This is a genomic window from Cupriavidus sp. FW306-01-F10A (genome assembly GCF_058782785.1).
In genome coordinates, this window is sequence record NZ_JBYSYA010000001.1 from 1 (window position 1) to 113,127 (window position 113,127).

100 protein-coding genes and 3 pseudogenes (1 of these 103 only partly in view) are annotated in these 113,127 nt (G+C 66.7%); 60 read left to right on the forward strand and 43 right to left on the reverse strand.

Features of this window, described 5'->3' with window-relative positions; genetic code table 11:
• From AC3WLF_RS00005 to AC3WLF_RS00040, 8 genes and pseudogenes are all read left to right on the forward strand, one after another.
• Positions 1–1,001: Y-family DNA polymerase (locus AC3WLF_RS00005; protein ID WP_492357615.1), on the forward strand; the 1,001-nt coding region annotated here is incomplete at its 5' end.
• On the forward strand, positions 998–4,408 hold the full coding sequence (locus tag AC3WLF_RS00010; RefSeq protein ID WP_492357616.1) for an error-prone DNA polymerase: 3,411 nt from the start codon (positions 998–1,000) through the stop codon (positions 4,406–4,408). The genes AC3WLF_RS00005 and AC3WLF_RS00010, both read left to right, overlap by 4 nt.
• A gap of 286 nt (positions 4,409–4,694) precedes the next feature.
• Positions 4,695–5,648 (forward strand): 5'/3'-nucleotidase SurE, encoded by a 954-nt coding sequence (locus tag AC3WLF_RS00015; protein ID WP_492318598.1) that lies wholly within the window; start codon positions 4,695–4,697, stop codon positions 5,646–5,648.
• Positions 5,649–5,659: 11 nt separating this feature from the next.
• On the forward strand, positions 5,660–6,313 hold the full coding sequence (locus AC3WLF_RS00020; RefSeq protein WP_492357617.1) for a hypothetical protein: 654 nt from the start codon (positions 5,660–5,662) through the stop codon (positions 6,311–6,313).
• A gap of 352 nt (positions 6,314–6,665) precedes the next feature.
• A complete protein-coding gene (locus AC3WLF_RS00025) occupies positions 6,666–7,685 on the forward strand; it encodes a tripartite tricarboxylate transporter substrate binding protein (protein WP_492318596.1) in 1,020 nt (339 codons plus the stop codon).
• A 22-nt stretch (positions 7,686–7,707) separates the two neighbouring features.
• Positions 7,708–8,088: pseudogene (locus tag AC3WLF_RS00030) on the forward strand (3-oxoacid CoA-transferase subunit A); the annotation flags it as partial.
• A 16-nt stretch (positions 8,089–8,104) separates the two neighbouring features.
• Entirely contained in the window at positions 8,105–8,479 is a 375-nt protein-coding gene (locus AC3WLF_RS00035) for a CoA-transferase (RefSeq protein WP_492357806.1), read from the forward strand.
• Positions 8,479–8,631: a hypothetical protein gene (locus tag AC3WLF_RS00040; protein WP_492353341.1), complete on the forward strand. Its 153-nt coding sequence runs from the start codon at positions 8,479–8,481 to the stop codon at positions 8,629–8,631. Before AC3WLF_RS00035 ends, AC3WLF_RS00040 begins: the two co-directional genes overlap by 1 nt.
• A 341-nt stretch (positions 8,632–8,972) precedes the next feature.
• Here AC3WLF_RS00040 and AC3WLF_RS00045 read toward each other — a convergent pair whose 3' ends face one another.
• Complete coding sequence (locus AC3WLF_RS00045; RefSeq protein ID WP_492353340.1) at positions 8,973–9,203, reverse strand: hypothetical protein; 231 nt, start codon at positions 9,201–9,203, stop codon at positions 8,973–8,975.
• Positions 9,204–9,210: 7 nt separating this feature from the next.
• Here AC3WLF_RS00045 and AC3WLF_RS00050 point away from each other — a divergent pair, with 7 nt between their 5' ends.
• The 3 genes from AC3WLF_RS00050 to AC3WLF_RS00060 all read left to right on the forward strand — a co-directional run bounded on the left by AC3WLF_RS00050 (position 9,211) and on the right by AC3WLF_RS00060 (position 12,663).
• Positions 9,211–10,023 (forward strand): MurR/RpiR family transcriptional regulator, encoded by an 813-nt coding sequence (locus AC3WLF_RS00050; RefSeq protein ID WP_492357618.1) that lies wholly within the window; start codon positions 9,211–9,213, stop codon positions 10,021–10,023.
• A gap of 224 nt (positions 10,024–10,247) precedes the next feature.
• The gene (locus AC3WLF_RS00055) at positions 10,248–10,433 is read left to right on the forward strand and encodes a hypothetical protein (protein ID WP_492318591.1); all 186 of its coding nucleotides are present in this window, start codon (positions 10,248–10,250) and stop codon (positions 10,431–10,433) included.
• A gap of 49 nt (positions 10,434–10,482) precedes the next feature.
• The gene (locus AC3WLF_RS00060) at positions 10,483–12,663 is read left to right on the forward strand and encodes a phosphocholine-specific phospholipase C (RefSeq protein ID WP_492357619.1); all 2,181 of its coding nucleotides are present in this window, start codon (positions 10,483–10,485) and stop codon (positions 12,661–12,663) included.
• A 209-nt stretch (positions 12,664–12,872) separates the two neighbouring features.
• Here the strand turns inward: AC3WLF_RS00060 and AC3WLF_RS00065 are convergent, their stop codons facing one another.
• On the reverse strand, positions 12,873–13,058 hold the full coding sequence (locus tag AC3WLF_RS00065; RefSeq protein ID WP_412459387.1) for a DUF1484 family protein: 186 nt from the start codon (positions 13,056–13,058) through the stop codon (positions 12,873–12,875).
• Positions 13,059–13,916: 858 nt separating this feature from the next.
• Here AC3WLF_RS00065 and AC3WLF_RS00070 point away from each other — a divergent pair.
• Together AC3WLF_RS00070 and AC3WLF_RS00075 are read left to right on the forward strand one after the other, a co-directional pair.
• A complete protein-coding gene (locus AC3WLF_RS00070; protein WP_492318589.1) occupies positions 13,917–15,800 on the forward strand; it encodes a feruloyl-CoA synthase in 1,884 nt (627 codons plus the stop codon).
• Between the two features lie 152 nt (positions 15,801–15,952).
• Complete coding sequence (locus AC3WLF_RS00075) at positions 15,953–16,906, forward strand: enoyl-CoA hydratase/isomerase family protein (RefSeq protein WP_492318588.1); 954 nt, start codon at positions 15,953–15,955, stop codon at positions 16,904–16,906.
• Between the two features lie 33 nt (positions 16,907–16,939).
• Here the strand turns inward: AC3WLF_RS00075 and AC3WLF_RS00080 are convergent, their stop codons facing one another.
• On the reverse strand, positions 16,940–17,563 hold the full coding sequence (locus AC3WLF_RS00080) for an NADPH-dependent F420 reductase (RefSeq protein ID WP_492318587.1): 624 nt from the start codon (positions 17,561–17,563) through the stop codon (positions 16,940–16,942).
• Positions 17,564–17,577: 14 nt separating this feature from the next.
• Positions 17,578–18,330 (reverse strand): SDR family oxidoreductase, encoded by a 753-nt coding sequence (locus AC3WLF_RS00085; RefSeq protein ID WP_492318586.1) that lies wholly within the window; start codon positions 18,328–18,330, stop codon positions 17,578–17,580.
• A 117-nt stretch (positions 18,331–18,447) separates the two neighbouring features.
• On the opposite strand from AC3WLF_RS00085, the gene AC3WLF_RS00090 reads away from it, so the two are divergent.
• Together AC3WLF_RS00090 and AC3WLF_RS00095 are read left to right on the forward strand one after the other, a co-directional pair.
• Positions 18,448–19,380 (forward strand): LysR family transcriptional regulator, encoded by a 933-nt coding sequence (locus AC3WLF_RS00090; protein WP_492318585.1) that lies wholly within the window; start codon positions 18,448–18,450, stop codon positions 19,378–19,380.
• Positions 19,381–19,529: 149 nt separating this feature from the next.
• Entirely contained in the window at positions 19,530–20,156 is a 627-nt protein-coding gene (locus AC3WLF_RS00095; RefSeq protein WP_492353064.1) for a tyrosine-type recombinase/integrase, read from the forward strand.
• Between the two features lie 302 nt (positions 20,157–20,458).
• On the opposite strand, the gene AC3WLF_RS00100 is transcribed toward AC3WLF_RS00095, so the two are convergent.
• A complete protein-coding gene (locus AC3WLF_RS00100) occupies positions 20,459–20,800 on the reverse strand; it encodes a winged helix-turn-helix transcriptional regulator (RefSeq protein ID WP_018312229.1) in 342 nt (113 codons plus the stop codon).
• Between the two features lie 94 nt (positions 20,801–20,894).
• Here AC3WLF_RS00100 and AC3WLF_RS00105 point away from each other — a divergent pair, with 94 nt between their 5' ends.
• The 5 genes and pseudogenes from AC3WLF_RS00105 to AC3WLF_RS00125 all read left to right on the forward strand — a co-directional run bounded on the left by AC3WLF_RS00105 (position 20,895) and on the right by AC3WLF_RS00125 (position 25,022).
• A complete protein-coding gene (locus AC3WLF_RS00105) occupies positions 20,895–21,221 on the forward strand; it encodes a nuclear transport factor 2 family protein (protein ID WP_492318584.1) in 327 nt (108 codons plus the stop codon).
• A complete protein-coding gene (locus AC3WLF_RS00110; protein WP_018312231.1) occupies positions 21,221–22,000 on the forward strand; it encodes an SDR family oxidoreductase in 780 nt (259 codons plus the stop codon). The genes AC3WLF_RS00105 and AC3WLF_RS00110 overlap by 1 nt, the downstream gene beginning before the upstream one ends.
• Before the next feature lie 637 nt (positions 22,001–22,637).
• Positions 22,638–22,876, forward strand: a pseudogene (locus tag AC3WLF_RS00115) (hypothetical protein); the annotation flags it as partial.
• A gap of 368 nt (positions 22,877–23,244) precedes the next feature.
• Positions 23,245–23,379, forward strand: coding sequence for an SDR family oxidoreductase (locus tag AC3WLF_RS00120; RefSeq protein ID WP_492357620.1), 135 nt, complete (start codon positions 23,245–23,247; stop codon positions 23,377–23,379).
• 500 nt (positions 23,380–23,879) lie between these two features.
• Positions 23,880–25,022: a 3-deoxy-7-phosphoheptulonate synthase gene (locus AC3WLF_RS00125; protein WP_492318583.1), complete on the forward strand. Its 1,143-nt coding sequence runs from the start codon at positions 23,880–23,882 to the stop codon at positions 25,020–25,022.
• Between the two features lie 349 nt (positions 25,023–25,371).
• Here the strand turns inward: AC3WLF_RS00125 and AC3WLF_RS00130 are convergent, their stop codons facing one another.
• From AC3WLF_RS00130 to hppD, 8 genes are all read right to left on the reverse strand, one after another.
• The gene (locus AC3WLF_RS00130) at positions 25,372–26,373 is read right to left on the reverse strand and encodes a Bug family tripartite tricarboxylate transporter substrate binding protein (RefSeq protein ID WP_492357621.1); all 1,002 of its coding nucleotides are present in this window, start codon (positions 26,371–26,373) and stop codon (positions 25,372–25,374) included.
• Positions 26,374–26,547: 174 nt separating this feature from the next.
• Positions 26,548–27,408: a MipA/OmpV family protein gene (locus AC3WLF_RS00135; protein ID WP_492318581.1), complete on the reverse strand. Its 861-nt coding sequence runs from the start codon at positions 27,406–27,408 to the stop codon at positions 26,548–26,550.
• A 111-nt stretch (positions 27,409–27,519) separates the two neighbouring features.
• The gene (locus AC3WLF_RS00140; protein WP_492357622.1) at positions 27,520–29,727 is read right to left on the reverse strand and encodes a xanthine dehydrogenase family protein molybdopterin-binding subunit; all 2,208 of its coding nucleotides are present in this window, start codon (positions 29,725–29,727) and stop codon (positions 27,520–27,522) included.
• Positions 29,724–30,722, reverse strand: coding sequence for an FAD binding domain-containing protein (locus tag AC3WLF_RS00145; RefSeq protein WP_492357623.1), 999 nt, complete (start codon positions 30,720–30,722; stop codon positions 29,724–29,726). Before AC3WLF_RS00145 ends, AC3WLF_RS00140 begins: the two co-directional genes overlap by 4 nt.
• 9 nt (positions 30,723–30,731) lie before the next feature.
• Positions 30,732–31,304 (reverse strand): 2Fe-2S iron-sulfur cluster-binding protein, encoded by a 573-nt coding sequence (locus AC3WLF_RS00150; protein ID WP_492357624.1) that lies wholly within the window; start codon positions 31,302–31,304, stop codon positions 30,732–30,734.
• A 239-nt stretch (positions 31,305–31,543) separates the two neighbouring features.
• Complete coding sequence (locus tag AC3WLF_RS00155) at positions 31,544–32,740, reverse strand: amino acid aminotransferase (RefSeq protein ID WP_492318577.1); 1,197 nt, start codon at positions 32,738–32,740, stop codon at positions 31,544–31,546.
• Between the two features lie 109 nt (positions 32,741–32,849).
• Positions 32,850–34,244 (reverse strand): amino acid permease, encoded by a 1,395-nt coding sequence (locus AC3WLF_RS00160; protein ID WP_010812426.1) that lies wholly within the window; start codon positions 34,242–34,244, stop codon positions 32,850–32,852.
• Between the two features lie 187 nt (positions 34,245–34,431).
• A complete protein-coding gene (hppD, locus tag AC3WLF_RS00165) occupies positions 34,432–35,511 on the reverse strand; it encodes a 4-hydroxyphenylpyruvate dioxygenase (RefSeq protein ID WP_010812427.1) in 1,080 nt (359 codons plus the stop codon).
• Between the two features lie 230 nt (positions 35,512–35,741).
• Here hppD and AC3WLF_RS00170 point away from each other — a divergent pair, with 230 nt between their 5' ends.
• A complete protein-coding gene (locus AC3WLF_RS00170) occupies positions 35,742–36,215 on the forward strand; it encodes an Lrp/AsnC family transcriptional regulator (RefSeq protein ID WP_010812428.1) in 474 nt (157 codons plus the stop codon).
• A gap of 6 nt (positions 36,216–36,221) precedes the next feature.
• Here the strand turns inward: AC3WLF_RS00170 and AC3WLF_RS00175 are convergent, their stop codons facing one another.
• Positions 36,222–38,048: a PAS domain-containing sensor histidine kinase gene (locus AC3WLF_RS00175; protein ID WP_492357625.1), complete on the reverse strand. Its 1,827-nt coding sequence runs from the start codon at positions 38,046–38,048 to the stop codon at positions 36,222–36,224.
• A gap of 76 nt (positions 38,049–38,124) precedes the next feature.
• Here AC3WLF_RS00175 and AC3WLF_RS00180 point away from each other — a divergent pair, with 76 nt between their 5' ends.
• Complete coding sequence (locus AC3WLF_RS00180) at positions 38,125–38,331, forward strand: hypothetical protein (RefSeq protein WP_492357583.1); 207 nt, start codon at positions 38,125–38,127, stop codon at positions 38,329–38,331.
• Between the two features lie 142 nt (positions 38,332–38,473).
• Here the strand turns inward: AC3WLF_RS00180 and AC3WLF_RS00185 are convergent, their stop codons facing one another.
• Positions 38,474–38,629 (reverse strand): hypothetical protein, encoded by a 156-nt coding sequence (locus AC3WLF_RS00185; RefSeq protein WP_492357626.1) that lies wholly within the window; start codon positions 38,627–38,629, stop codon positions 38,474–38,476.
• A 199-nt stretch (positions 38,630–38,828) separates the two neighbouring features.
• Here AC3WLF_RS00185 and AC3WLF_RS00190 point away from each other — a divergent pair, with 199 nt between their 5' ends.
• From AC3WLF_RS00190 to AC3WLF_RS00200, 3 genes are all read left to right on the forward strand, one after another.
• Positions 38,829–39,455 carry a response regulator gene (locus tag AC3WLF_RS00190; protein WP_492318573.1) on the forward strand — a complete coding sequence of 209 codons (627 nt, stop codon included), beginning with the start codon at positions 38,829–38,831 and terminating at the stop codon, positions 39,453–39,455.
• A 39-nt stretch (positions 39,456–39,494) separates the two neighbouring features.
• Positions 39,495–40,175 carry an Hpt domain-containing protein gene (locus tag AC3WLF_RS00195; RefSeq protein ID WP_492318572.1) on the forward strand — a complete coding sequence of 227 codons (681 nt, stop codon included), beginning with the start codon at positions 39,495–39,497 and terminating at the stop codon, positions 40,173–40,175.
• Positions 40,176–40,389: 214 nt separating this feature from the next.
• On the forward strand, positions 40,390–40,896 hold the full coding sequence (locus AC3WLF_RS00200) for a hypothetical protein (RefSeq protein ID WP_010812432.1): 507 nt from the start codon (positions 40,390–40,392) through the stop codon (positions 40,894–40,896).
• Positions 40,897–40,911: 15 nt separating this feature from the next.
• Here AC3WLF_RS00200 and AC3WLF_RS00205 read toward each other — a convergent pair whose 3' ends face one another.
• The 3 genes from AC3WLF_RS00205 to AC3WLF_RS00215 form a co-directional block, all read right to left on the reverse strand.
• Positions 40,912–41,505, reverse strand: coding sequence for a TetR/AcrR family transcriptional regulator (locus AC3WLF_RS00205; RefSeq protein WP_492318571.1), 594 nt, complete (start codon positions 41,503–41,505; stop codon positions 40,912–40,914).
• 149 nt (positions 41,506–41,654) lie between these two features.
• Positions 41,655–42,557: a patatin-like phospholipase family protein gene (locus tag AC3WLF_RS00210; protein WP_492318570.1), complete on the reverse strand. Its 903-nt coding sequence runs from the start codon at positions 42,555–42,557 to the stop codon at positions 41,655–41,657.
• A gap of 225 nt (positions 42,558–42,782) precedes the next feature.
• Positions 42,783–43,514 carry a YceH family protein gene (locus AC3WLF_RS00215; RefSeq protein ID WP_492318569.1) on the reverse strand — a complete coding sequence of 244 codons (732 nt, stop codon included), beginning with the start codon at positions 43,512–43,514 and terminating at the stop codon, positions 42,783–42,785.
• Between the two features lie 195 nt (positions 43,515–43,709).
• Between AC3WLF_RS00215 and AC3WLF_RS00220 the strand changes: the two genes are divergently transcribed.
• Positions 43,710–45,446 (forward strand): FAD-dependent oxidoreductase, encoded by a 1,737-nt coding sequence (locus AC3WLF_RS00220; protein WP_492357627.1) that lies wholly within the window; start codon positions 43,710–43,712, stop codon positions 45,444–45,446.
• A gap of 11 nt (positions 45,447–45,457) precedes the next feature.
• Here AC3WLF_RS00220 and ada read toward each other — a convergent pair whose 3' ends face one another.
• Together ada and AC3WLF_RS00230 are read right to left on the reverse strand one after the other, a co-directional pair.
• Complete coding sequence (gene ada / locus AC3WLF_RS00225; RefSeq protein WP_492318567.1) at positions 45,458–46,528, reverse strand: bifunctional DNA-binding transcriptional regulator/O6-methylguanine-DNA methyltransferase Ada; 1,071 nt, start codon at positions 46,526–46,528, stop codon at positions 45,458–45,460.
• A gap of 8 nt (positions 46,529–46,536) precedes the next feature.
• Positions 46,537–47,313 carry a 2OG-Fe(II) oxygenase gene (locus AC3WLF_RS00230; protein ID WP_492318688.1) on the reverse strand — a complete coding sequence of 259 codons (777 nt, stop codon included), beginning with the start codon at positions 47,311–47,313 and terminating at the stop codon, positions 46,537–46,539.
• 234 nt (positions 47,314–47,547) lie between these two features.
• Between AC3WLF_RS00230 and AC3WLF_RS00235 the strand changes: the two genes are divergently transcribed.
• Positions 47,548–48,027 (forward strand): nuclear transport factor 2 family protein, encoded by a 480-nt coding sequence (locus AC3WLF_RS00235; RefSeq protein WP_492318566.1) that lies wholly within the window; start codon positions 47,548–47,550, stop codon positions 48,025–48,027.
• Positions 48,028–48,131: 104 nt separating this feature from the next.
• Here AC3WLF_RS00235 and AC3WLF_RS00240 read toward each other — a convergent pair whose 3' ends face one another.
• Positions 48,132–49,850: a dipeptidase gene (locus AC3WLF_RS00240; protein WP_492357628.1), complete on the reverse strand. Its 1,719-nt coding sequence runs from the start codon at positions 49,848–49,850 to the stop codon at positions 48,132–48,134.
• A 305-nt stretch (positions 49,851–50,155) separates the two neighbouring features.
• On the opposite strand from AC3WLF_RS00240, the gene AC3WLF_RS00245 reads away from it, so the two are divergent.
• The 3 genes from AC3WLF_RS00245 (at position 50,156) to AC3WLF_RS00255 (ending at position 53,076) form a co-directional block, all read left to right on the forward strand.
• Positions 50,156–50,887 carry a glutathione peroxidase gene (locus AC3WLF_RS00245; RefSeq protein WP_492318564.1) on the forward strand — a complete coding sequence of 244 codons (732 nt, stop codon included), beginning with the start codon at positions 50,156–50,158 and terminating at the stop codon, positions 50,885–50,887.
• A gap of 141 nt (positions 50,888–51,028) precedes the next feature.
• Positions 51,029–52,420, forward strand: coding sequence for a dihydrolipoyl dehydrogenase (locus AC3WLF_RS00250; RefSeq protein ID WP_492357629.1), 1,392 nt, complete (start codon positions 51,029–51,031; stop codon positions 52,418–52,420).
• 107 nt (positions 52,421–52,527) lie between these two features.
• Entirely contained in the window at positions 52,528–53,076 is a 549-nt protein-coding gene (locus AC3WLF_RS00255) for a TetR/AcrR family transcriptional regulator (protein ID WP_492357630.1), read from the forward strand.
• Between the two features lie 57 nt (positions 53,077–53,133).
• Here AC3WLF_RS00255 and AC3WLF_RS00260 read toward each other — a convergent pair whose 3' ends face one another.
• Positions 53,134–53,460, reverse strand: coding sequence for a BrnA antitoxin family protein (locus AC3WLF_RS00260; RefSeq protein ID WP_035822186.1), 327 nt, complete (start codon positions 53,458–53,460; stop codon positions 53,134–53,136).
• Positions 53,461–53,731: 271 nt separating this feature from the next.
• Between AC3WLF_RS00260 and AC3WLF_RS00265 the strand changes: the two genes are divergently transcribed.
• The gene (locus tag AC3WLF_RS00265; protein ID WP_492357807.1) at positions 53,732–55,939 is read left to right on the forward strand and encodes a TonB-dependent siderophore receptor; all 2,208 of its coding nucleotides are present in this window, start codon (positions 53,732–53,734) and stop codon (positions 55,937–55,939) included.
• 51 nt (positions 55,940–55,990) lie between these two features.
• On the opposite strand, the gene AC3WLF_RS00270 is transcribed toward AC3WLF_RS00265, so the two are convergent.
• Positions 55,991–56,665 (reverse strand): SOS response-associated peptidase, encoded by a 675-nt coding sequence (locus AC3WLF_RS00270; protein ID WP_492357631.1) that lies wholly within the window; start codon positions 56,663–56,665, stop codon positions 55,991–55,993.
• Between the two features lie 240 nt (positions 56,666–56,905).
• On the opposite strand from AC3WLF_RS00270, the gene AC3WLF_RS00275 reads away from it, so the two are divergent.
• On the forward strand, positions 56,906–58,558 hold the full coding sequence (locus AC3WLF_RS00275) for an AMP-binding protein (RefSeq protein ID WP_492356235.1): 1,653 nt from the start codon (positions 56,906–56,908) through the stop codon (positions 58,556–58,558).
• Positions 58,559–58,707: 149 nt separating this feature from the next.
• Positions 58,708–59,439 carry a BON domain-containing protein gene (locus tag AC3WLF_RS00280; RefSeq protein WP_035822196.1) on the forward strand — a complete coding sequence of 244 codons (732 nt, stop codon included), beginning with the start codon at positions 58,708–58,710 and terminating at the stop codon, positions 59,437–59,439.
• Between the two features lie 18 nt (positions 59,440–59,457).
• Here AC3WLF_RS00280 and AC3WLF_RS00285 read toward each other — a convergent pair whose 3' ends face one another.
• Positions 59,458–60,540: a GlxA family transcriptional regulator gene (locus tag AC3WLF_RS00285; RefSeq protein ID WP_492352115.1), complete on the reverse strand. Its 1,083-nt coding sequence runs from the start codon at positions 60,538–60,540 to the stop codon at positions 59,458–59,460.
• Positions 60,541–60,727: 187 nt separating this feature from the next.
• Here AC3WLF_RS00285 and AC3WLF_RS00290 point away from each other — a divergent pair, with 187 nt between their 5' ends.
• A complete protein-coding gene (locus AC3WLF_RS00290) occupies positions 60,728–61,987 on the forward strand; it encodes a M20/M25/M40 family metallo-hydrolase (RefSeq protein ID WP_492356236.1) in 1,260 nt (419 codons plus the stop codon).
• Positions 61,988–62,107: 120 nt separating this feature from the next.
• Positions 62,108–62,371, forward strand: a complete 264-nt coding sequence (locus AC3WLF_RS00295) for a hypothetical protein (RefSeq protein WP_010812450.1) — start codon at positions 62,108–62,110, stop codon at positions 62,369–62,371.
• 25 nt (positions 62,372–62,396) lie between these two features.
• On the opposite strand, the gene AC3WLF_RS00300 is transcribed toward AC3WLF_RS00295, so the two are convergent.
• Both AC3WLF_RS00300 and AC3WLF_RS00305 read right to left on the reverse strand, forming a co-directional pair.
• The gene (locus AC3WLF_RS00300; protein ID WP_492318555.1) at positions 62,397–63,974 is read right to left on the reverse strand and encodes a phospholipase D family protein; all 1,578 of its coding nucleotides are present in this window, start codon (positions 63,972–63,974) and stop codon (positions 62,397–62,399) included.
• Positions 63,975–64,148: 174 nt separating this feature from the next.
• Positions 64,149–65,189 (reverse strand): ABC transporter substrate-binding protein, encoded by a 1,041-nt coding sequence (locus tag AC3WLF_RS00305; protein ID WP_439669935.1) that lies wholly within the window; start codon positions 65,187–65,189, stop codon positions 64,149–64,151.
• Between the two features lie 543 nt (positions 65,190–65,732).
• On the opposite strand from AC3WLF_RS00305, the gene AC3WLF_RS00310 reads away from it, so the two are divergent.
• Positions 65,733–66,731: an isopenicillin N synthase family dioxygenase gene (locus AC3WLF_RS00310; protein ID WP_492357632.1), complete on the forward strand. Its 999-nt coding sequence runs from the start codon at positions 65,733–65,735 to the stop codon at positions 66,729–66,731.
• A 104-nt stretch (positions 66,732–66,835) separates the two neighbouring features.
• On the opposite strand, the gene AC3WLF_RS00315 is transcribed toward AC3WLF_RS00310, so the two are convergent.
• Together AC3WLF_RS00315 and AC3WLF_RS00320 are read right to left on the reverse strand one after the other, a co-directional pair.
• Positions 66,836–67,414, reverse strand: coding sequence for a superoxide dismutase family protein (locus AC3WLF_RS00315; protein WP_492318553.1), 579 nt, complete (start codon positions 67,412–67,414; stop codon positions 66,836–66,838).
• A gap of 117 nt (positions 67,415–67,531) precedes the next feature.
• Complete coding sequence (locus AC3WLF_RS00320) at positions 67,532–68,467, reverse strand: LysR family transcriptional regulator (RefSeq protein WP_492357633.1); 936 nt, start codon at positions 68,465–68,467, stop codon at positions 67,532–67,534.
• Positions 68,468–68,855: 388 nt separating this feature from the next.
• Here AC3WLF_RS00320 and AC3WLF_RS00325 point away from each other — a divergent pair, with 388 nt between their 5' ends.
• From AC3WLF_RS00325 to AC3WLF_RS00360, 8 genes are all read left to right on the forward strand, one after another.
• Positions 68,856–69,821, forward strand: coding sequence for an alpha/beta hydrolase (locus tag AC3WLF_RS00325; RefSeq protein ID WP_492357634.1), 966 nt, complete (start codon positions 68,856–68,858; stop codon positions 69,819–69,821).
• Between the two features lie 183 nt (positions 69,822–70,004).
• Positions 70,005–71,246 carry an efflux RND transporter periplasmic adaptor subunit gene (locus AC3WLF_RS00330; protein ID WP_492318550.1) on the forward strand — a complete coding sequence of 414 codons (1,242 nt, stop codon included), beginning with the start codon at positions 70,005–70,007 and terminating at the stop codon, positions 71,244–71,246.
• A gap of 194 nt (positions 71,247–71,440) precedes the next feature.
• Entirely contained in the window at positions 71,441–74,626 is a 3,186-nt protein-coding gene (locus AC3WLF_RS00335) for an efflux RND transporter permease subunit (protein ID WP_492352110.1), read from the forward strand.
• 11 nt (positions 74,627–74,637) lie between these two features.
• A complete protein-coding gene (locus AC3WLF_RS00340; protein WP_037025558.1) occupies positions 74,638–76,170 on the forward strand; it encodes an efflux transporter outer membrane subunit in 1,533 nt (510 codons plus the stop codon).
• A 104-nt stretch (positions 76,171–76,274) separates the two neighbouring features.
• Positions 76,275–76,841 carry an SRPBCC family protein gene (locus AC3WLF_RS00345; protein WP_492357635.1) on the forward strand — a complete coding sequence of 189 codons (567 nt, stop codon included), beginning with the start codon at positions 76,275–76,277 and terminating at the stop codon, positions 76,839–76,841.
• Positions 76,842–76,918: 77 nt separating this feature from the next.
• Complete coding sequence (locus tag AC3WLF_RS00350; protein ID WP_492318546.1) at positions 76,919–77,398, forward strand: YbhB/YbcL family Raf kinase inhibitor-like protein; 480 nt, start codon at positions 76,919–76,921, stop codon at positions 77,396–77,398.
• A 25-nt stretch (positions 77,399–77,423) separates the two neighbouring features.
• Entirely contained in the window at positions 77,424–77,855 is a 432-nt protein-coding gene (locus tag AC3WLF_RS00355) for a hypothetical protein (RefSeq protein ID WP_492340449.1), read from the forward strand.
• 87 nt (positions 77,856–77,942) lie between these two features.
• Entirely contained in the window at positions 77,943–78,410 is a 468-nt protein-coding gene (locus AC3WLF_RS00360; RefSeq protein WP_492318544.1) for a DUF2127 domain-containing protein, read from the forward strand.
• On the opposite strand, the gene AC3WLF_RS00365 is transcribed toward AC3WLF_RS00360, so the two are convergent.
• A complete protein-coding gene (locus tag AC3WLF_RS00365; RefSeq protein WP_492357636.1) occupies positions 78,362–80,170 on the reverse strand; it encodes an ExeM/NucH family extracellular endonuclease in 1,809 nt (602 codons plus the stop codon). The two genes, AC3WLF_RS00360 and AC3WLF_RS00365, sit on opposite strands and share 49 nt — an antisense overlap.
• A 146-nt stretch (positions 80,171–80,316) precedes the next feature.
• Here AC3WLF_RS00365 and AC3WLF_RS00370 point away from each other — a divergent pair, with 146 nt between their 5' ends.
• Together AC3WLF_RS00370 and AC3WLF_RS00375 are read left to right on the forward strand one after the other, a co-directional pair.
• A complete protein-coding gene (locus tag AC3WLF_RS00370; protein WP_492356240.1) occupies positions 80,317–80,607 on the forward strand; it encodes an antibiotic biosynthesis monooxygenase family protein in 291 nt (96 codons plus the stop codon).
• Between the two features lie 9 nt (positions 80,608–80,616).
• Positions 80,617–81,255 carry a CDP-alcohol phosphatidyltransferase family protein gene (locus AC3WLF_RS00375; RefSeq protein WP_011617023.1) on the forward strand — a complete coding sequence of 213 codons (639 nt, stop codon included), beginning with the start codon at positions 80,617–80,619 and terminating at the stop codon, positions 81,253–81,255.
• A gap of 42 nt (positions 81,256–81,297) precedes the next feature.
• Here AC3WLF_RS00375 and AC3WLF_RS00380 read toward each other — a convergent pair whose 3' ends face one another.
• The 8 genes from AC3WLF_RS00380 to AC3WLF_RS00415 are packed head-to-tail and all read right to left on the reverse strand — an operon-like array spanning position 81,298 to position 91,089.
• Complete coding sequence (locus AC3WLF_RS00380) at positions 81,298–82,791, reverse strand: N-acyl-D-amino-acid deacylase family protein (protein ID WP_492356241.1); 1,494 nt, start codon at positions 82,789–82,791, stop codon at positions 81,298–81,300.
• 31 nt (positions 82,792–82,822) lie between these two features.
• A complete protein-coding gene (locus tag AC3WLF_RS00385) occupies positions 82,823–83,815 on the reverse strand; it encodes an ABC transporter ATP-binding protein (RefSeq protein ID WP_492356242.1) in 993 nt (330 codons plus the stop codon).
• Positions 83,812–84,867, reverse strand: coding sequence for an ABC transporter ATP-binding protein (locus AC3WLF_RS00390; RefSeq protein ID WP_492318539.1), 1,056 nt, complete (start codon positions 84,865–84,867; stop codon positions 83,812–83,814). The genes AC3WLF_RS00385 and AC3WLF_RS00390 overlap by 4 nt, the downstream gene beginning before the upstream one ends.
• Positions 84,868–84,883: 16 nt before the next feature.
• On the reverse strand, positions 84,884–85,777 hold the full coding sequence (locus AC3WLF_RS00395; RefSeq protein ID WP_492357637.1) for an ABC transporter permease: 894 nt from the start codon (positions 85,775–85,777) through the stop codon (positions 84,884–84,886).
• A 24-nt stretch (positions 85,778–85,801) separates the two neighbouring features.
• The gene (locus AC3WLF_RS00400; RefSeq protein ID WP_492357638.1) at positions 85,802–86,737 is read right to left on the reverse strand and encodes an ABC transporter permease; all 936 of its coding nucleotides are present in this window, start codon (positions 86,735–86,737) and stop codon (positions 85,802–85,804) included.
• A gap of 34 nt (positions 86,738–86,771) precedes the next feature.
• Positions 86,772–88,355, reverse strand: a complete 1,584-nt coding sequence (locus AC3WLF_RS00405) for an ABC transporter substrate-binding protein (RefSeq protein ID WP_492357639.1) — start codon at positions 88,353–88,355, stop codon at positions 86,772–86,774.
• Between the two features lie 60 nt (positions 88,356–88,415).
• Positions 88,416–89,870: a M81 family metallopeptidase gene (locus tag AC3WLF_RS00410; protein WP_492356247.1), complete on the reverse strand. Its 1,455-nt coding sequence runs from the start codon at positions 89,868–89,870 to the stop codon at positions 88,416–88,418.
• 52 nt (positions 89,871–89,922) lie between these two features.
• Positions 89,923–91,089: an NAD(P)/FAD-dependent oxidoreductase gene (locus tag AC3WLF_RS00415; RefSeq protein ID WP_492357640.1), complete on the reverse strand. Its 1,167-nt coding sequence runs from the start codon at positions 91,087–91,089 to the stop codon at positions 89,923–89,925.
• A gap of 186 nt (positions 91,090–91,275) precedes the next feature.
• Between AC3WLF_RS00415 and AC3WLF_RS00420 the strand changes: the two genes are divergently transcribed.
• From AC3WLF_RS00420 to tssL, 9 genes are all read left to right on the forward strand, one after another.
• Positions 91,276–92,013 carry a helix-turn-helix domain-containing protein gene (locus tag AC3WLF_RS00420; protein WP_492357641.1) on the forward strand — a complete coding sequence of 246 codons (738 nt, stop codon included), beginning with the start codon at positions 91,276–91,278 and terminating at the stop codon, positions 92,011–92,013.
• Positions 92,014–92,071: 58 nt separating this feature from the next.
• The gene (locus tag AC3WLF_RS00425) at positions 92,072–92,206 is read left to right on the forward strand and encodes a hypothetical protein (RefSeq protein ID WP_492352100.1); all 135 of its coding nucleotides are present in this window, start codon (positions 92,072–92,074) and stop codon (positions 92,204–92,206) included.
• Between the two features lie 211 nt (positions 92,207–92,417).
• Positions 92,418–94,868 (forward strand): type VI secretion system Vgr family protein, encoded by a 2,451-nt coding sequence (locus AC3WLF_RS00430; RefSeq protein WP_492357642.1) that lies wholly within the window; start codon positions 92,418–92,420, stop codon positions 94,866–94,868.
• A 13-nt stretch (positions 94,869–94,881) separates the two neighbouring features.
• A complete protein-coding gene (locus tag AC3WLF_RS00435) occupies positions 94,882–95,757 on the forward strand; it encodes a DUF4123 domain-containing protein (protein ID WP_492357643.1) in 876 nt (291 codons plus the stop codon).
• The gene (locus tag AC3WLF_RS00440) at positions 95,741–96,361 is read left to right on the forward strand and encodes a DUF3304 domain-containing protein (RefSeq protein WP_492340447.1); all 621 of its coding nucleotides are present in this window, start codon (positions 95,741–95,743) and stop codon (positions 96,359–96,361) included. The genes AC3WLF_RS00435 and AC3WLF_RS00440 overlap by 17 nt, the downstream gene beginning before the upstream one ends.
• Before the next feature lie 101 nt (positions 96,362–96,462).
• The gene (locus AC3WLF_RS00445; RefSeq protein WP_492340446.1) at positions 96,463–97,080 is read left to right on the forward strand and encodes a DUF3304 domain-containing protein; all 618 of its coding nucleotides are present in this window, start codon (positions 96,463–96,465) and stop codon (positions 97,078–97,080) included.
• On the forward strand, positions 97,077–97,895 hold the full coding sequence (locus tag AC3WLF_RS00450) for a DUF3304 domain-containing protein (protein ID WP_492340445.1): 819 nt from the start codon (positions 97,077–97,079) through the stop codon (positions 97,893–97,895). The genes AC3WLF_RS00445 and AC3WLF_RS00450 overlap by 4 nt, the downstream gene beginning before the upstream one ends.
• Positions 97,892–100,282: a T6SS phospholipase effector Tle1-like catalytic domain-containing protein gene (locus AC3WLF_RS00455; protein WP_492357644.1), complete on the forward strand. Its 2,391-nt coding sequence runs from the start codon at positions 97,892–97,894 to the stop codon at positions 100,280–100,282. The genes AC3WLF_RS00450 and AC3WLF_RS00455 overlap by 4 nt, the downstream gene beginning before the upstream one ends.
• 63 nt (positions 100,283–100,345) lie before the next feature.
• Positions 100,346–101,653 (forward strand): type VI secretion system protein TssL, long form, encoded by a 1,308-nt coding sequence (gene tssL, locus AC3WLF_RS00460; RefSeq protein ID WP_492318527.1) that lies wholly within the window; start codon positions 100,346–100,348, stop codon positions 101,651–101,653.
• Positions 101,654–101,681: 28 nt separating this feature from the next.
• Here tssL and AC3WLF_RS00465 read toward each other — a convergent pair.
• From AC3WLF_RS00465 to AC3WLF_RS00475, 3 genes and pseudogenes are all read right to left on the reverse strand, one after another.
• Positions 101,682–101,762, reverse strand: a pseudogene (locus tag AC3WLF_RS00465) (IclR family transcriptional regulator); the annotation flags it as partial.
• Positions 101,763–101,971: 209 nt separating this feature from the next.
• Complete coding sequence (locus tag AC3WLF_RS00470) at positions 101,972–103,276, reverse strand: MFS transporter (protein ID WP_492357645.1); 1,305 nt, start codon at positions 103,274–103,276, stop codon at positions 101,972–101,974.
• A 108-nt stretch (positions 103,277–103,384) separates the two neighbouring features.
• Positions 103,385–103,978: a TetR/AcrR family transcriptional regulator gene (locus AC3WLF_RS00475; protein ID WP_492352092.1), complete on the reverse strand. Its 594-nt coding sequence runs from the start codon at positions 103,976–103,978 to the stop codon at positions 103,385–103,387.
• 163 nt (positions 103,979–104,141) lie between these two features.
• On the opposite strand from AC3WLF_RS00475, the gene AC3WLF_RS00480 reads away from it, so the two are divergent.
• From AC3WLF_RS00480 to AC3WLF_RS00500, 5 genes are all read left to right on the forward strand, one after another.
• A complete protein-coding gene (locus tag AC3WLF_RS00480) occupies positions 104,142–104,909 on the forward strand; it encodes an SDR family NAD(P)-dependent oxidoreductase (protein ID WP_492352091.1) in 768 nt (255 codons plus the stop codon).
• Positions 104,910–105,147: 238 nt separating this feature from the next.
• On the forward strand, positions 105,148–106,491 hold the full coding sequence (locus AC3WLF_RS00485) for an MFS transporter (protein ID WP_492357646.1): 1,344 nt from the start codon (positions 105,148–105,150) through the stop codon (positions 106,489–106,491).
• Positions 106,492–106,572: 81 nt separating this feature from the next.
• A complete protein-coding gene (locus AC3WLF_RS00490; RefSeq protein ID WP_492356256.1) occupies positions 106,573–107,688 on the forward strand; it encodes an NADH:flavin oxidoreductase/NADH oxidase in 1,116 nt (371 codons plus the stop codon).
• Positions 107,689–107,717: 29 nt separating this feature from the next.
• Positions 107,718–108,140, forward strand: a complete 423-nt coding sequence (locus AC3WLF_RS00495; RefSeq protein WP_492352089.1) for a VOC family protein — start codon at positions 107,718–107,720, stop codon at positions 108,138–108,140.
• A 264-nt stretch (positions 108,141–108,404) separates the two neighbouring features.
• Positions 108,405–108,572, forward strand: a complete 168-nt coding sequence (locus tag AC3WLF_RS00500) for a hypothetical protein (RefSeq protein ID WP_010812488.1) — start codon at positions 108,405–108,407, stop codon at positions 108,570–108,572.
• 240 nt (positions 108,573–108,812) lie between these two features.
• Here AC3WLF_RS00500 and AC3WLF_RS00505 read toward each other — a convergent pair whose 3' ends face one another.
• From AC3WLF_RS00505 to AC3WLF_RS00515, 3 genes are all read right to left on the reverse strand, one after another.
• Complete coding sequence (locus AC3WLF_RS00505) at positions 108,813–110,447, reverse strand: hypothetical protein (protein WP_492357647.1); 1,635 nt, start codon at positions 110,445–110,447, stop codon at positions 108,813–108,815.
• 333 nt (positions 110,448–110,780) lie between these two features.
• Positions 110,781–112,382, reverse strand: a complete 1,602-nt coding sequence (locus AC3WLF_RS00510) for a hypothetical protein (protein WP_492352087.1) — start codon at positions 112,380–112,382, stop codon at positions 110,781–110,783.
• 192 nt (positions 112,383–112,574) lie between these two features.
• Positions 112,575–113,127, reverse strand: the 3' portion of a protein-coding gene (locus tag AC3WLF_RS00515; protein WP_492318518.1) for an AraC family transcriptional regulator. 89 nt of this gene lie beyond the right edge of the window; the window shows 553 of its 642 coding nt (coding positions 90–642); its start codon lies beyond the right edge, outside the window — the gene reads right to left on this strand; the stop codon is at positions 112,575–112,577.

Consider the following 113,127-nt stretch of genomic DNA (forward strand, 5'->3'; position numbering starts at 1 on the left):
GGCTGCTGGACCGCCTGCCGGTGGAGGCGCTGCACACGCTGGCCGATCCGGCCTGGCTGGACGGCATCGGCTGCCGCACCCTGGGCGAGGTGCGGCGCCTGCCGCGCGCGGGCCTGACGCGCCGGCTGGGCCCGGCGCTGCTGGCGCGGCTGGACCAGGCCTATGGCGAGGCGCCGGCGCGCTTCGTCTGGTTTGTGGCGCCGCCCGCGTTTGCGCAGCGCATGGACCTGCCGGGCCGCATCGAATCCGCCGAGGGCGTGCTGGCCGGCGCGCAGCGCCTGCTGCTGGCGCTGGCCGGCTGGCTGGCAGTGCAGCAGGCCGGCGTCACGCGCTGCGTGCTGGTGCTGGAGCATGAGCGCTACCGGCGCGGCGTGGACACCGACGGCACCGAGGTGCCGGTGGGCCTGGCCCAGCCCAGCCGCGATCCCGCGCACCTGTCGCGGCTGCTGCGCGAGAAGCTCGACAAGCTCAACTTCCACGCCCCCGTGACCGGCCTGGCGCTGCGCGTTGAGGCGATGGCCGCATGCGTGCCGCAAAGCGATGCGCTGTTCCCCGAGCCCGGCGGCACGCCGGAAGACCTGGGCCGCCTGCTCGATACGCTGATGGCGCGGCTGGGCCGCGACAACGTGCTGCAGCCGCGGCCGCTGGCCGACCACCGGCCCGAGCGCGCCAACCGCTGGTGCCCGGTCGACGAACCCGGCGGCAACAAGGCCGCCAGCCTGCCGGGCCCGCAGCCGGAGCGCCCGCTGTGGCTGCTGCCGCAACCGCTGCCGCTGCCGGTGCAGCGCCACCGGCCCTGCCACGGCGGCCCGCTGGCGCTGCTGAGCCGCCCTGAGCGCATCGAGGCCGGCTGGTGGGACGGCGCGCTAGCCACGCGCGACTACTTTATCGCCGAGCGCGCCGACGGCCTGCGCTGCTGGATCTTTCGCGAACGTCCGGGCCATGCGGCGCAGGACGAGGGCGGCGAGTACCGCTGGTTCCTGCATGGGTTGTTCGCATGAGCGCGCTGTCCTTGCCTGCCTCGCTGCCGGGTTTGCTGCCGGCGCTGCCGGATTACGTGGAGCTGCACTGCATCTCCAACTTCACCTTCCTGACCGGCGCCTCGCACCCGGGCGAGCTGATCGAGCGCGCCTTCGGCCTGGGCTACAGCGGGCTGGCGCTGACCGATGAATGCTCGGTGGCCGGCACCGCGCGCGCGCACGATGCCATCGAGACCCTGCGCAAGCGCCTGCACGACGCGGTGGCGCGCAGCGCCGCACGCGGCGAAGAGAGCGTGGATGAGCCGCTGCTGGACCATGACGAAGAGCCTGACGCCGGCGCTGACGATCCCCATGCCCACGCCAGCCGCCACCAGCGGCTGCAGGCGCTGGCCCGCGCCGCCGATGCCTTCTCGCTGCTGATCGGCAGCCGCTTCAGCCTGACCCCGGCCGATGGCTCGGAGCGCGCGCCGCTGCGGCTGGTGCTGATCGCCCAGCACCGCGAGGGCTTTGGCAACCTGAGCGAGCTGATCACGCTGGGCCGGCGGCGCGCGCAGAAGGGCACCTACCGGCTGCATCCCGAGGACCTGGCCGCGCCCGCCGCCGACGAAGCGCACCTGCGCGGCATGCCCGGCTGCGTGGCGCTGCTGCTGCCCGACTATTGCGCCGATCCTGAACTGCTGCGCGAGCAGGCCGAGTGGTGCCGCGCGGTCTTCGGCGAACGTGCCTGGATTGCGCTGGAGCAGCTGCAGGGCCATGCCGACGCGCTGCACCGCGCGCGCCTGGAAGCGGTATCGGCCCAGACCGGCGTGCCGCTGGCGGCGGCCGGCGCGGTCACCATGCACGTGCGTTCGCGCAAGCCGCTGTCCGATGTGCTGGCCGCGATCCGGCTGGGCCAGCCGCTGGCCGAATGCGGCATGGCGCTGGCGCCCAATGCCGAGCAGCACCTGCGCATGCGCCAGGTGCTGTCGCGCCTGTACCCGCGCGAGGCGCTGGCGCAGACGCTGAAGATCGCAGAGTTGTGCGATTTCTCGCTGGGGATGCTGCGCTATGAATATCCCGAGGAACTGGTGCCGGCCGGCGAGACGCCGATCTCCTACCTGCGCAAGGAGGTCACGCGCGGCAAGCATGAGCGCTTTCCCAACGGCCTGAAGCCGGAGTGGGAGAAACAGCTCGAAGAAGAACTGCAGCTGATCGAAGAAAAACATTACGAACCCTTCTTCCTGACCGTGCACGACATCGTGCGCTTTGCGCGCGGGGAGGGCATCCTGTGCCAGGGCCGCGGCTCGGCCGCCAATTCACTGGTGTGCTTCTGCCTGTATGTGACCGAGGTCAGCCCCGAGCAGGCCAACCTGCTGTTCGGCCGCTTCCTGTCGCGCGAGCGCGATGAGCCGCCCGATATCGACGTGGACTTCGAGCACCAGCGGCGCGAAGAGGTGATCCAGTACATCTACAGGAAATACGGCCGCCACCGCGCCGCGCTGGCGGCGTCGCTGATCACCTACCGCTCGCGCAGCGCATTGCGCGACGTGGGCCGCGCGCTGGGCATCGACGCCAGCGTGGTGGAGCAGGTGGTCAAGGGCCAGGCCTGGTGGGACGGCGGCCGCGGCTTTGTCGAGAAGATCGCCCGCTACGGGCTCGATCCCGAATCGCCGGCGGTGCAGCAGTGGGCCAGCCTGACCGCGCAGCTGCGCGGCTTTCCGCGCCACCTGTCGCAGCATGTGGGCGGTTTCGTGATCGCGCAGCACAAGCTGTCGCGGCTGGTGCCGATCGAGAACGCGGCCATGGCCGACCGCAGCGTGATCCAGTGGGACAAGGACGACCTGGAGTCGCTGGGCCTGCTCAAGGTCGATGTGCTGGCGCTGGGCATGCTGTCGGCGATCCGGCGCGCGCTGGAGATGATCCCCAACCCGGACCTGGCGCGCGCTGCATTGCCGACGCGGATGGAAGACATCCCCAAAGAAGACCCGGACACCTATGACATGATCTGCAAGGCCGAGACCATCGGCGTATTCCAGATCGAATCGCGCGCGCAGCAATCGATGCTGCCGCGGCTGCAGCCGCGCCAGTACTACGACCTGGTGGTGGAGGTCGCCATCGTGCGGCCCGGCCCGATCCAGGGCGGCATGGTGCATCCCTACCTGAAACGGCGCGAGGCCTTCCGCCGCACGCAGCAGCCGCCGGCCTATTTCAACAAGGTGATCGAGAATGTGCTGGGCCGCACGCTGGGTGTGCCCATCTTCCAGGAGCAGGTGATGCAGCTGGCCATCGACGCGGCTGGCTTTTCACCGGGGCAGGCCGACCAGCTGCGCCGGTCGATGGCGGCGTGGCGGCGGCGCGGCGACCTGCGCCAGCACCAGGATGCGCTGGTGCGCGCGCTGACCGGCAACGGCTACCCGGAATCCTTCGCGCTGGCGATCTGCAAGCAGATCGAGGGGTTTGGCGAGTATGGCTTCCCCGAGAGCCACGCCGCCAGCTTCGCCAAGCTGGTCTATATCAGCGCCTGGCTCAAGTGCCATCATCCGGCCGCCTTCCTGTGCGCGCTGCTGAACAGCCAGCCGATGGGGTTCTATTCACCGTCGCAACTGGTGCAGGACGCCAGCCGCAATGGCGTGCAGGTGCTGCCGGTGGATGTCACCATCAGCCGCTGGGACAGCACGCTGGAGCCGGTGGAGGCCGATGTCGCCGACGCGCAGGCCCGCACCAGGCCGCAGCATCCGCGCGTGCGCCTGGGCCTGGGCCGCGTCAAGGGCATGCGCGAAGCGGCCGCGCTGCGCATCGAGGCCGCGCGCGCCCAGCGTCCGTTCGACAGCGTCGAAGACCTGGCACTGCGCGCCAGCCTGGACCGGCACGACATCGACGTGCTGGCCGCCGCCGACGCACTGGCGCCGCTGGCCGGCAACCGCCGCCAGGCCCGCTGGCAGGCCCGCGCCGCCGCCGCGCATGCCGCGCACCGCGACCTGCTGTACGAAGCGCCGCCCGCCGAAGCCGCGCTGGCGCTGCCCGCGCCCCGGCTCGGCGAAGACGTGACGGCGGACTATGCCAGCCTGGGCCTGTCGCTCAAGTCGCACCCGCTGGCGCTGCTGCGGCACAAGCTGGCGGCGATGCGCTTTGCCACCGCCAGCCAGCTCGCGCGCTGCGCCAACGGCCGCCGCGTGCGCGCCTGCGGCATCGTCACCGTGCGCCAGCGCCCATCCACCGCCAGCGGCACCATCTTCGCCACCATCGAGGACGAGACCGGCTCCGTCAACCTGATCCTGTGGCCCGACCTGGTCGAGCGCCAGCGCAAGGAGGTGCTGGGCGCCACGCTGCTGGGCGTGGTCGGCACCTGGCAGCGCCAGGGCGACGTGCGCCACCTGGTGGCCAAGGAGCTGGTGGATTTAAGTCCGATGCTGGGGCGGTTGATGGTGGGGAGCCGGGATTTTCATTGAGACGCACGGCCAGAAGCCAGGTCATGCCTGTGCGTAGAGCGGTTTACTTGCACGCCTGATTCATCGCCAGGCACCGCTTTGTTGTTCACGCAACTGTAACGAAGCGCAGGTAACGTAGCGTCCGTCCACTACCGGACACCACAGGGCGCTGCGCCCGGCCCGCGCCCCCCACACCTGGCGCTGCCGGCGCGTGCGCCAGCCAGCCTGATCGGGCTGCCCGGAATTGCCTTGTCTGCACCGTGGGCGCGCTTTGCCCGCACTCCTGAACCGCCTCGACACCACCGCCATGAAAACCCGACTGATCGCCGCGGCCTTGCTGGCCGCCACGGCGAGCCCTGCCTTCGCCCTGAACATCCTGCTGACCAACGACGATGGCCTGACCAGCAACCTGAAGGCGCTGTACGACGCCCTCAAGGGCGCCGGCCACAACGTCATCGTCAGCGTGCCCTGCACCGGCCAGAGTGGCCGCGGCGCCGGCATCGTGATGTACAGCACCACGGTCATCGTGCCCGACAACGACAAGACCCAGGTCGAGGCCGAAGGCGGCTGCCACAACGGCGCGGCGGCCACCGGCGAGCCGGCGGTGGGGCCTTTCACCAAGCCGGGCTATGCCAACGGCGATTACCACTACGCTCACGGCACGCCGGTGATGGCGACCATGTACGGGCTCGACGTGCTGGCCCCCGCGCGCTGGGGCAAGGCGCCGGACCTGGTGCTGTCCGGGCCCAACGAAGGGCAGAACGTGGGCCGCATCGTCAACAGCTCGGGCACCGTCAGCAACGCGCAGTTCGGCGCGGCGCGCGGCATTCCGTCGATCGCGCTGAGCGCCGGCACCGACTCGGTCGACAACGCCGGCCTGGCGAGCCCGGTGTCGGGCGTGGTGGCGCAACTGACCATCAAGCTCATCAACACGCTGCGTGCCAAGACCAACGGTGGTCCGCTGCTGCCGGCGGGGCTGGCGCTGAATGTCAACTTCCCGAACGCGCCGACGGCCGCCACGCCGTTCGCGTTCTCGCGGCATGGCACCTTCGACGCCTATGCGCTGAAGTTCAACGGCACCGCGCCGTACGGGCTCGGCATCGGCGCCGGCAGCGGCACGCCGACCACCGCGCAGGCCGAGGACGAGTCTGTCGTCTACAAGACCAGGACGGCCGTCACCGCCATGCAGATCGGCTTCGACCAGCGCCCCGCCGGCCAGCAATGGCTGCGCCTGCGCCTGGGTGAACTGTTCGGCCAGTGAGGCAGGTCCCGATGAAACGCCTCATTTCCCTGTTCCCCCTGGCAGCCGTGCTGGGGCTCGCCGGTTGCGGCGGCAACGACGCGTCCGACAACACCACGCCGCCCGCCACCGCGAGCGTGTCCGTCACGGACCTCGATCCGGGCGCCTACGTTGTCAGCGTGGGCGACGCCGACAACCCGACCGTCGGCAAGTACTACGCCGGCACGGACGGCAGCCGCTACCTGGCCCTGGCCGATGCCGAAGACAAGGCCACCACCATCTACCGCCGCGACAAGAACGGCAGCTGGGTCGCCGCACCGGGCGCGGACGCCGCGGCCAGCGTCAAGCTGCTGAGCCAGGCTGCCGTGCCCTCGGCGAAGGTAGAGCCCGGCAACGTGGCTGGCGCTTACACCGCGGTGCTGCCCTCGGGTGCCAGCGCAAGCTTCACCGTCACGGCAGAAGGCAAGATCGCGCCCGGCGCGTCTGCATGCCAGCTATCGGGAACGCTCGCCACGCATGTCATGCCGAATTCGCTGAGCCTCAAGCTGTCCACGTCGGCCTGCGGCACGCTGCCGGCCAGCGCCACCGGCGTGCTGGCCATCGACACCGACTATCAGCCCGCCGCGTTCCGCCTGATGGCGGACGACGGTGGCCGCGTGGTCGACTTGTGGGCGTATCGCGACTGAGCGGCGCAGCCTGGCGCGTGAAACAGGGACGACACGATGCTTGTGAAGCGCATTGCCGCCTGCAATCGGGTGCGCATGCGCTCGCCTGGAAAAATCCGTGAGCTGCTGCGGAAACCGCGGTATTGATGCCGGAAACCGGCGTCAAAACTCGGAGAAAAGTTAATGCACAGCCCGGATTTTTCTCGAAAAGGTCGATAGCCGCCGATAGCGGTGCCACAGCGTACGCATGGGTTCTGTCAGGCAGAAGCCTTCTTTTGCGAATTGTGAATTCACGTGCCCTGACGGGCGATTTATCGTCATTGACGCAGCGCTGGAACCACATCCCAGGAACATGGCGCGACCGTAAAAGGAGATGACGATGAAGCAGGCTTTCGATGGGCGGTGGCTGGCGCGCGCCAGGCTGGCACTAGCGGCGACCGGGATGGCGGGGGTGGTTGGCGTTGCCGTCGTGGTGGCCCCAGGCACAGCGCTGGCGGCATATCCCGACAAGCCGATCCGGCTGATCGTGCCGGCGGCCGCGGGTGGTACAACGGATATCGCGTCGCGCCTGGTCGGCAAGCGCATGGGCGAGTTGCTTGGCCAGCCGGTGGTGGTGGAAAACCGCGCCGGCGGAGGCGGCATCATTGGCGCCCAGGCGCTCAGGCAGTCTGCCGCCGATGGCTACACCCTGATGATGGGCAATATCGGGCCCAATGCCATCAACTACAGCCTGTACCGGCAACTGCCCTACCGCGCCGAGGACTTTGCGCCAATTACCATGGTGGTGTCGGTACCCAATGTCCTGGTCGTCAATGCCAGCGTGCCGGCCCGAACCGTGGCCGAACTGGTCGCGCTGGCCAAGGCGCAGCCCGGCAAGTATTCCTTTGCCTCCTCGGGCACCGGCCAGTCGGTCCACCTTTCCGGCGAGCTGTTCCGCAAGCGCACTGGCACTGACCTCATCCACGTTCCTTACAAGGGTGCGGCACCGGCCGTGGCCGACCTGGTCGCGGGACAGGTCACCATGATGGTGGACAATCTCCCCAGCTCGCTGCCGCATATCCGGTCGGGCAAGCTGCGCGCGCTGGCGGTGACCAGCGCCAGCCGGGTGCCCGAGCTGCCTGATGTGCCTACCATGAAGGAAGCTGGCGTGAACGACTTCCAGGTGACGGCATGGTTCGGCCTGGTGGCGCCGGCCGGCACGCCACGGGAGGTGATTGACCGGCTGCAGAAGACCGTCGCCGGCATCCTGGACGAGCCCGACATCAAGGCAAGGCTGGCGGAGCTAGGGGGTATCCCAGGCGGCGATACGCCCGCTCACTTCGGCACCTTCATCAACAGCGAGCGCGAGCGCTGGGCGCGCGTGGTCAAGGACACCGGCATTCCGCAGCAATGAACCAAGACCGGCCGGCCGGGGCATGCGCGCCGCCGGCGCCGGACTGGGGCCGTTCTTTACGCCGACCGCGTATGGCACGGCCCTGGCTGAGGGCAAGGAAACGCGCGAGATCGATGGCAGGGGTTATGTGCTGGAGCAACCCTTGCGCGGCGATTTCGCGCTGGTCAAGGCGCATCGGGCGGATCGCTGGGGCAACCTCGACTACCGCTATGCGGGCCGCAACTTCGGGCCGGTGATGTGCACTGCAGCCCGACACACCATCGTCCAGGTCGATGAGATCGTGCCGCTGGGCACGCTGGCGCCAGAGCAGGTGATGACGCCAGGCATCTTCGATAATGCCAGCAAGGAGCCGGTCGCGTTGCTGGCGGGCGCTTCCATCTCCGACCATGCAATGTCCTTCGCGATGATGCGCGGCGGGCATCTCGACATCACCGTGCTGGGCGGCTTCCAGGTCTCCGCCACGGGCGACCTGGGCCAACTGGTCGACCGGCGGGCCCGACGCGATTCCCGCCGTGGGTGGCGCCATGGACCTGGTGGCGGGAGCGGCCAGGCTGTTCGTGATGATGGAGCATGTCACCCGCGACGGCCAACCCAAGCTCGTGGAGCGCTGCAGCTATCCCGTTACCGGCCTTGGCGTGGTGGACCGCATCTACACGGACCTGGCGGTGATCGAGGTGCAGCCTGGCGGCGGGCTGCTGGTCACCGGCCTGGCCGAAGGCGTGTCATTCGAAACGGCGGCGGCACTGAGCGCGGCGCCGCTCATGCTGAAGCCGCAATGCCGGGTGTTGCGCTAGTGTCATACGCATGGATCCGGACGACCTGCGGCACGCTGCTTGCCTGCGTCACAGGGTTGCTGGCCATCGATGCCGACTACCAGCCTGCCGCGTTCCGCCTGATTGCGGACGATGGTGGCCGCATGGTCGACTTGCGGGCGTATCGCGACTGAGCGGCGCAGCCTGGCGCGCTAGTTCATCGCCAGGCTGCCCGCCCGCATTGACTGCCCGGAAGAGAGCTCGCGGATGGCCTGGTTCCGCGTCGCGGTAGTGGTGGTGATGGCAGCGCCCAGGCTGGCGATTTCCTGTTGCAGCACCGCAATGCGGACGTGCTTCCGGTTGGGGCGGCCTTCGAATGACCCATGAAGGGCTCAGGATTCAATCGGTCGATGCAATCCTCTGGAGGCCGGGCGCTCGCGACCAGTTCCGTGGCAGGGGCAACGGAAAACGGTATTGTCAACGCAAACAGTTATCATCGTGCCGTGCCTTGCCGGTTTCATCCGGAACACTGAATTCACCATACACTTTGCAGGTCGATTGATGCCGATTCCGTCTTGCCACCCGGGCTTCGCGCCGTATCGTCAGTCCCTGAGCGGGCGGGGCCCATGGTAAAGGGCCGCCGCGGCGCGGGCGCGGCGCCGGCCCGGAAATCGTCGTCGCAGGCGTCATCGGCCAGAACGGAGACCGCGCAGACCGCCGAGCCAGCGCCGCCGTCGCCCACCACGTCGGCGATGCTCGCGCGCATTCACAGCATGCGGGACTCGCTGGGGCCGGCCGGGCAGCGCATTGCCGATTTCGTGACCCGGTATCCGCAGACCGTGATCCATATGTCGGTCAGCGAAGTGGCCGAGCGCACCAATGCGAGCGAGGGCAGCGTGGTCGGCTTCTGCAAGAGCCTGGGCGCGACGGGCTTCCAGCAACTGAAGATCCTGCTGGCGCAGGAACTGGTGCAGGGGGTCCAGATCATCCACGAAGACCTCGAGCCCGGCGACACCTGCCCGGCGGTCATGCGCAAGATCTTCCAGAGCAACGTCCAGACGCTGTATGACACCAGCGCCGTGCTCGACGTGGCCGCGATCGAGCGCGCGGTCGCCATGCTCAGGGCGGCCGAACGCATCGAGATCTATGGCATCGGCAGCGCGGCGCCGATCGCCGAGGATGCGCAGTACCGCATGCTGCGCATCGGGCTCAACGTGAAGGCGGTGGTGGATTCGCATATCCAGGCCATCAGCGCATCGCTCGCGGGCCCCAGGGTTGCCACGCTGACCATCTCGCATTCGGGCAGCACGCACGAAACCGTGACGGCCACGCGGCTGGCGCGGGAGAGCGGTGCCAGCACCATCTGCATCACCAATTTCGGCAAGTCGCCGATCCAGGCCTTCGCCGACGTCGTGCTGTTCACGATGGCGCGCGAGACCCGCTTCCGGACCGAGGCGATGACCAGCCGCCTGGCGCAACTGGCGATCATCGATGTGCTGATCGCCTGCCTCGCGCTGACGGACTACGACCACTCCGTCGAAACGCTGCGGCGTACGTTCGACGTCCTGTCGCTCAAGCGATATTGAGCCCCAGCCGGCCCGCGCCGGCATCCTGACATTTTCCTGCTGCAGTTGTCGTCCAGCCTTGCTCCCGTCAGTGACGGGGGTGCCGTTCCACGGCCAGAAAATGAGGATAATTCAAATGTAAAAACAATTGTATTGAGCAATATTCATTTGGATGTCACATCGGCCCCCTACGCTTCGAGTCGCGTCAGTCCCTTCCCCCTGGCCCTCGAACATAAGGAGTCCTCATGAACAACCCATTGTGGTCTGGCCGCGCCGCGCTGCTCGCGGCGCTTTTGTCCCTGGCCCTCACCGCATGCGGTGGCGGCGAAGATAGCAGCAGCATCACTCCCCAGGCCGTCAAGACAACCATGCAGGCGGCAGCAGCCGAAGACGCGGCAGCGTCGAAGCAGGGCATGCACTGCGCACCCTGACACATCCGCGACCCTTCCCCCATCGTCCGCTCCTACCATTCCCCCGATCATGACCAAAATCGATCGACGCACCTTCCTCTCCGGCGCCGTCAAAAGCGCTGCCGCTGCTTCGGTTCTGTCGATGCTGCCGCCCAGCATCGCCCGCGCACTCGCCGTTCCGGCTGCGGTCAATACCGGCACGATCCAGGACGTGCAGCACGTAGTGATCCTGATGCAGGAAAACCGCGCGCTGGACCATTACTTCGGCGCCATGCGCGGCGTGCGCGGCTTTGGCGACCGCTTCCCGGTGCCGGTGCCGTCAGGCAAGCCGGTGTGGTTCGAGTCGAACGGCACGCGCGAGATCACGCCGTTCCATCTCGACAGCGCGACCGTCAACGCGCTGCGCGTCTCCGGCACGCCGCACAGCTTCATGGATGCGCAGAATGCGTGGAACCAGGGCCGTTTCGGCTTCTGGGCCAAGTACAAGAACGACCATTCGATGGGCTACTACCGTCGTGAAGACATTCCGTTCCAGTACGCGCTGGCCGAGGCCTTCACGCTTTGCGACGCCTACCACTGCAGCCACGCCGGCGGCACCGACCCGAACCGCATCACCTTCATGTCGGGCTCCAACTACAACCCCGCGATGCGCGAGGCGGGGCGCAACTGCACGCTTGACGATGCGGAGGTCAACAACCTGCGCTGCAGCGTGAGCGGCAAGCTGCCCACGCCGGGCTACACCTACAAGGGTTCCGCCTTCCAGTGGTCCACGCTGCCGGAACTGCTGCAGGCAAAGGGCGTCAGCTGGCGCATCTACCAGAACCCCAATGCCAACTGGGGCGGCCTGCTGCATGGCGGGCTCGCCTTCAAGAGCTTCCGTGAAGCGCAGCCAGGCAATCCGCTCTACGACAACGGCATGAGCAGCTGGACCATCGAGCAGCTGGCCGCGCATGTGCGGGACGACACGCTGCCGGCCGTAAGCTGGATCCTGCCGACGCCGGCGCAGTCCGAACATCCGGGCGGCCCGTCGAGCGCAACCGAAGGCGCGGACTTCATCAACACGGTGCTGACGGCGCTGACCGCCAACCCGGAGGTCTGGAGCAAGACCGTGTTCTTCATCACCTTCGATGAGAATGACGGCTTCTTCGACCATATTCCGCCGGCCGCGGTGCCGTCCTACGACGCCAATGGCGTCCTGCACGGCAAGTCGACCGTCGACGTCACCGGCGAATACTTCGACACCGCCGGCAATACGGCGCTCGACGGCACCACCACCAGCGGCGAGACCATCCGCCTGCGCCCGTACGGGTTCGGCCCGCGCGTGCCGATGTATGTGATCTCGCCGTGGACGCGCGGCGGGTGGATCAACTCGCAGGTGTTCGACCACACCTCGATGGGGCGTTTCCTGGAACAGCGCTTCGGCATCACGGTGCCCGCGATCAGCCCGTGGCACCGCGCAGTGGCCGGCGACCTGACTTCCGTCTTCGATTTCAGGACGCCGAATGACCAGGTGTTCCCGACGCTGCCGGATACCAGCAACTACAAGCAGGTGATCGCCGAGCAGCTGGCGAAACCCAAGGCGGCGGCACCGGTCGTGCCGGCGTCGCTGTTCCAGGAGACTGGCACCAAGTATTCGCGCGCGCTGCCCTATGTCCTCCATGCGAGTGCGCTGGCCGAGCCCACCATCGGCAAGCTGAAGCTGATCTTCAGCAATACGGGGGAGCAGGGCGCGGTCTTCCATGTCTACGACCGGCTCCATCTGGACCAGATTCCGCGCCGCTACACGGTCGAGCCCGGCAAGATGCTGGACGATGAATGGGATGCGCGCACCACGGACAACGGGCGCTATGACCTGGCGGTCTACGGGCCTAACGGCTTCGTGCGCATGTTCAAGGGCCAGCTGCCCGCGGACGCCATGGCCGATGCCCCTGAGGTCCGCGTCTGCTACGACCTGGACAAGGGCAGTGTCTACCTGTCTGCGCGCAACGACGGCAAGGGCGCGGTCAACGGTGGCGGCAAGCCGCTGACGCTGGTGGTGACGCCCAACGCTTATCGTAGCGACGGTCCGTGGCAACTCCATATCACGGCCGGCGCCGAGGTGGAGCACCACTGGCCGCTGCAGGAGAGCGGCAACTGGTACGACTTCACGGTCACGGAAGCCGAAAGCGGATTCGAACGGCGCTTCGCAGGTCGCCTGGAGACTGGCCAGCATGGCGTGACGGACCCGGCGATGGCAACCGGGCTGGGCTAGCGTCCGGTCGCCGCGGTCTGGCCGGAATGCGTGCCGGACCGCAGCTTTGCGAGGTGATGGCATATCGCCTCGAAGCTCCGGATCTCGATGCGGATCAGCGGCTTGCACCGCTCGACCATCGGGAAGATGCAAACGGCGCGAGACCAACTGGCTCACGCCGTTTGCTTTTCAGCGCTGCTCATCCGTTGCGCGGTCAGCAGCGCTCTTCGTCAGACCAGCGCCTGCAGGCGGTTGGCGCTCTCGTCCAGTTGCTGCTTGAGCGGCAAGAGCAGGGCGTGGAGGCCGATGCCCTGGGGGATGGTGTCGCTCTGCAGGTCCAGCAAGGTCAGGAAGGACTGAAGACCGACGCTGACACGCAGGATGTCGTCGGTGACTTCAAGGATGTGGTCCTCCAGGGGGACGGCCTTGCTGGGCGGGGGTGGGGCGGCTTTGCGTGGCGACGAGCCTGGGCGCGGTCGATTTTGGCCAGGTTCTCGGCTAGTTGGGCTTGCTTTTGGGCGAGGGTGGGCTCTTGGGGAGCCGGGGTGTTGCTTTGCATGATTACCTCCAAGTGAGTGATGGAGGCTCGCAGTCCGCTGCTAACCGGGGGGGCGAGCACAGGGCCGGGTTAGTCAGTATGACTCCCCTGGAGCAAGGAGGGCTGGCCCGCCGCGAGGAATCAAACGCTCGCACATGACCGGTCAACGAAGCTGGCCGATTGGAAACGAATTTTGACATACTGGCCAGGTATGCAGGTCAGAGGGCGACTGCAAGTTTGTCCGGAACGTTACCGAACCCGTGTTCCGGCGGAGGTCGCTTGTCGGCAATTTCCGGACCCTCGCCCAACGCTTCATGAGGACATTCAGAGGTCCGCTCTGCCCTGAAAGCCGACGGATGCAACCATCTCAGATCGGACCAGGCGACCGCGACGGCCGACAGACGCTGCAACGTCCTTTCACTGAAACACCGGTGCGGTGCAAAACTCAGTGCTCACGCTCGGCGGTCAGAAAATCGCTCACAGGACCTCCCACGCAGGACTGTGAAGCGGCAAATACGCGCCGCTTACACGCGGCGATACCGTCACACGCATGAGAGCCCGTTCGGAGCCTCGCTGGAAGCTTTCCCACTCCCACCTGACACGGGTGGTAGAGGCCGCCCCCGCTTCTGGCGTAGCGTAGCGTCATTCGATCGCCCAACCGATTTTCCCAATCGGCAAGCGACATCCGCCACGTGCGGCGCGGTTTAAGCTGCCGCAGATTGAGGAGACGCATTTCATGACTGGGCTTTCCGCAGTACGCCCCGACACATCCCCCAAGTACCGGCAGACGGTGTTTCCACAGCGCCGCACGCTTGTCGATTATCGCGACGACGGTACCATCGTATTGCGCTGCGCCAATCCGCCAGCCAACTCCGCCCAACAAGGACTTGGCGAGTACGCTGCACGTTGGGCCGCGCATCGCCCGGACGTCCGTGCGTTTGCAGAACGCGACAGTCAAGGCGACTGGCGGGCCATCACTTGGGCCGAACTCTGGCATCAAATCCTGGCCGTCGGCGCGGCGCTGTTGGACCTCGGACTCGATCGCGATCGACCTCTGCTTGTCCTATCGGGCAACTCGATCGAATTGGCGGTGTTGCTGCTGGCCGCCGAACATGTTGGCGTGCCGGTTGCACCGGTTTCGCCTGCCTACTCTCTGATGAGTCAGGATTTCACGCGCCTGCGTGACGTGGCGGAACTAGTACCACCAGCAGCGATCTTCGTGCAGGACGCAGCCCCATTTGCACGCGCGCTAACCACCATTGCAAAGCCCGGCGTCCCAGTGATCACGGTACACGGCGCAACGGATGGTCAATTTCAGTGGTCCGATTTCATCGCCGCTGAAGTCACCCCCGCGCGCCGGGCTGCCGTGGAGAATGCACACGCGGCAATCCAGGACCGTGACACGTGTCGCGTGCTCCTTACCTCGGGGTCCACCGGCGCGCCAAAGGGCGTGGCTCTGTCGCATGCCAATCTGCGCGCCGTCTCCGCGTACTACCTCGGCAACTTTCGAGCGTTGCTCGACCGCCCGTCCGCGTATCTCGACTGGCTGCCGTGGCACCACGGGTTGGGTGGTGTGCTCAACCTAACGCGCGCCGTCACAGTTGGCGGCAGCCACTACATCGACGATGGACGTCCCCTACCGGGCCAGTTCGATCGTACCGTGCGCAATATGCGTGATGTGGCGCCCACAGTTTTCACTGCTGTACCCACGGCCTGGGCCCTGTTGGTCGCGGAAGCCGAAAACGATCCCATGCTCGCGCGCAACCTGCTTTCAGAGGCGGTGAACTTCTCTTATGGCGGTGCCAGCCTGTCGAAGGATGTCTGGGACCGTATCCACGCGCTATCCGAGAAGACCATTGGCGAGCGCGTGGCCTTCTGCTCCGGACTAGCCTGCACCGAGTCAAGCGGCATCGGTCTCTTTTGCGGTTGGCCTACCGAGACTGCTGGCAACATAGGCGTTCCCGTACCGGGCGTCGAAGCCAAGCTGGTGCCGCTGCCTGGCGGCGACAGTCGCTATGAGATCCGCATCAAAGGGCCGTCATTGTTCACTGGCTATATCAATCGCCCCGACCTGACCGCCGCGGCATTCGACGAGGAAGGTTTCTTTCGAATGGGCGATGCGGTACGCCTGGTCGATCCTGGCGATCCCACTCGAGGCCTGAGCTTTGCTGGGCGCGCGGCAGAGGATTTCAAGCTGGCCAACGGCACATGGGTACGCACTGGTGCGATGCGGCTGGCCCTGGTCGAGCAATGTGCACCGCTACTCAACGATGCAGTGATCTGCGGCCACGACCGCGACTACCTCGCCGCCTTGGCCTGGCCCAATGTGGCCGCCTGCCGCCAACTCGCTCCGGAGTTGGCGGACCTCGATACCGATGCTCTGGCACACCATCCAATTGTCGTTGACGCCATCCGCGCGCGACTACGTGCGCAGTCTACCAGCGCCGCAAGCCTTTCAATTCGTCGCGTAATGCTGATGGCTGAGCCGCCCTCGCTGGACGCGAATGAGATCGCCGACAAAGGCTACGTCAACCAGGCAGCCACCCGTGCGCGCCGTGCGCATCTTGTTGAAGCGCTATTCGACCCGGAGCCAGCCGCGCATATTGCCCGCACGGAGTAATCGTAATGACCCCACAGATTCTGTGATATCGATTTCGGTGCCACTGCTCGAAGAGGCGCGATTTTTTGCGCACCCCACTTCACGCGGCCCGCTCTGCCACCATGCGGAGCATGCGCGCGGTATCTCTTACAGATCTGCAAGAAGGAGAGTTGATGGCGACAGAGACCATCCAATTTCGGGAGTCCGACCTATCGATTGTTGGTGGAGTCGCGGAATTCACGCACCGGCGACCAGAACATCGCAATGCACTGACCACGGAACTGGTGCTGGACTATGCCGACATGCTCGCCCGCGTCGAGTCCGATGAGGATGTCTTCGCACTTGTCATCACCGGCGCAGGAGGTTCATTCTGCGCGGGCGGCAATTTGAAAGCAGTGAAGGAGCGCCTCGGAACAGGCGACAACGTCGCCGCGTCCATGCGCCGAAACCTGACACGCGCTCATCAGACGCTTGCCCGTCTGCGCAGTCTCGACGTGCCAGTGATAGCGGCCGTGGGCGGCGCGGCATTCGGCACGGGTATGTCGCTGGCACTCTCCGCCGATTTCCTGATGGCGTCCACGCGCGCGCGCTTCTGCATGTCGTTCGGGAAACTCGGCTTAATACCGGACATGGGAGCGTTCCACACCTTGCCACGTCTGGTCGGCATGGTGAACGCGCGCGACCTTATGCTAACCGCTCGCGTGGTGGATGCCGAAGAAGGGAAGCAACTCGGCCTTCTACATTCGGTTCACGAACCGGATTCATTGACGAGCGATGCGCTGCACTTCGCGTCCCGCTTCAGGGGGGCGTCACGACGCGCACTGGGCACAACGAAACGTCTAACAGCGATACGTCGGGGGTCCGTGAAGGCGAGCCTTGATTGTTGTTGCCAAGGTGCTTCGAGTCTTAGCGATGGCCGCTTGAAACCCGGTAGCGGCCGTAGAGGTTCCACTAGTCTGAAGGGCCGTTCAGGGTCGGGAGCGGAAGTTCGACGCCGCGGCGGAGGTCGGCGACCGACGGACTTCCGAGTTCGGCCAGAAAGCGACGGCCGGGCTCTCAGACTGAATGGCCGAAGCTCTGCCACAGCGGACGCGTGCACTATATGGAGCTTGCCGGGCCGCCGTTAGAGTTCCTCTTTCGGTTGCTTCCAGTCCCGCCTTTCAAGTCGAGCGCATTGTCACCAAGTTAAGCGCCGCCAGTGGTCCTCCAGGAAATTGGTGCTGCCTTCCGCCCACATCGAGCGAACCGAGATCGATGCTGAAAAACCCAAGACGATCGATCAACGTGGCCACCTCGGCTTTGGCGTTCGCATCGTCACCCGATAAAAACAACACGCGGCGGCCACCTTCTGCTTGCGGATCGCCAGACACCAGCGCGGGTTGCAGGTGATTGAACGCCTTGACAACACGCGCGCCGGGCACGAGGTCTGCAAACACTGCGCTCGAAGAGCGGCCATGCAGGTCCGCGGGGCGAAACAGCGGGGCCTCAATTGGGTTGTTTGCGTCGACGACAATCCGCCCGCCAAATTCGGGCAGCCCGCTCAGTGCCAGTGGCAGCTGCGACCAGTTCACAGCCACCAGCACGATGTCCTGCGCTGCGGCTTCCTCGCGCGTGCCCGGGCGAATCGAAGGCCCGATTGCTTTCACGGCATCCCGAAGCGTTTCAGGCCCACGGCTGTTGGCCACCACCGCCTGGATGCCGTGGCGTGCCAGCGCCGTGGCGAACGCCATGCCTATCGCGCCCGCGCCGATGATGCCAATGGTCTTTCCGTAGCTTGCTTGCATGACGAACTCCTTGTTCAAGCGGTGAAGCCGCCATCGGCAACGATCTCGGCACCGGTCACGAAGGCTGCGTCCGGGCCGGCGAGGAATGCCACCACGCCGGCAATCTCATGTGGCTGCCCGTATCGGCCCAAGGCAATGCCGGGCCCTACGATCTCGCTAACCGGGCCGCCGGCGGGGTTCATATCGGTGTCGGTCGGGCCAGGGTGGACGGTGTTGACCGTGATGCCTTTCGGCCCCAGATCACGCACCAGACTGCGATTGAAGCCTGCAATTGCACCCTTGGTCAGCGTGTAGAGCGATGCCGTGGGAAACGCTGCGTAGCGCACCATCGACGAACCGATGTGGATCACGCGCCCGCCCGCCTTCATATGCCGCACCGCTTCCTGTGTGGCCACAAATACGCCGGTCACGTTCACCGCAATCATGCGCTCGTAGGTGTCGAACGGGATGTCCTCGATAGCGCCGCCCAGGCCCAGGCCAGCGTTGTTGACGAGGATATCGAGACCACCGAATGCGTCGACCGTCGCGGCCACGGCTCGGCGCACCGCGGCAGGATCGCCGGCGTCTGCGGCGAGCGCGATGGCCCGGCCGCCGGCCGCTTCGATCTCGCGTACCACCGTGGCGGCCTTATCCGGTGATGCACCGTAGGTCAGCGCCACGGACGCGCCGTCGGCGGCCAGGCGGCGGGCAATGGCGGCGCCGATGGAGCGCGAACCGCCAGTAACTAGGGCGATCTTGCCGACCAGGGAAAGCGTCTGTTGAGTCATTTTTAGCTCCGGTTTGGGTGAATCACAAGGTGTGAACGAAGTATGGGCGTGCGATTCCCCGGTGATTAGTCGCGAATGACTGGAATCAACTTCAAGCGATCGTGTAAGCTGAGTCGGATGGAAACCCTCGCCAACCTCGAATCCTTTGTGCGCAGTGCCGAAACCGGTAGCTTTTCGGCGGCGGGTCGCCGACTGGCCCTGACGCCCGCGGCCGTCAGCCGCAACGTGGCCATGCTCGAGCGCAATCTGGGCGTGCGACTCTTTCAGCGCTCGACACGCAAGCTGACGCTTACCGAGGCTGGCGAACGCTTCCTTGCATCCATCGGCGGCAACCTAGACGCTCTGCAAACCGCCATCGCCGCCATGTCGAACGACCACGGCGAACCGGCTGGCGTGCTGAAAGTCAGCCTGGCCCCGTCGTTCGGCATGGCTTACGTGCTGCCGTTGCTTCCCGATTTCCTGAAGCGTTATCCGGCGATCCGCCCGGAATGGCATTTCGAGAATCGCGCGATCGATTTGATTGCCGAAGGGTTCGACGCGGCTATAGGCGGGGGCTTCGAGCTGGCGCCGGGTCTCGTGTCGCGCGCACTGGCACCGGCGCATGTCGTCGCCGTGGCGTCGCCTGCGTATCTGCGGGAACGCACGCTGCCAGCCGATCCATCCATGCTGAACGTCATGGATGGCATCGTCATGCGCTCCGGACGCACAGGGCGCACGCGCCAATGGACCATGCGCGATGCCGCCGGCAACGAGGTTGCCGCGACCATGCCCGAACGCATTGTGGTGAGCGACCCGGCCGCCATGCGTGAAGCCGCGCTACTGGGGCTCGGTGTAACATTGCTGGCTGTACCTGATGTGTTGCCATGGATTGAACGTGGCGAACTGGTGCGCTTACTGCCACGCTGGTATGCCGATGCAGGCGCCATTTCGCTGTACTACCCTACGCGCACACTGATACCAACCAAGACGCGCGTATTCATCGAATACGTTGTGGAAGCATTTCGCCAAATGCAGATGGCCGAACGCCTGGCAGGCAGCCTCGGCATTTAGCGTTGCCTGCCGAGACATGCCGCTTCGGCGGCCGCTCTGGCCTCAACTTGAGTCACTCGCCAAGCTTTAATGAAGGGTAGGAGTGGGTCGGACAGCGACCGTTACAGCAGGCGCAAACTGAATCTCCTTTCACCTGAAAGGAGATCGTCATGGATACGCGAAACTCCCCCGCCGCGCCTCACGTTCCTTGGAACAAAGGGAAGCTTACGGGTCAGAAGCCGCCCTTGAAGCTCAAGGAAATCTGGGCGATCCGCACCAGACTCCAAATGTCCTCGAAGGCGCGCGAGCTTGCGCTGTTCAACTTGGCCATCGACAGCAAGCTCCGAGCTTGCGATCTGACTCGATTGCTGGTCCAAGACATATGCTACGGCGGGCACGTGGCCGCCCGAGCCACAGTCACTCAGCAAAAGACCCATCGACCGGTGCAGTTTGAGATCACCGAGCAGACCCGTGACAGCGTTGCTGCCTGGATTCGGATACGAGGACTCCGTTCATCTGACCACCTTTTCCCAAGCCGACTTCACGCCTCTGCCCATCTTTCGACGCGGCAGTACGCCCGCCTAGTGCATCGATGGATCGCTTCGATCGGCCTCGATGATTCGGCGTACGGCACACACACGTTGCGCCGAACGAAGGCTTCGTTGATCTACCGGCGCACCAAGAACCTGCGCGCAGTACAGTTGCTGCTTGGACACACTAAGATCGAGAGCACTGTCAGATATCTTGGCATCGAGGTCGACGACGCGCTTGAGATGGCGGAGCAGACTGAAGTTTGATGACATCACGGCCGGCGAGCGGTCGCTTGCGGCCAATTGCGGTCATTGATCGTGTCGTGTTCCAGGACTCTTTTGACTCCATCAACAGACGCTCAAAGCGGTCGAAGGGCCGTTGGCCCGCGCAATAGCTATAGTGCGATAGCTCACGCGGCGCTCTTCCTTAGGCACACGGCTGTAGTTGGGCAGACTCGCATGGTCGCCGTGTTCGAGAGATGAAGCCATTGTTGCGACCGCGGAGAGTCTGATCCGGCTTGGCTTGCTCGGCCAATCAACGGAGATTACCTAGGGCAATCTACTCGGCATCAGACAGCTTTTAGCAACTCGTTGCGCTGCTCCGCCCATTTGAGAAGAGCGTCCAGAGCGGGACAGAGTGCTTGTCCCCAATCAGTCAACCGGTATTCCACCTTGGGCGGCACCTGGGCATAGAGCTTTCTTGCCACGATCCCGTCCGCCTCCAACTGGCGTAGCTGCTGCGCGAGCATCTTTTGCGAAATACCAGGGATGAGCTTCTCCAGATCAGAGAAACGCTGCACCTTGCCATCGAAAAGGTGGAACAGGATGACCAGCTTCCAGCGCCCTTCCAGCAATTTAAGCACTGCTTCGACACCAACTGCGGCCGTGTCGGGGGTGTATTCCTTTCCCATAGGTAGGTAACTTACTTTTCCGTGCGTTCTTGTTCAATAGTAAGTTTATAGCGAAAATTCCTGTATCGACACTTTGCCATCAGAGGCTCCTTGCATGGACATTTCACTACCCGATGCGGTCTCCACTTTTTTTCAGGTGAGCAATGGTGCCGCGCCTTCATCGCTGCGGCGTGCTTTTTCCGAAAAGGCCGTTGTTCACGATGAAGGCCAGACGTATCAGGGACACGAAGCAATCGAAACCTGGCTGGCGGAAGCGCAGCGCAAGTATGCCTATAGCGTAGAGCCGTTGACGTTCGTGCAAGACGACGCCCGCGTCACTGTCGTGGCTCAATATGCTGGCAACTTCCCCGGAGGTCTCGCCGACCTGAAACATGTATTCCGGCTCACGGACAACAAGATTGAATTTCTAGAGATCCACTGATGACCACGAACCGCGAACTCACGGGCAAGCGTGTGCTGGTCACGGCTGGCACGAAGGGCGTTGGCCGCGCCGTCGTCGAACTGCTCGGCGAACTCGGCGCGCGCATCCTGACGACGGCTCGTGCCAAGCCGGACTTCATTCCCGACGCCATGTTCGTCGAAGCCGACCTCACTACGCCGGAGGGTTGCGCCACCGTAGCACAGGCCATCGAAAACCGGCTGGGTGGCGTGGACGCCATCATCCATGTCCTGGGCGGATCGTCAGCCCCGGCAGGCGGTTTTGCCGCGCTGGATGAAACCGAATGGCAGAAAGAGCTGAACCTCAATCTGTTTCCGGCCGTACGACTGGATCGGGCGTTGTTGCCGAAGATGATTGAGCAACGTGCAGGCGTCATCATCCACGTCACGTCCATCCAGAATCGTTTGCCCTTGCCGGAATCGACCACGGCTTATGCTGCCGCCAAGGCTGCACTGTCCACGTACAGCAAGAGTCTGTCGAAGGAAATCACGCCTAAGGGCGTGCGCGTCGTGCGCGTGTCGCCGGGCTGGGTGGAAACCGAAGCGGCAGTTGCGCTGGCAGAACGGCTTGCCAGCCAGGCCGGTACGGATTACGAAGGCGGCAAGCAGATCATCATGGATGCGCTGGGTGGCATCCCGCTCGGGCGGCCGTGCAAGCCGGCGGAAGTCGCCGACCTGATCGCCTTTTTGATCTCGCCGCGTGCGGCGGCGATCAGCGGGGCAGAGTACGTGATCGACGGTGGAACCATTCCCACCGCGTAAGACTGATCCATCTGGACACCGACACGATTCTGCAGTACTCATCGCCCGGGCACCCTATGCGTCCTGGTGTACCGCCGCTGGGTTGGGGCGTGCGCCCCGCGCCGCGGGAGCCGCTGCCATCCGGCGTTGACCCCTGACGGGCGAGTCGTAAGGCTGTCGGTTTCCATCGCCTTTTAAGGCGGTGATGGCGTCGAGCCCGTTGCAATATAAGAAGCGAATCCGATTGTTGCACGCGATCGCTGCTGGTTCGTAGTCACGACGGTGCGACGTCGATTGTCTTTGTTCAGCATAGATTAGGCTCGCCTGTTCGGTCTGCCATCCTCAAGTGACCTTGCGAAGGCCATTCAAAAACTTCGGGGCGCATACTCACCGCACAAACCAATGCCGCGGGACGGTCTGTGCCATAGCATCGAGGGTTCACAACGCGCTTTCGGGAGAAGGAAGGCTGTCGACAGGCGCCGAAAAATCTCCCTCACGTATCGCTTTCCGTTTTGTAGGCGTTCCAGTTACAGAGTGTCGAGTCAACCGGGATGTTCCAGTGCCTGATATGTGGTCGTCAAGGGACACTGGCAAGCTGGGTGCAACAGGCTGTTTAGGGTCGACAAGAGACCTTCGTTCACCTTAGATAGCGGGACGCGTCACGCTGGGTCAGTTCCTTGTCACCGGAATCGAGGTGGTCGCGGTCTGGGCGCTGTTCTACGGGCTGGTGAACTGCATGTTCGCCATCGCCGATGCCATCGGGCGCGGTTTCGACGTGCTGGGCAGACCTTTTTGCGTACCGGCGAATTCGACTGGTTTCGTTTTTCTCCTGGCGGCCATCGGCGCATGGCGTACCGGGCTGCGCCACTACACGTCGACTGGCAGCTAGCTGGTCACGGTCTGGGCCGTTATTGAGCTTCAGCCTTCGCGGTGGCGCAGATTGACGACCGCGAGAGGGACTCCGCTGACATCTGACGGCCGGCGAACACCATGTCTGTGTGGCCGCCTTCGACCATGCACGTATTTGTCTGGAAGCGAACAGAGCATGCCCGACGAGGGCTAGTACCGTAGGGATCGGCGGGTGGGCTGCATGGCAAGCCCTGTCGCCGATGACGCGACGAGGCAAGGCTCAGGGCAGTTGCCTGCGTCATAAAGCGGGGCGGCGTCTGCCGTGGGCGCTACCGCTTCTGCGCAGCCATGGCGCGCTGGGGATGCCGTGTCAAATTTCTATGATCTTTCGGGGAAGGCAGCGCTGGTGACCGGCGGTGCAAAGGGGCCCGGCCGGGCGCCTGGGCGATCCGGCCGAGGCTGCGCACCTGGTAGCGTGGCTATGTTCGGACGCCAGCCGCTTTAATGCAGGCGCTGTCTTTGACATGTCCGGTGGGCGAGCGCGATTTTAAGGAAGTGCGGATCTTCGGTTGGCATGCCGTGAGATCGATTCGATAATCCGCTCCGACCCGGGCATCTACGGCTTGATCTTCCGCGAATCGCAGCACGCGACACAGACGGCATTCGAGCCAAGCTTCGGGGCGTGAACGGCTGCCGTCTTGCCCGGCTATGGGCATTCGGCGGGCGGCCTGACATAGTAGTTCCCCCGCAAAAACTGGGACCGCTGATTGGCGGTTCGCCAATCTCCATGGTTGGCATTGCGCTGCGCCGGGCTGATAATCACGACAGTGGTCTTGGGAGGATGCATAACGACGAGGGCTGAGGAGGGGGGCAGCCAGGTCCTGGCTGGATGCGGCGTTTGCTGGCGCGTACCAGCGCGCCTGGGCCGCCCTTCAGGATCCGTCGCCATTGCTACCTGCCGCATCGCAACGACATATTGCCCGGATTCCGCTGCTGCGCCTGACTGGCACCCGCCGGCGGTCTTCCTGTCCCAGTTCTCCAGGAGCTAGCCATGAATGATCCACAGAAATCCCCGTTGACCATTGCCGAAGCTTGGCAGGCGCCGCCGGACCGCACCAGCGTGACTGACGACGCCCGCGTCGAAGACATCATTCCGCTGCCTCCGCCTGAACACCTGATCCGTTTCTTCCCCATCCGGGGCACGCCGGTCGAATCCCTGGTCACCCAGACGCGCCAGCGCATCTCGCGCATTCTGCACGGCAAGGATGACCGGCTGCTTGTGATCATGGGACCTTGCTCGATCCACGACCCGCAGGCGGCACTCGAGTACGCACGGCGGCTGATGGAGCAGCGCCAGCGCCACGCCGGGTCGCTGGAGATCGTGATGCGTGTGTACTTCGAGAAGCCGCGTACCACGGTGGGCTGGAAAGGGCTGATCAACGACCCCTACCTGGACGAAAGCTATCGCATCGACGAAGGCCTGCGCATCGCGCGCAGCCTGCTGGTCGATATCAATCGACTCGGGTTGCCGGCGGCCGGTGAGTTCCTGGACGTGATCTCGCCCCAGTACATAGGCGACCTGATCTGCTGGGGCGCGATTGGTGCCCGCACCACCGAGAGCCAGGTGCACCGCGAGCTGGCTTCGGGCGTTTCAGCGCCGATTGGCTTCAAGAATGGCACTGACGGCAACATCAGGATTGCCATCGATGCTATCCAGGCCGCATCGCGTCCGCATCACTTCCTGGGCGTGCACAAGAACGGGCAGGTGGCGACGGTGCATACCAAGGGCAACCCGGACTGCCACGTCATTCTCCGTGGCGGCAAGGCCCCGAACTACGATGCGGATTCCGTGGCCGCCGCCTGCAGGGAACTGGAAGCGGCCGGGCTCGGCAACTCGCTGATGGTGGATTGCAGCCACGCCAACAGCAGCAAGCAACACCTGCGGCAGGTCGATGTCGCGCGGGACGTGGCGCAACAGATCAGCGGCGGCAGTGAATCCATTTTCGGGGTAATGGTCGAAAGCCATCTGCTCCCCGGCGCACAGAAGTTCACCCCGGGCGTGCACAGTCCGTCCTCGTTGTCATACGGGCAGAGCATCACCGACGCCTGCATCGGGTGGGACGACTCGGTGGCAGTGCTGGACATGCTTGGCGAGGCGGTCAGTGTGCGCCGTGGGCGGGATTCGCAGCCGTAGGCGTTCCGCATCTACGTCCCCAAGGAGCCGGTGAGGCAATGCGACTGGACCTCACCTCTCCCTGACATTGGTGAAATAGACAAAAGCTCTTTGCATACCGGAATGATCTCTTTTGACGTCGCACAATATCGTCTTGATTTTCAGGCTGTCGCCGTTGTGGTACGCGGAGATTATGTACTGCTCCATCGCGGCGAGAACAGTGGCTCCGGGAGCCTTCCGGACCTGTTGCAACGCCTCTAGCTGGCCCATCCTGCGTCGCATGTGCCTTCGACCAGATTAAGGTCCAATCGATGGCAGGCGTGGGCCAAGCTGCGCCGGCAGCCAAGACATAAGCCGCCGGGCAACAACCTCAATCCAGCGTAATCTTCCCCGCCTTCACAATCTCCGCATAGCGCGTGGTATCACGCTCGATCAGCTTGCGGAACTCTTCAGGCGTACCGCCCACCGGCACAAAACCGAGGTCGGTCAGCTTCTTCGCGACCTCCGGGCTGCGCGTGGCCGCGGCGATTTCCCTGGCCATGCGGGCCACGACCGGTTGCGGCGTGCCGGCAGGCGCCATCAGCCCGGTCCAGGAGCTCATCACGAAGCCGGGGAAACCTGCTTCCTCCATGGTCGGGATGTTGGGCTCGCCCGGCCAGCGCTTGGCGGAGGCCACGGCCAGCACATTGATCTTGCCCGATTTCACATGCGGCATCGGCACCAGCAGCGGGTCGAAGGCGACCGAGACTTCGCCGGACACCAGCGCGGGCAGGATCGGCGCACTGCCGTTGTACGGCACATGGGTCAGCTTGAGCTTCGACTCCATCGCCAGGCGCTCGCCCGTCAGGTGCGCGGAGCTGCCGACGCCGCTGGAACCGAAGGTCAGCGTGTCGGGGTGCTTCTTGCCGTAGTCGACCAGTTCGGCGACGGTCTTGACCGGCAGCTTCTTGCTGGAGAACAGGAACAGCGGCAGCTCGGCCATTTCCGCCACCGGCACCAGATCCGTGGGCTTGTAGCTGAGCTTGGAATACAGCGACATGTTCGCGCTGTAGGCGGCCAGCACCGACACGAAGGTGTAGCCATCCGGCGCCGAGCGCGCGGCCACGCCGACGCCCAGGGTGCTGTTGGCGCCAGGCTTGTTCTCGATGATGATCGGCTGGCCCAGCCGTTGCGAGACTCTTTCGAACACGACGCGCGAGACGGTGTCGGTGGAACCGCCCGGCGTGTAAGGCACGATCACCTTGATCGGCTTGGCCGGCCACGCTTCGGCGGCGAGGGCAGTGGGGGCGGTGTGGGCGGCGGCCAGGCCGGCAATGGCCATGGCGGCGAAACGCGCGCTGCGCGCCACGCGATGCTTGATGCTGGACTTCAACTACATCTCCTTCTTTGGCTTCTTCGACTATCCCCTGGCGGGATGCTGCGGCCGGATATTCCGGCCGGCCAATTATGCGGGACGCAGTTTCGAAGAACCGTGGCGGTACCGTCCAAATCGCGGGCGCGGGCCATCCACTGTGCGATAGCCGCACTGGGCGGACGGCTATCGGCGTCAGAATTCGTAGTTGATCGACAGGTCGAAGACCCCGTTGGTCGACTTGCGCGTGATCGGGCTGTCCGCCGCATCGCCAGCCAGCTGCGAGATCGCGATGTCGCTGGTGGCGAACCAGTGCTTGTTGAAATACCACACCGCGCTGACGCCGAAGCCGTAGGACTTGATGCCGCCGCGCGCATGGTAGGCGGGCCGTCCGGCGCGGGCCTGCGAGTCGCTGACGCCGTACCAGGCGTTCATGTAGCGCGAGTCGGCCAGGGTCACGGTGGGGCCGGCAAACCAGAAGAATTTCTCGGAGCTGCCCGGCAGCGGCATATAGGCGCCGATATCGCCGACCCAGCCGTCGCTGCCGCCCAGGCTGCGGCGCGCGTCGATGCGCAGCACCAGCGGGAATTCCTTCGAGACCGCGTATTCAGCGAACAGCTTGCCTTCCGGCGCCGGGTTGATATTGCCCATGCCGTCCAGGTGCGGCGAGTCCTCCTTTGCGCGCCGCCCAAGGTTGTAGGACAGCGCGATCCCCGCGCGCCAGTTCTTGCCCCGCAGCAGGTTCACGCCCAGCCCTTCGCCGATCGAGGCAAAGGCCAGGTCGCGGTAGCGGATATCGATGCTGGGCCCGCCGATGAGGATGTATTCCGACGAGCCGTCGTAGCGCGGCCGCACCATGGCCGCGGCGCCGAGCCGGACTTGCCAGTCGGGGATGGTGTCTTCAAACAGCTTCTGTAGCGGGATGCCGGCGGAGAACTGCCATTCCGCCAGCGGTGCCGGGGTCTGGGCGCTGGCCAGGGCCGGGGCCAGGACGGCGCCGGCGGCCAGCAGCAGGGCAATGCACGAGAACGGACGCTTGGGGTAGAGCTCGGTCACGGCAGCCTCCACGCCCGCCAGGCGGGCAGTCAGGTTGCGGGCACGAAGCCCGTGGGCGACATCTTTCCATTGGATGGCGGCCAGCGCAACCACCCTGGGCCTGGGCGGGCCTCAGTCCAGCAGCTTGTCCAGCGTAATCGGCAGGTCCCGTACGCGCCGGCCGGTGGCATGGTATACGGCATTGGCGATGGCCGCGGCCACGCCGACGATGCCGATCTCGCCGATGCCCTTGGTGCCCAGCGCGTTGATATGCGGATCGTCCTCGTCCACCACCGTCACGTCGATGGTGCCGACGTCGGCATTGACCGGCACGTGGTACTCGGCCAGGTTGGCATTGGCAACGCGCCCGGTGACGGGATCCAGCTCGGTTTTCTCATGCAGCGCCATGCCGATGCCCCAGATAATGCCGCCCTTGAGCTGGCTGTGCGCGGTCTTGCGGTTCAGCAGCCGGCCCACGCCATAGCTGGCGACGATGCGGTGGACGCGGATCTCGCCCAGGTCGGGATCGACGTGGACCTCTGCAAAGACCGCGCCAAACGCGTGCATTGCGTATTGCTTCCGCTCCTTGCCGGGCCTGGCGCTGGCCCGCGCTTCAATCGCGTGGCCACCTGCGCGGGTGATCGGCGCGGACACGGGTTCGCGCTGCGTCGGATCGGAGCGGCGTTGCAGCCAGCCGTCGCTGATCTCCACGTCTTTCGCCGGCACGCCTGACAACGGCGAAGCCGGGTCCGCCACGGCTTGCCGGATCAGTTGCTGGCGCGCGGCCGCGGCGGCTTGCTGCACGGCAGGCGCGACGCTGGCGACCGACTGCGAGCCCCCCGACACCGGGGCCTCGGGGAAGGCCGTGTCGCCCAGTTCAAAGCGCACGCGCCCGGGCGGCAGCCCCAGTGCGTCGGCGGCGACCTGCGTCATGACCGTATAGGTGCCCGTGCCGAGGTCTTGCGAGCCGGAGCGTACCAGCGCGGTGCCGTCCGGCAGCAGGCGTACCATGGCGCTGGCGCCCGAACGGTAGGTGGGATAGGTCGCGGTGGCCATGCCCTGGCCCACCAGCTTGCCGTCGGCGTGCATCGAACGCGGCTCGGGGTTGCGGCGCGCCCAGTCGAAGCGCTCGGCGGCCTCTCGATAACATTCACGCAGCGATTTGCTGGAGAACGGCAGGTGCGTCTCAGGGTCGGTATCGGCGTGGTTGCGCAGGCGCAGCGCGACCGGGTCGATGCCGAGCTGTTCCGCCAGCTCGTCCAGCGCGCATTCCAGCGCAAAGCTGCCAGTGGCTTCGCCCGGCGCCCGCATGAAAGTGGGGGTGCCGATGTTCAGCCTGACCAGCCGCTGGCTGGTCTGCTGGTTGGGGCAGGCATAGAGCCTGCGCGTGATCAGCGCCGCGGATTCAAGCCAGTCTTCGATCATCGAGGTGCAGGTGGCCACATCGTGGCGGATCGCGCTCAGCGCGCCGTCCTGTGCCGCGGCAGCGACCAGGTGCTGCTCGGTCAGGGGCCGCGTGCCCACGGTGCCGAACATCTGCGTCCGGTCCACGACCAGCTTCACCGGGCAGCCCGCCTGCCGCGCCGCCATCGCGGCCAGCATCACGTGCGACCAAACCGAGCCCTTGCAGCCGAAACCGCCGCCCACGTATGGGCAGATCACGCGAACTTTCTCCATGGGAATGCCGAACGTGGCCGATGCGACCTTGCGCACGCCGGTGACGTATTGCGTCGCGTCGTACAGCGTCAACTCGCCGCCGTCCCAGGCGGCGATGGTGGCGTGCGGCTCCATCGGGTTATGGTTTTCCATCGGCGTGGTGTAGACCGCGTCGACCACCGCGGCGGCGCTGCGCAGGCCGGCGTCAATATCGCCGCGGCGGCTGTCGGCCGATCCGTCCTCGTCGGGTTTGCATCCCTGCGCGCGGGCCTGCGCAAAGTCAAGCACGGCATCGGCGCGCCGGTATTGCACCGGCAGGCAGCGGGCGGCGTCGCGCGCTTGCTCCAGGGTGTCGGCCACGACCACGGCGACGGGCTGGTTGTTGTAGTGGATGGCGGTGTCCTGCAGCAGGTTCATGACGTGCCCGGCCGTGGCAATGTCCGCGGCGGCCTTGCCGCCCTTGGGCAGGTGCGGTGTATTGAAGGGTGTCATCACCAGCCGCACGCCCGGCATGCGCTCACAGGCGGCGGTGTCCATCGCCGTGATCTCGCCGCAGGGGATGGTGCTGGTCACCATCACCGCATGGGCCAGGCCCGGCAGCGGATGGTCGGCGGTATAGCGGGCGCGGCCGGTGACCTTCGGGATGCCATCGACGCGGTCGAGGGGGGCGCCGGTCACGCTCATGCCGAGGCTCCTTGCGGCCGGCTGGCGACCTGCAGCGCGCGCAGCACGGCACGTTGCGCCAGTCCCACCTTGAAAGCGTTGTGGGCATAGGGATGCGCGCCATCGAGCAGCAGCCGCGCGGCTTCGGCGGCGCTGTGCGCGCTCAGCGGGCGGCCCGCCAGGGCCTGCTCCGCCGCCGGGACGCGCCAGGGCTTGTGCGCCACGCCGCCCAGCGCCAGCCGGGCGCTGCGCACGGTGTTGCTGTCGATTTCCAGCGCCGCGGCCACCGAGACCAGCGCAAAGGCAAAGCTGGCGCGGTCGCGCACCTTCAGGTAGTGGGCATGGGCGGCATAGGGCGAAGGCGGCAGGTCGATGGCGACGATCAGCTCGCCCGGCGCCAGCATGGTGTCGCACTGCGGCGTGTCGCCAGGCAGCCGGTGGAAGTCGCCGATGGGGATGCGGCGCTCGCCGGTGGTGGCGCGTACCACGACCACGGCTTCCAGCGCGGCCAGTGCCACGCACATATCGGACGGATGCACGGCGATGCATTGGTCGCTCGCGCCCAGGATGGCGTGGATGCGGTTGATGCCATCGCGCGCGCCGCAGCCGGAGCCGGGCTTGCGCTTGTTGCAGGCGGGGAAGCCGGGATCGTAGAAGTAGTGGCAACGCGTGCGCTGCAGCAGGTTGCCGCCCACCGTGGCCATATTGCGCAGTTGCCCGCTGGCGCCCGCCAGCAGCGCCTGCGCCAGCAGCGGATAGCGTTCGCGCACCAGCGGGTGGTTGGCCGCATCGGTGTTGCTGGCCATCGCGCCGATGCGCAGGCCGCAGTCGGGCAGCGCTGCCACCTGGGCCAGCGGCAGCCGGCTGACGTCTACCAGTAGCCGTGGCGCTTCCACGCCGGCCTTGACCAGGTCGAGCAGGTTGGTGCCACCGGCGACGTAGCGCGCGCCCGGCTGGCTGCCCAGGCGCATGGCGTCGTCGACGGACTCGGGCCGTTCATAGGAAAAAGGATTCATGCCCGGCCCTCAGCGGCTGCCGTGCTGGCTGCAGACCTCGCGGACCGCGGCAACGATATTGGGGTAGGCGCCGCAGCGGCACAGGTTGCCGCTCATGCGCTCGCGGATCTCATCGTCGCTGAGCGGCAGGGCTGCCGGGCGCAGCGGGTGGACCGAACTTGCCTCACCGGCCTGCGCCTCGGCCAGCATGCCCACCGCCGAGCAGATCTGGCCCGGCGTGCAGAAGCCGCACTGCAGCGCGTCGTGCGCGATGAAGGCGGCCTGCATCGGATGCAGCGTGTCGCCGCTGGCAAGGCCTTCGATGGTGGTGATCTGGCGGCCTTCCTGCATCACCGCCAGCGTCAGGCAGGCGTTGACGCGCCGCCCGTCGACCAGCACCGTGCAGGCGCCGCACTGGCCGCGGTCGCAGCCCTTCTTGGTGCCGGTCAGGTGGATCACTTCGCGCAGCGCGTCAAGCAGCGTGCAGCGGGGCTCCAGCTGCAGCGTGCAGGGCTTGCCGTTGATGTGCAGCGTGACAGGGCGGGCGGCGGCGCCGGGGGGCAGGGCGGTGCTGCACTGGGCGGGGGCCTTGTCTTCGGACATTTGCGGGCCTTCTGTGGGAACTCTGGCACGGTTGGGGACGGTGCCTGGGATGCAGGAAGGCTGCAAGTTCAGTGCCGGGGATGGCCGTGGCGATGGGCCTGAGGAAAGCCAGGGGAAGCCATGGCTGGAAAGTCAAAACTCCACGGCGTTTGTAGAAATTACGCTGGCGCGTCCCATGCGCCGCAAAATAAAAAACGGCGCCTGAAGGCGCCGCCTGGTGATGCCGTCTGCCGTCAGGTTCAGCCCTTCAGCACACTCCCGATAGCCTTGGCCACGATCCCCACATTGCGCTCGTTCAGCCCGGCCACGCACATGCGGCCCGAGCGCAGCAGGTACACGCCATGCTGCTCGCGCAGGCGCTCGGCCTGGTCGGCGGTGAGGCCGGTGTAGGTGAACATGCCGCGCTGGGTCAGGTAGCGCGACAGGGCCTCGCCGCTGACATGGTCGCGCAGGTTGTGGTGGATCGCCTCGCGCATGCGCGCGATGCGGCCGCACATCTGGGCCAGTTCTTCTTCCCACAGCTGGCGCAGCTCGGGCGTGGTCAGCACCTTGGACACCACGCGCGCGCCGTGCGTGGGCGGGTTGCTGTAGTTGGCGCGCACCGCGCCGGTCAGCTGGCCCAGCACGTTGGCGGCTTCGCCGGCGGTGTTGCAGAACACGCTCAGGCCGCCGCAGCGCTCGCCGTACAGCGAGAAGTTCTTCGAGAACGAGTTGGCCACCAGGCAGGGCACGTCCTGCGCCACCAGCTCGCGGATGGCGAAGGCGTCGTCGTCCAGGCCGGCGCCGAAGCCCTGGTAGGCCATGTCGACGAACGGCAGCAGCTGGTTGGCCTTGAGCAGCGCGATCAGCTGGCGCCACTGGTCCTGGTTCAGGTCCACGCCGGTCGGGTTGTGGCAGCAGGCGTGCAGCAGCACGATGCTGCCCGCGGGGATGGTACGCAGCGCGTCCATCATTGCGTCGAACTTCAGGCCGCCGGTGGCGTCCTCATAGTATGGGTAGGTATTGACGGTGAAGCCGGCGCGCTCGAACACCACGCGGTGGTTTTCCCAGCTGGGATCGCTGATCCACACCTGCGCCTGCGGGTAGTAGCGCTTGAGGAAATCGGCGCCCACGCGCAGCGCGCCCGAGCCGCCCAGCGTCTGCAGCGTGGCGATGCGGCCGGCGGCGCGCGCCGGCGAGTCTTCGCCGAAGACCAGCGCCTGCACCGCGCTGCGGTAGGCCACCAGGCCCGACATCGGCAGGTAGGGGCGCGGGCCCATGTCGGCCAGCAGCGCGGCTTCGGCCTTGGCCACGGCCTGCATCACCGGCAGGCGGCCCTCGTCGTCAAAGTAGATGCCGATGCTCAGGTTGACCTTGTCGGTACGCGGGTCGCGCTGGAAGTCCTCGTTGAGCGAGAGGATCGGATCGCCGGGAAATGCCTCGATGTGTGCAAACATGGGATGCGATGGAATTGGGTCGGGGGGCAGCTGCCGCGGCGCAGGGGGCGTCGCGCAGACTGGATTCTAACCGGCGGCGCCCGCAGCCTGCAGGCGCCGCCTTGCCGCTTCAGCGCAGTTGCTGGGCGGCGATGCCGCTTTGCAGCGCGGCGGCCGCGTTCTTCTGGCGCACCAGGTAGCTCACGCCGAGCACCACCAGCCACACCGGGATCAGGTAGACCGAGAGGCGCAGGCCAGGCGTCAGGTACATCACCACCAGGATGCCGGCCAGGAACACCAGGCACAGGTAGTTGGTGAGCGGATAGCCCCAGCTCTGGAACTTCGTGGCCTGGCCGGCGCGGCGCTTGTCGGCGCGGAACTTCAGGTGGATCAGGCTGATCATCGCCCAGTTGATGATGAGCGCGGACACCACCAGGCCCATCAGCATCTCAAAGGCCTTGCCGGGCATGAAGTAGTTGATCACCACGCAGGCCGCGGTGGCCACGGCCGAGAACGCCAGTGCCGTCAGCGGAATGCCGCGCTGGTTGACCTTGAGCAGCGCCTTGGGAGCGTTGCCTTGCTGGGCCAGGCCGTACAGCATGCGGCTGTTGCAGTACACGCCGCTGTTGTAGACCGACAGCGCCGCGGTCAGCACCACCACGTTCAGCACGTTCGCCACCCAGTTGCTGTTCAGCGCGTGGAAGATCAGCACGAACGGGCTGCCGCCGGTGACCACGTTCTCCCACGGGTACAGCGACAGCAGCACCGCCAGCGCGCCCACGTAGAAGATCAGGATGCGGTAGATCACCTGGTTGGTGGCCTTGGGGATGGTCTTCTCGGGAGAATCCGCCTCGGCCGCGGTGATGCCCACCAGCTCCAGCCCGCCGAACGAGAACATGATCACGGCCATGGCCATCACCAGGCCGCCCATGCCGTTGGGGAAGAATCCGCCGTGCTGCCACAGGTTGGCCACGCTCGCTTGCGGGCCGGCGTTGCCGGACAGCAGCAGGTAGCCGCCGAAGCCGATCATGCCGATGATGGCCGCGACCTTGATGATCGAGAACCAGAACTCCATCTCGCCGAAGGACTTCACGCTCGACAGGTTGATCAGGTTGATGATCACGAAGAAGGCCAGCGCCGAGACCCAGGTCGGGATCTCGGGCCACCAGTACTGCACGTAGATGCCAACGGCCGAAAGCTCGGCCATGCTCACCAGGATGTACAGCACCCAGTAGTTCCAGCCCGACAGGAAGCCGGCGAAGTGGCCGCAGTATTTGTCGGCGAAGTAGCTGAACGAGCCGGCGACGGGCTCGTCCACCACCATCTCGCCCAGCTGGCGCATGATGAAGAACGCCACGATGCCGGCGATCGCGTAGCCCAGCAGGACCGAGGGCCCCGCCATCTTGATGGTCTGGGCGATGCCCAGGAAAAGGCCGGTGCCGATGGCGCCACCCAGCGCGATCAGCTGGATATGCCGGTTCTTCAGGCCGCGCTTGAGCGTGCCGTCATTGCTGCTTGCATGCATTCAGTTGTTTCCTCTACCCATTCTCATGGAATGCGGGCCCGCGTTTCTGGCTTGTATCGAGTCGAACGCTTGGGCCTGGGGGACGTCACCACCCGCGCGGCAGGGTGACTGCCGCGAAGGTGGTGTGCGCGTTTCCGGACCCGGCTGTGCCCGTCAAGGGCTGCCGGTCAGGGAAAGCCGATGCCGGTCAGGCCTCGACCTTGAGCGTGCCGCGTTCGATCTGGTCGCGTTCCAGCGACTCGAACAGGGCCTTGAAGTTGCCTTCGCCAAAGCCTTCGTCGCCGCGGCGCTGGATGAACTCGAAGAACACCGGGCCGAGCGCGGTCTTGGAGAAGATCTGCAGCAGCAGGCGGGGCTTGCCGCCTTCGGTGGTGCCGTCCAGCAGGATGCCGCGCGACTTCAGTTGCTCCACAGGCTGGCCGTGGCCGGGCAGGCGCGTGTCCAGTGCTTCGTAGTAGTAGTCGTTCGGCGCGGTCATCAGCGGCACGCCTGCCAGTTGCAGGCGGTCGATGACCTCGATCAGGTTGTCGGTCAGGAAGGCGATGTGCTGGATGCCCTCGCCGTTGAAGGCCATCAGGAACTCTTCGATCTGGCCGGCGCCCTTGGACGATTCCTCGTTCAGCGGGATGCGGATTTTACCATCCGGCGCGGTCATGGCCTTGGAGGTCAGGCCGGTGTATTCGCCCTGGATGTCGAAGTAGCGGATTTCGCGGAAGTTGAACAGCTTTTCATAGAAATTGGCCCAATAAGCCATGCGGCCACGGTAGACGTTGTGGGTCAGGTGGTCGATCAGCTTGAGGCCGTGGCCGACCGGGTGGCGGTCGACGCCTTCGATGAACTCGAAGTCGATGTCATAGATCGACTTGCCTTCCTCGAAGCGGTCGATCAGGTACAGCGGCGCGCCGCCGATGCCCTTGATCGCGGGCAGGCGCAGCTCCATCGGGCCGGTCGGGATCTCGACCGGCTGCGCGCCCAGTTCCAGCGCGCGGGCGTAGGCCTTGTGCGAATCCTTGACGCGGAAAGCCATGCCGCAGGCGCTCGGGCCGTGCTCGGCGGCAAAGTAGGCGGCGTGGCTGTGCGGCTCGCGGTTGACGATGAAGTTCACTTCGCCCTGACGGTACAGCACCACGTCCTTGGAGCGGTGCTTTGCCACCAGCGTGAAGCCCATCTGCTCGAACAGCGGCTCAAGCACGTTGGGGGTGGGCGAGGCGAATTCCACGAATTCGAAGCCCATCAGCTGCATCGGGTTGTCAAACAGGTCGGCCATGGCTTTCTCACTAAAGGGGCGGGAAATAATATTGTGGCGGCGGCACTTGGCAACGAGGTCGCGCCGGTGTCAGTCGGCTCGGCGGAAACCTGTTGCAGGATAGGCCTGTAGTGCGCTTGCTTGGGATGCAGTGTATATTCCGGACGGCAAAATTGGATTTCGTAAAACAGGCAGGGAAACCCTAGATTATGAAATCTGATTGCGTGAATCTCTGATGTGAGGAAATCAAAGTGCAATCGATCGAGCTGGACCGTACCGATCGCCGCTTGCTGGGGGTGTTGCAGGAGCAGGGGCGGGCCTCCAACCTGGAACTGGCAGAGGCCATCGCGCTGTCGCCGGCGCAGACTTTGCGGCGCCACCGCCGCCTGGAAGAGGCCGGGCTGGTCAAACGCTATGAGGCGCGGCTGGACGCGGCGGCGCTGGGCTTTGGCGTGGTGGCCTTTATCCATGTGACGATGGAGCGCGGGCATATCCGCGACCTGTCCAACTTCAAGCGCCTGGTGGCTGAGCTGGCACAGATCCAGGAATGCTTCTCGGTGACCGGGGATATCGACTACGTGCTCAAGGTGGTCGCCAAGGACCTGAAGTCGCTGTCTGACTTCCTGCTCGATACGCTGATGCGTATCCCGGGTGTCAGCGGCGTGAAGTCCAGCGTGTGCCTGGACGAGATCAAGTGCACCAGCGCGGTGCCGCTGGAGGCCTGAGCGGGCTTAGTCTTCCGGCTGGTCGAGGCGGTCGCACTGCACGTTCATTGCCCGGCACACCGCACACCATGACGGCCGCGAGCCGGGCTTGACGCCGCAGTGGGCGGCCTCGTCATGCGTGCCGGCCTGGCTGTCGGGCGCGCTGACCCGCACTGGCACGGCTATCTCGCGCACCCGGTGGCCACTGGCGCAGGCTTTTGCCACCGCCGCATCCAGCGCCTGCAGGCCAACCGGCTTGACGATCACGGCATTCATGCCCGCCGCCAGCGCCGCGGCATGGTCCACCGCGACGGCGCTTGCCGTGCAGCCGATCACCGGCACGCTGCCGTGCGCATCCTGGCGTGCGCGTACCGCCCGTGCGAATGCCATGCCGTCCATGACCGGCATGGCGCAGTCGCACAAGATCACGTCGAAGCTGGCCCGGTCCAGCATGGCCAGCCCTTCGCGGCCGTCACAGGCGGTGCTCACGCGGTGGCCCAGGTGTTCCAGCTGGCGCTGCAGCAGCAGCCGGTTGGGCGCGTGGTCGTCGATCACCAGGACGCTGACCCGGCGCCGTGCGCAGCCCGCCACGGGCGGCGGCACCGGCTCGGGCAGTTCCGTGGCGACGGCAAGCGTCAGCGGCAGCGTCACCATGACGCGCGTGCCCTGGCCCGGCTGGCTGGACAGCGAGATCTGGCCTCCCATCGCGCTGGCCAGGCGCTGGCAGATTGCCAGCCCCAGCCCGGTGCCGCCGGCATGGGGGCGGGTGCGGTCATGCAGCTGTTCGAAGGGTTCAAACATCCGCGCCTGGGCGCCGGCGGGAATGCCGATGCCGGTGTCGGAGACGGTCAGCATGACCTGCTGCACGCCGTCGAGAGGCGCCAGCGCGTCAAGCCTGACATGGATCGTGCCGCTGTCGGTGAAGCGCACCGCGTTGGACACCAGGTTGGCCAGGATCTGACGGAAACGCAGCGCATCGACCTGGTGCAGCGGCGCGACGGCGGCGCCGATGCCGCTGGTCAGCGGCAGGCCCTTCTGCGCGGCCACCGGCCCGAAGATCAGCAGCGTGTCCCTGACCAGGCCGGGCAGCGAAGCGGGTGCCGGGTGGATGCTGAACTTGCCGGCCTCCATCTTGGACAGGTCCAGGATGTCGTCGATCAGCGCCAGCAGGCCCAGTGCCGACTTGTGCGCGGTGACCAGCTGCAGGCGTTCCTGTTCGGCCAGCTGGCAGCGCGCCAGGGTCAGCTCCAGCATGCCGGTGATGGCGTTCATCGGGGTGCGGATCTCATGGCTGACCGAGGCCAGGAAGGTGGACTTGGCGCGGTTGGCGGCCTCGGCTTCTGTCTTGGCCTGCGCCAGCTCGGCCAGCATGTCGTGGCGTTCGGTCAGGTCGACGCAGCCGCCGGCCAGGCCCTTGACGGTGCCATCGGCGCCGCGCAGTGGTGTCAGCCAGTTCAGCACGTGGTGGGTGCGCCCGCCCAGGCGCAGGCAGCGGTCCTTGTGCAGTGGGGTGCCGTCTTCGATCACCTTGCGGTAGTCGCGAGCCAGCTCGGCCATGTCGATGGCGATGGGACGCACCTGGATCGACGTGTCCAGCGGCTGCCCGCGCAAGGTGTCGCGCGTGGCGCCGACCAGTTCTTCATAGCTGCGGTTGCAGGTGATGAGCCGCAACGAGGCATCGCGCAGGTAGACAGGCTGGGGAATGCCATCGAGCAGCGCCGACTGGATCGCGATATTGTCCTTCAGCGCAATCTCGGCGGCCCGGCGCCGGCGCACCTCGCGGTACAGCATGAAGATCCATGCCAGCAGGCATGGCGTCAGCAGGCAGAGCAGCCCGGTCGTCCACCCCAGCACCCGCCAGTGCGCCTGTGGCCTTGCTTGCGGTGGCGGTGCTGGCCGCAGGGCAGGTGCCTCGGGCAAGGCGACTGGCATGCCGGCCAGGGAAGGCGCCGCGGCGGGCGCTGGCTCGGGTTCTGCCGTCCGCTGGGTACCGGCGCAGACCAATACGCTGACGAGCAGCAAGGCGGCACTTGCCAGCCGCCAGACGCGCGTGAAGCGGTGCGGGCAAGCGGTGGCCGATGGCGATTCGCTATGGATGGGCGGACGAATGGACAAGCGGGGCGGCAAATTTCAGTGAAACGTGGCAGCGACCGCTGCGCGGTTGGCGCAGCGGTCGCTGGATAGTTTTCACTCTATGGGCTCAGCCTCGATATCTCATTAGGACGAATCTGAGATTGGGGGTGAAATTTCCGGATCACGCGCTGTTGACGCCTGTCACGTCACATATCGAAGACAATGCCGAGCAGCTTCTCGCGGGCCGGCACGCCGGCATCAGCCAGGCACGCACGCGGCAGCATCGTGAAACCTGATCGCTGCGGGCGGGTCGAAAACCTTCGGATACCCCCCTGCCATTGTCCGGCGACGTCGTTCTTCACGCCGTGGCGGCAACGTTATGATTGGGCATGCGCAACTGCCATGGTCCGCATTGCGCCAGGCTTGCAAAACCCCTCGGCCGGGTTTTCGGAAGATGCAGGCCCCCGCTCGGAAATTTCCGGTGCCCTCCAGCACAAATGCTGAGCAAAATGATGTGCCCGGGCGCCCGGACATCAAGGTGCCTGCTATGGAGTTCAAGTTTTGACCACAATCCTGATCGTCGATGACCACCCGCCCATGCGGGTGGTGCTAAAGACGCACTTTTCCCAGGTGCTGGGCATCACCCATGTGCTTGAGGCCGACAATGGCCAGGCCGCCATCGAGATCGTGCGGCAGTACACCCCCGACGTGGTGATCCTGGACCTGGACATCCCGAAGATCAACGGGCTGGACGTGATCCCCCGCCTCAGGGCCTGCCATCCCGCCGTGCGCATCCTGGTCATTTCCGGCCAGGACCAGAACACGTTTGCCCCACGCGCGCGCCAGGCCGGCGCGCATGGTTTTGTCAGCAAGACCCAGGAACTTGCCGAGATCGTGCGCTGCACCGAGTCCGTGCTGGCCGGCTATACGGTGATGCCGGAAACCGACCGCGGCAACAACGCCGGCCACGCCGACGAAGCCGCGCGCCTGGCCAGTCTTTCCGACAAGGAACTGGTGGTCATGCAGATGCTTGCCAAGGGCATGTCGAACAAGGAAATCGGCGAAACCCTGTTTATCTCCAACAAGACAGTCAGCACGCACAAGACCCGGGCCATGGAAAAACTCGGCGCAAAATCGATTGTCGATGTCATCGACTTTGCGCGGCGCCACCATATTGCGATCGGCTAGCATGCTGCCCGTGATTCGACTCGCATTGAGAAGCCGCGCATGACCGGCGCGTTGCTGCTTGCCACGCCCGGCGACACGCGCTGGGTCGCCGGGGTTGCCCCGATCCTGCGCGATCTCGGCTTTGATGTGCACACCGACACGCCCGCGCCGGACGCCGCCGCAGACATCGGCCTGGTGCTTGCCGGTGCCGCCACCGAGATCCCCGACAGCCTGTTGCGCGCCTGGCGTGCCACCGGCCCGGTCTGCGCCGTGGTGCTGCCGGCCGACGCGGTGCAGGTGCCCGGCGCAGACGAAGGTGTGATCGCCAGCCTGCGCGAACCGGTGACCGAAGCGGCCATCGTCGCCATGCTGGCCCGCCAGCGCTACCTGGCGCTGTCCCCTCGCGAGGCCGCGGGCATCGGGCCAGCCATCGCGGCGCAGACCTTCGGCAACCGCGCCTTTGCCGCTGAGCTGGTGCACGCCCTGGTCACCTCGGCGCAGGCCGACCTGGCGCAGTTGCGCGCCGCGGACGGTGCGCTGGACACGGTGCGCAGCGTCGCCCACCGGCTCAAGGCATCTGCCCACTACGTCGGCTGCCATGCCTTGCGTGCTTTTGCCCAGCGCCTGGAGCATGCCGCCAGCGACGGCGATGCGGCCCACGCCGCTGCGCTGGCCGCGATCGTGGCGCCGACGGTGGCGCGGCTGCTCGCCCTGCTGGCGGCGCTGCCATCGGAAAAATAAGACCGCGGCGGTCGCCGGCAGCCCCGGTGCGGGAATACACCGGATTGGCCCGGTGCGGTCGGTTGATTATGCTCGAATATATCAGGGCGTCGATTTTCAATATTCTGGAATTAATGGCGCCGATTAATGCGGTGCGTTTTTATATGACGGCGCGGACGCGGGATTCTGATTTTCGGCTGGACGGTTAGTTTGACGATATTTTCCGGGAGCGGGCATGGGTCAGATCATGGCGTCAATGCCGGAGTCGGCGTTTTATTTCCACCTGGCGGCGGTGACCATGCTGCTGCTGGGGCTGGCGCTGTATCGCGCGGTGTCGCACGTGATGGCGACCCCGGACGGGCGCAAGGCCCGCGCGCAGCGCCTGGCACTGGTCACCGCGGGGCGGCTGCTGGCGCTCGGCGGTATCTGGACCGCCATCGCCTATGGCCACGGCGCCTGGGAGCGCGCCGGCGCGCATAACTGCCGGCACCTGCCGTCGTTGGATGCCGCCGCGCGGTACGCAGCGGAATACTGCTATCTGGGCCGGGAGCGGGTGTTGCTGCGCATCTACGGCGTGGAGCGCGACCGCGTGCTGGCCCAGCGCACCTTCAACAGCAGCGGGCCGGTGCGGCTCAGCTGGGACGGCCAGGCCGTGGTCTTCGATGCCGCGGCGCCTGGCAAGGCAGGGCGCCTGGCGCTGCCGCCCACGCTGGGCGACCGGTTGCTGGCGCGGCTGCCCTGATCCGGCGCTCTACAACTAGTCTGCGTGCATGCGCGCCAGCAAGGCGTCCAGGCCCGCCGGGGCCGGCAGGCGCGCGATCAGCCAGCGCACCGCTTCGGACAAGCCCTGGCCGTCGTAGTCCGGCGCGAAGCTGTGCAGCGTGGCGCCGTGCAGGAAACAGCGCAGCGCCAGCCATTCCGGCTCTGGCGGCGCGTCCGGCGGCTGGCCGAACAGCATCCGCGGCACGGCCTCCAGCGGCGCGCGCACGGCGGTGGCCAGGCGCGCGTCGCCACGCGTTGCCATCCACACCTCCAGTATGGCGAGCGAGGTATGCCGCTGTGGGCGGGTCGCCAGGATATGCAGCATCAGGTGCAGGCACAGCGAAGGGCTGAGCGGCCCCAGCGCGGCCAGGCGCGCCGCCTCGCGCTCCAGCAGCCAGGTGAGCATGGCTGGCAGCAGGTCATAGCGGCCTTCGGGGAAATGGTGCCGCAGCGAGCCGCGGCTGCTGCCGGCCAGTTCGCACACGCGCGCTTCTGAAAAGGCTGCATAGCCTTGCTCGACGAGCAAGGTCACGGCGGCGTCGATCAGGGACTGGCGGGTGCTGGCGCTGCGTTCGGCTTGGGTGGACATCTGTCGGATTGTAGCAATGGCCAGAGGGCAGCCTGGCGCGCGGGCAGCGTGGGCTTGCCTTGATCCGCGTCGACGAGGGCGGTACCAGGGCGGCCAGTATGCGGCGCGGCACAATCCGTTCGTGTACTCCCAGCCGGCGCTGAGCGGCTTCAGTGGGGCGCCGCCGCCGGGATGTCGGCGCTGCAGCTGGGCGTCGCTTCGTCGTGCGAATGCGGCGCCAGCGCGCCTGGTATGCGCTGGCTGTCCAGCCCCTTGCCTTGCAGCCACTGCGCGGTGGTGGCCGCGGCGCGGTCGATCAGCTCGCCGCATTTGGAGTAGTCGTAGGGCGAGATGTCGAGCGGGCACAGCGGCGGCACCACGCTGATCTGCGCGCGGTCGGCGAAGTGCTGCAGGTCGTGCACGAGCTGGCGCGCCACCAGCAGCGAGAGCGCGTTGAACGCATGCTCCAGCGCGCCGCGCGGCGGGCGGCGCTCGGCACAGGTGAAGCCCGCGGGCAGCACGATCACGCGCGTGGCACCGAGTGCGATCGCGGTGGATACCGGGGTGTTGTTGGCCACGCCGCCGTCGATCAGCGTGCGGCCCTCGAACTGCACCGGCGGGAACACGCCGGGGATGGCGGCGCTGGCCAGCACCGCGTCGACAATGCTGCCGCTGGACAGCAAGACCTCGTCGCCGCTGTGCATGTCGGTGGCCACCACGTGCAGCTGCAGTTCCGCTGCCTCCAGCCGCCGCGTGCCGAAGTGCTGCGCCAGCAGTCCGCGCAGCCCGGCCGCCTCCACCAGGTGGCCTCGGTTGCCGCCGAACATGCTCCACACGCTGCGCCAGCTCCACGGCAGGATGTCCGAGCGCCGGATGCCGCGCCACAGCGCGTCAAGCCGGCCGGCGCCGGCCACGCCCGGATTGCAGGCAAAGTAGGCGCCGTTGATGGCCCCGGCCGAGGCGCCGATCACGATATCGGGCATCACGCCCCATGCCGCCAGTTCGCGCAGCATGCCGACCTGGATCGCACCCAGGCTGCCGCCGCCCGCAAATACGAAGGCTGTCTTGTCCATGGCTGCGCCGGTCTCCCTGTCCAGTCTGCGGTCCTGAGCAAAGCATAGGCGACATCCGGGCCATCGGGCAGGTCGGACGGTAAGTCGTTTGTCGCGCTAGGGACTGAGCCTGTGGATCGTCTTCGCGAATTAATAGCGCAATTAACCGCCAGGAATATCCACCAACCACTAATGCTGGCTGGCAGCGGGGTGGTTGGTACCGTCAGCTATGACGCAAGCGGGGCGTCAGTCGAGAAACTCGTCGACGGGGATGCCGAGTTGGCCGGCCATGTGTTCGACCAGGCTTTGCAGCTTCGCTACCTTCTCGGTCAGGGCCTGCTGCTCGGCACGCAGCTGTTCGAGCTCGCCCGGCGAGGCGGTGGCGCCGCCGGTGGTGCGCTCGGCGTCGTCGGCGTCCGCCGCGGCGCTTACTTCGCCGCTCAACAGGTGCATCCAGCGGTTTTCGCGCGCACCCGGCGCGCGCGGCAGCCGGACGACGAAGGGCGGCGCATGGCTGGACAGTTCGTCAAGGAAGGCCTCGACCGACGAGATATCGGCAAAGCCGTGCAGGCGCGCGGTGTTCAGGCGCAGCTCCGCCGCGGTCTGCGGGCCGCGCAGCAGCAGCATGGCCAGCAGTGCGACGGACTGGCTGGGCACGGCCAGCACGCGCTGCATATTGTGCTCGAAGCGCGGCACGCGGCTGCTGCTGCCTTCAAAGACCAGGCTCAGGCCCTTGAGGCCATCGATGGCTTCAAGGATCTCGGCCTCGCTGACGTTCATCACCGGGGCGCGGGCGGTCTTCTGGTTGCAGCCCGAGGCCAGCGCATTGAGCGACAGCGGGTAGGTATCGGGCACGGTGTGCTGTTTTTCGACCAGCACGCCGAGCACGCGGCCTTCGACGGGCGTCAGGGGGCGCAATGCCGGACGGGCGGGACGGTCGCCAGCCTGGCTGGCGTCGGAATCATGGTTGGATTGCATCAAGACTGGTTTTTTGCTGAAGGTGACGGCGAATGCCGACACGCCGAGGCGCTCATTCAATCCCAAGCCGGCGCAATCCGCAACTGCGCCGTGCGATTCTCGCATTCTGCGCGCCGCCGTCTACTATCGATAGGCCGCGCGGCGGCAACCGGGAAGATGCGCCGGGGCAGGCGCGGGTCCAGACGGGGAGGGAGCATGGCGATTTCGCAATCGGAGGCAATGGCCCCGGATGAGGACACCGGCGCGGAGGCCGGCGGCGCCCTGGAGGCGCCGTATTCCACGCTGGAGTCACGCTGGCACCAGATGTTCCCCCAGCTCGGCGCCGACGACATGGCGCGCGTGCGCCGCTTTGGCACGCCGCAGAGCTGGCGCGCGGGCGAGAAGCTCTTTGCCATCGGCGATACGGGCCGGGGCATGTACCTGATCGGCAGCGGCCGCGTGCGCCTGATGCGGCGCGACGGCCTGGGCCGCGAGCACCAGATCACCGAGCAGGGCGCAGGCCACTTCCTGGCCGAGGTCGGCACGCTCAGCGGCCGCCCGGCGCTGGTCGACGGCGTGGCCGTGACCGATACCCAGGGCTATGTGATCACGCCAGAGCGGTTGCGCGCCCTGCTGGTGGCCGAGGCCGAACTGGGCGAGCGCATCATGCGCGCGCTGATCCTGCGCCGCGTGGGGCTGATCGAATTCGGCAGCGGGCCGGTGCTGGTCGGCCATGGCACCGAACCGCAGCTGGTGGCACTGCAGGCCTTCCTGCGGCGCAACGGCTACCCGCATACGGTCATCGACATCGACGCGGAACGCGACTGCTCATTGCTGCTCGACTACGCCAACGCGCCCGCCAGCGACTTCCCGCTGGTGATCTGCGCCGACGGCCGCGTGCTGCGCGCGCCGGACGAAGGGCAGCTGGCTTCGTGCCTGGGGCTGTTGCCGGAGTTCGATCCGGCCCATGTCTATGACGTGGTGGTGGTCGGTGCCGGGCCGGCAGGGCTGGCCACGGCCGTGTATGCCGCTTCCGAAGGCTTGTCGGTGGCGGTGATCGATTGCCGCTCGCCGGGCGGGCAGGCGGGCGCGAGTGCGCGCATCGAGAACTATCTTGGCTTTCCCACCGGCATCTCCGGGCAGGCGCTGGCCGGGCGCGCGTTCGTGCAGGCGCTGAAGTTCGGCGCGCATATCGCCATCCCGCTGGAGGTCAAGGCATTGCATTGCGGCGCGGACCCGATCCGGCTGGAGCTGGCCGATGGCCGCATGATCCCGACCCACACCGTGGTGATTGCCACCGGCGCGCAGTACCGGCGCCCGGACATCGCCGCGCTGGAGCACTTTGAAGGGCGTGGCGTGTACTACTGGGCTTCGCCGGTGGAGGCCAAGCTGTGCAAGAACGAGCCGGCAATGCTGGTGGGCGGCGGCAATTCGGCCGGGCAGGCAGCGGTCTACCTGGCCTCGCACGCGGCGCACGTGCATATGCTGGTGCGCGGGCCGGGGCTGGCCGCCACCATGTCGCGCTACCTGATCGACCGCATCGGTTCGCTGCCCAATATCACGCTGCACACGCACGCGCAGATCAGCGCGCTGGCGGGGGAAGGATGGCTCAGCTCGGTGCGCTACGAATGCCGCGCGGAAAGCCCGGCCCCGGTCACGATGGACGTGCGGCACCTGTTCCTGTTCATCGGCGCCGATCCCAATGCGTCGTGGCTGCGCACCTGCAACGTCGAGGTCGATGACAAGGGCTTCGTGCGCACCGGCGGCGGCGAGCTGGGCTGCGCGTCGGCGGTGCCGTATCCGCTGCAGACCAGCGTGCCGGGCGTGTTTGCCATCGGCGACGTGCGGGCGGGCTCGACCAAGCGGGTTGCCGCGGCGGTGGGTGAGGGCGCGGCCGTGGTGGCGCAGATCCACGACTACCTGGCTCGGGTGCAGGCAGCCGTGGCGCGCTGAGCGCGCGACACTCAGGCCTGCGCCTCGCGCTCCAGCAGTTCGCGCTTGCGCGCCACGCCCCAGCGGTAGCCCGACAGGTTGCCGTCGCTGCGCACCACGCGATGGCAGGGAATGGCCACCGCCAGGTGGTTGGCGGCGCACGCCTGCGCCACCGCGCGCACCGCACGCGGCGCGCCGATGCGCGCGGCAATCTCGGCATAGCTGGCGGTGCTGCCCGCGGGGATCTCCTGCAGGGCCTGCCATACACGCTGCTGGAACGCGGTGCCGCGCACGTCCAGCGGCAGCGCCAGGCCGATCGAAGGTGCCTCGATAAAGCCCACCACTTGGGCCACCAGTTGCTCGAACTGCGCATCGCCGCCGATCAGGTTGGCGCGCGGGAACTGGTCCTGCAGGTCCTGCAGCAGCGTCTGCGGATCCTCGCCCAGCAGGATCGCGCAGACACCGCGCTCGCTCTGGGCCACCAGGATCGCGCCCAGCGAGCACTGGCCGATGGCAAAGCGGATATCGGTGTCGGCCCCGCCCGCGCGGTAGCGCGACGGGGTCATGCCCAGCACCGCGTCCGAGGTCTCGTAGAAGCGGCTGTTGGAGCCGAAGCCGGCGTCGTAGATCGCCTCCGTCACTGAGTCGCTGGTGCCGAGTTGCCCGCGCAGCTTCCTGGCGCGGTGCGCGGCGGCGTAGGCGCGCGGTGTCAGGCCGGTGGCGGCCTTGAACAGGCGGTGGAAATGATAGGGGCTGACGCCCGCCGCACTGGCCAGTTCGGGCAGCGTGGGCAGGGTGTCGGCGGCCTCGATGCGGCGGCAGGCGTCGGCCACGATGGCCGCGTGCCGGGCCGCCAGCGCAGGCGCGGCGGCACGGCGGCTGGGCCGGTAGCCGGCGGCTTCGGCCGCGGCGGCGTTATCGAAGAACTCGACATTGGCCGGATGCGGCAGGCGCGACGGGCTGCTCGGCAGGCAGTACACGCCGGTGGTCTTGACCGCATAGACAAAGGCACCATCGGCGCCCGGATCGCGCGCCAGCACGCGGGCCCAGCGCGGGTCGCGTTCGATGGTGCTGGCTTCCGGTTGCTGTGTGGGACGGGTCATGGGATACCTCACGTGGCGTCGTGGAAGATGATGCCCAGCGTGTAGCGCTGGCCCGCGTGCAGCCGGCTGACGCCATGCCGCAGGTTCACGCGGTAGCTGCCGCGGCTGCCCTGCACCGGGCGCTGGCTGACGGCAAAGACCACGGCATCGCCCTGGTGCAGCGTCACCACCTCGGCTCGCGACTGCATGCGCGGCCGCTGCTCGGTCATCACGAACTCGCCGCCGGTAAAGTCGCGGCCCGGCTCGGACAGCAGGATGGCGACCTGCAGCGGGAATACGTGCTCGCCATACAGGTCCTGGTGCAGGCAGTTATAGTCGCCGGGGCCGTAGCGCAGCAGCAGGGGCGTCGGGCGCAACTGGCCGGCGTCGTGGCAGCGGGCAAGATAGTCGGCGTGCGCGGCGGGATAACGCACATCGATGCCCATGGCGGCGTTCCAGCGGTTGGCCACCGGCACCAGGTGCGGATACAGCGCCGTGCGCAATGCGGCCACGGTGTCGGGCAGCGGGTAGCGGAAGTACTTGTACTCGCCCTGGCCAAAGCCGTGCCGGCGCATCTCGATGCGAGAGCGGTACAACGCGTCCTGCGCATAGCCGGCGGCAAGCGCGTCGCATTCGGCTGCCGACAGCAGCCCGCGGATCGCGGCGCAGCCATAGTCGTCGAGCTCGCGTGCAATGGCCGCCCAGTCGGTGCCATCGACGCGGGTGGCGATATCGGCTTCGTGCCCATGCCCCCGCGCCGTGCCGCGCGCTGGCGGTATTGGCCGGCGCGGCCCTGCCACGGCCATTTCATGGCGTTGTATCTGGCTGATGCTCACCGCGGGTCTCCTGTCTCTTGCTTGCATGGTGCCAACTTTAGGCCGCCCGCGTGCGCCTCGCACTCCGGGTCTTGCTTTTGAATTCTGCCCGGTATCTGCCTTGACAAGACAGATCTGTCTACCAATAATGAGACAGGTCTGTATCATATCGAGCAGGCTGTTCTTCCTACCTGATTCACCCTGTTTCCGCCAAGGAGCCTCCGCATGTCCGCACAAGCCGAAATCCGTCCGCCATTGCCCCCATTCACCCTTGAATCCGCCATCGCCAAGGTCCGTGCCGCCGAGGATGGCTGGAACAGCCGCGACCCCGAGCGCGTGGCGCTGGCCTATACCGTCGACAGCGCCTGGCGCAACCGAGCGGAATTCGTCAATGGCCGCGCCGACATCGTCGCCTTCCTGCAGCGCAAGTGGCAGAAGGAGTTGGATTACCGGCTGATCAAGGAGCTATGGGCGCACGACGGCAACCGCATCGCCGTGCGCTTTGCCTATGAATGGCACGACGATTCCGGCAACTGGTACCGGTCATACGGCAATGAGAACTGGGAGTTCGATGAGGCGGGGCTGATGCGCAGGCGCTTTGCCTGCATCAACGATGCGCCGATCAAGGCGGCGGACCGCAAGTTCCACTGGACGCTGGGCCGGCGGCCGGATGAGCATGCGGGGTTGAGTGAACTGGGGTTGTGACGTTTGTTCGGGTATCAGTTTGAACGCTGACGCTCGAACTGCTTGAGGCTGCTCCCCTCTCCCGCGCGCGGGAGAGGGGAGCACACAAGCGATGAGGGAACGCCTTACTGCATCTTGTCCAGGTTCCCGATCCGCACCAGCATCTCGGTGAACATCTGCATATCCAGGTTCAGGTCGGCCACTTCCTTGTACTCGCGCGCGTTGTGCGCGGTGTATTTCTTGCCCGGCATGGCCGGCCCGAAGTTGATGGCATTGGGCATCAGCTTGGCGGTGGTGCTGCCGGCGGTGGAAACCGGCTTGGCTTCCAGCCCGGTGGTATCGCCAAAGATATTCAGCAGCGTGGACAGCCACGCGCCCTTGGGATCGCGCGCCATCCAGTTGCCCTGGTCGTACTTGATCTCGACCGGGCCATGGGTGGCGGCCCAGCCGAAGATGCGCTTGGTGATCTTGCCGCCCAGCTCGTCCGGCGTGCGGCCGCGTGGCATGCGCACGTTGGTGACCACGTCGACATATTCGCCGCGCTCGCGCACCAGCGTGGGCGACATGGTCAGCGGGCCCATGAACGGGTCGCGGTAGGCCACCTCCATCCTGGTGCCAAGGTAATCCAGCCCGTACAGGTCGTTCAGGTAGCGGACCGCGTTCAGGTAGTGGTTCTCGGCAAATTGCACGCCGCTGGCCTGCAGGAACAGCGCCAGCCGCGGCAGCGGGTTGACCCCTTCCTCAGGGCGCGATCCGTGCGCCGAGGCGCCGGTGACCTTCACTTCCACGTCGTTGCCGGCGCGCTTCACGTCGATGGAGAACTTGCCGCGCGGGGTGTGGCGGCGCAGGAATTCAGCGCGTGCCTGTTCCAGCGTGGCAGCCACGGCGGCAGCATCGCCACCGGCAATGCGCGCGGTGGCGGTCTCGGGGATGGCATTGGCCGAGGCCGCGCCGCGCATGGCAACGATGGCTGGTCCCTTCTGGTCGGCCTTGCCTTGCGCGCTCTTGTCGTCCGCCGATTTGATGCCAAAGGAAACGGTCAGCGTGCCCGCGCCTTTTTCCGCCACCACCGCGGGGTACTTGCTGTCGAGCACGACGTTGTACTCGGGCAGGGTGGTGTGCTGGCGGTAGTATTTCATGCCGTCGCCGCCGGTTTCCTCGGTGGTCTCGATCATCAGGCGGATGGTGCGCTCGAGCGGCACGCCGCTTTCCTTGACGGTCTTCATGGCATACATGACCGCGGCGATGGAGCCCTTGTCGTCGATGGTGCCGCGCCCGTACAGCGTGTCGCCCACGCGCGTCATGCGAAACGGATCCAGCTTGGTGCCGTCCTCCAGCACCCATTCCTCGGCCACCGCGGGCACCACGTCGGCGTGGGTCAGGATGCCGAAGGTATCCTTGCCGCCGCCGGGCAGCGTGACCTCGAAGACCCGGTTGTCGACATTGCGGTAGGCCAGCCCGAAGTCGCGCGCCATGGCCTCGATCATCTTGCCGAACTCGATGATGGCGGGGCTCTCGTGCTGCGGGATTTTCTCGTCGCGCACGGTACGCAGCGCCACCATCCTGCCGATGGCGTCGATCACCGCGGCCTCGTTGCGGACGCGGTTGTAGACGCCCAGCAGGCGGCCGATATTGACCAGGCTGTCGCCGGCCAGCGGCGACCGGGCCTGCCAGGCCGCCACGGCCGGCGCGACGGAAGGCTCGGCCCTGGCGGCGGCGGCCATGAATGCCTGCAGGTCGGCCTGGGCCGCCGTTCGGGTGCCGGAGACCAGCGCATCCAGCGCCGGCTTCTTCAGGGTTTGCGCCTGCGCGGGGTGCGCCAGCATCAGCGACAGCGCGAGCATCGGGGCCCATCGGCAGAGAGACGGCAGGCGGCAATATCGGGTCATTGCGGACAAAACTGGAGTCTGAGTGGATGCCGCATGATAGGGCACGCGCCGGTATTTGCCGGAAAAAATATGCTTTTGCGTGCGCGCGGATGAGGTGCAATGGCCGGCGCAATAGGGAATGGCTATGCAGTATCAATAGCGTGAGACAATCGTCGTGGTTAAAACGATGAATTGTACAAATCGCATCCCGGTCGACAGAATGGGGCCTTCGCTGCAACCCGCAGCCGAAACCAACCCGATCCAGACCAAGGAGTGAACTGATGCTGCAATCCCGTGAAGGCCAACGCGTTCCCAATGTCGCTTTCCGCATGCGTGAAGACAACGAGTGGAAGACCGTCACCACCGGCGAGCTGTTCAACGGCAGGACCGTGGTCGTGTTCTCGCTGCCGGGCGCCTTCACGCCGACCTGCTCGTCGACCCACCTGCCGCGCTACAACGAGCTGGCGCCGGTGTTCGCGAAGCACGGCGTGGACGACATCCTGTGCGTGTCCGTCAACGACACCTTCGTGATGAACGAATGGGCCAAGGACCAGGAGTCCGAGAACATCACCATGATCCCCGACGGCAACGGTGAATTCACCGAAGGCATGGGCATGCTGGTGGACAAGGCCGACCTGGGCTTCGGCAAGCGCAGCTGGCGCTATGCGATGCTGGTCAAGGACGGCGTGGTGCAGAAGATGTTCATCGAGCCGCAAGAGCCGGGCGACCCGTTCAAGGTGTCCGACGCCGACACCATGCTGGCCCACATCGCGCCGGACGCGCGCAAGCCGGACCAGGTGGTGGTGTTCTCCAAGGTCGGCTGCTCGTTCTGCGCCAAGGCCAAGCAACTGCTGGACGACAACGGCTTCGACTATATCGACGTGCCGCTGGAGAACAAGGTGCGCGGCAAGGTGCTGGGCGCCGTGTCGGGCGAGATGACCGCACCGCAGGTCTTTATCAACGGCAAGCTCATCGGCGGCGCCGAGGCGCTGCAGCAGTACCTGGGCAAGTAAGCGGATTCCCCCTTCATCCCCCACCCGGGGACCGGCAGTCGCCGGACCCGATGGGGTCGCCTTGCCCGGCGGCATGGCGGCCCCATCCATCCCGCTGATTGACACCAGTTTGACACCATCAAGACAAAGGAATTGACCGCCATGACCACCATCCAGACCGACGTCGCCGTGATCGGCGCAGGCACCGCCGGCCTTGCCGCCTATCGTGCCGCGATTGCCGCGGGCAAGCGCGCCGTGATCATCGAAGGCGGGCCGTACGGCACCACCTGCGCCCGGGTGGGCTGCATGCCCTCCAAGCTGCTGATCGCTGCCGCCGAAGCCGCGCACGAACTGCGCCACACCGCGCCGTTCGGCGTGCACGTGGATGGCCAGGTCCGCATCGACGGCCGCGAGGTGATGGCCCGCGTGCGCAGCGAGCGCGACCGCTTTGTCGGCTTCGTGGTGCGTGGCGTGGAGAACATCCCCGAAGCCGACCGCATTCGCGGCTATGCCCGCTTTATCGACAACACCACGCTGGAAGTGGATGGGCACACCACCGTGCGTGCCAGCCGCGTGGTCATCGCCACCGGCTCCACGCCGATGCTGCCGACGCCGTTCCAGGTGTTCGGCGACCGCCTGATCGTCAATGACGATGTGTTTGCGTGGGAAGACCTGCCCGCCAGCGTGGTGGTGTTCGGCCCCGGCGTGATCGGGCTGGAACTGGGCCAGGCCTTGTCGCGCCTGGGCGTGCGGGTGCGCGTGTTCGGCGTCAGCGGCTCGCTCGGGCCGCTGACTGATCCCGTGATCCGCGCCTACGCGGCGAAGACTTTCAACGGCGAGTTCTATCTCGATCCGGACGCCAGGGTGACCGACATGGCCCGCGACGGCGACCAGGTGGTGGTGACCTACCTGGACCGCGAAGGCCGCAGCGTGACCGAGCGCTTCGACTATGCGCTGGTTGCCACCGGCCGCGTGCCCAATGTGCGCGACCTGGGCCTGGAGCATGCCGGCCTGGCGCTGGATGCGCGCGGCGTGCCGCTGTTCGATACGCGCACGCTTCAGTGCGGCAATGCGCCGGTGTTCATTGCCGGCGACGCCAACAACATCCTGCCGCTGCTGCATGAGGCCGCGGACGAGGGCAAGGCCGCGGGCGAGAACGCCGCGAGCTATCCGCAAGTGAAGCCGCTGGCCCGGCGCGCGCCGATCGCGGTGGTGTTCACGGACCCGCAGATCGCGATGGTCGGCCAGCGTTACGCCGACCTGGCCGAAGGGACGTTCGTGACCGGCGAGGTCAGCTTCGAGGACCAGGGCCGCAGCCGCGTGATGCTGAAGAACCGGGGCCTGATGCATGTCTATGCCGACAAGGCCACGGGCCGCTTCCTGGGCGCGGAATGGACCGGCCCGCGTGCCGAGAACATCGCCCACCTGCTGGCGTGGTCGTACCAGCAGGGCCTGACCATCGGGCAGATGCTGGGCATGCCGTTCTACCACCCGGTGGTGGAAGAGGGCCTGCGTACGGCGCTGCGTGATGCGGAGGCAAAGCTCGAGGCCTGAGCGGGCCAGGTTTGCTAGACAGGTCTGTCTGTCATAGTATCAACCTATAGAGGCCGGGCGGCGCAGGGCGCTGTCCGGCCGCTCCCATTACCGATTACGCCGCCACCATGGCCACGCCTTCCGCCCGCGACCGCATCCTCGACACCGCTGCCCGCCTGTTCTACCAGGAGGGCTACCGCGCCACCGGCATCGACAAGATCATTGCCGAATCCGGCGTCGCCAAGATGTCGCTCTACCGCCATTTCGCCTCCAAGAACGAGTTGATTTCGGCGTTCCTGGCGCGCCGCCATGACGAGTGGATGACGTGGTTCCGGCAGGACGTGGAAGCCCGGCTGGCCGCGCGCCCGCACCTGGACGTGATTGCCGACGCGCTGGCGGACTGGTTCGGCCGAGACTTCCGTGGCTGCGCCTTTATCAACGTGGTGGCCGAGGCGGGCGGCGACGCGCGCGCGGCCGAACAGGCCGCGGCGCACAAGGCCGAGCTGGCCGCATTCGTCGCCGACATCGCCACGCGCCTGGGCCTGGATCAGCCGCAAGCAGTGGCCGAGGAAGCGATGCTGTGCATCGAAGGCATGATCGTGCGCTACCAGATGCAGCCGGATGCGGCGGTGATCGAGGCGGGGCGGCGGTTGCTGGGCCGGCTGCAGGCCGGCTGATTGGCGTGGGGGCTGGCCACTGAGGCTGAGAACTGCCCAACGCCTTCTTCGTCTGGCTTAGCGCCGAGGCAGCATCCGGTGCGATTTGGCGTAATCGCGCAGTGCGTCGTTCATCAGCGTTTGCCAGCCGCTACCGGTTGCCTTGTAGGCGTCCAGTACATCGGGATCGATCCGCAAGGTCTGGTTGACCTTGCGCTCGCCAGCCGGCTTGGCCGGCCTGCCACGGCGTTTCACCAGCGCATCGGCATTTTCTTTTCCCACGACCTGCTCAAGTACCTCGCGCGCCGGGCGCAGCCGCTTGATTTGTTCCGTCGGCAATGACACCGCATCGGGGTCTCCGGCAATGCCGCGCGCAATTGCGGCGTCCTCCGCGGGCGTCGGCATGGTGAGGTCAGGTTTCCTGTTCATAGTCTCGCGCCAAAATCGTAGCCGGCTGTATTTATGCTACAGCAATAAAAATGAATTTGGCACCGTCGGAATGCCAAAAGCCATATCACTCTGGAGCGGCTAGCCCGAGGCTCCCATAGAAAATGTCTCGCTTCTGACACATTCAGGCTACAATTCTTTGTAATTACGAATTATTCGCATTCGTAATCAGAGTTTTTCCACTTGCCACGCAGCGCCTGCGGGGTAGCTACCTTCCGATCCCTGAGTGATGTATTTCCACCCGACCAAGCAGGCAAAGCCGCGCTTTGCCTACCCCGCGCTTGTCACCCCGCGCGGCCTTTCGCTGACCACCCTTGTATTGAGCCTGCAGGCCGGCGGCGTGTTTGCCCAATCCGGCGAAGTGCCTGCGCCGGCAACGGCCGGTGCTGCGGCTGAACTGCCGGCCGTGACGGTCCGCGCCAGCAGCGATGACGAAACCGCCTCCGGCCCGGTCCATGGCTTTGTGGCAAAACGCAGCGCCACTGCCACCAAGACCGACACCCCGGTGATGGAGACGCCCCAGTCGATCACCGTCATCACACGCGACCGGATGGAGGCGCAGGGCGCGCAGAGCGTGCAGCAGGCCATCGGCTACAGCGCCGGCGTCTACGCCGGGCCGTTCGGCAACGACGCCCGCGGCGACTGGGGCCGGTTCCGGGGCACCGAGTTCACGCAGTACCGCGACGGCCTGCTGAACCAGGTCGGCTTCTACAACAACGTGCGGCCCGACGTCTACGCGCTGGAGCGCATCGACGTGCTGCGCGGGCCGTCGTCGATGCTGTTCGGGCAGGGCGCGGTCGGCGGCATCCTGAACCTGGTCAGCAAACGCCCGCAGCCTGAAGCGGCGCGCGAGATCGGGGTGCAGTTCGGCAACTACAACCGCAAGCAGGTGCAGGCCGACCTGACCGGCCCGCTCGATGCGGACGGCAAGTGGCTGTACCGGCTGGTGGCGCTGGCGCGCGACAGCGACACGCAGGTGGACTACGTCAAGGACAACCGCTACCTGGTCGCGCCTTCGCTGACGTGGCGCCCGAGCCAGGACACCTCGCTCACGCTGCTGGCCAACTTCCAGCGCGATGAAAGCGGAACCTCGGTCGGCTTCTTCCCCTGGCGGGGCACGCTGCATGCCAACCCGGCCGGCCAGATCCCCGATCACCTGTTTATCAGCGAGCCTGGCTTCGACCGCTACAATGCCGAGCAGGCGTCGGTGGGCTATGAGTTCCAGCACAAGTTCAACGACACCGTGACGGTGCGGCAGAACCTGCGCTATTCGCACAGCACGGTGGACTACCGCAGCATCTACGCGGCCGGCTTCAACGGCGCCGGCCACGGCTGGGTGCCGGGCAGCGATACGCTGATGCGCCGCACGGTCTACCTGAACCAGCCCACGCTGAACTCGTTCGCGGTCGATACCCAGGCGCAGACCAACTTCCGCACCGGCCCGGTCCAGCACACGCTGCTGACCGGCGTCGACTACCAGCACTCAGAGATCACGGGGCGCGCCGGGGTGGGGGGCACGGCCGCGCCGCTCAATGTGTTCAACCCGGTCTACGGCAATTTCACCCTGCCGGGCACGCGCGACCTGAATCCCGCCACGCAGGCGCAGACCGGCCTGTACGTGCAGGACCAGTTGTCGTGGAACAAGTGGCTGCTGATGCTGGGGCTGCGCTATGACTGGTCGCGCGCCGCGCAGGACAACACGCCCTCGGCCAGCCGCGACGACAGCGAGCTGACCAGGCGTGCCGGCCTGATGTACCGCTCGGACATCGGCCTCAACCCATACGTCAGCTATTCCGAGTCGTTCCAGGGGCTGGCCGGCTTCAACAAGGCCAACCAGGCTTTCAAGCCGCTGCGCGGTTCGCAGTGGGAGGCAGGGATCAAGTACCAGCCGCCGGGCAAGAACGCCACGCTGACCATTGCCGCATTCGATATGCGCGAGAAGAACCGCAAGACCGCCGGCGTGGTCAACGGTATTCCCGATTCGGTCCAGGTGGGCGAGGCACGTACGCGCGGTATCGAGGTGGAGGCACTGGCCTCGTTGTCCAGCCGGCTGGACCTGATCGCAACCTATACCTACCTGGATGCGCGCGTGATCGACGGCACGCCGGCCGAGGTGGGCAAGAAGCTGGCGAGCACGCCGTCGAACATGGCGTCGCTGTGGGCCAACTATCGCTTCAAGCTGTTTGGCGTGCCGGGCTTTGTCGCCGGCGGCGGGATGCGTTATGTCGGCCCCAGCTATGACGGTGCCGACCAGAACCGGGTGGGCGGCGTCACGCTCTACGACGCGATGATCGCCTATGACCACGGCCCGCTGCGCGTCTCGCTGAATGCCAACAACCTGTTCGACAAGCAATTCCTGACCACCTGCCTGGCGCGCGGTGACTGCTACTTCGGCGCGCGCCGCACGGTGGTGGGCAGCGTTACCTACCGCTTCTGAGCCGGCTTGCATGGAAGCGCGCCTGCGGCCGGGGCGGCGATAGCGGCGCGCTTACTCCGAGTCGGGGATTGGCGCTCCCTGCACTTTGGGCGCCGGTTCGGCCCGCATGGCGTCTGCGGGCAAGAGCTTCAGGAAGGTGCGCGCGACCTCGGGAGCGCGGCAGGCGAGCCAGTCGTCCCACTGTTCACGCGGCACGATCACCACTGACCGCTTTTCCTCGCCCGGCTTGTGGAAGCGCTGCATCACCGGGTGCTGGGCCGAGTTGATGGTCAGCATGGTGAAGGACAGCGACTGGTCCGGCCAGCTGCGCCACAGGCCCGCAATGCCGAAGGCCGGCTCGCCGGGGAGCCAGACGCGCCAGCGCACCGGCTTGCCGGGCGGGCCGCCGGGCGCTGCATCTTCGGGATACGCAAACTCATAGAACGCCGTGGCCGGCACCAGGCACAGCTGGCCCTGGCGCCAGTAGCGCGCAAAGGCGGGGCGTTCGCCCACGGTCTCGCTGCGGGCATTGGTGGTGTCAAAGCGCCGTGCGCTGGGGGGGATGCGCGGGCGCGGCACCATGCCGAACGAGGCCAGTGCGCCACTGCGCGTGCCATCGTCCGCGGCGCGCACGATCGGCGCCGCGTAGTCCGGATAGGTTTCAGCCTTGTACAGCCCCGGCGGCGGTTCCACGCCGAAGATTTCGCGCAGGATCCGGCTCTGGACCGGGGCGTAGTTGGTGCACATGCGCTGTCTCCTGGCGGTGATGCCCGTATCGTCGGCGCCGGGCGGTGCCGCGTCAAGGGTGCCAGGAGGTGCGTCAGGGTTCACGGCAGGGATGGCAAAAACCGTCAGCCGCGCTGGCGGAATCGGTTATTGCCTGCTCCCGTGGCGCTCGCGCACACTCTTGCGGCAGCCGTTGCGCGCCGGCACCCCGCGCGCAGCGGCCACCTACCAAAAGGCACCCGCCGGAATACAGGAGACACCATGCGCGACTACGCCCAAGCCTTCGACGGATTTTCCTATGACGACGCCGTGGCACGGCAACTGCACGGCAGCCTGGAGGCAATGAACGCGTGCGTCGAATGCTGCGACCGCCACGCGCTGCCGGGCCGTATCGCGCTGTTCTGGGAAGGGCGCGACGGCAATTCGCGCAGCTGGACCTTTACCGAGCTGCAGGCACTGTCCGCGCAGTTTGCCGGCTTCCTGAAGGCGCAGGGCGTGCAGCCGGGCGACCGCGTGGCGGGCCTGCTGCCGCGCAATGCGGAACTGCTGGTGACGATTCTCGGCACCTGGCGCGCCGGCGCGGTGTACCAGCCGCTGTTCACGGCCTTCGGCCCCAAGGCCATCGAGCACCGGCTCAATGCGTCCGGCGCGAAGGTTGTGGTCACCGATGGCGCCAACCGCCCCAAGCTGGATGAAGTGGATGGCTGTCCCGCCATCGTCACCGTGGCCGGCGACAAGGGCCGCGGCCTGGTGCGCGGCGACTTCAGCTTCTGGGCCGAACTGGAACACCAGCCGGCGTCGTTCGAGCCGGTGCCGCGCCGGGGCGACGACCCCTTCCTGATGATGTTCACCTCCGGCACCACCGGCCCGGCCAAGCCGCTGCTGGTGCCGCTCAAGGCCATTGCCGCGTTTGCCGGCTATATGCGCGACGCGGTCGACCTGCGCGCGGAAGATGCTTTCTGGAACCTGGCCGATCCGGGCTGGGCCTACGGCCTGTATTACGCGGTCACGGGCCCGCTGGCACTGGGCCATCCCACCACCTTCTACGATGGCCCGTTCACCGTGGAGAGCACATGCCGTGTGATCCGCAAGTACGGCATCACCAACCTGGCCGGCTCGCCCACGGCATACCGGCTGCTGATCGCCGCGGGCGAGGCCGTGTCAGGCCCGCTGCGCGGGCGGCTGCGCGCGGTCAGCAGCGCGGGCGAGCCGCTCAACCCGGAAGTGATCCGCTGGTTCGCCAGCGAGCTGGGCGTGACCATCCACGACCACTACGGCCAGACCGAGTTGGGCATGGTGCTGTGCAACCACCATGCGCTCGCGCATCCGGTGCGCATGGGCGCGGCCGGCTTTGCCAGCCCCGGGCATCGCGTGGTGGTGGTGGACGATGAGCAGCGCGAACTGCCGCCGGGCCAGCCGGGCACGCTGGCGCTGGACCTGAAGCGCTCGCCGATGTGCTGGTTCGGCGGCTATCACGGCACGCCCACCAGCGGGTTTGCCGGCAGCTACTACCTGACCGGCGATTCCGCCGAGCTGAATGACGACGGCAGCATCAGCTTCATCGGCCGGGCCGACGACGTCATCACCACCTCTGGCTACCGCGTGGGCCCGTTCGACGTGGAAAGCGCGCTGATCGAACACCCGGCCGTGGTCGAGGCCGCGGTGATCGGCAAGCCCGATCCGGAGCGCACCGAGCTGATCAAGGCCTTTGTCGTGCTGGACCCGCAATATCGCGCCGCGCCGGAACTGGCCGAGGCGCTGCGCCAGCACGTGCGCAAGCGCCTGGCCGCCCATGCCTACCCGCGCGAGATCGAGTTCGTCGCCGAACTGCCCAAGACCCCCAGCGGCAAGGTCCAGCGCTTTATCCTGCGCAACCAGGAAGTGGCGCGCGCGCGCGAGGCGGCCGCTGCCTGAGGCCTGAGCCGTTCCCGGACCGCCTTCCTATAATGAGGAAGCGGTTGCCGGGCCCCGGGGGTGAAGGAGCCTGCGGTGCCGCGCCAGGCGCGCCTGCAGGCAGGGGCGCGCGTCTTCCATCTCCAGACCAATCGGGCGAGGCGAACAAAATGCAGAGTAGCGAAGCGGTGCTGACGCAGGCGCGCGCAGCCTTGGCGCATGTGCCTTATCAGGGTCATGTCCTCCATCCCACCATCCAGTTGCGGCTTTCCGACGGCGCGCTGATCCTGGAAGGCGAGGTGGCCGATATCGTCGACAAGACCAGGGCCGCGGCGACGGTACGGCGCGTGGACGGTGTAACCAGCGTGATTGATCACCTGCGCGTGGCCAATGGCGGCATGCAGGTAGGCGACGGCGAACTGCGCGACGCGGTGTGCGAGCGCCTGCTCAATGCCATCGATTTCCGCAATTGCAAGATCTGCGCGCGCGTCAAGGGCAAGCCCGAGGCCATGCGCGAAGCCGTGGGCGAACGCAGCGGCTGGATTGAAGTGGAAGTGCACGACGGCGTGGTCACGCTGTGGGGGCAGGTGATCAGCCTGTCGCACATGCGCCTGGCAGGGGTGCTGGCCTGGTGGTCGCGCGGTTGCCGCTGCGTGGTCAATGAACTGGTGGTAGCGCCCGCCGAAGCCGACCGCGACGATGAAATCACCGAGGCACTGATGCTGGTGCTGGAGACCGATCCCTTCATCGATGCCGGCCAGGTCAGCGCGCGCACCGAGAACCGCGTGGTGACGCTGGAAGGCTGCGTCGCCAGCGAGGACACGCGGCGCCAGGCCGAGCGCGACGCATGGTACGTGCAGGGCGTTGAGAACGTGGTCAACCACATCGCCTTGCGCACCTGAGCGCTGCCCTGGGCGCGGTCACTCCCCGGTGCCGCGCCGTACCGCGACATCTTCCATGCGCCAGTAGCGCCGCCGCGCCCGCAGCGCAAAGCGGGCGCGATAGTCTGACATCGACATGCCGGTGGTGCGCTGGAACAGCCGCCGGAACGCGGCGGCGTCGCTGTAGCCGCAGGCTTCCGCAATGCCCTGCGTGCCGTGCAGCGTGACTTCCAGCAGCATGCGCGCGCGCTCCACGCGCAGGGTGTGCAGGTAGTCCAGCGGGCTCAGCCCCGTAACCTGGCGGAAATGCCGCAGCAGCGTGCGTTCGCTGACCGCGGCCGCCTGGGCCACCGCGGCCAGCTTGTAGGGCTCGGACACATGGTCCTGCAGCCATTGGATGGCGCGATACACCGGGCTGTCGGCGGTGCGGCTGAGCCAGCGTTGCGACACCAGTGCCGGCACGCTGCGCTGGCGCTCGGGCTGGAACAGCATCAGCCGCGACGCCGCCTGTGCCAGGTCCGGGTCGTGCAGGTGGCCCAGCACGCGCAGCATGAATTCCACCTGCAGCGCCGGCGCCACGCACGAGAACACACGCTGGTGCACGCTCATGGCCTGGTCGCTGCCCAGGTCGCAATGCGGATACTGGCGCATCATCCAGCTCTGGAACATCCAGGGCGCGCCGGTCCTGGCGCCGTCGAGCAGCCCCAGCTGCAGCGGCAAGACCATCCCCGACGAACACGCGGCGATCCAGCCGCCGGCCTGCGCATGGCGCTCAACCAGGCGCAGCGCCGCGGCATCGCGCTGCACGATCTCGCCCAGCTGCAGCGCGTTGCTGGCCAGCAGGGCGGGGATCACCAGCAGCGTGCGGCTGTCCGCGGCGCGGGTGCGCCGGGTGGAGGCCACCAGCCCCGGCAGGTCTGCCGCCAGCGTGCGCCCGTTGCTGCCGCACAGCTGCCAGCTCAGCGTGGGCGCGGCGTCGGGCCGCTGCAGGCTGGCGACGCCGGCCACGGTGCGGAGCACGTCGAGCGCGGTGAACAGGCTGCCCGGCATGGCTTGCGGCAACCATAGCAGGCGGACATGCAGCGGGATGTTCTGTGAAGGCGGCGTGATTGCTGCTGGCATGCCAGGGGGCGTGGTCGGGTGCATGAGCGAAGCGTGGGGGGCAGGATGCCGTGGCGGGATCGGCATCCGGATTGGCGATATTGATCCTCCCCTAAGGTTCTGGCAAGGGCTAGCATCGTGCAGTTGTGCCGCGGCGCTGCCTGTGCGCCGAGGCATGGCACCAACAAGACCAATCCGAGGAGATTCCATGCCGTTTTCCGTCCGCCACGTTGCCGTTGCCGCCGCCCTGACGCTTGCCGGGGCCAGCACCCTGGCCAGTGCCGCCCAGCCCGATGCCGCGCTGCTGTCCGCCGCGCAGGCGGCCCAGCCCGCGCTGGTGCAGTCGCTCAAGGAGATGGTGTCGATCGAATCCGGCAGCGCCAACGCGAAGGGGCTGGCGCAGATGGCCGGCTATACCGAGAAGCGCCTGCAGGCGCTGGGCGCGAAGGTGGAACGCATGCCCGTCACCAAGGGTCCGGGCACCATGGTCAAGGCCACCTTCACCGGTACCGGCAAGCGCCGCATCATGCTGATCGCCCACATGGACACGGTGTACCCGGACAACACCCTGGCCACGCAGCCCATCCGCGAGGAAGGCAACCGGCTCTACGGGCCGGGCATTGCCGACGACAAGGGCGGCATCGCCGTGATCCTCCATTCGCTGGAGATCCTGAAGAACCAGGGCTGGCGCGACTACGCGCAGATCACGGTGCTGTTCAACCCGGACGAGGAGGTCGGCTCGGTCGGCTCCGGCGAAGCCATTGCCGCGCTGGCCGCGCAGCACGACGTGGTGCTGTCGTGCGAGCCCACCGCGGCCAAGGATGTGGTCAAGGCCGAGTCGCTGCTGCTGGGCGCCTCCGGCACCGCCACCGCCACCATGCAGGTCAAGGGCCGCGCATCCCACGCCGGCGCCGCGCCGGAGCGCGGCCGCAATGCGCTGATCGAACTTGCCCACCAGTTGCAGCAGACGCGCGACACCGCCAGCCAGGTGCCGGGCTCGCAGCTGAACTGGACCCAGGCCCAGGCCGGCACGGTGCGCAACCAGATCCCGGAAAGCGCCGTCGCCTACGGCGATGTGCGCACCACCGCGGCCGGCGCCGCGGAGAAGCTGAAGGTGGCGCTGCAGGACAAGGTCAAGTCCAGCCAGCTGGTGCCGGAGACGCAGACCACGGTGACGATGGAAGAGGGCCGCCCGCCGTTCGTGGCCGACGCGCGCGGCCGCGCGCTGGCCAAGCGCGCGCAGGAGATCTACGCCGAGCTGGACGGCCGCACGCTGGCCCTGGCCGAAGGCACTGGCGGCGCCACTGACGCCAGCTATGCCGCGCGCTCGGGCAAGCCCGCGGTGGTGGAAAGCTTCGGGCTGGCCGGCTTCGGCTATCACGCCCGCGACGAGTACATCGAACTGGACTCGATCGTGCCGCGCCTGTACCTGATGACCCGCATCCTGCAGGATATCGGGCGCAACTGAGCCGGCGCGCCAGGCCTGCGTTGCCGGCGCCTGGTTGCCCCTCCCGGCAAGCTGCTACAGTGTCATGGCTGCCCGCATGCGGCGGCCATGACAAAAGAGACCTTGCAGGGGGAGACAGAGATGAACCGCAAAGGCTTGCTGGACGCGGCCACGGCACTGGAAGACCTGGCCGCCGGCCGCACCCCCGCACCCGCGCAGGTGGCCGCGGGCGCCGCCGCGCTGGAAAAAATCCACGCCGATTACCCGGCCTGGCGCGACGTGGGCGATGCCTTGTTTGGCCTGAAGGCGCTGGCCGGCGGCAGCGGCATGGCGCTGGACACCAAGGGGCGCCAGCGCGCCGGCCGGCTGGCCGATGTGGTGCGCAGCCTGCTCGACCAGATCTGAGGGGCCGTGCTCCCGGGAACCCGTTCTACAGCATCGACTCGATCGGCAGGATCGACAGGAACCAGATGCCAAGCCGGCGCCACCAGCTGGTGTTCGGCTCGGTGTCGTGGCGGATGACTTCGTCGTCGCGCCGTTCCAGCCAGTACAGCTTGCCGGTTTCATCGAGCTTGACCTGGTAGGCCGCGCGCGGCACCACGCTGGCGAAGGTGGATTCGATCCGGCCAGCCAGATCCGGGCTGTCGATGACGAAGCCCAGTTCGGTGTTGATCGTGGCCGAGCGCGGGTCGAAATTGAACGAGCCCACGAAGACCCGGGTGCCGTCGACGGCAAAGGTCTTGGCATGCAGGCTGGAGCCCGAGCTGCCAAAGGGGCCGGCGCGCTCTTCCTTCTTGCCGGGCGCGGCCGAGCGGCGCAGCTCATACAGGTCCACGCCGGCTTCCAGCAGCGCCTTGCGCCGCTTGGCATAGCCCGAATGCACGGCGGCCACGTCGGTGGCTTCCAGCGCATTGGTCAGCACGCGCACCGCCACGCCGCGCCTGGCCATGTCGGCGAAATAGGACGTGCCGCCCGTCGATGGCACAAAGTAGGGCGAGACCAGGTCAAGCTCGCGCTGCGGGTCGCCCAGGATTTCACGCAGCTGGTGCGCCACCAGGGTGTTGCGCGATGCCTCGCCGAGCGCCTTGGCCGGGTTGTCGCTGACCATGCGCGTTTTCGCCCACTGGAACCGCAGCGTGCCGTCCAGCATCCGCTGCACGTCAGGCAGGTCGCGCACCGCGGCCAGGTAGGCTGCGGCAGCGGGGGTCTGCTCGACTGCACGGGCCTTGCTGGCCAGCGCCTGCAGCCGTTCGACACTGACCGGCGGCACCAGCCGGTCCACCGGATAGGCCGACGCACTCGACCAGTAGCGGTCGAAATCGTGCGCCACGTCGCCGGCCGCGGGCCCGATGGCGATCACGTCGAGGTCGGCAAACAGCACGCCATCGGTGGCGCCGAAGTATTCGTCGCCGACATTGCGCCCGCCGATGATGGTGGCGACGCCGTCGGCGGTGAAGGACTTGTTGTGCATGCGCCGGTTCAGGCGCCGGAAATCAGTCAGGAAATTGAGCGCCTTGGGGTGGCGGATCACGAACGGGTTGAAGAGCCGCACCTCGACCTGCGGATGCGCGTCCATGGCCGCCAGCCATTCGTCCATGCCGGCGATGCCGTTGTCGTCAAGCAGCAGGCGCACGCGCACGCCGCGGTCGGCGGCTTCATGCAACGTTTCCAGCAGCAGGGTGCCGGTCAGGTCGTCGCGCCAGATGTAGTACTGGACGTCGAGCGTGCGCTGCGCGGTGCGCGCCAGATGCACGCGCGCGGCAAAGGCGGCGTAGGCATTCTCGAGCGGATGGATGCCGCTCAGGCCCGGATGGCCCGCCACTTCGCCGGCCACCGCCTGGCCCAGCGGCGTGGCCTGGGATTCGGCGGGCGTCAGCGCAAAGGATTCGGTGCGGTGATCCAGCGGCGGCAAGGCGCAGCCGCCGAGCAGGGCGGCGCAGCACAGCAGCAGCGAATTGGCGCGCAGGCGGCGGTGGGGGGCGAACGCGGCGTCTGTCGGCGATGGCATGGCGGGTCCTGTCGGACCCCTCGCGGGGGCCGATCGTTACGGCAATGCCGCCATGTTGCCATGCCGCGCGGGCCGCGGGCTTAATTACGCACCGGGAGCGGGAAGTGTTGGCGCGCCACGGGGCTCCGGCGCATCGCCCAGGCCAGGGACGATATACAGACGGGCGTGCTCTCCTTACGCCTTGAGGCGGCGGTCTGACGGCGCTGGCAGGAACTGGTCAGTCCAGATGTCCGCCACCGTCAGCGGCGCCTTGATGCCGAAGGCGCCGACGGTTTCATCCAGCGTTGCCTGCAGCCGTGCCGGCGTGGCCGCGCCCCAGCCGTCGCGCCGGGTGTCGGGCGTCTTCATGGTGCCGTCGACAATCAGGCGCAGGCGCTCAGTCTCCAGCGCCTGGTCGGCCAGCGGCTCGCGCGCCTTGACCGCGGCACCGCCCGCGGCGGGATCGGCAATGGCGTCGAGCCAGCCGCGGGTCGAGGCCTTGACGAAGGCCTTCATCACCTCCGGATCGGATGTCATGCTCTTGCGGTTGGCTACCAGCCCGTTGCCGTAGGACTTCATGCCGTAGTCCGAGAAGCGGAACACGGTGATCTTCTCTGGCCCCATGCCGCGCGCCTTCAGGTTCACCAGGCCGGTGAAGAAGAAGTAGGCGGCGGCATCGAAGTCGCCCTTGACGAAGCGCGTGTCACCGATATCGGGCGTGACGCTCTCCCACTTCACGCCGCCGGGGTCGAAGCCCTGCGCCCTGGCGAAGACCGGGAACAGCTTGCGCGAGGCATTGAACGGCTGGCCCAGGATGGACTTGCCGGCCAGGTCCGCTGGCCTGACGATGCCGCTGCCCTTGCGCACCAGGATCGCGTTCGGATTGAGGTCGTACTGGATGGCTACCGCCTTGAGCGCGGCGGACGGATTGGTGGTGTTGAATTCGATCATCGCCGCCAGGTCGGCCGAGGCGCAGTCATAGGCGCCGCCCGCGACCAGGCTGATGGCCGAAGCCGAGCCGTTGCCGGTATCGATGGTGACGTCCAGCCCGGCGTCCTTGTAGTAGCCGCGCTGGTGCGCCAGCAGGAACCCCGCGCCCGAGGCTTCCACCTTCCAGCCGAGATTGAACTTGAACTTCTGCAGCGAGCCCGCCGCGCGGACATGGGGCACCGCGAACGGGGCGGCGGCAAGCAGGGCGGTGGCGCCAGTGGCGCGCAGGAAGGAACGGCGACGCATGTCTTTCTCCGGAACGAATGTCACTGGACGATGCGTGCGCGGGCGGGTGGCGCGGGTGCGGAAGGCGAGCGTGGCCTCCCGGGACGCCGGCACCATGCCGCGCCGGCATGCGGCCAGGGCATGCGCGGGGACCGTGCACATCATCGGGAGCAATTTCCGGGCGGCGTGCCGCTGAACGCTTCTACTCCGCTGCGGTTTCAGCAGGATCCGTGCCGGGCGCTGCGCGGCGCCATGCACCAAGCCGTTGCCCCGAATGCGCCATCACGGCGCAAGCCCCGGCGCAATCGCTGCGATCCCGGTGCAAAACCCCTGGCCCGGAACCTGCATGACCTCGGGCAAGAGTAGAAGCGTTCACCATCCGCGCGGGGCGTCGCAGACGCGCGCCGGATGGCCGGGAATTGCTCTTGAAGTCCGTGCCCCGCGCCATCGCGCAGGCTGGCACAGGCGACCTCAGGAGCGCGTTGTCCCGGCGTGCGTTGCCATGGGTGGTCTGCCTGTGCCGGCGAGGGGCCAATCCCTGATCCGCTTTGCACAAGGAACACCATGAGCCAACCAGACACCGCCTACGCCCTGGCCGAACTCCATCGCGAATCGCGCATGGGCGCGTTCGGTTCGGAAACCCGCCGGCGCGAGATCCGCCGCATCGACCTGTCTGACTACGCGCGGCGCAAGCCGCAAATCGCTGACGAACTGTGGCAGGCATCGGTAGACGTCGGCTTCTTCCAGATCGCCAACCACGGCATCGACCTGGCCAGCGTGCGCGAAGCCTTTGCCATGACCGAGCGCTTCTTCGCGCTGCCTGACGCCGTCAAGGCGCAATACCCGCTGCAGAAGGCCAACAACGCCGGCTGGGAAAGCCGCGCGCAGGTGCGCCCCTCGACCGGCACCCCGGACCAGAAGGAGTCCTACCAGATCACGCGCCCGCACATGGCCGGGCTGTGGCCCGGCGATGACGAACTGGAAGGCTTCCGCGCCACCATGCTTGCCTTCGAGGCGCAATGCTGGGAGGTGGGCATGAAGGTGCTGTCATGCTTCGCCGGCAAGCTCGGCTTTGCCAGCGACTTCTTCACGCAGGCGCACGATCCGCGGGCGCCGGACTACCAGAGCACGCTGCGGCTGCTGCACTACTACGCGATCCCGCCCGAACTGCGCGACAAGCTGGAGCTCTGGCGCGCCGGTGCGCATACGGATTTCGACTGCCTGACGCTGCTGTTCCAGCGCCCCGGCCAGGGCGGGCTGCAGGTCTGCCCCGGCAAGGAGATGGAGGCGCAGGCATGGACCCCGATCGACCCGGACGAGGAAGTCATCACCTGCAATATCGGCGACATGCTGATGCGCTGGAGCGACGACCGGCTGCCGTCGAACTTCCATCGCGTGCGCAATCCCGCGCCGGATGACTACATGGGCCCGCGCTACAGCATGGCGTTCTTCTGCCAGGCCAACCGCGGTGCGATGATCGAAGGGCCGGGCGGCAAGTATCCGCCGATCAGCGCGGGGGATTACCTGCGGCAGCGGGTGAATGCGAATTTCAAGGGGTATTGAGGCGCGGAAGAATTTCCATGCCGACGGTTTGCTCCCCTCTCCCGCTTGCGGGAGAGGGAGAACCCCGGCGGGTTCGCAGGAGTTCTTGGTTCGCTATTCCTACCTTACGAAGCCGCCACCACCCCGCAAGCGATCCGCCCGCCCGCATTACCGGTCGGCTGCGTCTTGTAGTCGTCCGGGTCCTTGTGTACCACCACCGCGCGGCCGATCACCCCGTTGGCGCCCGTGCCAACGGTCAGGTCCGGCAGCAGCATGCTGACGCGAACGTTGCCGCTGGCGTCCGCGGTGACGTTGTTCATGTCGCCGGCATGGTGGTCGGGCATGGTCATCTGGCCGTGGGGCTTGCCGGTCGGGTTGAAGTGGCCGCCCGCGCTCATCGCATCAGGCGCGGAGCAGTCGCCCTTCTCATGGACGTGGAAGCCGTGCACGGAGTTGGGCGGCAGGCCGGTGATCGCCGCGGTCATCATCACGCCGCCGGGCTGCTGCTGGAAGGTCACGGTGCCGGCGGTATTGGCGCCGCTCTTGGGCTGGAGCGTGGCCGTCGCCTTGGCGCTGCTGCCGGTGCTGGTGCTGGCGGCGGACGCGCTGGCCGCAGACGAGGAGGTCTTGCCGGAGCCGGCGCAGCCGGCCAGTGCAATGGTCGCGGCAATGCAGGCCGCCAGGGGGGTAAGCACTTGTTTCATCGGACTCCTCTTCTTGTCATGATTTCGGAAGAAACAGTATAGGCTGGCCGGCGCCAGGCCGATTTCCGGTTTTGTCCTACATACCGCACTAACTGCGGATACTAGCCAATCACGCCATCAGGCCGCGGCCGCCAGCCGCTGCTGTGCCGCACCAAAGTGCGGGTGGCGCGAGAACAGGTCCGCCGCCCAGTTGACGAACACCCGCACCTTGGCCGACAGGTGCCGGTTCTGCGGATACATCGCCGAGATCGGCAGTTCTTCGGTCTGCCAGTCGGTCATGACCTCCACCAGCCGGCCGCTGGCCACATAGGGCTCGGCCATGGCGCGCGAGACCCGTGCCACGCCGTGGCCTTCCAGCGCGCAGCCCATGTAGACATCGGCATCGTTGGTGGAGATGGCCGACGGCAGCAGCACCTCGCTGCGCTCCATGCCGCGTGCCATGGGCCATGGCATCTCACGGCCGGTGCGGTTGGAAAGGAAATTGACCGCCTTGTGCTGGGCCAGTTCGGCCAGGTCGTGGGGGATGCCGAAGCGGTTCAGGTAGATCGGCGAGGCGTAGAACGCCAGTTGCACATGGCCGATGCGGCGAGCCACCATGGATTCCTCGACCGGCGTGCCCACGCGCAGCACCACGTCCACGCCTTCCTGCAGCAGGTCGATCGGCTTGCCGTTGATGGTCAGGTCCAGCTTCAGGTCCGGGTAGGCCTGGAAGAATTCGTGCAGGTGGGGCACCAGCACCAGCTGCGCCAGCCCCGCGGTGGTGTCCACCGACAGCGTGCCGCGCGGCGAGTTGTTCTGCCGCGTCAGTGACTGCTCCGCTTCCTCGACATCGGCCAGGATGCGCACGCACCGTTCGTAATAGGCCGCGCCGTCGTTGGTCACGCTGATGCGGCGCGTGGTCCGGTGCAGCAGCTTGACGCCCAGGTGGGTTTCCAGGTTCTGGATCAGGCGGGTCAGCGTGGCCTTGGGCAAGTCCATCGATTCCGCGGCGCGCGCAAAGCTGCCGACGTCAACGACCCGGGTGAATGCCTGCATTGATACGAGACGGTCCATGATGAGGTTCCGACGATAGATCCGAACGGCGTGCCGCGCGCGCTCGTGACGCACGTGGCCATGCTGGTTGTTGTTGTGGGGAGTCTGCCGGCTGGCTGGTACAGGGACTGCGCGCTGGCTGGGCGCGGGTTCCGGCATGGATTTCTGATCGGGCGCGCACCGGCCTGGCAGACCGCCGCGCGTGCCGAGAGCCGCAGTGAATCACAAAATCCAAGACCTTGTCATGCGTGGGGATATGCGGTTTCAGTGGCATGGCGGGGCGGTTTGCGATTATTCCAATCCCGGAACAGTGCATTGGCGATCTCTCGCTTTATCCCATCCTCGTCAATCACCATAATCCGTTGCATCGCAACACTCAAGCGCATTGTTTCCGTCGTGCGCCAACGCCATGTCCGAGAAGCCAGGCCAACGCCCTGATGCAGCCAGCGCCGCCTCTGCCCCCACGGCAGCCGGGCAGGGGCAGGCGCGCGTGGCCGAGCATACGGTGACCAGTGACGGGCGCGAGATCCTGGTTCGGGTGTGCTACCCGGCGGGCTATCCGGCGCCGGGCGCCGAGGGCGCCGCGCTGCTGCCCTGGCTGGTGTACCTGCATGCCGGCGGCTTCGTCGAAGGCGGCCTGGAACACGCATGCCATCTGGTGCAGGACCTGGCCACCACGGTGCCGGCGGTGGTGGTAACGCCGGCGTATTCGCTGGCGCCGGACCATCCGTTCCCGGCGGCGCCGGAGGACGCGCACAGCACGGTGCAGTGGGTGCTGCGCAATGCCCGGCGGCTGAAGCTGGACAAGGCCCGCTTTGCGCTGGTGGGCGAGGAGGCCGGGGGCAACCTGGCGATCGCGCTGGCGCAGATGCTGCGCGACCGCGGCACCGCGCAGCCGCGCGGGCAATGGCTGATCCGCCCGGTGACGGACCCGTGCCTGCAGCATGCTTCGTGCGCGGGGTTCGACGGCGGGCAGGTGCCGATGGACACCCTGCGGCGCCTGGCCGACAACTATCGCGACTACCTGCCGACGCCGGCGGATACGGTGCATCCGTATGCCGCCCCGGCGCTGGCCTCGCGCCTGGCCGGGCTGCCGCCCACGCTGGTCCAGGTGGCTGAATACGACGCGCTGCGTGCCGAAGGCGAAGCCTTCGCCGGGCGCTTGAGCAAGGCCGGCGTGCCGGCCCAGGCCATGATCATGCCCGGCGCCTGCGGCGACGGCGTGGAAGAGGCCCATGACAGCTGTCAGGCATGGGTCGACGAAGGTGCGCGGTTCCTGCGGCGATGTCTGGCCGCGGCCGACGATACCTCATCCCTGACTGAACGCCGCGCTGACGCCAACGCCAGCCGGCCTGGAGCCAAGCCCGCCGGCTGAGCCGCTCCAGACAACCGCCAGCCGGCTCTGTTTCGGCCAGAGCCAGGACCGCCGCAACACGCAAGCGGTCCTAAGTCCGACCATCAGTTTGGCCATGGTTCCGGTCCGCCCACGCGGACCGGCAGGCGGCGTTCGGCCATTTGCTTTTCCGGTTGAAGAAAACCCGATCCAGGAGTTTGAGAAATGCAGCAGCAGAAACGACGTACTTTGATTGCCCTCGCCATCGTCGTGGTGCTGGGCGCCGGCGTGGCCGGCTCGATCTTGCGCCCATGGCATGGCGGCGAAGCCCATGCCAACACCCCGCCGCCCGCGCCGGCGATTGAAGTGGCCGCCGTGGTCGGCCAGACCATCACCGAGTGGGATGAGTTCTCCGGACGGGTCGAGGCCGTGGAGCGCGTCGAGATCCGCCCGCGCGTCGGCGGCACCATTGACGCCGTGCACTTCCGCGAGGGCGCGCTGGTGAAGAAGGGCGACCCGCTCTTCACCATCGACCCGCGTCCTTATGCCGCGGAAGTCGCCCGTGCCGACGCCGCGCTGGGCGCGGCGCAGGTGCGCGCCGCCCATGCGCAGAGCGAACAGACGCGCGCGCAGCGGCTGCTGGATGACAACGCCATCTCGAAGCGCGAGTTCGACGAGCGCATCAACGCGGCCCGCGAAACCAGCGCCAACGTGCGTGCTGCCCAGGCGCAGCTGGAAACCGCACGCCTGAACCTGGCCTACACCCGCATCACCGCGCCGGTCGCCGGGCGCGTGTCGCGCGCCGAGATCACCGTCGGCAACCTGGTGGCTGCGGGCACGGCCTCGCCGGCCCTGACCACGGTGGTGTCGGTGTCGCCGATCTATGCCAGCTTCGAGATCGACGAGCAGAGCTACCTGCGCTACACCGCGCCGGGTGCCGGCGGTGGCCAGCCCAACCTGCCGGTCTACCTGGGCCTGGCCAACGAGGACGGCAATCCGCATGAGGGCAAGATCCAGTCGGTCGACAACCGCCTGGACCCGCGCAGCGGCACCATCCGCGTGCGCGCGGTGTTCCAGAACGAAGACGGGCGCCTGCTGCCGGGCCTGTACGCCAAGGTCAAGCTGGGCGGCGGCGCGCCGCATGCGGCGGTGCTGGTCAATGACCGCGCCATCGGCACCGACCAGGGCAAGAAGTTCGTGCTGGTGCTGGACAAGACCAACAAGCTGGTCTACCGCGAAGTGGAACTGGGGCCCAACCATGACGGCCTGCGCGTGGTGCGCAAGGGCTTGAAGCCGGGCGAGACCATCGTCGTCAACGGCCTGCAGCGCGTGCGGCCGGGCGATACGGTCCAGCCCAAGCCGGTGGCCATGGCCTTCCGCAGCGAACTGGAACCGCGCGGCAACGCGCCTGATCGCAAGCAGGCCGCGAGCGAGAAAGGCGAAGCCGACGTGAAGCCGGTGAGCTGAGTCATGCGAGCCGATGGTTTGCTCCCCTCTCCCGCTGAGGGGAGAGGGAGCCGGCCTGAGCGATGTTTGATTCCGTCGCTTATGGCAACCACGTGAACCCGCACACCCAGCGCCCCTAGTTTTTTTCGCTCCCAAAGCAGCAGATGGTGCCCGCCATGGCGGACCGCCAGGGGAGCGTTTTTGCAGAGACCAAGATGAATCTCTCTAAATTCTTTATCGACCGCCCCATCTTCGCGGGGGTGCTGTCGGTGCTGATCTTCCTGATTGGCGCCATATCGATGTTCAAGTTACCGATCTCGGAGTACCCGGAAGTGGTGCCGCCGTCGGTGGTGGTGCGCGCGCAGTTTCCGGGCGCCAACCCCAAGGTGATTGCCGAGACCGTGGCTTCGCCGCTGGAAGAGCAGATCAACGGCGTCGAGGACATGCTGTACATGTCTTCGCAGTCCAACAGCGACGGCCTGCTCACGCTGACCGTGACCTTCAAGCTGGGCACCGACCCGGACAAGGCCCAGCAGCTGGTGCAGAACCGCGTCTCGCAGGCCGAGCCGCGCCTGCCGGAAGACGTGCGCCGGCTGGGTATCACCACGGTCAAGAGCTCGCCGGACCTGACCATGGTGGTCCACCTGGTCTCGCCCAACGACCGCTATGACATGACCTACCTGCGCAACTACGCGGTGATCAACGTCAAGGACCGGCTGGCGCGCCTGCAGGGCGTGGGCCAGGTGCAGCTGTTCGGCTCGGGCGATTACGCCATGCGCGTGTGGCTGAACCCCGAGAAGATGGCCGAGCGCCAGCTTGCCACCAGCGACGTGGTCAAGGCCATCCGCGAGCAGAACGTGCAGGTGGCGGCCGGCGTGATCGGCCAGTCGCCGGCGCTGCCGGGCGCGGACCTGCAGCTGTCGGTCAATGCGCAGGGCCGCCTGAGCACGGTGGAGGAGTTCGGCGACATCGTCGTGCGCACTTCCGCAGACGGTGCCGTCACGTACCTGAAGGACGTTGCCCGCATCGAGCTGGGCGCGTCTGAGTACGCACTGCGCTCGCTGCTGGACAACAAGCCGGCGGTGGCCATCCCCATCTTCCAGGCGCCGGGCTCCAACGCCATCCAGATCTCGGATGACGTGCGCAAGACCATGGAAGAGCTCAAGCAGAACTTCCCGGACGGCATCGACTACAGCATCGTCTATGACCCCACGCAGTTCGTGCGCCACTCGATCGAGGCGGTGACGCATACGCTGTTCGAGGCCATCGCGCTGGTGGTGCTGGTGGTGATCCTGTTCCTGCAGACCTGGCGCGCGTCGATCATCCCGCTGCTGGCGGTGCCGGTGTCGATCGTCGGTACCTTCGGGCTGATGCATGCGTTCGGCTTCTCGATCAACGCGCTGTCGCTGTTCGGGCTGGTGCTGGCCATCGGTATCGTGGTCGATGATGCGATCGTGGTGGTGGAAAACGTCGAGCGCAATATCGAAGAGGGGCTGACGCCGAAGGAGGCCACCTACAAGGCCATGCGCGAAGTCAGCGGCCCCATCATCGCGATCGCGCTGACGCTGATCGCCGTGTTCGTGCCGCTGGCCTTCATGACGGGCCTGACCGGCCAGTTCTACAAGCAGTTCGCGCTGACCATCTCGATCTCGACCATCATCTCGGCGTTCAACTCGCTGACGCTGTCGCCGGCGCTGTCGGCACTGCTGCTCAAGAGCCATGACGCGCCCAAGGACTGGCTGTCGCGCTGGATGGATCGCGTGTTCGGCGGTTTCTTCAAGCGCTTCAACCACTTCTTCGGCCGCAGCGCTGAAAGCTATGGCCGTGGCGTGAAGGGCGTGATCCGCCGCAAGGGCTCGGTATTCGGGGTCTACGCGGTGATGCTGGCGCTGACCTGGGGCGTGTTCCAGCTGGTGCCCAAGGGCTTTGTGCCGGCGCAGGACAAGCAGTACCTGGTTGGCTTTGCCAAGCTGCCGGACGGCGCCACGCTGGACCGCACCGAGGACGTGATCCGCAAGATGAGCGATATCGCGCTCAAGCATCCGGGCGTGGAATCGGCGGTGGCCTTCCCGGGCCTGTCGATCAACGGCTTCACCAACAGCCCGAGCGCCGGCATCGTCTTCGCCACGCTCAAGCCGTTCGAGGAGCGCAAGACCAAGGAGTTGTCCGGCGCGGCGATCGCGGCTGACCTGAACCAGAAGTACGCGGCCGTCCAGGATGCCTTTATCGCGGTGTTCCCGCCGCCGCCCGTGCAGGGCCTGGGCACCATCGGCGGCTTCAAGCTGATGATCGAGGACCGTGCGGCGCTGGGCTATGACGCGCTGTTCGAGGCCACCAACGCGTTTGCCAACAAGGCGCGCGCCACGCCAGAGTTGACCGGCATCTTCAGCAACTACCAGGTCAACGTGCCGCAGCTCGACGTCAAGCTGGACCGCGTCAAGGCCAAGCAGCTGGGCGTGCCGGTGACCGAGGTGTTCGACACGCTGCAGACCTACCTGGGCTCGGCCTATGTCAACGACTTCAACAAGTTCGGCCGGACCTACCAGGTCAAGGTGCAGGCAGACGCGCCGTTCCGCGCCCATGCCGAGGACATCCTGCAGCTGAAGACGCGCAACGCCGCCGGCGACATGGTGCCGCTGTCGTCGCTGGTGCAGGTCAAGCAGGGCTTTGGTCCGGACAGCGTGGTGCGCTACAACGGCTTTACCGCCGCCGACATGAACGGCGGGCCCGCGCCCGGGTTCTCGTCGGGCCAGGCCCAGGCCGCGGCCGAGCGCATTGCCGCCGAGACCCTGCCCAAGGGCATGAAGTTTGAATGGACCGAGCTGACCTACCAGGACATCCTGGCCGGCAATGCGGGGGTGTGGATCTTCCCGCTGTGCGTGCTGCTGGTGTTCCTGGTGCTGGCTGCCCAGTATGAAAGCCTGACGCTGCCGCTGGCGGTGATCCTGATCGTGCCGATGAGCCTGCTGGCGGCGATGACCGGGGTGTGGCTGACGCAGGGCGACAACAACATCTTCACGCAGATCGGCTTCATCGTGCTGGTGGGCTTGTCAGCGAAGAACGCGATCCTGATCGTGGAGTTTGCGCGCGAGCTGGAGCATCACGGCCGCACCGTGGTGCAGGCCGCGATCGAAGCCAGCCGCCTGCGCCTGCGCCCGATCCTGATGACCTCGTTCGCTTTCATCATGGGCGTGGTGCCGCTGGTGATCTCCACCGGCGCCGGCTCCGAGATGCGCCATGCCATGGGCGTGGCGGTGTTCGCGGGCATGCTCGGCGTGACCTTCTTCGGGCTGTTCCTGACGCCGGTGTTCTATGTGGCGCTGCGCCTGCTGGCCACGCGCGGCCAGCGCCGCACGGCCACGCAAGAGCAGGGCGCGCAACTGGCTGCATCGGCTGAATAATGGTGATCAACATGAATGCCCCTGCATTTTCGACAACAAATTGGCTGCCTAAGCTGGCGACCCTGGCTGCAGCGCTGATCCTTGCGGGTTGCTCGCTGGCCCCGACCTACAAGGTGCCCGAAACGGCCACCGTGCCGGCCTTCAAGGAGGCCGAGGCCGCCCAGGCCGAAGGCGCGCAATGGAAGACCGCGACGCCGGCCGAAGGCCAGCATCGCGGCGACTGGTGGAAGATCTTCGGCGATGCCGAACTGGACCGCCTGATCGACGCGGCTGGCAGCTCCAACCAGGATCTGGCGATTGCCGCTGCCCGCCTGAAGCAGGCACGGGCCTTCACGGGTGCCACTGAGGCGGACCTGTACCCGCAGCTGAGCGTGGGACTGGACCCGACACGCGCACAGCCGTCGGCGGCCTCGCAAGGCTTGCCTGACGGCACGCGGGTGCCGCCGCAGACGGTGCTGAAGGCGCGCGCCTTCGCCAGCTATGAGCTCGACCTGTTCGGCCGCGTCGCGTCCAGCGTCAACGCCGCCCGCGCTGAAGGCGAGGCCGCGGAGGACCTGTACCGCTCGGTGCAGCTGGCGCTGCAGGCCGACGTGGCGCAGGCGTACTTCGCGCTGCGCACGCTTGACAGCGAGCGCGACCTGCTCAACGCCACCATCAAGCTGCGCGAGGATGCGCTGTCGCTGCTGAAGAAGCGCTATGACGCCGGCGAGACCACCGACCTGGATCCCGCCCGTGCCGAAGCTGAACTCGGCACCGCGCGCGCGGACCTGGCCGGCATCGAGCGCCGCCGCGCCAACCAGGAGCATGCGCTGGCGGTTCTGACCGGCGTGCCGCCGGCGGCATTCTCGCTGCCGGCGCGCCCGTTCGACGCCGCGCCGATCGCGATTCCCGCCGGGCTGCCGTCCGAACTGCTGGAGCGCCGCCCCGACATCGCCGCGGCCGAACGCCAGATGGCCGCGGCCAACGCGCGCATCGGCGTGGCCAAGGCGGCGTTCTTCCCGCGCATCACGCTGACCGGGCTGTTCGGCTTTGAATCGGCGGACCTGTCGAACCTGTTCAAGTGGTCGTCGCGCACCTGGGCGCTGGGGCCGCTGATCGGCTCCACCATCGCACAGACCGTGTTCGATGGCGGCCGCAACAGCGCCAACCTCGCCGGTGCCCGTGCCGCGCACGAGGAATCCGTGGCCGGCTACCGGCAGACCGTGCTGGTGGCGTTCCGCGAGGTGGAAGACAGCCTGGCCGACGTGCGCTGGCTCAGCCAGCAGGCCGGCGCGCTGGACGGCGCACTTGGCGGCGCCCGGCGCGCGGCGCGGATCTCGCGCAGCCGCTATGACGCCGGCGCGGTCGATTACCTGACGGTGATCGATGCCGACCGCACCGTGCTGCAGTCGCAGCGCGAGGCCAACCAGGTGGCCGGCCTGCGCGCTGCGGCAACGGTGTCGCTGATCCGCCGGCTGGGCGGCGGCTGGGGCCCGTTGCCGGAGACGGTGGCGGCCGTGCCGGCGCCGGCGGCCGAGGGCGCGCCGGCATCCCAGGCCCGCTAAGCAGCGCGGGACTGGCGCGATGCTTCCCAGTCACTACACTGGAAGCATCGCGCCATGCGTACAGGATGCACGGGGGCGCCCCGGATGCATCCTGTCCCGCCGCCATGCTTGTTCGACACAGGAAACCGTTCTGGGGACTGATCTTCGCCGCGATCACCGTGGGCATGCTGCTGGCGCCGCTGCCATGGTCCGACCGCACCGCCATCCATGACGAGGTGGTGATTGCGCGCCCGCCAGCGCAGGTGTTCGACTACGTGTCCACGCCGCTGCACTGGCCCAAGTGGCATCCGGCCTCGCTCGGCGTGGCGGGAGCGACCGACCATCCGCTGGGGCAGGGCGAGCGCGTGACCGAGACCTTCATGGTGGCGCAGCGCGGTGGCGCGGTGGTCTGGACTGTCATCGAAAGCCAGCGGCCGCGCACATGGTCGATCGAAGGCGTGGCCGAAGGGCGCAGGGTCGGCACCATCACCTACCGGCTTACGCCCGCCATGACGCCGTCGCTGACCCCGTCGGCCGAACGCACGCGCATTGAGCGGGAATTCCGCTACCGGTCGCCTACGCTGCTCTTCGCCCTGATCAACTGGCTGACGCTGCGCGAGCGCGTCCAGGCCGAGTCCACCGAAGCCGTGCGCCGGCTCAAGGCGCTGCTGGAGACGCAGCCGCCGCCATAGCGCGCGGCGACGCCTTGCGTGGGACACCGATCCGGCCTAAGTTGGAGCCATCCCTCAGTGCGTCCAGCGAGGCCAGTATGCCGTTCCAGCTGCAATCGACCGCATTCGCCCCGGGTGGCGAGATTCCCGCAGAGCACACCTGCGAAGGCGCCGATATTTCCCCGCCGCTTGCCTGGACCGGCCTGCCGCCCGGCACGGCCAGCCTGGCGCTGATCGTCGACGACCCCGACGCACCCGACCCCGCCGCGCCGAAAATGACCTGGGTCCACTGGCTTCTCTATAACCTGCCGTCCCATGCCGAGGCGCTGCCGGCGGACATCGGCAAGGCCGGGCTGCCCGCGGGCACTCGCAACGGGCTGAACGACTGGCACCGCGCCGGTTATGGCGGCCCGTGCCCGCCGATCGGCCGGCACCGCTACTTCTTCAAGCTGTATGCGCTGGACGTGGCGTTGCCGGACCTGGGGATGCCTGACAAGGAGGCGCTGGAGCGGGCGATGCGGGGCCATATCCTGGCCAGCGCAGAGTTGATCGGCACTTACCAGAAGCTGCAGCGCTAGGCGCGGTGCGGCCGGAGGCTACGTCATGTCGCACCGAATGCTCCGCCTCGATCTCCGTGGGCCGTGGTGGCGACTGGCGGCGGCCGGGGCGCTGGCACTGCTGGCCGTGGCGGGCCCGGTGCGCGCCCAGCCACATGAATCCGGCCCGATCACCATCGGCGGTTCGGCGCAGGTGCAGGGGCCGCTGACGGTGCACGGCAAGCTGGTTGTCGCCGGCCACGTCTATGCCAGCGGCCCACTCACCGCCGCGTATTTCACCGGGCCAGCCACCGCGCGGGGGCTGCCGTACGGCGGCGGCTATCTCAAGGTATTCAACGGCCCGGTGACGGTGCATGGCGACATGGTGGTCAGGGGCGACCTGAGCGTGGCCGGCCCGCTGACCGTGGACGGCCCCATTGCCGCCAGCGGCGGCATCGATGCCGACGGGCCCATGCGCGAGCGCGAATACGGGCGCTGACAGCGCGCACCGGGCGCAATGCCGGCATTGCCTGCCGGTGTTGCACAATACCGGCTTTGCAATTCTTGCATCGACCGGGGACACCGCATGGCAAAGCAGGGCGCACTGGGCCTGAAGGGCATCGCATTGTTCGAGGCAGGCAAGGGCTTGATCGTGATCGTTGCCGGCCTGGGCCTGGCCGCACTGCTGCACCGCGACGCCCAGGCGCTCGCGGAAGCCATCATCCAGCGCCTGCATGTCAATCCGGCCAGCCGCTATCCCACCATCTTCCTGTCCTTGCTTGCGCATCCCGACAACGCCCGCCTGTGGGCCATCGGCGGCTCTGCCACGGTCTATGCGCTGATGCGCTTTGCCGAAGCGTACGGGCTCTGGCGCGGGCTTGCATGGGGCAACTGGATCGGGGTGTGGTCCGGCGGCATCTACATTCCGCTGGAACTGTACGAGGCCCTGGTCCACCCCAGCTGGCTACATGGCACGCTGGCGGCAGCCAACCTGCTGGTGGTGCTTTACCTGGCGCGGGGGCTGCTGGCGAAGTCGACCACCAGGGGGTCGTGATCCGATGAACGGTAGGGGCCGGGCGCGTAGTGGCCCGACACCGCAGGCGCACCCGGCGCCGGGGCGTAGGAGAAGGCCGGAGGCTCGTCGGCATTGATATGCCAGGCATGCACGGCCAGGATATGCCGGGCCGCGGCGGCATCGGCAAGCACATGATCGAGATAGCCGGCCTGGCCGTTGTAGACGTAGCTGTACGCCGGCTTCCCGGCGAATTCCGCAACCATGTCGGCATAGCCGCGGCGCGCCAGCACGCGCACGGGGTCTTCCATGGCATAGCTGTTCAGGTCGCCAATCACCAGCACGCCCGCGCCGGATACGCCCGTCGGCGTCGCGCCCAGCCATTCGGCCAGCGCCTGGGCAGCCTGCGCGCGCGCGGGATTCCAGCAACCCTGGCCATCGCCCTGGTCGGCCTGCGCGCCGGTGGCCTCGGTGCAGGTCTTGGATTTGAAATGATTGACCACGACCGTGACCGGCGTGCCGCCAGCCGCCGCGCGGAAGGTGCCGGCCAGCGGCTGGCGGCTGCGCTCGCCCAGCCAGGTGGTGGCCGCGCGCCCGGCCGGCACGGCGGTGCGGGCGTGGTACAGCAGGCCGACCGCGATGGCATCGCTGCCAAGCGCCGGCGTGCCGGGATCGAGCACGCGCCAGTCCGGCCCCAGCCGGCTGGCCAGCTGGCGGATCGCGCTGTACTGGCCGTAGCCGTCGTTTTCTACCTCCATCACGCCGATCACGTCCGCATCCAGCCCCCGCAGCGCGGCGAGCAGCCTGGCTTCCTGGCGTGCCAGCGCCTCGGTGTCCTGCGCGCCGCGGTTGCCGGGAGCATCGAAACCACCGCCCTGGCCGTCACCGTTGAAGTAGTTCTGCAGGTTGAAGGCGGCCACGCGCAGCGTGGTGGCCGGATGCCGTGGCGGGGCGCCGCGGCGCGGGTTGGTGGCATGGAATACCGGCGCGCTCGCTCCGGGCACCGGTTGCAGGCGCCACTGCCCGTGGCGTTTTTCCAGCACCCCCTGCACGCCGCTGACCGTGTCTCCGGCACGCACCGGGTGGTCCGCGGCCAGGCGCGGTGGCGGGTAGGGCACCACGGCGGGATACTGCCGCGTCGAGCCATCGTCAAGGAACAGCCGGTTGCGGGCGTTGGCGGCGGCGGCTTGCCGCGCGGCCGTTCCCGGCAGGGCCTGTTGCGTCGGCGCGATGGGCCGGCCGTCGCTCAGCGCCAGAGTGCCATAGCGACCAAGCTCATGGGTATCGGCAACCGTCAGCGTCTGGGGCAGGCGCACCAGCATGCCTTCACGCGCGGCAAGATCGGATTCGCCCGCGACCGGCAAGGTCAGCGTCTGCGGCGTCGCCGCCATGCTGCGCGCGCACACCGCCAGCGCGCCGGACAGCACCAGCTGCGTCTGCCCGAATTTCTCTTCGACCCTTCCGGACACGCGCACCATGTCGCCGGCGCGTGCCGTGGTGCGTGGCGCATAGACGAACAGACCTTCCGACACGCCGGGCCGGTGCAGGCGTTGCGCGTCCGCGGCCTGCAGGAAGAAGCCGCGCAGGCCGCCATCACCGCTGAAGTCCGCGGTGACGACGGCCTCTACCTCCACCACGCTGCCCGCGAGCGGCGACGCCGCCGCGGCACCCTGGATCTCGGCGATCGGCGTCGCCGGCGTGCCGCATGGTTGCGATGCAGCATGCGCGCCCGCCAGGCAGGTCAAGGCTAGGGCGGGCAAGACGGCCCGGGCGAGGTGGCGCTTGCGCAGGGACGATCGCATGGCGTTATCGGCAGGTAGTGGCAGGGTGGACGATGCTAACCGCCGCATGTAACGGAATGCTTGCAGCAGGCATGTGGCCCCGCGATCGTGCTAAGGTAGCAGACACCCGCCGGTGCCCCGGCATCTACTCCATTGGTAAAACCGTCATGATCAAGGAAATCGCACAACTCACCATCAAGCCCGGCATGGACAAGCAACTGGAGCAGGGCGTGAGCCAGGCCACGCCGCTGTTCCTGCGCTCGCGCGGCTGCCACGGCGTGCAGCTGTTCCGCTCGATCGAGCAGCCGGAACAATACACGCTGGTGGTGGAATGGGAGTCGGTGGACGACCATATGGTCCATTTCCGCGAATCGCCCGAGTTCCAGCAATGGCGCGCCCTGGTCGGTGAAACCTTTGCCGCGCCGCCTAACGTGCACCATGTGGCCAAGGTCCTGTAAGCGCACGCCATGAGCACCCGGCCGGAACGTCCCCGCCATTTCTCGATGCTGCGCGAGCTGCAGCTGGCCGATGTCTTTACGCTGGGCAATGCGGCCTGCGGCATGGGGTCGGTGTTCTTCGCCATGTTCTACGTGGCCGACCAGCAGTTGTCGCATTTCTACACGGCGGCGGCATTGGCGCCGCTGGCCTTTATCTTCGACGTGCTGGACGGCCGCATCGCGCGCTGGCGTCATGCGCATTCGGCGCTGGGGCGCGAACTGGATTCGCTGGCCGACGTGATCTCGTTCGGCGTCGGGCCGGCCACGCTGGCCTTTGCCGCCGGCATGCGCGGCGGCTGGGACCTGGCCGTGCTGATCTACTTTGTCTGCTGCGGCGTCAGCCGGCTGGCGCGCTTCAACGTCACCGCTGAATCGCTGGCAGAGGGCAGCGACAGCGGCAAGGTCGCCTACTTCGAAGGCACGCCGATCCCGACCAGCGTGCTGCTGACCGCGGTGCTGGCATGGTGCGCCTGGCAAGGCCAGCTTGGCGGCGAACTGCCGGGCGGCGCGTGGGTGCTGGGCCCGGCGGTGCTGCATCCGCTGGTGCTGCTGTTCGCGCTGTCGGGCACGCTGATGGTCAGCAAGACGCTGCGCATTCCCAAGTTCTGAGCCGCCGGCGGCTTCGCTTCCGGCGGCCCCTTGCTGCGGGCCTCAGGCAGGCGCCGCATTTCCCGCCTCAGGGCCTGCTGGCCGCGTGATGACCTGCCCGTTGCGCGCCCCGCTGTGCGCGCCGTGCTGCCAGGTAATGGCGCCGTTGACGATCACGGTGTCGATGCCTTCGGCTGGCCGGGTGGGGGTTTCGTAACTGGCGGCATCGCGCACGTTGGCCGCATCAAAAACGACGATGTCGGCATGATTGCCCACGGCGAGCGTGCCGCGCCGGTGCAGGCCGAAGTTGCGCGCCGTCAGCCCGGTCATTTTCCAGACCGCCGTCTCCAGCGGGAACAGGCCGACCTCGCGGCAGTAGTGCCCCAGTACGCGCGGGAAGGTGCCCCACAGGCGCGGATGCGGACTGGCGCCGACGGGGATGCCGTCGGAGCCGATCATGGTTTCGTCGAAGGCAAGGATGCGCTGGACGTCGTCCTCGTCCATCTGGAAGTAGATCGCGGTGCCCGGCTGCAGGCGGCGCGCGGCTTCGTCCTTGGGCACGCCCCATTCCCTGGCGATGTCGTCGAGATCGCGGCCCGCGCATTCGGGGTATGGCTCGCTGGCGGCGATCAGCACCCGGCCGTCGAGCATGCCGCGGTCGGTCCGGATCATGGTGGAGCCGGCCGTGTATGGGTAGCAGTCGAGCGACACGCACTGGTGCTTCATGGCCTCGCGGATAAAGGGCAGGGTCACCTGGCTTTTGCCGAAGTTGGCCTGCCTCTGCACCTTGTGGTGCGACACCACCACCGGTACGTCGAGCTCGCGGCCGATGCGGAAGGTCTCGTCGAGCGAGGCCATGACGTGGTCGGACTCGTCGCGCATATGCGTGACATAGAGCGCCTTGCGGGCACTGAGCGGCCGGCAGACTTCGATGATCTCCACGGTCGTCGCCATGGCGGCGGGCGGGTAGAAGGTGCCGGTCGACACGCCGATCGCGCCGGCCTGCATGGCTTCTTCGACCAGCGCCTGCATGGCGGCGATCTCCTTGGCATCGGCTGGCCGGTCCAGCGCCGCCATGGTGACCGCGCGCAAGGTCGAATGCCCGACCATGGCGGCTACATTGACCGAGCTCGGCATGGTGCGCAGCGCGTCCAGGTAAGCGGCGAAGGTGGTGAAGCGGCCTTGCGCCGGTGTGTCGATCAGGCTCAGCGGCATCGGCAGATCCATATCGGCACGCAGCGGCGCGGCGCTGATGCCGCAGTTGCCGGCGATCACGGTGGTGACGCCCTGCGAGACCTTGAACGGCATGGTGGGTTGCGACAGCACCGCCTGGTCATCATGCGTGTGCGCGTCGATGAAGCCTGGGGCGACGATCAGGTCCGTTGCATCCAGCACGCGCTCGGCCGTGTGCCCGGCGAGGTCGCCGATCGCAGCGATGCAGCCGTCGCGCACGCCGATATCGGCGCTGAAGCGGGGTGCCTTGCTGCCATCGATCACCGTGCCGCCAGTGATCAGCAGGTCATAGTGCGGGGCGTGTGCAGAGGTGGGGTCGGACATGGGATTCCTTTCCTTGGCTGGAGCGTAGCGGTCAGCGGAAATGGCAGGCCACCTGGTGGATGCCGGTTGCGGAGGGACGTTCGGTCAGCAAGGGGGCCTGCTCCTTGCAGCGGGCTTGCGCATGCGGGCAACGCGTGTGGAAGCGGCAGCCCGCTGGCGGATTGGCCGGGCTGGGCGGATCGCCCTGCAGCAGCAGGCGCCGCGCGGGCCTGCGCGGGTCGGGCACCGGCACGGCGGACAGCAGGATCTCCGTATAGGGGTGGCGCGGCGCGGAGAACAAGGTGTCGCGGTCGGCCAGTTCGACGATCTGGCCAAGGTACATCACGGCGACCCGGTGGCTGATATGGCGCACCACGGCCAGGTCGTGCGCGACGAACAGGTAGGCGATGCCGAACTCGGCCTGGAGGTCCATCAGCAGGTTGACCACCTGCGCCTGGACGGAAACATCGAGCGCCGATACCGGCTCGTCGCAGACGATCAGCTTCGGGTTGAGTGCCAGCGCGCGCGCGATGCCCAGCCGCTGGCGCTGGCCGCCGGAGAACTCGTGCGGGAATTTGCGCACGGCTTCAGGCCGCAGGCCGACCTTGCTGAACAGCCATTGCACGCGCTCGTTGCGCTCGGCACGCGACTGCAGGCCGAAGTTGCGCAGCGGCTCGGCGACGATTTCGCCCGCCGTCAGCCGCGGGCTGAGCGAGGCATAGGGGTCCTGGAAGATGATCTGCAGGTCGCGCCGGCGCTGCCGCATGGCGCTTGCCGGCAGGCGCAGCAGTTCCACCCCGTCGAGCTGCACCGAGCCTGAAGTCGGCTCGATCAGGCGCAGCACCGACTTGGCGGTGGTGGTCTTGCCGCAGCCGGATTCGCCGACCAGCGAGAGCGTCTCGCCGCGCGCCACGGTGAAGGACACGCCGTCCACCGCCTGGATCGGCGGCCTGCCCGGTGCCAGCCAGCGCCGCGGTGCGAGGTAGTGTTTCCTCAGGCGGTCGACCTTGAGCAGAGGCGTTGGCGTGGCGGAGGTCGTGCTCATGCGATGGCTTCCTGGGCTTGTGGGTTGCATTCGATGCGGCCTTCCTCGACGGCGAAGCAGGCCACCGCATGGTCGCCGCGGTGGCGCGTGAGCTGCGGGAGCTCGCGCGCGCAGCGCGCGTTGGCATGCGCGCAGCGTGCCGCGAAGGCACAGCCGCGCCGCGCTTCCTGTGGCGATGGCACCAGGCCGGGGATTTCGGCCAGGCGCCGGCTGCTGGTGTTCATCGACGGCATCGATGCCATCAGCGCGCGGGTGTAGGGGTGCAGCGGGCGGTCAAACAGCTCGGTGACGCTGGCTTCCTCGACCTTGCGCCCGGCGTACATCACGATCACGCGGTCGCAGCATTCGGCCACCACGCCGAGGTCGTGCGTGATCATCACCACGCCCATGCCCAGTTCCTGCTGCAGGCGGCGCATCAGGTCCAGGATCTGCGCCTGGATGGTCACGTCGAGCGCCGTGGTGGGTTCGTCGGCGATCAGCACCTCGGGGTTGCAGGCCAGCGCCAGCGCGATCATCACGCGCTGGCGCATGCCGCCCGAAAGCTGGTGCGGGTACTCGTTGACGCGGCGCTCGGGCTCGGGGATCTGCACCAGCCGCAGCATCTCCACCGCGCGCCTGAGCGCCTCGGCGCGGCTCGCGCCCTGGTGCAGCTGCACGGTTTCGGCAATCTGGCGGCCAATCGTCAGCACCGGGTTCAGCGAGGTCATCGGCTCCTGGAAGATCATCGAGACGCGATTGCCGCGGATGCGGCGCATCTCGCGTTCGCTGAGCTGCAACAGGTCCGTGCCGCGCAGCCGCACCGCGCCGCGGATGCGTGCCGGCGGCGTGGGCAGCAGCCGCATGATGGACAGCGCCGTCACGCTCTTGCCGCAGCCTGACTCGCCCACCACGCCCAGGGTCTGGCCGGCGCGCACGGTGTACGAGACGCCGTTGACCGAGCGGGCCGGCCCGGTGAACGTGTCGAAATGCGTGTGGAGGTCCTCCACTTCGAGCAGCGGCTCGCCCGTGGCCGGCCTGACATGGGACATCGCGCGCGACATCGTGATGGTCATGGTTGCGCTCCCGGATTCAGAGTTGCCGCGCCAGGCGCGGATCGAGCGCGTCGCGCAGGCCGTCGCCGAGCAGGTTGATGGCCAGCACCGTCGCGGCCAGCAGGATGCCCGGGTACAGGATGATGTGGAAGGCCACGGCCACGAAATTGCGCCCCTCGGCCATCATGTTGCCCCAGCTAGGCATCTGGGCGGGCACGCCGACGCCGAGGAAAGACAGCGCGGCTTCCGTGAGCACGGCGGTGGCGGCCACGAAAGTGGCCTGCACGATCAGCGGCGCCACCATGTTGGGCACCACGTGGCGCACCAGGATCACCGGCAGGCGGGTGCCGACCGCATGCGCCGCCTCGACGTAGAGCTGCTCGCGCAGGGTCAGCGCCAGCGAGCGCACCAGCCGCACCACGCGCGGGACCTCGGGTATGGCGATGGCGATGATCACCGCGCCCAGGCTGGCCTGCGTAACGGCCATCAGCGCGATCGCCAGCAGGATCCCCGGGATCGCCATCAGGCCGTCCATCACGCGCATCACCAGGGAGTCCGCGCGGCGCACGAAGCCTGCGACCAGGCCCAGCAGCACCCCGGACACGGTTGCGAGCAGCCCGACCGACAGGCCCACGATCATGGAGACGCGGCCGCCCCAGACCGCGCGGCTGAAGACGTCGCGGCCGAGCGCGTCGGTGCCGAACCAGTGCTCGGCCGAGGGCGGCTGCATGCGCGCCAGCGGGTCGATGTCCTGCGGGTCGACGGTGGCAATCCAGGGCGCGCCGAGGGAGAGCACGGCGATCACCGCCAGCAGCAGCGCACCCAGGATCAGCGTGGGGTGCTTGCGCGCCCAGTGCCAGCGCGGCAGCACGAAAGGCGCATGGTCGGATGCCGGTACGGCAGGTTCGGTGGCGGGTAGGGAAGTGGTCATGTCAGCGGGTCTCGCGGCGAGCCATCAGTACTTGATGCGCGGATCGAACAGCCGGTAGCTGAGGTCGATCATCAGGTTGATCAGCACGTAGACCCCGGCGGAGACCAGCAGCACGCTCTGGATCACCGGGTAGTCGTGGCGCTGCACCGAGTCGACCACCAGGCGGCCGACCCCCGGGATCGCAAACACGGTTTCGGTCACGACCACGCCGCCGATCAGCAGCGCGATACCCATGCCGACGGTGGTGGCGATCGGGATCGCCGCGTTGCGCAGCGCGTGGCCCAGCACCGGCAGCACGCCCAGGCCCTTGGCGCGCGCAGTGCGGATGTAGTCTTCATGCAGGACTTCCAGCACGGTGGCGCGCGTCATGCGCGTCACCAGCGCGATATAGACCAGCGCCAGGTTGACGCAGGGCAGCACCAGGCTGCGCAGCCATGCGCCAGCGCCGTCGGCGAAGCGCGCATAGCCCTGCACCGGGAACCACGGCAACTGGATGGCAAAGGCGTAGACCAGCAGGTAGCCCACCAGGAACACCGGCAGCGAGAATGCCAGCACCGCGAACAGCATCACCAGCCGGTCGACCCAGCTGCCCGCGCGGTACGCGGCCAGCGTTCCCAGCGGCACCGCGACCAGCAAGGTCAGCAGCATCGTCAGCGCGGCGACAGAGACGGTCGGCTCCAGCCGCTGCGCCAGCAACTGCGCCACCGGCACCTGGGTGAAGATGGAGGTGCCGAGGTCGCCGGTGGCGAGCCGGCCGAGCCACAGCAAGAACTGCCGCCACAGCGGCTGGTCCAGCCCCAGCACGCCGCGCAGCCTGGCGATGTCGTCAACGGTCGCGAGGTCGCCTGCGATCAGCGCCGCCGGATCGCCCGGCGACAAGTGGATCAGCAGGAAGACCACCACGGCCACCACTGCCATCACGGGCAGCGTCGCGGCCAGGCGTCGGAGCAGGTAGCCCATTGTCGTGTTTCCCCCGGTGGTTCGTGCTTCGTGGCTATTTGTCGAGCATCCAGACCGTGGGCATGCCGGCCCACATCTTGTCGATGCCCTTGAGGCTGGCACGCGCCGCGAACGCCGCCGAGTACTGGCCGGCGTTCACATAGGGCACCGCCTCATAGGCGCGCTTCTGGAAGGCATCGAGCAGTTCCTTGCGTTTGGCGGGCACGGTCTCGCGGACCCAGGCCGTGCGCAGTGCGTCGAGCGGCTTGTCGCAGGGCCAGCCGGGCAGGCTGGTGCCGCAGGGGGCGCTGAGGTAGGCATTGGTGATCGGGGAATCGGCATCGAACGCGCCCGCGACGGTCACGTACATATTCCAGCCCCCGGCCTCGGGCGCATCCCGCTTGGCGCGGCGTGCGCCGATGGAGGCCCAGTCCATGTTCTGCATGTCGACGTTCATGCCCATGCTGCGCATGGTCTGTGCCGCCATCAGGGCTTCAGCGTTGAGCTGGGGAATGTCGGTCGGCACCAGCAGCACCACCTTTTCGCCCTTGTAGCCCGCCGCGCCCAGCAACTGCCTGGCGCGGGCCGGATCGGCCTTGCGGTACGGTTCGGCGCCGGCAGCGGTATCGTTGGGGCCGCCGCAGATGAAGAAGGTGGCGCAGTAGTTGATGCGCATGTCGAGCGGATAGCCCATGGCCGCGGTGAAGCGTTCCTGGCTGACCGCCTGCAGGAAGGCCTGGCGCACTTTCGGGTTGTTGAATGGCGGATGCAGCTGGTTCATCACCAGCACGCCCTGGTAGGCGCCGCCCGAGCCGATCTTGATGCCGGCGTCGCCGCGCAGCGGGGTGATGTAGTCCGGCGGTACCTGTTCGATCAGGTCGACCTCGCCGCGCTTGAGCGCCGCGATGGCGCTGTTGGCGTCCGGCAGGTAGAGCCATTCGACGCGATCCACGCGGGGCTGCTTGCTGCCGGCGAGACCGCTCGCGGGCTCGCTGCGTGCCACGTAGTGCGGGTTGCGCACGAACACCGCCTTGTTGCCCGGCACCCATTCGTCGCGCTTGAAGATGAAGGGGCCGGAGCCCAGCACCTCGGGCAGCGGCGCGGTGGCGGGCATCCTGGCCAGGCGCTCCGGCAGGATCACCGGGGGAAAGCCCGAGGGCTTGGCCAGCGCATCGAGCACCATGCCAAAGGGCTCCTTGAGCGTCAGCGTGAACGTGCGCGTGTCGACCGCCTTCCACTCGGCGCCGGCTTCGCCCATGGCACGGCCCAGGCTGTCGCGCGCGCCCCAGCGCTGCAGCGAGACGATCGCGTCCGCCGAGGTAACCGCGCTGCCATCCGAGAACTTCAGGCCGGGACGCAGCGTGAAGCTCCACTGCCGGCCATCCTTCGAGCTGATGTACTTCTCGACCATTTGCGGTTGCGCCTTGCCCTTGGCGTCCTGCGCGAACAGCGTGTCGTAGACCATGTAGCCGAAGTTGCGCGTGATGTAGGCCGTGGTGAAGGTCGGATCGAGGATCTTCAGGTCGGCATGCGCCACGACCTTGAGCGTCTTGGTCTGTGCCAGCACGGGCAGGCTGGCGCCTGCCAGGACCAGGGCGCCCGCCGCGAGCGCGGCGGACAGGGATCGGTTTGGTGTCATGTGCAGTCTCCGTTTTCTTCGTTGTCGTTGTTGTCGTGAACGCAGCCAGGCGGCCGGCGCTCAGGCCGCGGCGCTGTCCAGGGGCCACTTGGGCCGCTGGATTTTGCGATAGGGCAGGGTCGTGAGGTCAAGCGTGACGGCACCCGGGGCGCCTGCGTAGATCACGTGCCTTGCCACTTTCGAGAAGGACGCGTAGAAGTGCTGCGAGGACTTGACCACGATGATCTGCTTGCGCGCCAGGTCACAGCCCAGCTGGGTGAACATGTCCGTGCCCATGGCCTGGTTGCGCAGCGTGATCAGCACGATGTCGATGCCGTTAGCTTCCACCAGCGCGCAGTCGCCCATCGGCACCGGCGCGTCGGACAGCCCGGTCATCACCATGTCGGGCAGCAGGGTCTTGACCGTGCAGTCCAGGTCCAGCGGATCGCCGGAAAGCGGACTGATCTTGCCGCCGATGCGCATCGACAGGCGTGCGCCCACGCCGGCATCGAAGGCGATGCGCACCGCGATCGGGTCCCACATCGGGCCGACCGCCGCATTGCCGATGCCGCGCTCGATCATGCGGCGCAGGACAAAGGTGGAGTCGCTGGCTGCACCGCCGCCGGGATTGTCGGCGCCGTCGGCCAGCACCACCGGCCCGCCGTCGCAGGCCAGCGCCTCGTCGAGCGAGGTATCGATGTCCGGGTAGCGCACCGTGAGCCCGTCGCGCATGGCGACCAGTTCGTCGGCCAGTTGCCGCGCCAGCGCATCGGCCCTGGCCGGGTTGCCATCGGTGTAGACCAGCACCTTGGTGCCCATCCCCGGCACATCGCCCCATGAAAACCCATGTGCCACCGAGATCGACAGCACGCCGTCGCGCCCTTCCAGCGACTGGATGCGGTCGATGAAGCCGCGCGCCGGCTCGCGCGAGGTGTGGACCGTGACGATCATGCTGCAATCGACCACCGCCGCCACCGGGCGAACCTTGCCTTCCACCGTGGCCGCGCACAGGTCGACCAGTTCCAGCGCGCGTTCCAGCACGTCGGTATGCGGGTATTCCTTGAAGGCAACCATCACGTCGGCGTACGCCGTCATCTCGGGCGTCAGGTGGCAGTGCGGGTCCAGCTCCGCGCCGATCACCACGTCCGGGCCGACGATGGCGCGCACACGCTGCAGCAGGTCGCCCTCGCAGTCGTCATAGCCATCGGCCACCATCGCGCCGTGCAGACCGAGCAGCACCATGTCCACCGGCAACGCAGCGCGCAGGTCGGCCAACAGTTCCTCGCGCAGGGTTTCGTAGGCATGGCGGGTGGTGGTGCCGCTGGGCTGCGCGCCGGCCACCATGCCTTCGCACAGCTGCCAGCCGCGCTCCTTGCCGCGGATCCGCGCGGCCCACAGCGGGCCCGAAAAAAACGTCATCTGGTCAGGATGCTGGCCGGCCGGGAAGTAGCCGCGATCCCTGAACGACGACAGGCCGGTGGGCATCGGCGCGAAGGTGTTGGTTTCGGTGGCGAGGGAGGCACTGAAGACACGCACGATGGTTGGCTCCTGGTCAGTTGGGGGACTAGCGGTTAAGGGAAGGCGCGATTCAGGTTGATGCGGCCAGGCGGCGCAGGCGCGCCGGCCCAAGCATCTCGGCGCTCAGGCCGAACGACGCCGGATGCGCCGGCACCGGCAGTCCGCGCGCCAGCGCGGCACAGGTTTCGCCCATGGCCGCCGAGGTCTGGATGCCGTAGCCGCCCTGGCCCGCCACCCAGAAGAAGCCCGGCACGGCGTCGTCGAACCCGCCCACCAGGTCGCCGTCGGCGACGAAGGAGCGCAGCCCGGCCCAGGTGCGCGCAGGGCGGCGGATCCTGAGCGAGGTCGCGGTCTCGATGCGGTCGATGGCGAGCGCGATATCCATTTCCTCAGGCTGGACGTCTTGTGGCTCGACCGGGTCGGCATTGGCCGGCGAGCCCAGCAACATGCCGGCATCGGGCTTGATGTACCAGTCCTCGTCGGCGCCGAAGACCATGGGCCAGCCGCTGGTGTCCATATCCGCGGGCGGAGCAAAGACGAAGGCAGAGCGGCGGCGAGGTTCAATCCCCAGCGTCTGCACGCCGGCCAGCCGCGCGATGACGTCGGCCCAGGCGCCGGCGGCGTTGAGTACCACCGGTGCCGCATATACCGACCCGCCAGCCTCCACGCGCCAGTGGTCCCGCACACGTGCCATGGCCGTGACTTGGGCATCGCACACCAGCTTGCCGCCGGCCTGGCGCATGCCGCGCAGGTAGCCCTGGTGGATCGCGTCCACATCCATGTCTGCGGCGCCGGGCTCATAGACGCCCCCTACCAGTTGCTCCGCGCGCAGCGCCGGTACGCGCTCGCACGCTTGCGCGGCACTCAGCAGGCGGGCGTCGGGATCGACGGCGCGCACCACGTCCCAGTGCGCGTCAAGCAAATGCTGTTGCCCGGGGCCGGCGACCATCAGCGCGCCGCGCGGCGTGAGCAGCGGGTGCGAGGCAAATCCCGGCGGCGGATCCTGCAGGAAGGCGCGGCTTGCCATCGTCAGCGCGCGGACCTGGGTGGTGCCGTAGCTTTCCATGAACAACGCCGCCGAGCGGCCGGTCGAGTGGTAGCCAGGCTGGGCTTCGCGTTCGAGCAGGATGACGCGGCCATGGGGCGCGAGCCAGTACGCGACGGAAGCACCGGCAATGCCGCCTCCGATGATGAGATAGTCGGTTGGAATCGGTGAGGCAGCGTGAGTCGGGTGCATGGATCAGGTGGCAGGAGAGCGCCTGCGGGGCGCTCGTGCATTCGGAATGGGAGTGAGTGTAGGCAAGAATTTGCGTATATGCAAATTGCGGATACGCAAATCTTGCGCTAAGGTGGGCGGCAGGGGATGAGCCTTGTCACGGTCTGCTCTGTTAGCATTCCGTCCAAAGGAAAAAAGGACGCAGGCTTGAAACCACACACCGCCCAGAGGCGCGGCAGCGGCATCGGCATCGATGACGACGAGTCGCGCACGCTCGACCGCGAAGCCTTTGGCAAGCGCCTGCGCTCGGCGCGCAAGGCCTTCGGCTGGACGCTGGCGCACCTCGCCGAACTGTCGGGCGTCTCGATCACCACCATCTCGCGTGCGGAGCGCGGGCAACTGGCGCTGGGCTACGAGAATTTTGCTGCGCTGGGCCAGGCGCTGCAGATGGACATGGGCTCGATGTTCGCGGGTGCCGGCACGAAGACCTCACCGTTCCAGGGGCCGGTCGTGACCCGGGCCGGCGCGGGCGTGACCTACCGGGGATCGTCGCTGACCTATGAATTTCTTGGCGCGGAGGCCGTCGGCAAGCAGATGAGCCCGGTGGTCGGCACCGTGCATGCGCGCCGCATCGAGGGCCCCGGTGACTTCTCGCGCCATCCCGGCGAGGAGTTTGTCTATGTGCTCAGTGGCGAGATCGAAATCCATTTCGACAACGGCGAGAAGCTGCACCTGGCGCGGGGCGATGCGTTGTATTTCGATGCCCGCATGGGCCACGCCTACATCAGCGTAAGCCGGCAGCTCGCCCGGATCGTGGGTGTGACCACCAGCGAAAGCAACTTGATGAAGTCGGCCCAGGCGGCGAAGCCGGCGGCGGTGCCAGAACGGACCGTCGGGCGCACGCAGGGGAAAGCCGCAGCGACCAGGGGCAAGGGCAAAGGCTGAAGGGGGCGGAACCCACGCTTTCAGGATCCAGGGTGAAGCATTGCTTGCGGAGCCCCGTGTGGCCGTGGATGCGGCCTGCAGCATGGGGTTGGTGTTCTTCGCCATGTTCTTCGTGGCCGACCAGCAGCTGTCGCACTTCTTCACGGCGGTGGCGCGGCTTGCATGCCGTTGCGAGCAGGCTTTCCCCTGGTGAATTCAGTTTTTTTGAATTCTGGCTTTTCTCTTCTTGAAGCGCAAAATCAGAATCGCCTGATTTATTTTTCGACAGCACCATATTTACTATCCATCTTGAGTTGCAGCGCCGTCATTCAATGACCGCCGCAGCGATAGCGTGCCGCGAGACGCAGCGTATCCAGTCACTTTTTTTTCGGCACGAAAGCGTTCAACTCCACGGAGTGCTTCGCATGGGTAGCCGATTACCGATTTCCTCCCGTACCGTTACCGTATCCGGTGATGGGTTGCCGGAACTATTGGGACAGCCGCTGCTAGTATTTTCCAGGCTGTCCGGCACCGAGGGTATCAATTCGCTGTTCGAGTATGAGCTGGAACTCAAGACGCCGGACGACCGCAATGTCCTGTACGGCCCGGCGGGCGATGTCGACCTGGAAGCCATGCAGGGCAAGGAGCTGACAGTCAGTATCGAACTGGACGGCTCCGGCAGCGGCCTGGACGGCGGCCTCGGCAGGGGCAAGCGCGAGATTACCGGGATCGTCACCGACGTGCGCGGCCCTTACCACGAAAACGAGCGCATTCGCTATCGCCTGACCTTGCGGCCCTGGTTTTGGCTCGGCACGCTCACCTCCACCTTCAAGCGGTTCCAGAACATGAGTGTCCTGGAAATCGTGGAAGCGGTGCTGAGCAGATATACCTTTCCGGTCGAGCGCCGGCTTTCACTCATCGAGTATCCCAAGCGCGAGTATCAATTGCAGGCCGGCGAGACCGACTACCAGTTCGTGCGCCGGCTGCTCGCAGAGTGGGGCCTGAATTTCCATTGGGAGCACACGAACGGCCATCACCGCATGGTGCTGACGGATGGCAATGGCGCCTTCCAGAACATCCCCAGCCCCGCGTATCACACCATCAACTGGCATCCATCCTCGGACCGGGTGGACGAAGAACACCTCCACCAATTCGAGGTACGCGATCGCCTGATTACTGGCTCGTGGGCGCACGGGGATTACGATTACAACCAGCCCCGCGCCGACCTGAACGTCTCCGTCGAAGACCCCCGCGAGACCAGCCATGCCACCTACGAACTGTACAGCTGGCCGGGCGATTACGTTCAGCCCAAGACCGGCAATGACGCCCGCAAGGAGGGCGACATGCTGGCGCGCATCAACATGGAACGCCTGCGGCAACACGGCGTGCGGGGGCGCGGCCAGGGCAACGTGCGCGCAATGGCGCCGGGCCACACCTTTACGCTGAAGCGCTTCCTGCGCGCGAAGGCCAACCGCGAGTACCTGATTTTCGCCACGCGCCTGCTAATCGAGGACGTGGGCGAGTTCGCGGGCAGTGACCAGCAATGGCGCTGCGAGGTGGAGTTCGAAGCCCAGCCCACCAGCGAAATCTTCCGGCCCGAGCCGGTCAAGAAGCCTTACATCGGCGGGCATCACATCGCCAGGGTCGTCGGCCCGGCCAATCAGGAAATCTGGAGCGATGATCTGGGACGGGTGCGCTGCCAGTTTGTCTGGGACCGCTACGGTAGTTTTGACGAGAATAGCTCCTGCTGGATTCGCGTAACCGGCTTCTCATCGGGCGGTCGCTTCGGCAACACGCACCTGCCGCGCATCGGCCAGGAAGTCATTGTCATATACGAGGGCGGTGACCCGGATCGGCCAATCATCATTGGGCCTGTCAATAACCGGCTGAACCTGCCGCCGTGGCAGTTGCCCAGCCAGCATGCATTGTCCGGCTACCAGAGCAAGGAACTGTTCGGCGAAGGCCGCAACCAGACCCTCTACGACGACACGAAGGGCCAGCAGCAAGTGCAAGTCGGGTCGGACTACCAGAACAGCCTGCTGGCCCTGGGCCACAATGTCCGGGTGAAGGGTTGGGAGGGGCGCAAGGACAAGCGGGGAGAAGGGTTCGAACTGCGCACCGACGCGCATGGGGCGCTGCGCGCCGCACTTGGCCTGCTCATCACCACCTTTTCGCGCCTGAATGCCGAAGGCAACGCGATGAATGTGCGGGATGTCGTCCAGTTGCTCGAACAGGCACAGGGCATTGCCGCCACCATGGGAGAGAAGGCGACTGAAGCCCAGGCTCAAAACGGCGAACAGACCGACATTGCAAAACTGCTGGAGAAGCAGCTCGAGCAAATCCAGGGCGGAGGCGAACTGGAGGAATTTACCGCCCCCCATCTGGTATCGGCCAGCCCCGCCGGCATCGTCTCCACGGCAGCGGGTTCGACCCACATCGCCAGCGGTGGCGACACCGCACTGACCACGGGGGAGCACCTGTCCGTCACCGCCGGTGGCGGCTTCTTTGCCAGCGTGCGCAAGGCGCTGCGCATGTTCGCCTATGAAGCTGGCATGAAGCTGGTTGCAAACATGGGCGATATCGACCTGCAGGCCCTGAAGAACAATATCAACCTGCTGGCGAAGCTCAAGATCACCCTGACCGCCGACGAGATCACCATCCAGGCCAGGCAAAAACTGTTGCTGGCAGGCGGCGGCAGCTACCTGCGACTGGACGGCAACATCGAGCATGGCACCAACGGCAGGTTCACCGTCCACGCCGCCAGCAAGCAGCTGACCGGGCCGAACAGCATCCCGACGGAACTGAGCACAAAGCAGGTCTGCCTGGAATGCCTGCTCAAGGCAGCCAGGCGCAACACGGGCCTGCTGCTGCGCTGACCAGAGACCGGCGATGACAACCGAACCAAACCCCGTCTGTATCTACGCGCTCGCCGACGGCGCCCAGCACCCGCAGCTGATTGGCGACCTGATGCGCGAGGCCACCGAGCACCGTAATGTATATGCCGGCCTCCCCGAGGAAGACGCGGGCGACGCCTCGCTGTTCCTGGCGCGCATTGCAGATGCAGGCGAACCGTGGCTTGCCAAGCTCGACGAACTGGACTTGCTCGCCCCCTGCATGACCCTGATCTGGAGCCGCGTCGGCATCGACGCGCTCGCCACGCACCTGCGGCAGTTCCTGATCGCCGACCTCGGCGACGGGCTGAACGCCATGGTGCGATATTTCGATCCGCGCAACCTGCGCACGGTCATGACGCTGTGGGGCGAAGAGACGACGCACAAGCTGATGGCACCCATTCTCCAGTGGAAGTACCGCGGCCATGAGACCGAGTGGAAGCGACTGGATGGGCCGCTGAACGGCAATCAGTTCGAGACGACACCAGTTGCCATTGCATTCGATGAGCAGCAGGTTGATGACTTCATGGCGCACTGCGAGCCGGATCAGATGCTGGCGGGCCTCGTTGAAGACGGCACCGTACCGGGCGATGGTCCCTACCTGCCGCGCTTCCTGGATTTCGTTGCGCGTTACAAGCGCGTGGCTGCCTGGCGGCTCATCGAGCCCGCCGACCGCCTTGGGTACTGCCAATACTCGTACCGCTATGGCGCCGACTTTGATCAAGATCCAGAGGTGTACCGCGCGTTGGAACAACGGACGCACGAGGGCGGCAGCTTCAACGCCTGCATGGCCCATGTTCCTGACTACGTGTGGAAGCGCGTGATTGCCAGGCAGGCCGATCAAGAAGCGGAGAAGAATGATGACAAAAAATAGCTTGAATCGGAAGCGCGCACATCGATGGCAAGCCGCACTGGTGTTGCTGGGCGCGCTTGGTGCCCTTTCTGCATGCTCGGGGGAATCGCGGACTGACTTGGCGGCAAAAACCACCGTTGGAGTTGAGAAGGAGCACGTAAGTCCCGGCAGCGCTCGCGGTCTGAACTACTCGTCCGATGCAATCTATAGCTATTACGTCACGGGTCCACGTGGAATGACTGGAGGCGGTGGCAAGATGAGTCCGGCTTATGAGGAAGGGCCTGCTGAGCCTGGCGAGATGTGTTGCGTCGGCATCCCTCAGCCATGGAAGCCCGGCACGCAGCTACGCATCGAATGGGAGCGCGACCGCAAGCCCTTTGACTACAAGGACCGAAGTGGGCTGGCGGTGCTGACTGCAACGGTCACCGTGCCGGAATATGCGGCAAGAACATCAGGCTTTTGGGCGATTTTCCTGCCAGGGGACCGCGTGAAAGTCATGGTGGCAGACGGCAACGCCAATGGGCATAACGATCTCAACGTCAGACCTGCCGATGACGATCCTTTCATTGTCAAGGGAGTGCGTGACGAGGCCCTGACCCAGCAAGCACTGAAGAGATTTCAATAATGAGCGAGGGCGCACCTTCAACGCCTGCATAGCGGATGTCCCGGACTACGTGGGGAACCGCGTGTTCGTCACGCAGGCCGATCAACAAACGGAGAAGAACGATGAGAAAAAGTAGCTTGATGCGGAAGCGCGCTCCTTCATGGTTCGCCGCGCTGGTGTTGCTGGGCGCGCTTGGAGCCCTTTCGGCATGCTCGGGGGAATCGCGGACTGACTTGGCGGCAAAAACCGCCGTTGGAGTTGAGAAGGAGCACGTAAGTCCCGGCAGCGCTCGCGGTCTGAACTACTCGTCCGATGCAATCTATAGCTATTACGTCACGGGTCCACGTGGAATGAACGGTGGTGGCGGAAACATGGGGCCTGCATACAAAGAAGGACCTGCCGAGCCTGGCGAGATGTGTTGCGTCGGCATCCCTCAGCCATGGAAGCCCGGCACGCAGCTACGCATCGAATGGGAGCGCGACCGCAAGCCCTTTGACTATAAGGACAGAAGCGGGCTGGCGGTGCTGACTGCAACGGTCACCGTGCCGGAATATGCGGCAAGAACATCAGGCTTTTGGGCGATTTTCCTGCCAGGAGACCGCGTGAAAGTTATGGTGGCGGACGGCAACGCCAATGGGCATAACGATCTCAACGTCAGACCTGCCGACGGCGATCCTTTCATTGTCAAGGGAGTGCGTGATGAGGCCCTGACCCAGCAAGCACTGAAGAGGTTCCAATGATGACCGCTTTCCGCCTACCCATTGCCATGCCGGAAACGGATGAGGGTCGCCTTCCCGAGGGAAAGCGCGCCTACCAGAATGGCAAGACCACCGTGGACGATCTCCATGGCGCCTGTGAACAGACGATTCACATCAACCTGTTCTTCGATGGTATCAGCGACTGCCAGGCAGACCGATCAAACAAACGGAGAAGAACGATGACAAAAAGTGGCTTGAATCGGAAGTGCACACATCGATGGCAAGCCGCTCTGGTGTTGCTGAGCGTGCTCGGTGCCCTTTCCGCATGCTCGGGAGAGTCACGGTCTGACCTGTCGGCCGATGCCGCCGGCGGGGCCGCCAAGGAAGAAATCTATGGGGGTGGCGTGCGCGGGCTGAACTACTCGTCAGATGCTATCTATAGCTTTAGCGTCACCGGGCCACGTGGCATGAACGGTGGCGGCGCAAACATGGGGCCTGCATACAAAGAAGGCCCTGGCGAAGCGGGCGAGAAATGCTGTATCGGGATTCCGAAATTCTGGAAGCCAAGTACGCAACTGAAGATCAAATGGGAGCGCGACCGCAAGCCCTTCGACTACAAGGACAGAAGCGGGCTGGCGGTGCTGACTGCAACGGTCACCGTGCCGGAATACGGTCCGGATACCTACGGATTCTGGGCGATATTCCTACCGGGGGATCGTGTCAAAGTGATGGTCATGGACGGCAATGCGAATGGTCACAATTCCGTCAGAACGAAGCCCGCAGATGACGACCCTTTCGTCGTTCAAGGTGTACGTGACGAGGCCCTGACCCAGCAAGCACTGAAGAGATTCCAATGATGACCGCTTTCCGCCTGCCTATTGCCATGCCGGAAACGAGGACCGGCCGCCTTCCCGAGGGAAAGCGGGCTTACGAAAACGGCAAGACCACGGTGAACGATCCTATTGGTGCCTGTGAACAGACCATCCAAATCAATCTCTTCTTTGACGGCACCAACAACAACGACGACGCGAAAACCCAAGAGCGGTGGAGAGATTCGTATCACCACACGCACACGAACGTGGCGCGGCTTTTCAATGCCTGCCCGCCTCGTACCCAGAACGGCATTTATAGCTATTACATTGCCGGGGTCGGCACGCCATTTCCCGAACTGGGCGAGGCTACCTATGACAGTTGGGGGAAGGGCTTTGCTGTGGGTTTCGCCAAGCGCTGCGCGTGGGGTTACACCTGTGTCCTAAATGCCGTGCACGAAGCAATGGTGCCAGGCGAAGATGCGGGGCTCATAACCAACCAGGAGGCAAGCGCAATCTGCGCTAAGCTCGACTGGAAACTCGGTTCCTCCTTGCTCACTACCAAGGAAAAGCACCTCGGCAGCCTGCACGAGTCGCTGGTTCAGCAATGCAAGCGCAATCGCCTCATCAGGAAGGCTTACGTAAACGTGTTCGGCTTTTCGCGGGGCGCGGCGGGCGCCCGGGTGTTCGTCAGTAAGCTGATTAATTACTGGGCCAAGGCCGGGAAGCTGGCGGGCAAAATTGACTATGAAGTCAACTTCATGGGGCTGTTCGATACGGTCGCGTCGGTCGGCCCGCCCGAGTCGTTTCAATCCGCCGTGGATCTGGAATACTTCGACGGGCATTTCTGGGCGGCAGGGGGCGGCGCCCTGAACATTCCCGCCCAGGTGCGGCGGTGCGTGCATTTCTTCTCCATGCATGAACAACGCATGAGCTTCCCGCTGGATTCCATCCGGAAGGGGAAGAGCTACCCGGCAGGCGACAGCAAGCTGCTGGAAGTGCCCTATCCAGGCGTCCACTCAGACGTGGGTGGCAGCTACGAGCCGGGCGATCAGGGCAAGTCGGTCAAGGGCGAGGGCCACCGGTTGGGCAAGATTCCGCTGCACGACATGTACATCGAGGCGCTGAAGGTCGGTGTGCCGCTGCGGCTGGTGGATGCCAAGAACGACGAAGACCGGATGGATGCGAACAACATGCAGGATTTCGCCATCGACCCCGCCGTCGCCAAGGCCTTCAACGACTGGCGGGCAGCACTGCCCGCCATTGACGGCGTGGAGAAGGCCCTCGAAATTGGCCTGCGGCAAAGCCTGCAATGGCGCACCTTGCGCGCACGCTGGCACACCGGCACCTACGTTACCAACCAAGGGTTCTACCACTATTGCGCGGAGCCGGCGAACAAGCGCGAGGACAGCAAGACTCCCCAGCAACTGCGCACGGACGTGGATAAGAGAAGGAAGGCCGATCCCGTAATCCAGAAGCTGGAACAGGACAACATCCAGTTGAAGCTTCAGGTCCAGCAGCTCAGAGACCGGGCAATGTTTCCCCAGACGACTTCGCAGTCCATGGCGGATTTGACGAAGCGCCGAGCCCTGGAGGCCAGGGTTGCCGCGAACGATGCCGCCATCGCCGCGCGAGAGAATGCGCTGATGGCGGAGGCGGTTGGCAAGAACCCGGCCGACTGCCGCCCTGGGGAAGGTGCCGATGAATTTGTCACCAATGACCGCACCGACTTGCTGGAGGCGGCTGAGGAATTCCAGTTGCTATTGGGATACCTGCACCCCGAGCTTCAGCCCAGCTTGAATGTGCGGAAGGAAATGATGGCCCGGCCGGTCTTTTCACCCATCGGGGCAGCGGAACGGGTCGCCAATGGTTTCAAGTACCTGGCGACCCCCCGCGCAGAGCGTCCACGCACGGATTCGAAGCTGCTCGTTATGGTCGACGACGATATCTTGACCAGAAGCGCTGCCGTTCGCGGTTATTGGCCTATCGATGACGTATTGGTGGAACCTGCGCCGGAGATGATTCTCTACCTGAGGGCCACGACCGCTGCCAAAGCCGTGGACGACTTTGCCTTGCGCGAGAAGGCAGCCATTGAGTTGTTCGATAACTACATCCACGACAGCCGTGCCTGGTTCCGTGTGCCGAATTTCCACGAATACGCACCAGGCGGCTACGGGTGGGCCAGGACATTCTTTGTCGGCGACAACAAGGCAGTGCGGCACCTCGGCATGAGCGCAAAGGGCGTGTTGGACACGGTGCAAGATACCGCTCTGGCCGTCGAGCGCGAAATCGATGCCGCCAGGGACAGGGCGATGCGGGCCTTGGGCGACGCAGCAGGGCGCGCAGCGGATGCCGCCCGGGATACAGTCATCGATCAAGGCAGGAAGGCCATGGAAAGAGTCATCCCCTCGGGATTCCCGATGCCAAGACTGTGACGGGCGCATGATGGCAAATGCACCGCTCATGCCGCATCCGTCAATCCTTGAAGGAACGCCAACATGACAGCATGGCTAGACCAAGATGATCCCGCGCCGCAACGGACACGGCCGCCGAAACCAGGCTCCTCTGCCAGGCAGGCCGTAACCGGCCAGGAGGCCCAGGAGCCCGCCACGAAGCTTCTCCCTTCAGCCAAGACCATCGAGGCCCGCATCGCCGAGATCAACGGTGCGCGCAATCCCCTGCTGAAGGCCGCCAGGCCGCTGCTGCGCGCACTGGCAGACATCCCGCCCAAGCTGGACAAGCGCGGTGAGGTGGAACGTCTGCGCACCCTGCTGGAGCAGGAATTGCGCACCTTCCAGGCGGTGTGCGACCGACTGAACATCGACCGCAAACACACCACCGCCGCGCACTACGCACTCTGCACCGCGCTGGATGAGGCCGTGAGCCATACCGAGTGGGGCGGCGGCAGTGCGGCTTCGCTGGGCGCATGGCCTGGCAGCGCCCTGGCCTCGACCTTCCACCAGGACCGCGAGGGCGGCACCAAGGTGTTCCTCATCCTGGGCCGGTTGGTGGAATCGGTGGCCGAGAACATCGGCACCATCGAGGTCTACTACCACATCCTCTCGCTGGGGTTTCAGGGGCGGTATCGCGGCATGGCGGACGGTGACCAGCAACTGCACGCGATCCGGGGACGCTTGCTCGATGCGATCAGCAAGCACAACGGACCGCTGCCCAAGGAACTGTCTTCCCACTCGCAGCCCGCCCCGCCTGGCCGCTTCCGTCACCTGAGCGGCATCCCGGTCTGGATGACCTGCGCAGCGGGCCTTCTGGCCGTCGCTGGTCTGGCCGGATACTACAAGTACCAGCTGATGCTCCAGGAGCGTGACGTAGTGCAACAGATCGGGGCCATTGGCAACCTGACTCCGCCCCCGGCACCGAAGGCGTTGCGCCTGGCCGAGCTGCTCAAGGACGAGATCGCGCGCGGCGTGGTAGCTGTCAGGGACGACAACCAACGCAGCACCGTAGTGTTCCGCGGCGACGACATGTTTGGCGCGGGCCGGGCCGAGGTCAATGCGAAGCTGACGCCGGCGCTGAACAAGGTGGCGGGCGAAATCAATAAGTTGCAGGGCAAGGTGCAGGTGATCGGCCACAGCGACAACCAGCCCATCAAGAGCGCCCGCTACCCGTCCAACCAGGCCCTGTCCGAGGAGCGTGCCGCCATGGTCAGCGAATACCTCGCCAGCCAGGGCGTCGCCAAGGGACGCCTCGAAGCCGTCGGCAAAGGCGACACCGAGCCGTTGACGGACAACAAGACCCCCGCCGGCCGCGCGGCGAACCGGCGGGTGGAAGTGGTCGTCACACAGTAGGCGCGGGATCTGCACTTCCCCCTCCTCAGGCCAGCAGCACGTGCCCTGAGCCGGTATCGATCAGGCTGACGCGCGCCCCCTGCCGGATTGAAAGTCCCCACGTGCCCGGTCGGGCACCTGCGCCACGGATCAGCACGTTGCCTGTCCAAGCGCACGCTGCTCTATGCCAGCGTCGGCACCGTGCAGAACAGCGCCACGACGAACTTGCCACGCGTCGTTGCTCGTCGTTGCCATAGCTACGGCTATGGCGCCTCCTCGCGCCTAGCCTGACGACCGACCGGGCGATTTCATTTGGCAAGCTATCTACGGAACAGGACACTAGGCCCGCGCCGCCTCGGTTGCCGCCGCCGCGCGTGTCCGGCTGACCATCAGCGCCAGCAACGCCGCGACCATGCAGGCCGCGCCGGCCGCGTACAGCGCCGGCGTATAGGTCAGCAGCAGCGTACGGCTCAGCCCCGCGCCGAACGCCGCCACGGCCGCGCCGATCTGGTGGGCCGCGAAGATCCAGCCGAACACCATCGGCGCGCGTTCGCGCCCGAAGGCGGTGGCCGCCAGCTTGATCGTGGGCGGCACGGTGGCGATCCAGTCCAGGCCGTAGAACATCGCAAAGACCGACAGGCCGTACAGCGTGAAGGTTGAATGCGGCAGCCAGAACAGCGACAGGCCGCGCAGCGCGTAGTACCAGAACAGCAGCTTGCGGCTGTCATAGCGGTCCGACAGCCAGCCCGACAGGATGGTGCCGGCAAAGTCGAACGCACCCATCATCGCCAGCGCCGAGGCGGCCGGCACCGGGCCCATGCCGAAGTCGCCGCACAGCGCGATGAAGTGGGTCTGGATCAGCCCGTTGGTGCTCAGGCCGCAGATGAAGAAGGTGCCGGCCAATAGCCAGAAGGTCTGGGTACGGGCGGCATCGCGCAGCACCAGGAAAGGCCCGCGCAGCGTGAACGGCATGACGGGTTGCGCGGCGGGCGGCGTGGCCGGATGGGCCGGGACCTCGCCGAACGCGGCCAGGCCGACATCGGCGGGGCGGTTGCGCATCAGCGCGAACACCAGCAGCGCCAGCGCCGCGCAGGCAGCCAGCACCGGCAGCACGGCCACGCGCCAGCCCATATGCTCGACCAGCCAGGCGGCCACCGGCAGGAAAGCCAACTGCCCCGTCGCCGCGCTGGCTGTCAGGATGCCGATCACCAGCCCGCGCCGCGCGCTGAACCAGCGGTTGGCGACCACGGCCGCCAGCACCAGCGCGGTCAGCCCGGAGCCAACGCCCAGCATCAGGCCCCAGGCGACAAAGAGCTGCCACAACTCGGTCGACACGGTGGCCAGCGCCATGCCGCCGGCAATCAGCGCCAGCGCGGCGCAGACCACGTTGCGCACCCCGAAGCGATCCATCAGCAGGGCGGAGAAAGGTGCCATCAGCCCGAACAATGCAAAGCGAAACGCCAGGATCGATGAGATCTGGTCGGTGTTCCAACCCATCTCCTTGGTCAGCGGCTTCAGGAAGGCGCCAGGCAGGCCAAGCGCGGCCGAGGTGGTGAGCATCACCAGGAAGGTCAGGGCGGCGACCAGCCACGCGTAGTGGATGCCGCGCCGGTCGAGCCGGCTGGAAAGGGCTTGCGCGAACATGGGGGTCTCGTTGTCAGGGTCCGGGAGGCGTTGGCAAAGGGCAAAGCGAAGCCATCCCCGCCGTGTCTGACGGCGGCGAGGGTGTTTCAGCCTTGGGGAAAACGGGGTCTAGGCGGTGCTGCCCAGCAGGCGGGTCCGCACCGCGTTCAGCATTTCGTCGGAGAGCGGATCGCCGTCGGTGGCACGCGCCAGCGTGAGGGCGCCGACCAGCAGCGCCATGCGCACCAGCGCTTCATCGTGGCGCGCTTGCGGGTCATCGGTTTCAACGGTCTGCGCCATGTCGTCCACCAACACGCGCAAGCCTTCCACGTAGGCCTGGCGCACGGGCTTGCCGGCGGGCTCGCGGGCCACGTCCACGGCCAGCGCCGCGGCGGCACAGCCCACGCCCGGGTTGGCGCAATGCGCGGCGGTCAGGTAGGGCTCAACCAGGTTGGCCAGCATGGCCTTGCGGTCGCCGCCGGCGCGGGCCAGGCGGCGTTCCCAGCGGGCGGTCGATTCTTCAAACGCGCGCTTGCAGGCCTGCGCGGCCAGCGCGTCCTTGGAGGCGAAGTGGCCATAGAAGCCGCCATGGGTCAGGCCCGCGTCGGCCATCAACTCGGCCACGCTGACGCCATTCAGGCCACGTTCGCGGAACAGGCGCGACGACGCCTGTTCGATCGCCTCGCGGTTCTTGTCGGTTTGTTCGCGTGATGCGCGTGCCATCTGAAGACCTCTTCGGGATTTCTGCCTTGACCGGAGTTTAGATGATGACCATACTTTATTCAATAGATGACAGTTATCATCTATGTGCAGTCTCCCTTTCGCCGCATTTGTGCCGATGTGCTGTCCAGGTGCCGGCTCCCAATCCTCACAGGAGTGATCAGTCATGCAGAACCTTTTCGACCTTGGCGGCCGCGTCGCCGTCATCACCGGCTCCACCCGTGGCATGGGCCTGGAAATGGCGCGCGCGCTTGGCGCGGCCGGCGCCGCCGTGGTGGTGTCCGGGCGCGATGCAGGCGCGGCGCGCGACGCCGCCAGTCAGCTGGAGGCCGAGGGCATCCGCGCCACCGGCATCGCCTGCGATATCGCCGATGTCGAAAGCGTGCGCGCCTTCGCGGAGCAGGCGCTGGCCGCGTATGGGCGCGTCGATGCACTGGTGCTCAATGCCGCCGCGAGCGGCCAGCCCGGATCGATGCTGAGCCAGGGACCCGAGGTGTTCGATGCGGCGATGGCGGGCAATGTGCGCGGCAACCTGGTGCTGGTGAACGCCCTGGCGCCGCAGATGATCGAGCGCCATGACGGATCCATCATCTTCATGTCGAGCATTGCCGCCAGGCGTGGCTCTGCCTTCCTGGGGATGTACAGCGTGACCAAGGCCGCCATCGACCAGGCGGTACGCAGCCTGGCGCTGGAGCTGGGGCCGTCCGGCATCAACGTCAACGCAATCAATCCCGGCCCGGTGCGCACCGAGTTCTCGCGCGACGCGCTGTGGGGCGACCCGGAGCGCGAGGCGCGGCTGGCTGCCGGCGTGCCGATGCGGCGCATCGGCGAGGCCAGCGATGTCGCGGGTCTTGCCGTCCTGCTGGCGGCACCGTCCGGGCGCTTTATCAACGGGCAGAGCATCGGCGTGGATGGCGGGCTGTCGGTGCAGTAGCCCCGGGCCTTGGCGGCCGGCCAATGCTCAGTGTCATTCGCCGGGCAGGGGGGGGCGAAATGTGCATACATATGAACGCGCCTTCAGCACGTTGAAGGGTTTTCCCGTATCGTCTTGACCTGACGTTCACCATGCCTTGTGTGCAGCCCTCGCACCACTAGTCCCGGCATGGCGGCAACCGGTAAAGACAGTGTCCAGCACAGCACCCCTCCAATCCGCTTCCACCGCGGACGCCGCCATGACTTCGCGCGAGCGCCGCGGCATGGCCGCCATCCTCATCGCCGTCGCCCTTGCCACCCTGGATACCGCGATCGCCAACACGGCGCTGCCGTCGATCGCGGCGGACCTGCGCGCCACGCCGGCCGCGTCGGTGTGGGTGATCAATGCCTACCAGCTGGCCATGGTGTCGACGCTGCTGCCGTTCGCGGCGCTGGGCGGCGTGGTGGGCCACCGGCGCATCTACCTTGGCGGCGTGGTGCTGTTCACGGCCGCCTCCGTGGTGTGTGCGCTGGCGTGGTCGCTGCCGACGCTGGCGGCGGCGCGGGTGCTGCAAGGCATCGGCGCGGCGGCAATCATGAGCGTCAACACGGCGCTGATCAGCGCGATCTTCCCCACGCACCGGCTCGGGCGCGGGCTGGGGCTCAATGCGCTGGTGGTGGGCGTGTCGTTCGCGGTGGGCCCGACAGTGGCCTCGGTGATCCTCTCATTTGGCACGTGGCCGTGGCTGTTCGCCGTCAACCTGCCGATCGGCCTGCTCGCGCTGGCGATCGGGCGCGGCTCCTTGCCGCAGACGCCGCGCAGTGCGCATGGTTTCGACCGCATCGCGGCGGGGCTCAGCGTGGTTGCCTTTGCCGCACTGGTCCTTGCGCTGGGCGAAGGCGCGCAACGCGCGCCGCTGCACCTGTCACTGGCCGCGGCGGGCATCTTCGTGGTGACGTTCGGCCTGCTGCTGTGGCGCGAGCGTGGCCATCCGGCACCGATGCTGCCGGTGGACCTGTTCCGGCGGCCCATGTTCGCGTTGTCGACGCTGACCGCGGTGTGCTCCTTCGCCGCGCAGGGCCTGGCCTTCGTCTCGCTGCCGTTCTACTTCCAGCACGTGCTCGGGCGCGGGCAGGTCGAGACCGGTTTCCTGCTGACCCCGTGGTCCGTCGTGGTGGCGCTGATCGGGCCGCTTGCCGGGCGCCTGTCTGACCGCTACCCGCCGGCCGTGCTCGGCGGCGTGGGGCTGGCGGTGCTCAGCGCCGGCATGCTGTCGTTGGCCATGCTGCCGGCCGACCCTAGCGCGCTCGATATCTGCATCCGCATGTGCATCTGCGGCGCGGGTTTCGGCTTCTTCCAGTCGCCCAACCTCAAGGCGTTGATGACTAGCGCCCCGCGCGAGCGCAGCGGCGGCGCCAGCGGCGTGGTGGCCACGGCGCGACTGCTGGGGCAGGCCACCGGTGCGGCGCTGGTGGCGCTGTGCTTTGGCATTGCCGGGGACCACGGGCCGGGGTTGGCCCTGGCGCTGGGCGCGGGCTTCGCCGGGCTGGCCGCGATCGCGAGCTGGCTGCGGCTGGCAGCGCGCGATCCGCTGGCGGCGTAGCGGCGTGGCCGGGCCGGCAGCAATCCCGGCGCCGTCCTAAAATCGATACTTCCTGTCCGATCCCTGCATGGAGCAGCACGCATGAGCCTTCTGTTCGAACCGCTCGTCATCGGCGACCTCACCCTCGCCAACCGCATCATCATCGCCCCGATGTGCCAGTATTCCGCGCAGGACGGCAACGCCGGCGACTGGCACATGATCCACCTCGGTTCGCTGGCGCTGTCCGGCGCCGGCATGCTGATCGTGGAAGCCACGGCCGTCTCGCCCGAAGGGCGCATCACGCCGCAGGACCTGGGCCTGTATTCCGACGAAAACGAGGCGGCGCTTGGCCGCGTGGTCAAGGCGATGCGCGCGCATTCGCCGATCGCCATTGCGATCCAGCTGGGGCATGCCGGCCGCAAGGCGTCGAGCCAGGCGCCGTGGGATGGGGGGCAGCAGATCGCGCCGGATGCGCCTGGTGGCTGGCATGCGGTGGCGCCTTCCGCGGTACCGCATGGCGCGGAAGAAGTCGCGCCTGTCGCGCTGGACCGTGCCGGCGTGGACAAGGTGCGCGATGACTTTGTCACGGCGGCAAGGCGTGCGGCGCGGCTTGGGCTGGACGGAATCGAGATCCATGCTGCGCACGGCTACTTGCTGCACCAGTTCCTGTCGCCGCTGGCCAACCATCGTGACGACGAATACGGCGGCAGCCTGGAAAACCGCATGCGTTTCCCGATCGAGGTGTTCGACGCGGTGCGTGAGGTGTTCCCGGCTGAGCGTCCGGTGTGGATGCGTATTTCCGCAACCGACTGGGTGCCGGGCGGATGGGATATCGAAGGAACGGTGGCGTTGTCGAAGGCGCTGAAGGCGCGCGGCTGCGCGGCGATTCATGTGACCACCGGCGGCGTGTCGCCGCAGCAGGCGATCAAGCTCGGGCCCGGCTACCAGGTGCCGTACGCGCAGCGCGTAAAGGCCGAGGTTGGCCTGCCGACGATTGCGGTGGGCCTGATCACTGAGCCGGAGCAGGCCGAAGCCATCATCGCCAATCATGAGTCCGACGCGGTGTCGTTGGCCCGTGCCATGCTGTATGACCCGCGCTGGCCCTGGCATGCGGCCGCGCGGCTGGGCGCAAGCGTGCACGCGCCGAAGCAATACTGGCGGTCGCAGCCGCGCGAACTGAAGGACCTGTTTGCCGATGCGGCTTTCGGGCAGCGCTAGGCTGCCGGTCTACACAGGAGGAACCCGCCATGAAACCTCGGATTACGCTGATCACGCTGGGTGTCGATGACCTGCAGCGTGCGGTCCGCTTCTATCGCGACGGCCTGGGACTGCCCACCGCAGGCATTGTCGGCGAGCAGTTCGAGCACGGCGCCGTGGCCTTCTTCGACCTGCAGGCCGGATTGAAGCTGGCGGTCTGGCCGCGCACCAGTCTTGCGCATGACACCGGACTGCAGGTGACACCGCGCGCGCAGACGGATTTCTCGCTGGCGCATAACGTCGGCGACAAGGCGGAAGTGGATGCGGTGATGGCCCAGGCGCTGGCCGCGGGCGCCAGCGTGGTCAAGCCGGCGCAGGACACGTTCTGGGGCGGGTACGCCGGCTATTTCCAGGATCCCGACGGGCATCTGTGGGAAATCGCCTGGAATCCTGAGATGCTGCCCGCGGATTGAGGACCGGCGCGATGCGCGCCTTGCGCACGCCCGGTTCCTTCGATCAAGACCTTGCCTTGCGGCGCTGCATCATGACTGGTGCGGTGCCGCAAAGGGATTTCCATGATTGCCACGCTCCGTCGAAGTGGTGACTATCATTTCAACAGACAGCCATAGCATGCTGGCGACGGAGCGTCCCCACGCATTCCCGCAAGACCCCCGCATCACGCTCCGTCGGCAGCCCACCGAAGTAAAGCAATAAGAACAATGGCAAGGGAGACATCCATGCAAGTCTATGACAGCCTGCTGTATGTGACTGCGATGGTGCTGGTGTGTTTGTATGTGTATCTGGGCGTGCTGTCCCGCAGCACGGCGATCCGGCTGGGTTCCCCGGCGATCGTTGCGGGGCTGGTGCTCGCCTATTCGCTGTCCCCGCTGCACTCGGGCGGCTGACGCCCGCCGGTCCCCGGCTGAGCGGGGGTTCTGCTAACTCTACCGCGGCCGCCGCCTGACGGTCGGGGTTGCCTTCGCCCTGCGTGATCGAGTCGCGCGGCAGCATATCGATCGCCGCCTGCAATTCCTGCGATAGCACCGGCTTGTGCAGCCCAACAAAAAAAAGCCGGCGCCGCAAGGCGACACCGGCTTGAATCGTTGTCCGGACGCAGCAGTCCGGCCTGACGACTTGCAGCGGAGTTACAGACGGTTGACCGAGATACTGAAGAACCGGCGAGCCGTATTCACGCCGATCGCCACATTCAGGCCCGTGTTGCCAATCGACATGCTGATGGCCTCACTACCGCCGCTGTTGTTGGGAGTCGGGGCGCGGTAGCGCAGCCCGTCGAGCGGGGTATTCACCTTCCAGGTGTCCACCCGTCCGTCGTCGCGCTCGCGCGTGTACGTGTTTGCCTGGGTATCCACCGCGGTGAACTTGACTGTGGAGGCTGTCGTCGTGCTGATGCCATCGGGCGTGGCGGAGTTGCTGTCCACCGGAAGAATGCTCGTGTCCCAGAACGCATTGGTCGCGCCCACGGCAGGCAGCGCACGGGCGATCCGCCTGGTGGCCATCATGAATCCGTCACCGTGGGTGAAGACGATGACCAGTTGCCCATCGGTGCCCTTGAACGCGTAGGCCCGCTCAGCACCACCGTCCTGGTCGGTGACGTTCAGGCCGCCATCGGGGTTGAGCGTGATGGTGGGAAATTCATCCGGCAGCCATGCCGAGCACGAATCCAGGCCCGAGCAATCTGCGCCGGCGGTCACCTTGCCCGCGGCATCCAGGCTGAAGTTCACGCGCGACGCCGCGTACGGCGACGGGCCATCGCGCTCATAGCCAAGACCATTCCAGTCGCCGGCCAGGTCGGCCAGGGTCAGTGCCTGGGAAGGAATCAGCAGGGCGGGCAGGCGGTTGACCGTGCCAGCCGGAGGCAGCACCACGCTCAGGCCCGACTTGGAGACCAGCACGGTGTCGGTGCCTGCGGTGAAGCGGCAGGCTTCCGATGCGTCGGCGGTGAAGGTGGTCACGTCGGTGCCCAGCTTGAACTGCAACGTGGCGGCGTCCATTTCGCCGGTTTCACCAATCGGCGTGCCCAGTTCTACGACGTGGTACTTGCCGGTCTTCAACCCGGCGCAGGTGGCCGCTGCCGGTTGGAGTGCGGTCTGGACTGCCGCTGCGCCGGCATTGGACGCGACTGCCGAAGAGAGTTCGGCCAGCGTGGTCTTGGACGCTTCCAGGCGATCGCCCAGCTGGTCCAGCAGCTTGTCCTGTGCATTGCCGGCGTTGGCGCCGTTGGCTGCCACCAGCGGATCCTTGACCGGGTCGATGCCGGAAAGGTCGACCACGCCCGTCAGCACCAGGCGCACGGCGCCGATGGCACTGGTTACGTTGTCGGACGTGAGCCTGGCTTGCGCGTTCGCATCGAACTGCTCGAAGAAGGCATCGGTATTGCCCTGTGCCAGCGAAGCGGTGACCAGTTCGGTCAGCGGCGTGATGTTGGCCGTCGCGGTGGTGCCGGTGCCGGCTTCGACCACGGAATGCAGCGTGGTGCCGTCAGGCGCCGTGACGCTGAGCACGCAGGGGCGCGTCGCGCCTTCGATGCTGATGGTGAAGCTGCCGTCCGCCGCGGTGGTGGCGGTGCCGCTGCCCGATGCGCACTTGGCTTGCACGGCGGCATTGCCCAGTGCGGCGCCAACTGCGGCGGTGCCGCTGATCTTGGTCGCGGCAGGTGCCGCCGTGGTGGTGGTCGGCGCGGTCGAACCGCCATCGCCGCCTCCGCATGCAGACAGGACCGCCGTCGCCAGACCCGTCAAGAACAGTTGTTTTGTTTTCATCCCGTTTTCGCCCTGTATGGTTTTTGTTCTGGTGGAGTCCTGCGGTGGTCGATATCCAGCTCATGCAGGCCCCGCCCACGGGGTGGTTGACCCGCCCCGCGAGGCGAGTCTGCGTGATAGGGGGGATGGGGCCAACCCGAGTTCAGGCGATTGACAAAGTGTCGGGAGTGTGTGGCAGAGGCTGCTGCGGCAATGCTGCGGGATGGCTGTCACGTGCCTGGCTGCCGTGGCTGCATTGGTCTCGCTGGAAAAAGAAAAGCCGGTGCCGCAAGGCGGCACCGGCTTGGTTCGTGTCCGGGCACGGGGTGCCCGGATTCACCGTTGGCGGCGAGGTTACGGGCGGCCGACCGAGATATCGTAGAACGATCCGTTCACGGCGATGCCGAGGGTCAGGCCGGTATTGCCCGGGATCAGCGAAATCATTGCCGATGCATTGCTGGTTGCGGCGCGATGGCGCAGGCCAATGGCCGGGCTGTTCACCTTCCAGACGTCCAGACGGTTGTCTTCCAGGCGCTTGCGGGTGTAGCTGCCGCTCTGGGCGTCGACCGCCTCGATCGTGGTCGACCACACCGTCGGGCCGTTCAATACGGGGGCCATGCCGGAGTACAGGACCGAATCCCAGTACGAGCCGCCCGAGCCCACCACTGGCAGCGTGCGTGCGATCTGCTTGGCGGCGATCATGAAGCCGTCGTCGTGCGTGATGATGACGGTCACCTGGCCATCGGTGCCCTTGAAGGCATAGGCAAACTGGGCGCCGAAGCTGTCGGTGATCTTGAAGCTGCCGTCGGCGTTGGTGCTGACCGTCGGCAGTTCATTCGGCAGCCAGGCTTCACAGGTGTCGAAGCCAGAGCAGTCCGCCCCCTTGGCCACCTTGCCTGCCGTATCGATGCTGAAAGTCACGCGACGCGGTGCATACGGCGTCGTGTTGTTGTCACGCTCCATGCCGAGGCCGTTCCAGTCGCCGGCCAGGTCGGTCAGCGCAATGGACTGGGCCGGCACCAGCAGGGTGGGCAGGTCCGACAGGGTGCCTGCCGGCGGCAGCACTACGCCCAGGCCCGACTTGGAGACCAGCGCCGTGTTGGTTGTGCTGTTCTCGCCCGGCACCGTGAAGCGGCAGGCTTCCGCCGTGACGGCGGTGAAGGGGACCGCCTCGGCGCCGATCTGGAGCTTCAGCGCGGCAGCATCGATCTCTCCGGCTTCAGCGGCCGCGGTGCCCAGCCCGATCACATGGTACTTGCCGGTCTTCAACCCGGCGCAGGTTGCCGCTGCCGGTTGCAATGCGGTCTGGACTGCCGCTGCGCCGGCATTGGACGCGACTGCTGAAGAGAGTTCGGCCAGCGTGGTCTTGGACGCTTCCAGGCGATCGCCCAGCTGGTCCAGCAGCTTGTCCTGCGCATTGCCGGCGTTGGCACCGTTGGCTGCCACCAGCGGGTCCTTGACCGGGTCGATGCCGGAAAGGTCGACCACGCCCGTCAGCACCAGGCGCACCGCGCCGATGGCACTGGTTACGTTGTCGGACTTGAGCCTGGCTTGCGCGTTCGCATCAAACTGCTCGAAGAAGGCGTTGGTGTTGCCCTGTGCCAGCGAAGCGGTGACCAGCTCGGTCAGCGGCGTGATGTTGGCCGTCGCGGTGGTGCCGGTGCCGGCCTCGACCACGGAATGCAGCGTGGTGCCGTCAGGCGCCTTGACGCTGAGCACGCAGGGGCGGGTGGCGCCTGCGATGTTGATGGTGAAGCTGCCGTCCGCCGCGGTGGTGGCGGTGCCGCTGCCCGATGCACACTTGGCCTGCACGGCAGCATTGCCCAGTGCGGCGCCAACTGCGGCGGTGCCGCTGATCTTGGTGGTGGCAGGCGCAGTCGATTCCCCTCCACCGCCTCCGCATGCCGACAGCATGGCTGCTGCCAGACCCGTCAAAAACAGATGTTTTGTTTTCATCCCTGTATTGCTTTCTGTGGTTTTTGTTATGGCAGGGCGCTGCGGTGTTGGACACCCGGCTCATGCAGGACCCCGCCCACAGGGTGGCTGGCCCGCCCTGCGGGCGCGATTCTGCGCGAAGGGCGCAAATGTCGCCAACCTTCGTTGCGGTGGTTGACAAATTCCGCGCCGTGTGACGCGCAGGCCGCTGCGTCAGGCAGCCGTCGGCACAAGTCCGGGCCAGGTGGCAGTTGGCACTGTGGTGCGGCTGCCTGCCCGGCAATCTTCCACCAGGCGCGCCGCATCGATGCCGAACCAGTTCTGCCAGCTGCGCGCCAGCGCGCTGCCGGAACGCAGGCCGGCATGCGCCGCCACCACGTCCAGCGAAGGCACCGGGCCGGCGGCGGCCAGCGCGTGCAGGGCATGGGCGGCGCGTTGCTCGCGCAGCAGCGGGTGCAGGGCCTCGCCTTCGGCGAAGAGCCGGGCGCGCACCTGGCGGGCCGGCACCTGCCATTGCGCGGCCAGGCGCTCGACATTCCAGTCGGTATCGGGGCGGGAAAAGACCAGGCCGGCAAAGCGGCGCGACCAGGGCCTGTCGCCGGGCTTGCCGGCCAGGCGCGGGCATTCACTGTCCGGGACGGCAGTCAGGACGATGGCGCAAGGGTGCTGCCACGTGCCGGGCAAGTCGCAGTCGAAGTGGGCAAAGGCGTGAACCACGAACGGGTCGCCGGGCCGCACCTCGCGCCGCGCATTGGCATCGCGCAGG

Coding starts and splice junctions, on each gene's coding strand:
- AC3WLF_RS00490 (WP_492356256.1), top strand. CDS start 106,573: ATGAGCCTTCTGTTCGAACCGCTCGTCATCGGCGACCTCACCCTCGCC.
- AC3WLF_RS00365 (WP_492357636.1), bottom strand. CDS start 80,170: ATGCGATCGTCCCTGCGCAAGCGCCACCTCGCCCGGGCCGTCTTGCCC.
- AC3WLF_RS00015 (WP_492318598.1), top strand. CDS start 4,695: ATGAAAACCCGACTGATCGCCGCGGCCTTGCTGGCCGCCACGGCGAGC.
- AC3WLF_RS00400 (WP_492357638.1), bottom strand. CDS start 86,737: ATGGGCTACCTGCTCCGACGCCTGGCCGCGACGCTGCCCGTGATGGCA.
- AC3WLF_RS00265 (WP_492357807.1), top strand. CDS start 53,732: ATGTATTTCCACCCGACCAAGCAGGCAAAGCCGCGCTTTGCCTACCCC.
- AC3WLF_RS00080 (WP_492318587.1), bottom strand. CDS start 17,563: ATGCAAGCAAGCTACGGAAAGACCATTGGCATCATCGGCGCGGGCGCG.
- AC3WLF_RS00235 (WP_492318566.1), top strand. CDS start 47,548: ATGTCCGCACAAGCCGAAATCCGTCCGCCATTGCCCCCATTCACCCTT.
- AC3WLF_RS00315 (WP_492318553.1), bottom strand. CDS start 67,414: ATGAAACAAGTGCTTACCCCCCTGGCGGCCTGCATTGCCGCGACCATT.
- AC3WLF_RS00110 (WP_018312231.1), top strand. CDS start 21,221: ATGACCACGAACCGCGAACTCACGGGCAAGCGTGTGCTGGTCACGGCT.
- AC3WLF_RS00355 (WP_492340449.1), top strand. CDS start 77,424: ATGTCGCACCGAATGCTCCGCCTCGATCTCCGTGGGCCGTGGTGGCGA.
- AC3WLF_RS00360 (WP_492318544.1), top strand. CDS start 77,943: ATGGCAAAGCAGGGCGCACTGGGCCTGAAGGGCATCGCATTGTTCGAG.
- AC3WLF_RS00280 (WP_035822196.1), top strand. CDS start 58,708: ATGCAGAGTAGCGAAGCGGTGCTGACGCAGGCGCGCGCAGCCTTGGCG.
- AC3WLF_RS00440 (WP_492340447.1), top strand. CDS start 95,741: ATGATGACAAAAAATAGCTTGAATCGGAAGCGCGCACATCGATGGCAA.
- AC3WLF_RS00240 (WP_492357628.1), bottom strand. CDS start 49,850: ATGCTCGCGCTGTCGCTGATGCTGGCGCACCCCGCGCAGGCGCAAACC.
- AC3WLF_RS00245 (WP_492318564.1), top strand. CDS start 50,156: ATGCTGCAATCCCGTGAAGGCCAACGCGTTCCCAATGTCGCTTTCCGC.
- ada (WP_492318567.1), bottom strand. CDS start 46,528: ATGACCCGTCCCACACAGCAACCGGAAGCCAGCACCATCGAACGCGAC.
- AC3WLF_RS00090 (WP_492318585.1), top strand. CDS start 18,448: ATGGAAACCCTCGCCAACCTCGAATCCTTTGTGCGCAGTGCCGAAACC.
- AC3WLF_RS00475 (WP_492352092.1), bottom strand. CDS start 103,978: ATGGCACGCGCATCACGCGAACAAACCGACAAGAACCGCGAGGCGATC.
- AC3WLF_RS00285 (WP_492352115.1), bottom strand. CDS start 60,540: ATGCCAGCAGCAATCACGCCGCCTTCACAGAACATCCCGCTGCATGTC.
- AC3WLF_RS00350 (WP_492318546.1), top strand. CDS start 76,919: ATGCCGTTCCAGCTGCAATCGACCGCATTCGCCCCGGGTGGCGAGATT.
- AC3WLF_RS00200 (WP_010812432.1), top strand. CDS start 40,390: ATGGGTCAGATCATGGCGTCAATGCCGGAGTCGGCGTTTTATTTCCAC.
- AC3WLF_RS00470 (WP_492357645.1), bottom strand. CDS start 103,276: ATGTTCGCGCAAGCCCTTTCCAGCCGGCTCGACCGGCGCGGCATCCAC.
- AC3WLF_RS00210 (WP_492318570.1), bottom strand. CDS start 42,557: ATGGACAAGACAGCCTTCGTATTTGCGGGCGGCGGCAGCCTGGGTGCG.
- AC3WLF_RS00395 (WP_492357637.1), bottom strand. CDS start 85,777: ATGACCACTTCCCTACCCGCCACCGAACCTGCCGTACCGGCATCCGAC.
- AC3WLF_RS00095 (WP_492353064.1), top strand. CDS start 19,530: ATGGATACGCGAAACTCCCCCGCCGCGCCTCACGTTCCTTGGAACAAA.
- AC3WLF_RS00195 (WP_492318572.1), top strand. CDS start 39,495: ATGACCGGCGCGTTGCTGCTTGCCACGCCCGGCGACACGCGCTGGGTC.
- AC3WLF_RS00430 (WP_492357642.1), top strand. CDS start 92,418: ATGGGTAGCCGATTACCGATTTCCTCCCGTACCGTTACCGTATCCGGT.
- AC3WLF_RS00320 (WP_492357633.1), bottom strand. CDS start 68,467: ATGGACCGTCTCGTATCAATGCAGGCATTCACCCGGGTCGTTGACGTC.
- AC3WLF_RS00205 (WP_492318571.1), bottom strand. CDS start 41,505: ATGTCCACCCAAGCCGAACGCAGCGCCAGCACCCGCCAGTCCCTGATC.
- AC3WLF_RS00505 (WP_492357647.1), bottom strand. CDS start 110,447: ATGAAAACAAAACAACTGTTCTTGACGGGTCTGGCGACGGCGGTCCTG.
- AC3WLF_RS00025 (WP_492318596.1), top strand. CDS start 6,666: ATGACGATGAAGCAGGCTTTCGATGGGCGGTGGCTGGCGCGCGCCAGG.
- AC3WLF_RS00295 (WP_010812450.1), top strand. CDS start 62,108: ATGAACCGCAAAGGCTTGCTGGACGCGGCCACGGCACTGGAAGACCTG.
- AC3WLF_RS00450 (WP_492340445.1), top strand. CDS start 97,077: ATGATGACCGCTTTCCGCCTACCCATTGCCATGCCGGAAACGGATGAG.
- AC3WLF_RS00290 (WP_492356236.1), top strand. CDS start 60,728: ATGCCGTTTTCCGTCCGCCACGTTGCCGTTGCCGCCGCCCTGACGCTT.
- AC3WLF_RS00260 (WP_035822186.1), bottom strand. CDS start 53,460: ATGCCGACGCCCGCGGAGGACGCCGCAATTGCGCGCGGCATTGCCGGA.
- AC3WLF_RS00055 (WP_492318591.1), top strand. CDS start 10,248: ATGAACAACCCATTGTGGTCTGGCCGCGCCGCGCTGCTCGCGGCGCTT.
- AC3WLF_RS00250 (WP_492357629.1), top strand. CDS start 51,029: ATGACCACCATCCAGACCGACGTCGCCGTGATCGGCGCAGGCACCGCC.
- AC3WLF_RS00060 (WP_492357619.1), top strand. CDS start 10,483: ATGACCAAAATCGATCGACGCACCTTCCTCTCCGGCGCCGTCAAAAGC.
- AC3WLF_RS00100 (WP_018312229.1), bottom strand. CDS start 20,800: ATGGGAAAGGAATACACCCCCGACACGGCCGCAGTTGGTGTCGAAGCA.
- AC3WLF_RS00010 (WP_492357616.1), top strand. CDS start 998: ATGAGCGCGCTGTCCTTGCCTGCCTCGCTGCCGGGTTTGCTGCCGGCG.
- AC3WLF_RS00500 (WP_010812488.1), top strand. CDS start 108,405: ATGCAAGTCTATGACAGCCTGCTGTATGTGACTGCGATGGTGCTGGTG.
- AC3WLF_RS00340 (WP_037025558.1), top strand. CDS start 74,638: ATGAATGCCCCTGCATTTTCGACAACAAATTGGCTGCCTAAGCTGGCG.
- AC3WLF_RS00390 (WP_492318539.1), bottom strand. CDS start 84,867: ATGACCATCACGATGTCGCGCGCGATGTCCCATGTCAGGCCGGCCACG.
- AC3WLF_RS00075 (WP_492318588.1), top strand. CDS start 15,953: ATGGCGACAGAGACCATCCAATTTCGGGAGTCCGACCTATCGATTGTT.
- tssL (WP_492318527.1), top strand. CDS start 100,346: ATGACAGCATGGCTAGACCAAGATGATCCCGCGCCGCAACGGACACGG.
- AC3WLF_RS00155 (WP_492318577.1), bottom strand. CDS start 32,740: ATGTTTGCACACATCGAGGCATTTCCCGGCGATCCGATCCTCTCGCTC.
- AC3WLF_RS00220 (WP_492357627.1), top strand. CDS start 43,710: ATGGCGATTTCGCAATCGGAGGCAATGGCCCCGGATGAGGACACCGGC.
- AC3WLF_RS00405 (WP_492357639.1), bottom strand. CDS start 88,355: ATGACACCAAACCGATCCCTGTCCGCCGCGCTCGCGGCGGGCGCCCTG.
- AC3WLF_RS00385 (WP_492356242.1), bottom strand. CDS start 83,815: ATGAGCACGACCTCCGCCACGCCAACGCCTCTGCTCAAGGTCGACCGC.
- AC3WLF_RS00230 (WP_492318688.1), bottom strand. CDS start 47,313: ATGGCCGTGGCAGGGCCGCGCCGGCCAATACCGCCAGCGCGCGGCACG.
- AC3WLF_RS00050 (WP_492357618.1), top strand. CDS start 9,211: ATGCGGGACTCGCTGGGGCCGGCCGGGCAGCGCATTGCCGATTTCGTG.
- AC3WLF_RS00445 (WP_492340446.1), top strand. CDS start 96,463: ATGAGAAAAAGTAGCTTGATGCGGAAGCGCGCTCCTTCATGGTTCGCC.
- AC3WLF_RS00215 (WP_492318569.1), bottom strand. CDS start 43,514: ATGCAATCCAACCATGATTCCGACGCCAGCCAGGCTGGCGACCGTCCC.
- AC3WLF_RS00435 (WP_492357643.1), top strand. CDS start 94,882: ATGACAACCGAACCAAACCCCGTCTGTATCTACGCGCTCGCCGACGGC.
- AC3WLF_RS00180 (WP_492357583.1), top strand. CDS start 38,125: ATGCCGGCCAGGGAAGGCGCCGCGGCGGGCGCTGGCTCGGGTTCTGCC.
- AC3WLF_RS00150 (WP_492357624.1), bottom strand. CDS start 31,304: ATGTCCGAAGACAAGGCCCCCGCCCAGTGCAGCACCGCCCTGCCCCCC.
- AC3WLF_RS00510 (WP_492352087.1), bottom strand. CDS start 112,382: ATGAAAACAAAACATCTGTTTTTGACGGGTCTGGCAGCAGCCATGCTG.
- AC3WLF_RS00485 (WP_492357646.1), top strand. CDS start 105,148: ATGACTTCGCGCGAGCGCCGCGGCATGGCCGCCATCCTCATCGCCGTC.
- hppD (WP_010812427.1), bottom strand. CDS start 35,511: ATGGCCGACCTGTTTGACAACCCGATGCAGCTGATGGGCTTCGAATTC.
- AC3WLF_RS00020 (WP_492357617.1), top strand. CDS start 5,660: ATGAAACGCCTCATTTCCCTGTTCCCCCTGGCAGCCGTGCTGGGGCTC.
- AC3WLF_RS00045 (WP_492353340.1), bottom strand. CDS start 9,203: ATGCGCGCGAGCATCGCCGACGTGGTGGGCGACGGCGGCGCTGGCTCG.
- AC3WLF_RS00310 (WP_492357632.1), top strand. CDS start 65,733: ATGAGCCAACCAGACACCGCCTACGCCCTGGCCGAACTCCATCGCGAA.
- AC3WLF_RS00300 (WP_492318555.1), bottom strand. CDS start 63,974: ATGCCATCGCCGACAGACGCCGCGTTCGCCCCCCACCGCCGCCTGCGC.
- AC3WLF_RS00305 (WP_439669935.1), bottom strand. CDS start 65,189: ATGCGTCGCCGTTCCTTCCTGCGCGCCACTGGCGCCACCGCCCTGCTT.
- AC3WLF_RS00335 (WP_492352110.1), top strand. CDS start 71,441: ATGAATCTCTCTAAATTCTTTATCGACCGCCCCATCTTCGCGGGGGTG.
- AC3WLF_RS00085 (WP_492318586.1), bottom strand. CDS start 18,330: ATGACTCAACAGACGCTTTCCCTGGTCGGCAAGATCGCCCTAGTTACT.
- AC3WLF_RS00275 (WP_492356235.1), top strand. CDS start 56,906: ATGCGCGACTACGCCCAAGCCTTCGACGGATTTTCCTATGACGACGCC.
- AC3WLF_RS00160 (WP_010812426.1), bottom strand. CDS start 34,244: ATGCATGCAAGCAGCAATGACGGCACGCTCAAGCGCGGCCTGAAGAAC.
- AC3WLF_RS00255 (WP_492357630.1), top strand. CDS start 52,528: ATGGCCACGCCTTCCGCCCGCGACCGCATCCTCGACACCGCTGCCCGC.
- AC3WLF_RS00140 (WP_492357622.1), bottom strand. CDS start 29,727: ATGAGCGTGACCGGCGCCCCCCTCGACCGCGTCGATGGCATCCCGAAG.
- AC3WLF_RS00495 (WP_492352089.1), top strand. CDS start 107,718: ATGAAACCTCGGATTACGCTGATCACGCTGGGTGTCGATGACCTGCAG.
- AC3WLF_RS00330 (WP_492318550.1), top strand. CDS start 70,005: ATGCAGCAGCAGAAACGACGTACTTTGATTGCCCTCGCCATCGTCGTG.
- AC3WLF_RS00325 (WP_492357634.1), top strand. CDS start 68,856: ATGTCCGAGAAGCCAGGCCAACGCCCTGATGCAGCCAGCGCCGCCTCT.
- AC3WLF_RS00345 (WP_492357635.1), top strand. CDS start 76,275: ATGCTTGTTCGACACAGGAAACCGTTCTGGGGACTGATCTTCGCCGCG.
- AC3WLF_RS00105 (WP_492318584.1), top strand. CDS start 20,895: ATGGACATTTCACTACCCGATGCGGTCTCCACTTTTTTTCAGGTGAGC.
- AC3WLF_RS00455 (WP_492357644.1), top strand. CDS start 97,892: ATGATGACCGCTTTCCGCCTGCCTATTGCCATGCCGGAAACGAGGACC.
- AC3WLF_RS00375 (WP_011617023.1), top strand. CDS start 80,617: ATGAGCACCCGGCCGGAACGTCCCCGCCATTTCTCGATGCTGCGCGAG.
- AC3WLF_RS00070 (WP_492318589.1), top strand. CDS start 13,917: ATGACTGGGCTTTCCGCAGTACGCCCCGACACATCCCCCAAGTACCGG.
- AC3WLF_RS00145 (WP_492357623.1), bottom strand. CDS start 30,722: ATGAATCCTTTTTCCTATGAACGGCCCGAGTCCGTCGACGACGCCATG.
- AC3WLF_RS00125 (WP_492318583.1), top strand. CDS start 23,880: ATGAATGATCCACAGAAATCCCCGTTGACCATTGCCGAAGCTTGGCAG.
- AC3WLF_RS00270 (WP_492357631.1), bottom strand. CDS start 56,665: ATGTGCACCAACTACGCCCCGGTCCAGAGCCGGATCCTGCGCGAAATC.
- AC3WLF_RS00480 (WP_492352091.1), top strand. CDS start 104,142: ATGCAGAACCTTTTCGACCTTGGCGGCCGCGTCGCCGTCATCACCGGC.
- AC3WLF_RS00380 (WP_492356241.1), bottom strand. CDS start 82,791: ATGTCCGACCCCACCTCTGCACACGCCCCGCACTATGACCTGCTGATC.
- AC3WLF_RS00370 (WP_492356240.1), top strand. CDS start 80,317: ATGATCAAGGAAATCGCACAACTCACCATCAAGCCCGGCATGGACAAG.
- AC3WLF_RS00415 (WP_492357640.1), bottom strand. CDS start 91,089: ATGCACCCGACTCACGCTGCCTCACCGATTCCAACCGACTATCTCATC.